This is a genomic window from Niabella digestorum (assembly GCF_036409055.1).
Taxonomy (GTDB): Bacteria; Bacteroidota; Bacteroidia; order Chitinophagales; family Chitinophagaceae; genus Niabella; species Niabella composti.
The window spans coordinates 1-115,343 of the sequence record NZ_JAZGLY010000003.1 but is presented as its reverse complement, the minus strand read 5'-3'; the positions used below and the strand labels follow the sequence as shown (position 1 = coordinate 115,343).

Annotated in this window: 110 protein-coding genes, 1 tRNA gene and 1 other RNA gene (1 of these 112 running past the window's edge); 84 read left to right on the top strand and 28 right to left on the bottom strand. The window is 40.3% G+C overall.

Annotated features, from left to right (window positions below; translation table 11 throughout):
* The 4 genes from V2H41_RS05920 to V2H41_RS05905 form a co-directional block, all read left to right on the top strand.
* Positions 1 to 1,907: the 3' portion of a COG1470 family protein gene (locus V2H41_RS05920; RefSeq protein WP_330974216.1), read on the top strand. The gene continues 826 nt to the left of window position 1, outside the view; 1,907 of the gene's 2,733 nt are visible here — the last part of the coding sequence; its start codon lies off the left edge, out of view; the stop codon is at positions 1,905 to 1,907.
* 12 nt (positions 1,908 to 1,919) lie between these two features.
* Positions 1,920 to 2,450 (top strand): hypothetical protein, encoded by a 531-nt coding sequence (locus tag V2H41_RS05915; RefSeq protein ID WP_330974215.1) that lies wholly within the window; start codon positions 1,920 to 1,922, stop codon positions 2,448 to 2,450.
* An 8-nt stretch (positions 2,451 to 2,458) separates the two neighbouring features.
* On the top strand, positions 2,459 to 2,971 hold the full coding sequence (locus V2H41_RS05910; RefSeq protein WP_330974214.1) for a hypothetical protein: 513 nt from the start codon (positions 2,459 to 2,461) through the stop codon (positions 2,969 to 2,971).
* Positions 2,972 to 3,104: 133 nt separating this feature from the next.
* Complete coding sequence (locus tag V2H41_RS05905; protein WP_330974213.1) at positions 3,105 to 4,595, top strand: aldehyde dehydrogenase (NADP(+)); 1,491 nt, start codon at positions 3,105 to 3,107, stop codon at positions 4,593 to 4,595.
* Here V2H41_RS05905 and panB read toward each other — a convergent pair.
* Positions 4,592 to 5,407 carry a 3-methyl-2-oxobutanoate hydroxymethyltransferase gene (gene panB / locus V2H41_RS05900; protein ID WP_330974212.1) on the bottom strand — a complete coding sequence of 272 codons (816 nt, stop codon included), beginning with the start codon at positions 5,405 to 5,407 and terminating at the stop codon, positions 4,592 to 4,594. The two genes, V2H41_RS05905 and panB, sit on opposite strands and share 4 nt — an antisense overlap.
* Before the next feature lie 66 nt (positions 5,408 to 5,473).
* A complete protein-coding gene (locus V2H41_RS05895; protein ID WP_330974211.1) occupies positions 5,474 to 6,361 on the bottom strand; it encodes a Ppx/GppA phosphatase family protein in 888 nt (295 codons plus the stop codon).
* A 389-nt stretch (positions 6,362 to 6,750) separates the two neighbouring features.
* Between V2H41_RS05895 and pdhA the strand changes: the two genes are divergently transcribed.
* The 4 genes from pdhA to V2H41_RS05875 are packed head-to-tail and all read left to right on the top strand — an operon-like array spanning position 6,751 to position 9,720.
* Positions 6,751 to 7,746 carry a pyruvate dehydrogenase (acetyl-transferring) E1 component subunit alpha gene (gene pdhA / locus V2H41_RS05890; protein ID WP_330974210.1) on the top strand — a complete coding sequence of 332 codons (996 nt, stop codon included), beginning with the start codon at positions 6,751 to 6,753 and terminating at the stop codon, positions 7,744 to 7,746.
* Positions 7,747 to 7,772: 26 nt separating this feature from the next.
* Positions 7,773 to 8,471, top strand: a complete 699-nt coding sequence (locus V2H41_RS05885; protein ID WP_330974209.1) for a tetratricopeptide repeat protein — start codon at positions 7,773 to 7,775, stop codon at positions 8,469 to 8,471.
* A 4-nt stretch (positions 8,472 to 8,475) separates the two neighbouring features.
* The gene (ribH, locus tag V2H41_RS05880; protein ID WP_330974208.1) at positions 8,476 to 8,958 is read left to right on the top strand and encodes a 6,7-dimethyl-8-ribityllumazine synthase; all 483 of its coding nucleotides are present in this window, start codon (positions 8,476 to 8,478) and stop codon (positions 8,956 to 8,958) included.
* Between the two features lie 39 nt (positions 8,959 to 8,997).
* Positions 8,998 to 9,720, top strand: a complete 723-nt coding sequence (locus V2H41_RS05875; protein ID WP_330974207.1) for a (Fe-S)-binding protein — start codon at positions 8,998 to 9,000, stop codon at positions 9,718 to 9,720.
* An 8-nt stretch (positions 9,721 to 9,728) separates the two neighbouring features.
* Here V2H41_RS05875 and V2H41_RS05870 read toward each other — a convergent pair whose 3' ends face one another.
* The 3 genes from V2H41_RS05870 to V2H41_RS05860 all read right to left on the bottom strand — a co-directional run bounded on the left by V2H41_RS05870 (position 9,729) and on the right by V2H41_RS05860 (position 12,720).
* A complete protein-coding gene (locus tag V2H41_RS05870) occupies positions 9,729 to 10,298 on the bottom strand; it encodes a hypothetical protein (protein WP_330974206.1) in 570 nt (189 codons plus the stop codon).
* A 396-nt stretch (positions 10,299 to 10,694) separates the two neighbouring features.
* Positions 10,695 to 11,090, bottom strand: a complete 396-nt coding sequence (locus tag V2H41_RS05865) for a hypothetical protein (protein ID WP_330974205.1) — start codon at positions 11,088 to 11,090, stop codon at positions 10,695 to 10,697.
* Between the two features lie 439 nt (positions 11,091 to 11,529).
* Positions 11,530 to 12,720, bottom strand: coding sequence for an ATP-grasp domain-containing protein (locus V2H41_RS05860; protein WP_330974204.1), 1,191 nt, complete (start codon positions 12,718 to 12,720; stop codon positions 11,530 to 11,532).
* A 129-nt stretch (positions 12,721 to 12,849) separates the two neighbouring features.
* Here V2H41_RS05860 and V2H41_RS05855 point away from each other — a divergent pair, with 129 nt between their 5' ends.
* From V2H41_RS05855 to V2H41_RS05845, 3 genes are all read left to right on the top strand, one after another.
* The gene (locus V2H41_RS05855) at positions 12,850 to 14,679 is read left to right on the top strand and encodes an ABC transporter ATP-binding protein (RefSeq protein WP_330974203.1); all 1,830 of its coding nucleotides are present in this window, start codon (positions 12,850 to 12,852) and stop codon (positions 14,677 to 14,679) included.
* Positions 14,680 to 14,736: 57 nt separating this feature from the next.
* Positions 14,737 to 15,375: a rhomboid family intramembrane serine protease gene (locus tag V2H41_RS05850; protein WP_330974202.1), complete on the top strand. Its 639-nt coding sequence runs from the start codon at positions 14,737 to 14,739 to the stop codon at positions 15,373 to 15,375.
* A gap of 73 nt (positions 15,376 to 15,448) precedes the next feature.
* Positions 15,449 to 15,721 (top strand): hypothetical protein, encoded by a 273-nt coding sequence (locus V2H41_RS05845; RefSeq protein ID WP_330974201.1) that lies wholly within the window; start codon positions 15,449 to 15,451, stop codon positions 15,719 to 15,721.
* A 205-nt stretch (positions 15,722 to 15,926) separates the two neighbouring features.
* Here the strand turns inward: V2H41_RS05845 and ssrA are convergent.
* From ssrA to V2H41_RS05830, 3 genes are all read right to left on the bottom strand, one after another.
* Positions 15,927 to 16,304: a transfer-messenger RNA gene (gene ssrA, locus V2H41_RS05840) on the bottom strand.
* A 94-nt stretch (positions 16,305 to 16,398) separates the two neighbouring features.
* On the bottom strand, positions 16,399 to 17,784 hold the full coding sequence (rseP, locus tag V2H41_RS05835; RefSeq protein ID WP_330974200.1) for an RIP metalloprotease RseP: 1,386 nt from the start codon (positions 17,782 to 17,784) through the stop codon (positions 16,399 to 16,401).
* A gap of 234 nt (positions 17,785 to 18,018) precedes the next feature.
* The gene (locus tag V2H41_RS05830) at positions 18,019 to 18,327 is read right to left on the bottom strand and encodes a hypothetical protein (protein WP_330974199.1); all 309 of its coding nucleotides are present in this window, start codon (positions 18,325 to 18,327) and stop codon (positions 18,019 to 18,021) included.
* Between the two features lie 310 nt (positions 18,328 to 18,637).
* On the opposite strand from V2H41_RS05830, the gene V2H41_RS05825 reads away from it, so the two are divergent.
* A complete protein-coding gene (locus tag V2H41_RS05825; RefSeq protein ID WP_330974198.1) occupies positions 18,638 to 19,111 on the top strand; it encodes a DUF4442 domain-containing protein in 474 nt (157 codons plus the stop codon).
* A gap of 4 nt (positions 19,112 to 19,115) precedes the next feature.
* Here V2H41_RS05825 and V2H41_RS05820 read toward each other — a convergent pair whose 3' ends face one another.
* The 5 genes from V2H41_RS05820 to V2H41_RS05800 form a co-directional block, all read right to left on the bottom strand.
* A complete protein-coding gene (locus V2H41_RS05820) occupies positions 19,116 to 21,320 on the bottom strand; it encodes a DUF4954 family protein (RefSeq protein WP_330974197.1) in 2,205 nt (734 codons plus the stop codon).
* Positions 21,321 to 21,419: 99 nt separating this feature from the next.
* Positions 21,420 to 23,258 carry a glutamine--fructose-6-phosphate transaminase (isomerizing) gene (gene glmS / locus V2H41_RS05815; RefSeq protein WP_330974196.1) on the bottom strand — a complete coding sequence of 613 codons (1,839 nt, stop codon included), beginning with the start codon at positions 23,256 to 23,258 and terminating at the stop codon, positions 21,420 to 21,422.
* Between the two features lie 193 nt (positions 23,259 to 23,451).
* The gene (mgtE, locus tag V2H41_RS05810) at positions 23,452 to 24,843 is read right to left on the bottom strand and encodes a magnesium transporter (RefSeq protein WP_330974195.1); all 1,392 of its coding nucleotides are present in this window, start codon (positions 24,841 to 24,843) and stop codon (positions 23,452 to 23,454) included.
* A 197-nt stretch (positions 24,844 to 25,040) separates the two neighbouring features.
* Complete coding sequence (locus V2H41_RS05805) at positions 25,041 to 25,493, bottom strand: RES family NAD+ phosphorylase (protein WP_330974194.1); 453 nt, start codon at positions 25,491 to 25,493, stop codon at positions 25,041 to 25,043.
* Entirely contained in the window at positions 25,493 to 25,942 is a 450-nt protein-coding gene (locus V2H41_RS05800; protein WP_330974193.1) for a hypothetical protein, read from the bottom strand. Before V2H41_RS05800 ends, V2H41_RS05805 begins: the two co-directional genes overlap by 1 nt.
* A gap of 118 nt (positions 25,943 to 26,060) precedes the next feature.
* Here V2H41_RS05800 and rnhA point away from each other — a divergent pair, with 118 nt between their 5' ends.
* Genes rnhA through V2H41_RS05785 form a run of 3 tightly spaced genes read left to right on the top strand, consistent with a single transcriptional unit; the run spans position 26,061 to position 28,080 of the window.
* Positions 26,061 to 26,540 carry a ribonuclease HI gene (gene rnhA / locus V2H41_RS05795; protein WP_330974192.1) on the top strand — a complete coding sequence of 160 codons (480 nt, stop codon included), beginning with the start codon at positions 26,061 to 26,063 and terminating at the stop codon, positions 26,538 to 26,540.
* A 7-nt stretch (positions 26,541 to 26,547) separates the two neighbouring features.
* Positions 26,548 to 26,874 carry an L-rhamnose mutarotase gene (locus tag V2H41_RS05790; RefSeq protein WP_330974191.1) on the top strand — a complete coding sequence of 109 codons (327 nt, stop codon included), beginning with the start codon at positions 26,548 to 26,550 and terminating at the stop codon, positions 26,872 to 26,874.
* Positions 26,875 to 26,892: 18 nt separating this feature from the next.
* The gene (locus tag V2H41_RS05785) at positions 26,893 to 28,080 is read left to right on the top strand and encodes a serine hydrolase domain-containing protein (RefSeq protein WP_330974190.1); all 1,188 of its coding nucleotides are present in this window, start codon (positions 26,893 to 26,895) and stop codon (positions 28,078 to 28,080) included.
* 63 nt (positions 28,081 to 28,143) lie between these two features.
* Here V2H41_RS05785 and V2H41_RS05780 read toward each other — a convergent pair whose 3' ends face one another.
* Positions 28,144 to 28,365 (bottom strand): DUF2795 domain-containing protein, encoded by a 222-nt coding sequence (locus V2H41_RS05780; RefSeq protein WP_330974189.1) that lies wholly within the window; start codon positions 28,363 to 28,365, stop codon positions 28,144 to 28,146.
* 195 nt (positions 28,366 to 28,560) lie between these two features.
* Between V2H41_RS05780 and V2H41_RS05775 the strand changes: the two genes are divergently transcribed.
* The 12 genes from V2H41_RS05775 to V2H41_RS05720 all read left to right on the top strand — a co-directional run bounded on the left by V2H41_RS05775 (position 28,561) and on the right by V2H41_RS05720 (position 39,562).
* Complete coding sequence (locus V2H41_RS05775; RefSeq protein WP_330974188.1) at positions 28,561 to 29,217, top strand: ABC transporter ATP-binding protein; 657 nt, start codon at positions 28,561 to 28,563, stop codon at positions 29,215 to 29,217.
* A gap of 91 nt (positions 29,218 to 29,308) precedes the next feature.
* Positions 29,309 to 30,838, top strand: coding sequence for an MFS transporter (locus V2H41_RS05770; protein WP_330974187.1), 1,530 nt, complete (start codon positions 29,309 to 29,311; stop codon positions 30,836 to 30,838).
* Positions 30,839 to 30,870: 32 nt separating this feature from the next.
* Positions 30,871 to 31,125 (top strand): DUF6814 family protein, encoded by a 255-nt coding sequence (locus tag V2H41_RS05765; RefSeq protein ID WP_330974186.1) that lies wholly within the window; start codon positions 30,871 to 30,873, stop codon positions 31,123 to 31,125.
* 68 nt (positions 31,126 to 31,193) lie between these two features.
* On the top strand, positions 31,194 to 31,523 hold the full coding sequence (locus V2H41_RS05760) for a hypothetical protein (protein WP_330974185.1): 330 nt from the start codon (positions 31,194 to 31,196) through the stop codon (positions 31,521 to 31,523).
* 200 nt (positions 31,524 to 31,723) lie between these two features.
* Positions 31,724 to 33,376 (top strand): SulP family inorganic anion transporter, encoded by a 1,653-nt coding sequence (locus V2H41_RS05755; RefSeq protein ID WP_330974184.1) that lies wholly within the window; start codon positions 31,724 to 31,726, stop codon positions 33,374 to 33,376.
* A 137-nt stretch (positions 33,377 to 33,513) separates the two neighbouring features.
* The gene (locus tag V2H41_RS05750) at positions 33,514 to 34,152 is read left to right on the top strand and encodes a carbonic anhydrase (protein ID WP_330974183.1); all 639 of its coding nucleotides are present in this window, start codon (positions 33,514 to 33,516) and stop codon (positions 34,150 to 34,152) included.
* Positions 34,153 to 34,221: 69 nt separating this feature from the next.
* Positions 34,222 to 35,361 carry a serine hydrolase domain-containing protein gene (locus V2H41_RS05745; protein ID WP_330974182.1) on the top strand — a complete coding sequence of 380 codons (1,140 nt, stop codon included), beginning with the start codon at positions 34,222 to 34,224 and terminating at the stop codon, positions 35,359 to 35,361.
* A 132-nt stretch (positions 35,362 to 35,493) separates the two neighbouring features.
* Positions 35,494 to 36,783 carry a phosphopyruvate hydratase gene (eno, locus tag V2H41_RS05740; protein ID WP_330974181.1) on the top strand — a complete coding sequence of 430 codons (1,290 nt, stop codon included), beginning with the start codon at positions 35,494 to 35,496 and terminating at the stop codon, positions 36,781 to 36,783.
* Between the two features lie 33 nt (positions 36,784 to 36,816).
* Positions 36,817 to 37,200 carry an FtsB family cell division protein gene (locus tag V2H41_RS05735; RefSeq protein ID WP_330974180.1) on the top strand — a complete coding sequence of 128 codons (384 nt, stop codon included), beginning with the start codon at positions 36,817 to 36,819 and terminating at the stop codon, positions 37,198 to 37,200.
* A 79-nt stretch (positions 37,201 to 37,279) separates the two neighbouring features.
* Positions 37,280 to 38,206 (top strand): aspartate carbamoyltransferase catalytic subunit, encoded by a 927-nt coding sequence (locus V2H41_RS05730; protein ID WP_330974179.1) that lies wholly within the window; start codon positions 37,280 to 37,282, stop codon positions 38,204 to 38,206.
* Between the two features lie 40 nt (positions 38,207 to 38,246).
* Positions 38,247 to 38,735: a pantetheine-phosphate adenylyltransferase gene (coaD, locus tag V2H41_RS05725; protein ID WP_330974178.1), complete on the top strand. Its 489-nt coding sequence runs from the start codon at positions 38,247 to 38,249 to the stop codon at positions 38,733 to 38,735.
* 143 nt (positions 38,736 to 38,878) lie between these two features.
* Entirely contained in the window at positions 38,879 to 39,562 is a 684-nt protein-coding gene (locus V2H41_RS05720) for a cell division ATP-binding protein FtsE (protein WP_330974177.1), read from the top strand.
* Here the strand turns inward: V2H41_RS05720 and V2H41_RS05715 are convergent.
* The 4 genes from V2H41_RS05715 to V2H41_RS05700 form a co-directional block, all read right to left on the bottom strand.
* The gene (locus tag V2H41_RS05715; RefSeq protein ID WP_419784734.1) at positions 39,543 to 40,673 is read right to left on the bottom strand and encodes a glycosyltransferase family 4 protein; all 1,131 of its coding nucleotides are present in this window, start codon (positions 40,671 to 40,673) and stop codon (positions 39,543 to 39,545) included. The two genes, V2H41_RS05720 and V2H41_RS05715, sit on opposite strands and share 20 nt — an antisense overlap.
* Before the next feature lie 202 nt (positions 40,674 to 40,875).
* Complete coding sequence (locus V2H41_RS05710; protein WP_330974175.1) at positions 40,876 to 43,530, bottom strand: TonB-dependent receptor; 2,655 nt, start codon at positions 43,528 to 43,530, stop codon at positions 40,876 to 40,878.
* A 77-nt stretch (positions 43,531 to 43,607) separates the two neighbouring features.
* Positions 43,608 to 44,162, bottom strand: a complete 555-nt coding sequence (locus V2H41_RS05705; protein ID WP_330974174.1) for a DUF445 domain-containing protein — start codon at positions 44,160 to 44,162, stop codon at positions 43,608 to 43,610.
* A 50-nt stretch (positions 44,163 to 44,212) separates the two neighbouring features.
* A tRNA-His gene (locus V2H41_RS05700) sits at positions 44,213 to 44,286 on the bottom strand.
* A gap of 245 nt (positions 44,287 to 44,531) precedes the next feature.
* Between V2H41_RS05700 and V2H41_RS05695 the strand changes: the two genes are divergently transcribed.
* The 6 genes from V2H41_RS05695 (at position 44,532) to V2H41_RS05670 (ending at position 54,038) form a co-directional block, all read left to right on the top strand.
* The gene (locus tag V2H41_RS05695) at positions 44,532 to 46,664 is read left to right on the top strand and encodes a carboxy terminal-processing peptidase (protein WP_330974173.1); all 2,133 of its coding nucleotides are present in this window, start codon (positions 44,532 to 44,534) and stop codon (positions 46,662 to 46,664) included.
* A 250-nt stretch (positions 46,665 to 46,914) separates the two neighbouring features.
* A complete protein-coding gene (locus V2H41_RS05690) occupies positions 46,915 to 49,395 on the top strand; it encodes an SLBB domain-containing protein (RefSeq protein WP_330974172.1) in 2,481 nt (826 codons plus the stop codon).
* Positions 49,396 to 49,407: 12 nt separating this feature from the next.
* Positions 49,408 to 50,505, top strand: coding sequence for a lipopolysaccharide biosynthesis protein (locus V2H41_RS05685; RefSeq protein ID WP_330974171.1), 1,098 nt, complete (start codon positions 49,408 to 49,410; stop codon positions 50,503 to 50,505).
* A gap of 69 nt (positions 50,506 to 50,574) precedes the next feature.
* Positions 50,575 to 51,609, top strand: coding sequence for an NAD-dependent epimerase/dehydratase family protein (locus V2H41_RS05680; protein ID WP_330974170.1), 1,035 nt, complete (start codon positions 50,575 to 50,577; stop codon positions 51,607 to 51,609).
* Between the two features lie 14 nt (positions 51,610 to 51,623).
* Complete coding sequence (locus V2H41_RS05675) at positions 51,624 to 52,778, top strand: glycosyl hydrolase family 28-related protein (RefSeq protein ID WP_330974169.1); 1,155 nt, start codon at positions 51,624 to 51,626, stop codon at positions 52,776 to 52,778.
* 66 nt (positions 52,779 to 52,844) lie between these two features.
* Positions 52,845 to 54,038 (top strand): MATE family efflux transporter, encoded by a 1,194-nt coding sequence (locus V2H41_RS05670; RefSeq protein ID WP_330974168.1) that lies wholly within the window; start codon positions 52,845 to 52,847, stop codon positions 54,036 to 54,038.
* A 22-nt stretch (positions 54,039 to 54,060) separates the two neighbouring features.
* On the opposite strand, the gene V2H41_RS05665 is transcribed toward V2H41_RS05670, so the two are convergent.
* Complete coding sequence (locus tag V2H41_RS05665) at positions 54,061 to 55,425, bottom strand: hypothetical protein (RefSeq protein ID WP_330974167.1); 1,365 nt, start codon at positions 55,423 to 55,425, stop codon at positions 54,061 to 54,063.
* An 88-nt stretch (positions 55,426 to 55,513) separates the two neighbouring features.
* Between V2H41_RS05665 and V2H41_RS05660 the strand changes: the two genes are divergently transcribed.
* The 16 genes from V2H41_RS05660 (at position 55,514) to lipA (ending at position 72,883) form a co-directional block, all read left to right on the top strand.
* On the top strand, positions 55,514 to 55,858 hold the full coding sequence (locus V2H41_RS05660) for a response regulator (protein ID WP_330974166.1): 345 nt from the start codon (positions 55,514 to 55,516) through the stop codon (positions 55,856 to 55,858).
* A gap of 83 nt (positions 55,859 to 55,941) precedes the next feature.
* Positions 55,942 to 56,388, top strand: a complete 447-nt coding sequence (locus V2H41_RS05655) for a glycosyltransferase (protein ID WP_330974165.1) — start codon at positions 55,942 to 55,944, stop codon at positions 56,386 to 56,388.
* Positions 56,389 to 57,149: 761 nt separating this feature from the next.
* Positions 57,150 to 57,617, top strand: a complete 468-nt coding sequence (locus V2H41_RS05650; RefSeq protein ID WP_330974164.1) for a serine O-acetyltransferase — start codon at positions 57,150 to 57,152, stop codon at positions 57,615 to 57,617.
* A gap of 51 nt (positions 57,618 to 57,668) precedes the next feature.
* Complete coding sequence (locus V2H41_RS05645) at positions 57,669 to 58,721, top strand: glycosyltransferase (RefSeq protein ID WP_330974163.1); 1,053 nt, start codon at positions 57,669 to 57,671, stop codon at positions 58,719 to 58,721.
* 129 nt (positions 58,722 to 58,850) lie between these two features.
* Positions 58,851 to 59,912, top strand: coding sequence for a CgeB family protein (locus V2H41_RS05640; protein WP_330974162.1), 1,062 nt, complete (start codon positions 58,851 to 58,853; stop codon positions 59,910 to 59,912).
* Positions 59,884 to 61,014: a glycosyltransferase gene (locus V2H41_RS05635; protein WP_330974161.1), complete on the top strand. Its 1,131-nt coding sequence runs from the start codon at positions 59,884 to 59,886 to the stop codon at positions 61,012 to 61,014. The genes V2H41_RS05640 and V2H41_RS05635 overlap by 29 nt, the downstream gene beginning before the upstream one ends.
* Before the next feature lie 78 nt (positions 61,015 to 61,092).
* The gene (locus V2H41_RS05630) at positions 61,093 to 62,136 is read left to right on the top strand and encodes a polysaccharide biosynthesis protein (RefSeq protein ID WP_330974160.1); all 1,044 of its coding nucleotides are present in this window, start codon (positions 61,093 to 61,095) and stop codon (positions 62,134 to 62,136) included.
* A gap of 5 nt (positions 62,137 to 62,141) precedes the next feature.
* Entirely contained in the window at positions 62,142 to 62,564 is a 423-nt protein-coding gene (locus tag V2H41_RS05625; protein WP_330974159.1) for a WxcM-like domain-containing protein, read from the top strand.
* A 5-nt stretch (positions 62,565 to 62,569) separates the two neighbouring features.
* Positions 62,570 to 63,688, top strand: a complete 1,119-nt coding sequence (locus tag V2H41_RS05620; RefSeq protein WP_330974158.1) for a polysaccharide biosynthesis C-terminal domain-containing protein — start codon at positions 62,570 to 62,572, stop codon at positions 63,686 to 63,688.
* Between the two features lie 50 nt (positions 63,689 to 63,738).
* Positions 63,739 to 64,878 (top strand): non-hydrolyzing UDP-N-acetylglucosamine 2-epimerase, encoded by a 1,140-nt coding sequence (wecB, locus tag V2H41_RS05615; RefSeq protein WP_330974157.1) that lies wholly within the window; start codon positions 63,739 to 63,741, stop codon positions 64,876 to 64,878.
* Positions 64,879 to 65,413: 535 nt separating this feature from the next.
* Complete coding sequence (locus tag V2H41_RS05610; RefSeq protein WP_330974156.1) at positions 65,414 to 66,667, top strand: nucleotide sugar dehydrogenase; 1,254 nt, start codon at positions 65,414 to 65,416, stop codon at positions 66,665 to 66,667.
* A gap of 10 nt (positions 66,668 to 66,677) precedes the next feature.
* Positions 66,678 to 67,664 (top strand): SDR family oxidoreductase, encoded by a 987-nt coding sequence (locus V2H41_RS05605; RefSeq protein ID WP_330974155.1) that lies wholly within the window; start codon positions 66,678 to 66,680, stop codon positions 67,662 to 67,664.
* 385 nt (positions 67,665 to 68,049) lie between these two features.
* Positions 68,050 to 69,261 carry a glycosyltransferase family 4 protein gene (locus V2H41_RS05600; RefSeq protein ID WP_330974154.1) on the top strand — a complete coding sequence of 404 codons (1,212 nt, stop codon included), beginning with the start codon at positions 68,050 to 68,052 and terminating at the stop codon, positions 69,259 to 69,261.
* 68 nt (positions 69,262 to 69,329) lie between these two features.
* Complete coding sequence (locus tag V2H41_RS05595; RefSeq protein ID WP_330974153.1) at positions 69,330 to 70,670, top strand: GntP family permease; 1,341 nt, start codon at positions 69,330 to 69,332, stop codon at positions 70,668 to 70,670.
* A 1-nt stretch (position 70,671) separates the two neighbouring features.
* Complete coding sequence (locus V2H41_RS05590; RefSeq protein WP_330974152.1) at positions 70,672 to 71,802, top strand: glycerate kinase; 1,131 nt, start codon at positions 70,672 to 70,674, stop codon at positions 71,800 to 71,802.
* A gap of 163 nt (positions 71,803 to 71,965) precedes the next feature.
* On the top strand, positions 71,966 to 72,883 hold the full coding sequence (gene lipA / locus V2H41_RS05585) for a lipoyl synthase (protein ID WP_330974151.1): 918 nt from the start codon (positions 71,966 to 71,968) through the stop codon (positions 72,881 to 72,883).
* Between the two features lie 51 nt (positions 72,884 to 72,934).
* On the opposite strand, the gene V2H41_RS05580 is transcribed toward lipA, so the two are convergent.
* The 3 genes from V2H41_RS05580 to V2H41_RS05570 all read right to left on the bottom strand — a co-directional run bounded on the left by V2H41_RS05580 (position 72,935) and on the right by V2H41_RS05570 (position 76,285).
* Positions 72,935 to 73,732: an N-acetylmuramoyl-L-alanine amidase gene (locus V2H41_RS05580; RefSeq protein ID WP_330974150.1), complete on the bottom strand. Its 798-nt coding sequence runs from the start codon at positions 73,730 to 73,732 to the stop codon at positions 72,935 to 72,937.
* Positions 73,733 to 73,797: 65 nt separating this feature from the next.
* Positions 73,798 to 74,769 (bottom strand): ROK family protein, encoded by a 972-nt coding sequence (locus V2H41_RS05575; protein ID WP_330974149.1) that lies wholly within the window; start codon positions 74,767 to 74,769, stop codon positions 73,798 to 73,800.
* 40 nt (positions 74,770 to 74,809) lie between these two features.
* Positions 74,810 to 76,285 carry an MFS transporter gene (locus V2H41_RS05570; RefSeq protein ID WP_330974148.1) on the bottom strand — a complete coding sequence of 492 codons (1,476 nt, stop codon included), beginning with the start codon at positions 76,283 to 76,285 and terminating at the stop codon, positions 74,810 to 74,812.
* A 128-nt stretch (positions 76,286 to 76,413) separates the two neighbouring features.
* Between V2H41_RS05570 and V2H41_RS05565 the strand changes: the two genes are divergently transcribed.
* From V2H41_RS05565 to V2H41_RS05550, 4 genes are all read left to right on the top strand, one after another.
* Positions 76,414 to 77,835: a glycogen synthase gene (locus tag V2H41_RS05565; RefSeq protein ID WP_330974147.1), complete on the top strand. Its 1,422-nt coding sequence runs from the start codon at positions 76,414 to 76,416 to the stop codon at positions 77,833 to 77,835.
* 88 nt (positions 77,836 to 77,923) lie between these two features.
* Positions 77,924 to 79,204: a glucose-1-phosphate adenylyltransferase gene (locus tag V2H41_RS05560; RefSeq protein ID WP_330974146.1), complete on the top strand. Its 1,281-nt coding sequence runs from the start codon at positions 77,924 to 77,926 to the stop codon at positions 79,202 to 79,204.
* A gap of 116 nt (positions 79,205 to 79,320) precedes the next feature.
* The gene (locus tag V2H41_RS05555; RefSeq protein WP_330974145.1) at positions 79,321 to 80,679 is read left to right on the top strand and encodes an MFS transporter; all 1,359 of its coding nucleotides are present in this window, start codon (positions 79,321 to 79,323) and stop codon (positions 80,677 to 80,679) included.
* 30 nt (positions 80,680 to 80,709) lie between these two features.
* A complete protein-coding gene (locus V2H41_RS05550) occupies positions 80,710 to 82,569 on the top strand; it encodes a glycoside hydrolase family 13 protein (RefSeq protein WP_330974144.1) in 1,860 nt (619 codons plus the stop codon).
* Positions 82,570 to 82,637: 68 nt separating this feature from the next.
* Here V2H41_RS05550 and topA read toward each other — a convergent pair whose 3' ends face one another.
* Complete coding sequence (gene topA / locus V2H41_RS05545) at positions 82,638 to 85,196, bottom strand: type I DNA topoisomerase (protein ID WP_330974143.1); 2,559 nt, start codon at positions 85,194 to 85,196, stop codon at positions 82,638 to 82,640.
* 185 nt (positions 85,197 to 85,381) lie between these two features.
* Positions 85,382 to 86,221 carry an alpha/beta hydrolase gene (locus tag V2H41_RS05540; protein ID WP_330974142.1) on the bottom strand — a complete coding sequence of 280 codons (840 nt, stop codon included), beginning with the start codon at positions 86,219 to 86,221 and terminating at the stop codon, positions 85,382 to 85,384.
* A gap of 98 nt (positions 86,222 to 86,319) precedes the next feature.
* Here V2H41_RS05540 and V2H41_RS05535 point away from each other — a divergent pair, with 98 nt between their 5' ends.
* The 10 genes from V2H41_RS05535 to def all read left to right on the top strand — a co-directional run bounded on the left by V2H41_RS05535 (position 86,320) and on the right by def (position 93,947).
* Positions 86,320 to 87,084: a Rossmann-like and DUF2520 domain-containing protein gene (locus V2H41_RS05535; protein WP_330974141.1), complete on the top strand. Its 765-nt coding sequence runs from the start codon at positions 86,320 to 86,322 to the stop codon at positions 87,082 to 87,084.
* Positions 87,085 to 87,128: 44 nt separating this feature from the next.
* Positions 87,129 to 87,650 (top strand): KdsC family phosphatase, encoded by a 522-nt coding sequence (locus V2H41_RS05530; RefSeq protein WP_330974140.1) that lies wholly within the window; start codon positions 87,129 to 87,131, stop codon positions 87,648 to 87,650.
* Positions 87,651 to 87,696: 46 nt separating this feature from the next.
* Positions 87,697 to 88,617: a geranylgeranylglycerol-phosphate geranylgeranyltransferase gene (locus V2H41_RS05525; RefSeq protein ID WP_330974139.1), complete on the top strand. Its 921-nt coding sequence runs from the start codon at positions 87,697 to 87,699 to the stop codon at positions 88,615 to 88,617.
* Positions 88,618 to 88,623: 6 nt separating this feature from the next.
* Positions 88,624 to 89,196 (top strand): Maf family nucleotide pyrophosphatase, encoded by a 573-nt coding sequence (locus V2H41_RS05520; protein WP_330974138.1) that lies wholly within the window; start codon positions 88,624 to 88,626, stop codon positions 89,194 to 89,196.
* Between the two features lie 75 nt (positions 89,197 to 89,271).
* Positions 89,272 to 90,525, top strand: a complete 1,254-nt coding sequence (locus V2H41_RS05515; protein ID WP_330974137.1) for a DUF2851 family protein — start codon at positions 89,272 to 89,274, stop codon at positions 90,523 to 90,525.
* A gap of 134 nt (positions 90,526 to 90,659) precedes the next feature.
* Entirely contained in the window at positions 90,660 to 91,244 is a 585-nt protein-coding gene (locus V2H41_RS05510) for a hypothetical protein (protein WP_330974136.1), read from the top strand.
* A 140-nt stretch (positions 91,245 to 91,384) separates the two neighbouring features.
* A complete protein-coding gene (locus V2H41_RS05505; protein ID WP_330974135.1) occupies positions 91,385 to 91,924 on the top strand; it encodes an RNA methyltransferase in 540 nt (179 codons plus the stop codon).
* A 2-nt stretch (positions 91,925 to 91,926) separates the two neighbouring features.
* Positions 91,927 to 92,835 (top strand): UbiA-like polyprenyltransferase, encoded by a 909-nt coding sequence (locus V2H41_RS05500; protein WP_330974134.1) that lies wholly within the window; start codon positions 91,927 to 91,929, stop codon positions 92,833 to 92,835.
* A 33-nt stretch (positions 92,836 to 92,868) separates the two neighbouring features.
* Positions 92,869 to 93,276 (top strand): Holliday junction resolvase RuvX, encoded by a 408-nt coding sequence (ruvX, locus tag V2H41_RS05495; RefSeq protein ID WP_330974133.1) that lies wholly within the window; start codon positions 92,869 to 92,871, stop codon positions 93,274 to 93,276.
* Positions 93,277 to 93,368: 92 nt separating this feature from the next.
* Positions 93,369 to 93,947: a peptide deformylase gene (gene def, locus V2H41_RS05490; protein ID WP_330974132.1), complete on the top strand. Its 579-nt coding sequence runs from the start codon at positions 93,369 to 93,371 to the stop codon at positions 93,945 to 93,947.
* Positions 93,948 to 93,963: 16 nt separating this feature from the next.
* Here the strand turns inward: def and radC are convergent, their stop codons facing one another.
* Positions 93,964 to 94,650 (bottom strand): RadC family protein, encoded by a 687-nt coding sequence (gene radC, locus V2H41_RS05485; protein ID WP_330974131.1) that lies wholly within the window; start codon positions 94,648 to 94,650, stop codon positions 93,964 to 93,966.
* A 98-nt stretch (positions 94,651 to 94,748) separates the two neighbouring features.
* On the opposite strand from radC, the gene V2H41_RS05480 reads away from it, so the two are divergent.
* The 6 genes from V2H41_RS05480 (at position 94,749) to V2H41_RS05455 (ending at position 100,717) form a co-directional block, all read left to right on the top strand.
* Entirely contained in the window at positions 94,749 to 95,795 is a 1,047-nt protein-coding gene (locus V2H41_RS05480; protein ID WP_330974130.1) for a ribose-phosphate diphosphokinase, read from the top strand.
* 25 nt (positions 95,796 to 95,820) lie between these two features.
* Complete coding sequence (locus tag V2H41_RS05475) at positions 95,821 to 96,408, top strand: 50S ribosomal protein L25 (RefSeq protein WP_330974129.1); 588 nt, start codon at positions 95,821 to 95,823, stop codon at positions 96,406 to 96,408.
* A gap of 192 nt (positions 96,409 to 96,600) precedes the next feature.
* Positions 96,601 to 97,176, top strand: coding sequence for an aminoacyl-tRNA hydrolase (gene pth / locus V2H41_RS05470; RefSeq protein ID WP_330974128.1), 576 nt, complete (start codon positions 96,601 to 96,603; stop codon positions 97,174 to 97,176).
* Between the two features lie 26 nt (positions 97,177 to 97,202).
* On the top strand, positions 97,203 to 97,814 hold the full coding sequence (locus V2H41_RS05465) for a fumarylacetoacetate hydrolase family protein (protein ID WP_330974127.1): 612 nt from the start codon (positions 97,203 to 97,205) through the stop codon (positions 97,812 to 97,814).
* 138 nt (positions 97,815 to 97,952) lie between these two features.
* Complete coding sequence (locus V2H41_RS05460; RefSeq protein WP_330974126.1) at positions 97,953 to 98,240, top strand: hypothetical protein; 288 nt, start codon at positions 97,953 to 97,955, stop codon at positions 98,238 to 98,240.
* 116 nt (positions 98,241 to 98,356) lie between these two features.
* Positions 98,357 to 100,717, top strand: a complete 2,361-nt coding sequence (locus V2H41_RS05455; protein ID WP_330974125.1) for a TonB-dependent receptor — start codon at positions 98,357 to 98,359, stop codon at positions 100,715 to 100,717.
* On the opposite strand, the gene V2H41_RS05450 is transcribed toward V2H41_RS05455, so the two are convergent.
* Entirely contained in the window at positions 100,677 to 101,615 is a 939-nt protein-coding gene (locus V2H41_RS05450; RefSeq protein WP_330974124.1) for a L,D-transpeptidase, read from the bottom strand. The two genes, V2H41_RS05455 and V2H41_RS05450, sit on opposite strands and share 41 nt — an antisense overlap.
* Before the next feature lie 208 nt (positions 101,616 to 101,823).
* Between V2H41_RS05450 and V2H41_RS05445 the strand changes: the two genes are divergently transcribed.
* From V2H41_RS05445 to V2H41_RS05405, 9 genes are all read left to right on the top strand, one after another.
* A complete protein-coding gene (locus V2H41_RS05445; RefSeq protein ID WP_330974123.1) occupies positions 101,824 to 102,978 on the top strand; it encodes a Gfo/Idh/MocA family protein in 1,155 nt (384 codons plus the stop codon).
* 82 nt (positions 102,979 to 103,060) lie between these two features.
* Entirely contained in the window at positions 103,061 to 103,423 is a 363-nt protein-coding gene (locus V2H41_RS05440) for a DUF4177 domain-containing protein (RefSeq protein WP_330974122.1), read from the top strand.
* Positions 103,424 to 103,474: 51 nt separating this feature from the next.
* A complete protein-coding gene (locus tag V2H41_RS05435; RefSeq protein WP_330974121.1) occupies positions 103,475 to 104,035 on the top strand; it encodes a Crp/Fnr family transcriptional regulator in 561 nt (186 codons plus the stop codon).
* Between the two features lie 80 nt (positions 104,036 to 104,115).
* Positions 104,116 to 105,501, top strand: a complete 1,386-nt coding sequence (locus tag V2H41_RS05430; protein WP_330974120.1) for a TolC family protein — start codon at positions 104,116 to 104,118, stop codon at positions 105,499 to 105,501.
* Between the two features lie 2 nt (positions 105,502 to 105,503).
* Positions 105,504 to 106,469 (top strand): HlyD family secretion protein, encoded by a 966-nt coding sequence (locus V2H41_RS05425; RefSeq protein ID WP_330974119.1) that lies wholly within the window; start codon positions 105,504 to 105,506, stop codon positions 106,467 to 106,469.
* A 10-nt stretch (positions 106,470 to 106,479) separates the two neighbouring features.
* Entirely contained in the window at positions 106,480 to 107,649 is a 1,170-nt protein-coding gene (locus V2H41_RS05420; protein ID WP_330974118.1) for an ABC transporter permease, read from the top strand.
* Between the two features lie 191 nt (positions 107,650 to 107,840).
* Positions 107,841 to 108,698: an NAD(P)H-binding protein gene (locus V2H41_RS05415; protein ID WP_330974117.1), complete on the top strand. Its 858-nt coding sequence runs from the start codon at positions 107,841 to 107,843 to the stop codon at positions 108,696 to 108,698.
* A gap of 73 nt (positions 108,699 to 108,771) precedes the next feature.
* Entirely contained in the window at positions 108,772 to 109,140 is a 369-nt protein-coding gene (locus tag V2H41_RS05410; protein WP_330974116.1) for a hypothetical protein, read from the top strand.
* A gap of 167 nt (positions 109,141 to 109,307) precedes the next feature.
* Positions 109,308 to 109,640, top strand: a complete 333-nt coding sequence (locus V2H41_RS05405; protein ID WP_330974115.1) for a YegP family protein — start codon at positions 109,308 to 109,310, stop codon at positions 109,638 to 109,640.
* 95 nt (positions 109,641 to 109,735) lie between these two features.
* On the opposite strand, the gene V2H41_RS05400 is transcribed toward V2H41_RS05405, so the two are convergent.
* Both V2H41_RS05400 and V2H41_RS05395 read right to left on the bottom strand, forming a co-directional pair.
* Entirely contained in the window at positions 109,736 to 110,659 is a 924-nt protein-coding gene (locus tag V2H41_RS05400; protein ID WP_330974114.1) for a TIGR01777 family oxidoreductase, read from the bottom strand.
* Positions 110,660 to 110,753: 94 nt separating this feature from the next.
* On the bottom strand, positions 110,754 to 111,110 hold the full coding sequence (locus V2H41_RS05395) for a winged helix-turn-helix transcriptional regulator (protein ID WP_330974113.1): 357 nt from the start codon (positions 111,108 to 111,110) through the stop codon (positions 110,754 to 110,756).
* Positions 111,111 to 111,208: 98 nt separating this feature from the next.
* On the opposite strand from V2H41_RS05395, the gene V2H41_RS05390 reads away from it, so the two are divergent.
* From V2H41_RS05390 to lnu(H), 6 genes are all read left to right on the top strand, one after another.
* Complete coding sequence (locus V2H41_RS05390; RefSeq protein WP_330974112.1) at positions 111,209 to 111,808, top strand: nitroreductase family protein; 600 nt, start codon at positions 111,209 to 111,211, stop codon at positions 111,806 to 111,808.
* Positions 111,809 to 112,009: 201 nt separating this feature from the next.
* The gene (locus V2H41_RS05385) at positions 112,010 to 112,441 is read left to right on the top strand and encodes a hypothetical protein (RefSeq protein ID WP_330974111.1); all 432 of its coding nucleotides are present in this window, start codon (positions 112,010 to 112,012) and stop codon (positions 112,439 to 112,441) included.
* A gap of 26 nt (positions 112,442 to 112,467) precedes the next feature.
* On the top strand, positions 112,468 to 112,890 hold the full coding sequence (locus V2H41_RS05380) for an OmpA family protein (protein WP_330974110.1): 423 nt from the start codon (positions 112,468 to 112,470) through the stop codon (positions 112,888 to 112,890).
* 222 nt (positions 112,891 to 113,112) lie between these two features.
* Complete coding sequence (locus V2H41_RS05375) at positions 113,113 to 113,424, top strand: CYTH domain-containing protein (protein ID WP_330974109.1); 312 nt, start codon at positions 113,113 to 113,115, stop codon at positions 113,422 to 113,424.
* 186 nt (positions 113,425 to 113,610) lie between these two features.
* Positions 113,611 to 114,081, top strand: a complete 471-nt coding sequence (locus V2H41_RS05370) for an SRPBCC family protein (protein WP_330974108.1) — start codon at positions 113,611 to 113,613, stop codon at positions 114,079 to 114,081.
* Between the two features lie 314 nt (positions 114,082 to 114,395).
* Positions 114,396 to 115,187: a lincosamide nucleotidyltransferase Lnu(H) gene (gene lnu(H), locus V2H41_RS05365; protein ID WP_330974107.1), complete on the top strand. Its 792-nt coding sequence runs from the start codon at positions 114,396 to 114,398 to the stop codon at positions 115,185 to 115,187.
* Positions 115,188 to 115,343 lie beyond the last annotated feature (156 nt).

Below are 115,343 nucleotides of genomic sequence, written 5' to 3'. Positions count from 1 at the left end.
ACAGCGATTTGCTAAGCTTCAGAGCTGTATCGCCCAATCCTGTAAAGTTCAACATCTTTACACAATACGAAGAATATTTTATTAACTATAAGAACGATAGGTGGTATGTGCATTTGGGCGATAAAGTGTATGCTTCTTCGATGCTTACGGAGTTTTCCCGGTATGGTAGAGGTGCAGCATTGCAGTACCGATTTAAAAATGTATCGTTGGGAGGTTTTTACAATCATCCCAGATTTTTTGCTGATATCCGAGATGAGTTTAACGTATACTCTACTGTTCATATAAATAAGGAAGATGATATTACTGCAGGTTATTTGTATAAGATACCGCAAGATGATAGTACAAAAATGGGCTATAATGCAGCCAGAGTTTCCGAAAGAGCCCACTTGCCCTATGTGAAAGCCAATATTCAGTCTTTGAAATATTTTAAGATACTGGCAGAAGCTTCGTACAGCCATACAGGCATGCATAATGGCAGCGGGTACATGGTACAGCTGCAAAGCCATTATCTAAAGTCGCTGAGTGGTAATCTTAGCTATATTAAAACCAGTCCGTTTTATGCGGGGTATTTTAGTAATGCCAGTATGTTTAACGGATATTTGCGATACCTGCTCTCCAAAAGAATTACGTTGAGCGCAAGCTATGTTCAAGATGCTAAAAATATTCAAAGAGATACGTTTACTTTATCCGTACCATACAGAGAATATCAGCAGTATGGCGCACGCTACAAATATGCAAAGCATGGAGCTTTATCTTTATTGTCGGGTATACAAAGATATCAGGACCGACTAGAGCCTAAACTATTTGATTATCGAGAAGCGTTTGCTAGGGTTACTATCGAGCAGAAAATGGCTTTCCTGAACTTTAATGTAGAAGGGCAGTTGGGAAGGACTACAAATTATTTACTGGGATATAAAGGTACTTCTCAATATTATACTACTAATCTCTCTTTTCAAAAGCTAAAAACATCGTTTAATCTGTTTGCTAGTTACATGCAAACAGCACGTTATCAACTAAAGGAATATAAGACGCTTTACTATGGTATAAGAACATTCAGTCGTTTCTCTGATAATACACAGCTAGGTATATTTTACCAGAATAACTATCAGCCTGAGGAGTACTATGCAGATCGTAACTTAATGGAGGTGTCGCTGCATCAAAGGTTATCATCCAAACATTATCTTGATTTATCCGGGCGGTATGTATTACAACGCGGGGAAACAGGGAAAAAAGATTTTATTGTTTCCCTTAAATACACTTATCGTCTTAATATTCCGGTACAAAAAACAGCAAGCTATACCAGTCTTTACGGTAATGTCAGGAATCTGGGGGTGGCTAAAACCGAAGGCCTACGCTTAATGCTTGGGAATCATATAGCGCTAACGGATAGATTCGGTAATTATATATTTAAAAATGTAGTGCCAGGCGATTATGTATTAGAAATAGATCGTACTTCTATTAACATTAATGATATACCAGATGTTCAGCTGCCTGTTCCTTTACAACTTAGTGGCAAGGAAAATGTATTTAATTTTGGTATGACCGTTGCCAGTAGTATTAAAGGAATGGTGAAGGTTGAAGAACGGAACGCCAGTCCCATTGCTTTCAATAATAATAAGGACAAGAATTATGGCGTTATTATTGAAGCGTCCAATGGTAAAGAAGTTTACAGAAAGATCTGTTTATTTAATAAGCCTTTTGATTTTACGTATTTGCGTCCTGGCACTTGGGATATAAAAGTATATCCTAACGGATGGGAAAAAGAATATAAAATTATTACCGGAGCGCAAAGCATAGTACTAAAGGCGGGAGATATGCAGTATCTGGATATTATTGTGGTGCGTCAAAGAGGTGAAATAAAGTATCAACAAGAGAGTATAAAAATAACTTATCAAGGAAGTAAATAAAGTATGCTGCGAGTGGGCTTCATATTGGTTTTAGTGTTTTCATTTTTTGGGGGGAGCCTCTATGCGCAGACATCGGGTAGTAGAAATGTTAGTGTAACATTGCCCGCTATAGCATTATTGGATATTGAACCTGCAGGCCCCATCACGCTGAGTTTTACTAAGCCTACAGAAGCTGGTTTGCCCTTATCCAATCCTACTCCTAATACCAGCAAATGGATCAATTATACGTCGGCATATGGGACTAGTGGCAGCTCTAGGATAATTACAGCATCTATAAATCAGACAATACCGGGAATAAATATACGGTTACAGGCTGCTGCTGCATCTGGTGCCGGTGGGGGTACTAGGGGAACTCCTGCAGGGGTGATCACACTTACCACCACACCAACAGTTATTATTAGCGGTATTGGCCGTTCGTACACAGGCAATGGAGTAGGGAACGGGCATCAGCTTACCATTTCTGTTGTGCCTAATAATTATAGTAATCTGTCGGCACAAACTAATACGCAGGTTACTGTAACCTATACCATTAGTTCAAATTAGTGTTTACCATGCGAAGTCAAACCAATCTATATATCATCCGAGTATGCTGTTGTTTATTAATAGTTCTTACCTGCCGACAACTATTTGCTCAAACTTTAGTGGTAAATGGAACGCATTGGAATGTGCCGGTGCCCAATATAACAGAGGCAGGTAATGATTATGCGGGTACTTATGAAAGTGTAAGTAACCAAATCACACACAATACGTCAGTACCATTACTCTTAGGAAGTGCGAAAGTATCCGTGCATTACGAGCCCGACCCTACTTGGAATAGTAATTTAAACTTGTCTATCAGAAGGACAAGTAATGGTTCCACGCTTTGCTTGCTTTGCTCAATTTCAGGAGGTACAGCCTACCAGCCTGTGGGAGTTACGGATATAGAACTATACCGAATTCAGGCTGTGTTAGCTTTAGCTTCCTATAGCGATATTGGAATCCAATTAAGCCTTTCGGGTGTGTCTATTCTTATACCCTCCGGCACATATAATGCTAGGCTGGTGTTTACCGTGGGAGGACTTTAATAGTGTCGAATTTGCTATCCTTTAAATTTGACCGAAAAATTATTATTCTTAATATAGTTACCTTTTCATCGTGCTTCATAAATGAAGGATTTTGTTATATCATCATAACTTCCACTCGTGAAAAGTATAAAACATGAAAGACGATACTCCAATGCCCGAAATCGAGAAATGTATGGAAAGTGCCTGGCGTGCTTTTCATGTATACAAAAAATATTCCCTTCGTGAGCGTGCGCATTTTATGCGTACCATAGCTGCGGAGTTAGAAAAACGATCGGAGTTGCTAATTGCAACCGCAGCAGCGGAGACGCATCTGCCTATAGAGCGGCTACAATCTGAATTAAAAAGAACTACTTTCCAACTTACTTCTTATGCAGATGCATGTGAAAGAGGCGACTGGCTAGAAGCGCGCGTTGATACGGCTGATTCTAATCGGATGCCAGCCAAACCCGATTTAAGAAAGATGCAGGTGCCGCTCGGCCCGGTAGTAGTTTTTGGCGCCTCCAATTTCCCCTTTGCCTACTCTACTGCGGGAGGAGATACGGCTTGTGCATTAGCCGCGGGATGTCCGGTAGTGGTAAAGGGGCATCCGGCTCATATCAAGACGAGTGAACTGGCCGCAGAAGCTATTCTAGCTGCAGCAAAAGCATGCCATATGCCCGATGGTATATTTGCACATATACGTGGTGCATCGTTTGAGGTAGGGAAAGCGTTAGTCATGCATCCTCATACAAAGGCAGTAGGATTTACCGGTTCGTTTCAGGGAGGAAAGCAGTTGTTCGACTGGGCACATCAGCGTAAAGAACCTATTCCTGTATTTGCCGAAATGGGAAGTATCAATCCGGTATTCTTATTGCCCGAAAAAATGAAAGAATCGGCAGCCGAAGTAGCCAAACAATATGGGGCATCCATCACTCTAAATGTCGGACAGTTTTGTACGAATCCCGGATTGCTTATTGGCATCGATAATGAAGATTTAAACATATTTATAAAGGTGCTGAGTAAGGAAATCTCTGGCGTTTTGCCGGAGCCTATGCTGCATCAAGGCATTTGTGAGAATTTTTACAATAAGAGAAGTAACGCCTTGTCGCAATCTCATGTAGAACTTCTGGCTGTGTCACAAACCTCTCCCAAAGAAAATGAAGGTTATCCTACTTTGGCTGCAACTTCTGCTGAAGCCTTCATCAATAATCCTATACTGCATGAAGAAGTGTTTGGCCCCTATTCGCTGATTGTGAAATGTCGGAATATTGCGGAGATGATGGCTGTAGCCCGCTGTCTGGAAGGGCAGCTCACTTCAACATTAATTGCTACGGACAACGATGTTATCAATAACGAAGAACTGGTAAGCCAAATACAGAATCTGTGCGGGCGTTTTATTTTAAACGGTGTACCTACAGGGGTAGAAGTATGCTTAGCGATGCAGCACGGAGGACCTTTCCCGGCTACTACCGATTCTCGTTTTACATCCGTAGGAGCAGACGGTATTAAAAGGTTTACCAGACCGGTTGCATTTCAAAACTGGCCCAATCATTTGTTGCCCGATGCCCTCAAAGATGAAAATCCGTTGGGGATCTGGCGTACCGTAAATAATACCTTTACACGCGATAAAATTATTTCGGATTAGTATTGCTCCTTCTCGTTGGGGAAGTCGCCGCTCTTAACATCGTGGATATAGGATTTTACTGCCTCCGTAGTGAGTTCAAACAAGTTCAGGTACTGTCTTAGGAACTTGGGTTTGAACTCTGTATTAATACCCAGCATATCGTGCATTACCAGCACCTGTCCGTCGCAGTATTTTCCCGCACCGATGCCAATTACCGGTATATGTAGGCTTTCTGCTACTTCTTTAGCCAATAATGCGGGGATTTTTTCTAGCACGAGAGCAAAGCAACCTGCTTCTTGCAATAATTTAGCATCAGCTTTGAGTTTATCTGCCTCGGCTTTTTCTTGTGCTCTCACGCTGTAGGTACCGAATTTATAAATGGACTGTGGAGTAAGTCCGAGATGTCCCATGACCGGAATACCGGCGCTGACGATTTTTTTGACAGATTCGATAACTTCTGCTCCTCCTTCCATTTTAATGGCATGTGCTCCGGTTTCTTTCATGATTCTGATGGCGGAAGCCAGTGCGATTTCTGAATTAGATTGATACGTGCCGAAGGGGAGGTCTACAACAACCAAACATCTTTTAATACCTCGAATCACTGATGCGGCATGATAAATCATTTGATCCAGTGTGATGGGCAATGTAGTTTCGTGCCCGGCCATCACATTCGATGCCGAATCGCCTACCAGAATAACATCAATACCAGCTTGGTCCATAATACGTGCGAAGGAAAAGTCATAAGCGGTAAGCATGCTTATTTTTTCCCCCGCTGCTTTCATCTTCACCAGTGTATTGGTGGTAACTCGTTTTACTTCTTTATTTACAGACACTTTTTTCTACTTAATTTATAATGAGGAAATCCAACTATAATTGGAGGACTAAGTTAGGGTTTCGCATTATAAATTATGCAAAATATCTTCATCAAGGGTGCGTACGAGTCCGTCTACCAAGCCTATTTTAGGAATTAGAATTTCGGTAGCGCCTGCCCATTTTAAAATATTGGTATAGATAAGAAGCGCAGGTACAATCACATCGGCTCGATCTTCTCGCATTTTATATAATCGCATTCTTTCTTGTACGGTAAGATGGCTCAGTTCTTTATAATAATCTCGTAGTAGGGAGAGGGGGAGAGGTCTACCTTCTTTCTTCTTTGAGAGGGAAAATACTTTGTTAATATTACCTCCCGACCCAATGGCGACAATTTTCTTTTCATGTCTTGTGTGCGTGCGGATGTAGTCTTTCATCTCTTCCCATTGGGCTTCTTTTACCTGTTGTTTCAGAATTCGGATGGTGCCGATATTAAATGAGTGCTTATAAAGAAGTTCCCCATTTTGGAAAAAGGTAATTTCGGTACTGCCACCACCCACATCAATATACATATGCAAATTTTCCTTGTTTAAACCTTCGGCAATGTGGGTTTCGTAGATAAGGGTAGCTTCAAGGTCGCCGGAAATGATTTCGATTTCGATGCCGGTTTCGTCTTTAATTTTTTGGATAATCTCTTTAGAATTCTGGGCATCTCGCATGGCTGAGGTAGCACAAGCCTTTACATATTTTATGCCGTAAGCATTCAACAAAAGTTTGTAAGCCTTAATGGTTTCGAGGAGTTGTTGGGCCTTCAGCGGGGATATGGCTCCGGTTTCAAATACATCAAAACCTAAGCGTAGCGGAACCCTCACCAGGTTGGACTTGATAAACTCCGGCGGTTGGTTTTTGTAGTGCAGTACATCGGCAATGAGGAGCCGGGCTGCATTACTTCCGATATCTATTGCTGCTAATTTCATCTATTTTTTAAAAAGTCTACCGCAATTACTTAAGAAGTATACCGAGCAGGGCAATGAAACAGAGTGTCTCTTCAACTTAAGGGCGGAAGATATATAAACTTAAGAATTTTCTATTTATTATTAAAAATATTCATATCGAAGGGGGTGAAATATTATGCAACAGTCAATGTTTTTTATCACAAAAAGGGATTGTGAATAATCGGGTCGGAGGGCTCTTCTCATTCAGTTTTAGGAATGTTTTTCTTAGATAACATCCATAAAATCAAATGAAATAGCCTATTTAAGCAGGGAACCATCAGATAGCCATTATACAATTAGCATGAAATCATTTTTTCCCTTACTTTTGCTGTCCCCGAAGGGGTTCTTCGGAAATAAAAATTTTATAGCAGGTGGCAACAAAATTTTCTAAAGAGACGTATTTGTATTGGTACGAATTAATGCAGTTAATTCGTCAGTTTGAGCTTACAGCGGAAGAAAAATATAAGATGGAAGGTAAAATACGCGGGTTTTTCCACGCGTATGTAGGACAGGAAGCTATTGCTGCAGGTTGTATGACTGCTACCCGTCCCGAAGATATCTTTATAACCGGCTATCGCGACCACGGTTTGGCAATTGCCAAGGGTATATCGGTAGAAAGTTGTATGGCTGAGCTGTATGGTAAGGCTACCGGTTGTGCCAAAGGTAAAGGCGGTAGTATGCACTTTTTTGGTAAAAAAGAGAATTTCTACGGAGGTCATGGAATCGTAGGTGCCCAAATAGGTACCGGTACGGGTTTGGCCTTTGCTGAAAATTATAAAGGCACCGACAATGTAGTACTTTGCTTCTTTGGAGATGGTGCAGCACGTCAGGGTATCCTGCACGAGTGTTTCAATCTTGCGATGCTGTGGAAATTGCCGGTTGTTTATATCTGCGAAAATAACCAGTATGCCATGGGTACTTCCGTAGAGCGTACTTCCAATGTAACCGATATTTCCAAGTTAGGATTGAGCTACGAGATGCCTTCCCAAGCTGTTGACGGTATGAATCCCGAAACCGTTCACGAAGCTGTAGCAGAAGCCGTAAAACGTGCACGTGAGAAAGGTGGTCCTACCTTACTGGAAATAAAAACCTATCGTTACAAAGGACACTCCATCAGCGACCCTCAGAAATATCGTACCAAGGATGAGGTGGAAAACTATAAATCAAAGGATCCCATTCAGGTACTCAGAAAAACTATGCTTGAAAATAAATACGCAACCGAAGAGGCGTTGAAAGAAATTGATGCCCGTTGCGATGAGGTGGTTGCTGCTGCAGTAAAATTTGCAGAAGAAAGCCCATTCCCGAACGACGATGAGGTACTGAAGGATGTTTACGTAGATCCTCACTATCCGTTTATTGTTGACTAGTTACTAAATTGAAGAAGTAAAATAAAATGGCAGCGAATACTAAAAAAACGGTTGAACAAGAGGCTCTTGCAACCAACGATTCTGTGGAAAAGATAAAAGGCTTATGGGAGAAAAGCGGTAAAACCATCAGTCTGATTTTGGGTGTATTGATTGTGGCTATAGGTGGTTTTTTTGCTTACCAGCAGTTTGTAACCAAGCCTAAAATAGCCGAAGCGCTGGATAAAAGCTATAAGGCTGAGGAATACTTCCGTATGGACTCTATCAACCTGGCTTTAAACGGCGATGGCGTTAATCCGGGTTTTGAAAAAATTGCTAGTACGTATAGTGGCACTCCGGCCGGCAATCTGGCTAAATTTTATGCAGGGGTGTGCTATATCAAGCTGAATCAAAATGATAAAGCAATAAAGTTCTTAGAAGATTTCAGCACTGATTCTAAGCCCGTACAACAGCGCGCTTATTTATTGCTGGGCGATGCCTATGGTGATTTAGGTAAAGGCGACAAAGCGCTGGAGTACTACAAAAAGGCAGCAAATCATTTTGTAGAAGATCAGCAAACAGCTTCTACTGCATTGTTCAGAGGTGCATTTCTGGCCCAATATGTACTGAACAATAAGAATCAGGCTATCGAATTGTATAAAGAGTTAAAGGAGAAATTCCCCCGTACTCAATACGGATTTGAGGCTGATAAATATCTGGCTCAATTAGGAGTTTATAACGTAAACTAAAAAAATGGCTTCTTTAGGTAATAGTAACTTAGTTAATATCAATACGGGCATCTTTAAACAGGATGCCTTTATTGTTTTGGTGAAAACAGAGTGGAACGCAGATATTGTAGATGAACTCGAACGCGGTTGTTTAAAGATACTGCAGCAAAACAATGCACGTGTGGAAACCATCGTAGTTCCCGGCAGTGTGGAAATTCCGTTTGCCATCAACAAACACTGGGCAAAGGCTAAAAAAAAGATGGATGAACCACATGCCTATATTGCATTGGGATGCGTGATACGTGGCGAAACCCCTCATTTCGACTATGTATGCCGTATGGTAGCTGACGGTATATTGCATCTGAATTTGCACTTACCTGTGCCCACCATTTTTGGGGTACTGACCGTAAATACTGTAGAGCAGGCCTTGGACAGGCTGGGCGGTAAACACGGCCATAAAGGCGAAGAAGCTGCTATTACAGCTTATAAAATGATTGAGGTGGAATAATATTAGGCTCATTGAGAGGGACAGAAAAGATGAATACAAATGCATAACGTACATATTTTTATTCCATGTTTTGTGGATCAGCTGTTTCCCGAAACCGGGTTTAACATGGTGAAGGTGTTGGAGCGTTTTGGGTGCAAGGTGTACTATAATCCAGAGCAAACCTGTTGCGGGCAGCCCGCTTTTAACTCAGGATTTTGGAATGAGTCTAAAGCCGTATGTACTAAGTTTATCAATGATTTTAAGCAAGCGGAATATATTGTAGCCCCCAGCGCCAGCTGTGTGGGATTTGTACGTAATTATTATCCCAAGTTATTCAATGAGTCTGCATTGCATAACGAAGTAAAATCCTTGCGCAGCCGAACTTATGAGTTCTCCGAGTTTTTGCTCAATGTATTAAAGGTGCAAGACTGTGGCGCTACATTAAAAGGGCTGGCTACTTATCACGACAGCTGTGCTGCCTTACGAGAATGTAAAATAAAGCAAGGCCCCCGTACGCTATTGGAGAATGTGCGTGGGCTGGTATTGCGTGAGATGAAGGATGTAGAAACCTGTTGTGGTTTTGGTGGTACCTTTGCTGTAAAGTATTCCGGCATCTCCATAGGTATGGCCGAGCAAAAAGTAGAGAATGCCTTGGATACGGAGGCGGATTATATCATCAGTACCGATTTATCCTGCCTGATGCATTTGCAGGGATATATCGATAATAGAGGGTATAAAATAAAAACCATGCATCTGGCGGATGTATTGGCCAGCGGCTGGTAAAGCGTGTATTACTGTTTTTTCAATTCTGCTATTTCTTTTTGTAATTGCACCAGCAGGTTCTCGATGTGGGCTAGCTGATTGGATGGCGCAGCGTTTGGCCCCTGTGAGGCATGGTAGTAGGGTTGCGGTTTGGTGGGGGTACCGTATGCGTCTTCATCCTCATCTGAGTCTTCTTGTAGCTCTTCTACATCTTCTTGGATCTCTTCCACATCCTCTTGGATTTCATCAAGGTCTTCCTGAATTTCTTCCACGTCTTCCTGAATCTCATCCACATCTTCCTGAATTTCCTCAATATCTTCCTGAATTTCTTCCACGTCTTCCTGAATGATTTCGATGTCTTTGGTATTTTTATTTACAGCCATTTGAATGAATATGGCTAGATAGATGGCTTCCAGCGATACTACGGTGGTAAGCACCAGAAGCATTTGGTCAAAGCTCATTACATGTAGCGCCGGAAGCAAAAATGCTACAATGAAAAATATAGTATGAAATATCAGCGATGCAGTAGAGCCAATCCATCGGGTAGCAATATCTGCAATGCGTTCCAGTCTTACCTTGTTGCGCTCTCTTATGGTCATTGCTGCTGATTTTTGAGGTGAACGGGCAGGGGCGCAAAGTTACTTAATCCATCCCATACTGATGGGTAAATCTGGATGCATTATGCCGGAGGGGTGTATCGCATAGAAGCGGAAATTAGGGGAGGTGATGTTTTTGAAGCTTTGCTATGGTTAGGGTAGAGGTAGTATGCTAGTGAAGGCTTGAATGAGGGTTGAAATTTGGTTGTTTAAAATTCGTCAATCCGCCATTGCGTGGAGCTGATGTTGTGTGTTAGGCACTTTTGTGGTCAGTCAATTCCAAGTTTTTTATGCTTTGCTTGCCATTCTTTTCCAAATTTAATTTTTCTAATGCCAATTTCCGCTTGTTTTCTGGCAAACATTGGATAAATCTTCTTTTTTAAATCAAGACCATATAATTTAATGTATTGGAATTACCATTCGTTCTTCTTCTTCCCCCCATTGTACTTGCCACATTCTACCATCTATTTGGTCCAGCAGAATGAAATTATATATGTTTTTTGTGGGATATAGAAAGAATCTGCCATTCTTTTCTTCATCTTTACTTACCCGAGAGATATCCGATAGTGTAGTCTCGAATCTATATTGGCTTCCTTTTGTACTCCATTGTACTTGCCACATTTGTCCATTTCTTGTGTTTAGTTTTATAAACGTATACATATTTTGTGTAGCAAAAAGTCGATACACCACACTACTATCCGTAGAAATATTTTGAATAGGAGGTTGGAGTGTGTTTTGAGCAAACGTTGGTATTGTCATTAATGCAAGAATCAAATTCAGATAAAATGTTTTCATAGCACTTGCTATTATTAGTTTTTGGTGTATTGTTTGTTATGATGATATACTATTATCTAATATACAAAATTTTAATAAAATTAAAAATATATATTAATAAATATTTATTAATATGTATAACTTACTTTACCTTCACTAAGTTTATTAGGCAGATCATTATGCGTACTTTTTATTGCTTTACCTTATAACCTAGGTTGCATGTATTTTCTATAATAAAAAATGCAAAAGTGATAAATGGCCGCTTTTAATCTGAAAAACTAGACCCATGAATTAGGGGGGTATATAACCGGCTGCAAGTTCACAAAGTGGCAAATGAAAAAGCTCGTAGTTTTTGATTGCTGTAATGTCATTCGTTTATGTATATATAAAATTATAGCTTTTTTCATTTTGACTTAGGTGCAATACGCGTGAAAGCTAATCCTCGTAGATCACAAATTGATTACGACTGAAAAACCGCAAAACTACCGCCAGTCCAGGTTTTGTCTTTGTTGTAGCGTACACCAATCATCTTACCTTTGCTAAGACGCGCCAAGTTGTTTACCGGAAAAGGTCTTTCCGCATTTTTCGGCCAGAAATAAAAAATGCGGATTTCTGTTTTGGCCGCTTCATCGGGCGTTTGAATTACCGAAGCGTATTGCACCTTGCGTTGCAAAATCCAGTTTTCAGGATCTTTGATGTTTTCAATATCTGCGCGTGTTACATCAATCACCACACCTTGTCCCGCAAAAGAAAACAGCGGCTTGAGCACATAGTTGTCTAAATCTTCCGGTATTTGTTGGAGAGTATTGACAAAATAAGTGGTCGGGATATTGGGATGCTGAATAAAAGGTAGTGTAAACTTGCTGATTCTGTAAAACCAGTTTGGATGCGGACACCACGTTACATCAAGGTCTTCAAATAATATGGCAGCTTTTTCCCGCACCCATGCTTCTTGTTGTAAAAGTTCGTCGAAAATTAAGCGGTTGTATATCCTTTTAATTAAGGTTTCTTTACCATTGTGGATGTAGAAAAGTTGTCTCCCTTTTTTGATTAGCTCCGTTACGCAAACGGGTTGAATACCCAAATACTTTTCAGTGCAATAAAAGTCGATTGCGGTTTTTTGTTTGTGAGGAAAAATCTCCAGTAGTATTACTTCTTCGGGTTGATGATCTTGCAGAATAAGCTCCCGTAATGCCTTCAGGTAGGTTTCTCGGTTTAATCCACTTAAATAACTGCTGTAACCTTCGGGAAGCGAGAAGTGCTTCTGAAAAGCATCGGCTAAAAATACCTGATAGGCAAAAAGGGTAGGGAAGGCCTGCATTTCAATAAGCTGCGGTTCCAGCGTACCATCGGCACTTGCGCATACACCAAAGTCAAATGCAATACAATCGGGCCGCGCATCTTCGTGCCGAACCTCCAATCCTGCCGGAATAGCCCTTTGCGTGAGCTCCTTAAAATCCGGTCGGAGTATGACGTCTACTATACTTTCGCAAGCACTTAGCAATTTGTCTCGAAAGTCTTTCGGTATAAATACGGGTGTTTCCGCTACTCTAAACTGCAAAGGAGCGATGCTGCTCAGTTCGCTCAATAAGGTACGGTATTTTTCTTCCGTAAAGCTATTATTATAAGCTTCTCTGATTTCTTTTACCATTGCTACGGATTTATACCGAAAAGATAGCAAATAAGTTTTTAGTTTTGACCGATGTGGCCTTAAAAGTGGATATTCTGTGATCAGATGAATAGGCCTTAAATTTTCACTTATAACAGCTACCTTGCATGTATGAGGCATTTAAGCGTTTTGGGGAAATATTTCTGGAAGTATAGGCTGAGGTTGAGTGCCGGTATCCTGTTTGTGGTGCTGTCCAACTATTTCAGTGTACTTTCTCCGCAATTGATGCGTTTTATTATCAACTATGTTGATAAGGCGTTATCCCTAACTAAGCATGATTTTGTGGAAAATGCGGGAGAATACGATGTTCTGGTACAGAAGGTGATTCGGTGGATTGACCAAGAGCGTACTGTGGCCCAGGTAGTGGTGGTAGGCAGTTTGGTGATATTGGGCTTAGCGCTTTTGCGTAGCTTTTTTATGTTTCTGATGCGGCAGACCATCATTGTAATGAGCCGCCATATCGAGTATGACCAGAAGAATGAGGTATATGCCAAATACCAGCAGTTGGACACTTCCTTTTTCAAGCAGCACCGAGTGGGCGACCTGATGAATCGTATCGCGGAGGATGTAAGCCGCGTACGTATTTTTACGGGACCGGCCATCATGTATATTGTAAATTTGGTGTCGGTGATTGCATTGAGCGTATTCTTTATGCTGCAAAGCAGCAAGGAGCTCACTTTCTATGTGCTGATACCATTGCCTTTGTTGGCTATCATTATCTATTTTGTCAATAATACCATTCACAAAAAAAGCGAACGTATACAGGAGGCTTTGTCGGATCTTACTACTAATGCACAAGAATCTTATTCTGGTATAAGGGTTATTAAATCTTTTGTGCAGGAGAAAAATATGTTTGAGTTTTTCAGAATAAATGCTGAGACTTATCGTAAGAACGCCATTAGCCTAGCTAAGACGGAGGCAGTGTATTTCCCTTCTATCAATTTGCTCATCGGCATCAGTACTTTACTGACCATAATGATTGGTGGACTTTATTACATCAATAATGAGCACAATATCAGTTTAGGTACCATAGTAGAGTTTGTGGTGTATGTGAATATGCTGACCTTTCCTGTAAGTGCTATAGGTCTTACGGCGAGTATGGTACAAAGAGCGGCGGCCTCCCAAAAGCGTCTGAATGAATTTCTGGATATTCAGCCCGAAATACAAGATAGCCCCGATGCTAAGGATGTAAAACTGGAGGGAAATATCGATTTCAATAACGTTACATTCACTTATCCCGATACGGGAATTGTGGCATTAAAGAATTTCGATTTACATATTAAAAAAGGGGAAAAGGTGGCTATTACCGGACGTACCGGTAGTGGAAAAACTACAGTAGCACAGCTTTTACTGCGTATGTATAATGCGCAGGAAGGCAGTATTCAATTTGACAGCATTCCTATTGAACAGATTCGTCTGGCATCGCTTCGCAATCAGATCAGCTATGTGCCACAGGATGTATTTCTGTTCAGCGATACGGTAGAAAATAATATTCGTTTTGGCATTCCGCATGCGTCGAAGGAGGCGGTTAGGGAGGCTGCGAAAATTGCAGGACTGGAGAAGGAAATCGAAGGCTTTGCAAATGGGTATGATACCATGATTGGCGAGCGGGGTGTAACCTTAAGCGGCGGGCAGAAGCAACGTATATCTATAGCCCGAGCCATTATTAAAGACACGGCGATTGTGATTTTTGATGACTGTCTGAGCGCTGTGGATGCTAAGACCGAGAAAGAGATTATGTCGCGCCTCAATCCATACCTGGAGGATAAAACTGCGATTATCATTACGCATCGGGTATTCTCCCTGCTACAGTTTGACCGAATTATTGTGCTGGACGAAGGCGCTATTGTGGAGCAAGGTACTCATGAGGAGTTGATGCGTATACCCGACGGGTTTTATGCTCGTTTATATGCTCGTCAACAGGAGGGTAGGGAAGGATAAGCAACTTTTAAGCTCCGGGTGGTTTTTTATTTTACATGAATCTTTTATTTTTACCGGATGGATATTACTATTACGCTTGTTATTGTGGTACTTACCGTAGTGGTATCTTTGATGGGATTCAATAATTCCAAGATTATTGATAATCTGATATTCTACGGCCCTGCTATTGCTCAGCGCAACCAATATTATCGCTTTATAACCTGCGGACTGATTCATGCCGATTTTATGCACTTGGCGTTTAACATGTTGGCACTATACAGTTTTGGGGTAATATTGGAACGACAGTTTTTTGCTTCGCCACAGATTTTTGGAAGGGAGGCGGGGGTATATTACCTCATGCTATATGTAGGCGGGCTCATTGTATCCAGCATGCCGGATTATTTTAAGCACCGGGACAATTATTATTTCCGCAGTTTGGGCGCTTCTGGCGCAGTGTCGGCTGTGATTTTTTCCTGTATTGTACTATATCCTCGTTTGCCCATCAGTTTTTTCTTTTTGCCGGGAATTCCAGGCTGGTTATTCGGTTTGCTGTATATGATTATTTCAGCTTATCTAAATAAGCAGGGTGGGGGCAATATCAATCACGGTGCACATTTATGGGGAGCCGTCTATGGGATTGTATTTACCGTACTGTTTGTATCTCTGAAAGGAAATATTAACGTGTGGGAAAATTTCCTTTATAACCTAAGGGGATAGCAACGGAACTTGTTATTGCTAGGTATTGAATTTTTTTATAACTTTATAAGAGTACCATTTAAATCTAACGATAATGCCTGAACATGTTTTTCCTAATGGTTTTGAATCCTGGCAGAAAACGCACTTTGAAGTGGTAGAAGCACTGTGTTATCTGCGTGATTTGGAAGAAGGTAAACAGTCCAAAGCATTCGAGGAAATGCTGAATAGGAGCGCTACAGATGACCTGTATCAGTTGGCTGTAGACCTTACCGATAAGTTTGAGCGCGAATGTGTGGACAGGAAAAGTAATTTGTTTGATTTGATAGAGGAATTTGTAAGCGAAGAGGTGAAGAAGGTGAAGGCGTAAATGTTATAAGCTCAGCTTCTGTACCCGAGTATTCCTTGTAGCACTTTATCCTTATATCATCTTTCAAGGCGTTTCACTTTATGTCACTTCCAATAGTGTGCAAAATTCATCATTCAACATGAAGTAGGGGTATCCTTATTTTAAGGATATGGAGAAGAGTTTCTAGTATTTGAAGTGGATGATTTGAGGCTTATCATTCGAATGGAAGTGGAGGCGACCGGAATCGAACCGGTGTCCAAACATATTCTCCAAAAGCTTTCTACATGCTTATTTCCTTATTATTTGTCGGCTCTGAACAGGAAAGGAACAAACCAATTCAAAGCTTAGCTGTATGAGTCTTTTGCTGTACGCACAGCCTAGTACAGCAGCATTCTGCATTTGTTTTGATGAGTCGGCGGCGGAGCTTGGTAGCAGAACAACCTGCTCAACGCGGCCCAAATGGCTTTCTAATCACTGATTAGGCAGCCATGGCATACTGAGTGTTGCCATTTATAGTTCGGGTATTCAGATTTACGGGCTAATTACCCAACGCCCGGCATGCTTACACTTTCAAAGACCTATGCTGTCAAAACCAAACGCCCCCATTTACAAAACCATTTGCTTCTACATAAAGCGGCTGCAAAGATACATGATACTTATTGTATCTCCGATTTAAACTATGCTAAAATGTATTACAGCTATTTTCCCCAGCCAAACCAGTCGTTACCGTTGGCATATAACATCAGTGCTAGCAATAGTACCATTCCCACCATTTGGGCATACTCCAAGAACTTATCGCTGGGTTTTCTGCCACTGACGATTTCGTAAAGGGTAAACATCACGTGGCCTCCATCCAGTGCCGGAATGGGGAGTAAATTCATGAATGCCAACACAATGGATAAAAAGGCAGTAATATTCCAGAAGGCTTCCCAGCTCCAGTAAGTAGGGAAGATGGATCCCATGGCCTTGAAACCGCCTACACCTTTGTAAGCCTCAGTTTTAGGATTCAGGATCAGTGCAAACTGATCGATATAAGCTTTTAATTTTTCTCCTGCTTTTCTTACACCAGCCGGGAAGGCTGCTAAAAACCCGTACTCACGTTTTTCTACACTATACGCACCTAGTTGCTGATATTCTTCATCCGTCAATAATGGGATACCAATTTTGCCATCCTCATTTACCTGTGCAGTAAGTGTAAGAGGCTGGCCTTCTCTTAAAACCGAGAGGGTAACGGTGCTGTTTTTCTTAGCAGACAGGATGGGAGACAGCTCATCATAAAACTGTACGGGAATAGAATCAATGGCTGTAATCAGATCCATTTTTCTGAGACCTGCCTTATAGCCACCCAGTGTATCCATTTTAAATTTCGGGTTGTAATCTCCCACATAGGCGGGTACCCGTTCCGTAAACATATATGCTTTCTTACGGCGACTTTCTACCAATTTACCGATCAGATTTACGGGCACATCGATAGTAAGACGTTGTCCGTCGCGCTCTACTTCTATTTGCTTACTGCCGATGAGTATTTTTGCTGCCAGATCGTCGAAATATTCGATCGGTTCTCCATTTACAGAAAGAATTTTATCGCCAGATTTCAGACCTATTTCACTCATCAGACTGTCAGTAACGGCAATACCGTATTTTAAAGAGCTCATAGGTACTTTTTTCTCGCCCCACACAAACAAAATCATGGCATATACTACAAATGCTACCAGCACATTCATAATAATACCGCCTAACATAATAATCAGACGTTGCCAAGCCGGTTTGGTTCTGAATTCATAGGGCTTCGGAGGTTGTTTCAGTTGTTCCTTGTCCATGCTCTCATCGATCATACCGCTGATTTTTACATAACCACCTAGCGGTAACCATCCGATACCGTACTCGGTTTCGCCCACTTTTTTCTTAAACAACGAAAACCACGGGTCGAAGAAGAGATAAAATTTCTCCACCCTACAACCAAACCATCTAGCCGTAATATAATGACCAAACTCGTGCAGTAAAACCAATAGGGATAAGGATAGAAGCAATTGTGCTACCTGTATACCCACATTAGACCAATTAATTGCTAAAGTATAAAGCATTCTTTCTGTGTAATAAAACTTTAAAAATTACGCAAAGATACGTCCTCTCTGGAAAATGAATATACGGATTTGTATTGATTCTACGCTGCTGCGATTGATTACAAGCGTTTTTAACAATATTTTCCGTATTCGTATAGCAGTTATGGGGGTAAAATTAGGAAATAAGGTTGGTATAAATAGTGGTCTTTACTATTTAAGGAATACGTAGTGGTATCAAAGCGGGGTGTGGGGCAGCTAGGTATTTTTAGAGGGGTGTTTACTTACGTTATTGTTGAACCATTTTAAATTATCGAGCCATTTTATTCTTTTTATAAGTTTATTAAGCACTAAAAATAGTGCTGTAGCCACAGCGAGGTTAAGCATAATATTACCGGGGAGTACACCATAGCTAAATACCTCGATGGGCTCCGGCTCATTTTTATTTAAGTAAACAAAGGGAAAGCCCCATAGAATTTTTTTCTGGGATAAAAGGTAAATGATATTGGGCCCTAGGCAAAGCTTCAAAACAGCTCCTAAGAGTACTATTTTTCTTTTCTGAATCATACAAGAAGCTTTAGTATTTATGCTCCCTAATCGTAACTGCCTCAATAGGGCAGCGACAGGTTATATCATTAAGGCTGAATTGCATTATTGGGATTAGTAATGATTGCTTATTGGCTCTTTTAAAACGAGGTTCGTTTACAATGATTAAAAAACATTAAAGTTTTTCAAAATGATCACGTGTTCCTTGACACTTGGATAGTGCGGTTCACGGCATTTCTTAAAAACGAATATAAAAAATGTTTATAAATATAACAGGCTTTGCAATCGTGGAATATCTCATCTCGTTTAACTTTATAGGAAAATCAATACTGTGGAAAACACTTTTATCAAGCTAGCTAACTCAGCTAAGTTTAAATGGTTTTTGTTGCGCAAATTACCTGCAGCCTATTTTAGCGGTGTTCGGATAAAGTATATGGATGAAAAGGAATGTAGGGTAGTAGTGCCTTATACATGGTTTTCTCAAAATCCTTTTAGGTCTACTTATTTTGCTTGCTTGGCTATGGCAGCGGAATTGAGCACGGGTGCATTAGCTATGGCCAACGTGTATAAAAGACAGCCTTCCGTTTCGATGTTGATCGTGAAGATGGATGCAACATATCATAAAAAAGCAAGCAGTGTTACCACCTTTATTTGTACAGACGGATTGCCTATGAAAAGTAAAATAGATGAAGCGATTCGAACAGGGGAACCGCAACTATTTACAGCTATTTCCATAGGTACAGATGAAGAAGGCAACAATGTTGCTACTTTTACTTTCACCTGGTCTTTTAAGGTGAGGCAATAATTATTTATTTAAAATTTCTTATCAGCTCCTCTATCGTATTTCTAAAAGCTTTCATTTCTTCCTGTTGTTGTACTACAAACTCATTAGTGCTTAAAGTGCCCAGTACGCTTTCTCTTTCTTCAGGGGTATCATATACCATGTTTTTGAATTTGTTTTTGAAGTCTTTTTCTTTGGACTGATAAATTCCCTGTGTAATCCATTCTTTGATCTCTAAAACATCTGCAAAAACATTTTTCAAAAATGTAGCATTATACAGTGTCTGGCGGTCTACCTCGTACACTTTTAAGAGTACTGATACGGCATGAGCAAGTTTTTGTGATGGATATAACTTTGCCTGCTCTTCGTAGAAATGGTGTACTGCATCCCAAGAGTTTATTTTGCCTTCTCTGATGTTACTCAGCAGTTGGTCGAGAGCTTTTTGTTGAATCAACTGCCCACCAACATTCATCCACTTATTGTTTTCAGTTTCTATAGGAATGTGCGCTGTGAGTTCTGTTACTGAAGTAATATTGTTTTGAGTAATGTACTGGATGATTTCTTTGCCCGCATAGTATTGGAGCATTTTTTTATAAGCATTATACGCTTCTTGTACTTTGATGATGCGTACCGGTCTTTTTGAATTTTCTATATCGGAGCCTAGAATAGTAAGTTTAGCTATTACCGGATCATTCTGTTCGAGCAGGTATTCGCCTTTGCTAATATAATCCACATCGCTTCCTATCATCTTATGAGCTTTATAAAAAGCTTTTCCCGTAAACTTTTTGAGTAGTTCAATAGCTTCAAGAATCTCGTTCACACTATCAGGCGCTAGTGCATTAAACTCCAATAATTGTTGTTTATTGATGCGTTTATCGCGTGCGGCGAACTTGCTTTCATTCCTCAATATGGCGTACATGTTATACAGGAACCAATAAGCCGGCATAATTACCAAACTGTTGGTATGTTCTTCATTGCTCACCAAAGAAAAGGGGAAGGGAATATTGAGTTCGGCAGGATAGTTGCCTTTTGCAATCATTGTAAATGTGGCAAACTTGGAATTGTGTTTCAGGCTAACACAGAGTCCCGGCCAGAAACCTCTTCCTGCTTGTATTTCACCATCGGCGCCGCGCGAATTATGATTGGAACCAATCGTAGCTCCGGCGGCCATATTGCTTTGCCCCATTAACAAAGCTGCACACAGGAAAGAATTGTTGTGATGTTGTTCATGTGCAGGAAATATCAGGGAGTTTAAAACCTCGCAGCAGGATACAGTAGCGTTCTCTCCCAAATAGGAGTTAATCAAACGCGCACCGTACTTTAATTGGGAGAAGGGCGCTAGAATAAAACGAACGGCCTTTACACCATAGAAAACGCGGCAACCTACTCCCATTATTCCGTTTACCATTTCGCATCCTTCGCCTATCTGCGATTGGGCATCTGGGCTGGAGTTGATGGTGAGGTTTTTAAGCTTGTTCGCTCCTTTAATATAAGCATCGCTACCTATTTTTACATCTTTAATGATGCGGCAGTTTTTGATCACCGTTCTCTGACCCACTACACCATAATATCCATGGAGGTTGTCAAAGCGCGACTCTGTGAAAGTTTTAAAGGCGTTCATCAATTGCTTGTCGCCACGATATTTGGTCCACAACCATGCATCGCCTGCCAGCATGCCATCAAAGGGCATCACTTTTCTGCCCCCGTTTTCATTACATAGCTCTAGCCATATGCGCACATTTTCTTTTTCGCCTTCTTTAATAATGCCGTTGCCGAATTTGCTGTGTGAGGTACAACTCATTTCATTAACGTTGGCAATGATTACATCATCCTCTATAATATAACGGCTTAAGAAATTTACATTGCTGATGGACACATTATTGCCTATATCGCAACTTACAATCATACTGTGATACAGGCCTACAGGGAATCGCACTTCACTAAACTCCAGAAAATAGGGTTCTAATTTGCCAATGCGTACAAGCCCATAGAAAGTACAGGCTCCGATGAGAGTTATATCAATGCCATCTCTTACCAATATATCATTCCAGTTGTTAGAGTGATTACCGTTGGCTTTAAGAATTTTGATTTCTTCCGGCGTTAAAGGTCGGTAATCGTTGGCGGGATTTTGCTGAAACCTTAAGTAGTACTCATCTTTTCCTTCCGGTAGAAATGCTTTAGGTATAAAGTTATATCCCAGTTGCTCTGCTCTATGCTTAATGATATGGTTCATATGGTTTCTGATACTGGTGTTTTAATACGTTGTAGCTTGCAACGATGCTGTTTACGGCATATTGTTGGTTGATGATGTGTTATGCCGAATCCGCATTACTTATTCAACAGTTACGCTTTTAGCCAGATTTCGCGGTTTGTCCACATCATAGCCTTTTGCCACTCCGATGTAATAGGATAAAAGTTGCAGTGGTATTACATTCAATAATGGTGCAATAATTTCATCAGCTTCGGGCACTACCAATACATCGTCGCAAAGTTTAGAAGCTACCTCATCACCTTCGGTAACAACAGCTATCAGTTTACCTTTTCGTGCCTTTATTTCCTGCATATTACTGAGAATCTTTTCATGATAAGTGTCTTTGGTAGCTACAAATACGACGGGCAGGTTTTCATCTACGAGCGCAATGGGACCGTGTTTCATTTCAGCAGCAGGATAGCCTTCGGCATGGATGTAAGAAATTTCTTTCAGCTTTAGTGCACCTTCCAATGCAATAGGGAAGTTGTATCCGCGTCCCAAATAAAGGAAACTATGAGCGTCTTTATATTTTTCAGCAATTCGTTTAATACTTTCTTGATGATTCAGAATCCAGGCAACTTTTTCCGGTACCGAATCCAGTTCTTTCAATAATTCGCGGTAGCGATGCATGGATAAAGTGCCTTTCACATAGGCGAGCTTTAAAGCAATCATGGTAAGTACCGTAAGCTGTGCTGTAAAGGCTTTGGTAGAGGCTACTCCGATTTCCGGTCCCGCATGGGTGTAAACTCCTGCATGTGATGCTCTGGCAATGGAAGAGCCTACTACATTTACCACGCCTAATATGGTGGCCCCTTTAGATTTGGCGTTCTCAATTGCAACAAGTGTATCGGCTGTTTCACCACTCTGGCTGATAGCCAGTATAACATCTCCTTCGTTAATAATGGGGTTTCGGTAGCGGAACTCTGATGCGTACTCTACTTCTACATTAATGCGACAAAGCTCTTCGATAATGTATTCCGCAGTGAGACCAGCATGCCAGCTGGTGCCACAGGCGATAATGATAATTCTGTTGGCATTGATGATTTTGTCAGCATGTTGCTCAATACCAGAGAGCGTGATGCTACCTGCATTGGCATCCAAGCGTCCGCGCAAACAGTCGTAAATAGAAGTGGGCTGTTCGAAAATTTCCTTCAGCATGAAGTGATCATAACCGCCTTTTTCAATGTCGGCCAACTCCATATCCAGCTTTTGTACATAAGGCGTAATTTTTTCATTGCCGAGGTTTTTCAGTATGAGTTCATCGGGTTTTACGATCGCCAGCTCGTAATCGTTGACATATACAACTTCCTTAGTGTACTCGAGCATAGGTGAGGCATCGGAACCCAGAAAATGCTCGTTCTTGCCTACTCCGATAACGAGAGGACTACCTTTTCGAGCGGCAATAATCGTATCGGGATTTTCATCATCAATTACCAGAATTACATATGCCCCCGTTACGCGTTTTAGGGCAATGCGAATGGCTTCTTCAAGCGAGCAATTATTGTGTGTTTTGATTTCTTCGATAAAGTTTAAAAGCACTTCGGTGTCGGTATCGCTTTTAAAACTATAACCTTTCTTTTCCAGTTCGGTTTTTAATTGGGCGTAGTTTTCAATAATCCCATTATGAATCATGGCGATTTTTCCACTGGCAGAATAGTGTGGATGAGCATTGCGATCGCTAGGTTCTCCGTGTGTCGCCCAGCGTGTATGCCCGATACCTGTGGTGCCAGATATATTACTGGTGCCTATGGCATCTTCAAGGTCGCTTACTTTACCTTTCTTTTTATAGATGGTGATCTTGTTGTCTTGTTGAAGTGCTACGCCTGCACTGTCGTATCCTCTATATTCTAATCTCTTTAATCCTTTTATAACTATTGGATATGCTTGTCTATGTCCTGTGTAACCAACAATTCCACACATATGATGTTTTTTAGGGACGAAAATAAGGCTTTTCATTTTCTTGTGCAATCGATTGCACATTCTATACAGTTCTATTCTTATAATTTTTTTAGATACAGGATGTTAGAGGGGGTGTATTGGCAAAATGCAAGTAATGGGTGTAGGCAGTAAAAAAGGACCATATCGTTGTACAAAACTGCAGCAGTGGGCATGCTTACAGCATGGTGCCATTCAATAGCAAATAAGCTATAGTGAAATAAATTACCAATCCTGTTACATCCACCAGTGTAGCCACAAAAGGTGCAGAGCTTACGGCAGGGTCGGCGCCTAATTTTTTCAATAATAAAGGCAGCATACTCCCCGACAAGGTTCCCCACAATACTACTCCAATTAATGTGAAACCAATCGTTAGTGCTAATAGTAGCCAATGTTCTCCATATAGGTGGGGCGCAATAGAATGATAAATGAAAATTCTCAAAAATCCGATAATACCCAGAACGGTTCCTAATAACAGTCCCGATACGATTTCTCTACGCATCACACGCCACCAATCGCGCGTGGTAACTTCGCCTACTGCCATAGCTTGAATAATCAATGTGGAAGCCTGTGAACCACTATTCCCACCGCTACTGATGATGAGAGGAATAAATAAAGTAAGCACAACAGCACGCGCAATCTCGTCTTCAAAAAAAGCCATAGCGGTAGCTGTAAGCATTTCTCCCAAGAATAATACTACCAGCCACAGAATACGTTTTTTAAAAAGCTGGAACAAAGGAATATCCAAATAAGGTTCGCCGAATGCCTGAGTACCCCCCATCTTTTGCATGTCTTCACTATACTCTTCGGTGGCCACCCAAAGGATATCGTCAATCGTAACGATACCCAATAGTTTATTACTTTCGCTAACTACAGGAAGTGCCACCCGGTTGTTCATCTTAAAGATTTCGCTTGCGGACTCTTGATCGTCGTATGCCTTAAGCGAAATCACTCTTTCGTCCATCAGCTCGGAAACCTTGGTGCCGGGATCGCTTAAAATAAATTCACCGATACGAATATCGTCTAGCAGTTCGCCTGCTTGGTTGATAACATAAATCACGTTGATGGCTTCGCTATTCTTGCCATATTTACGGATGGTATCGAATACTTCTTCCACCGTATTATGAGGGTAGACATATACATAATCGGGGTTCATCAAGCGCCCGATACTGTTCTCAGGATAGCCCAGTAGTGAGAGGGTAACTTTACGCTCTTCCGGATCTAGAAGCTTGATGAGCTCCCGTACAGCATTGGCCGGTAACTCTTCCAGAAAGTCCGTACGGTCGTCGGCAGGGAGTTCGTTTAGAAGCGCCGCTGTATAGCTGGGGGCTAGTTGTTGAATAATGTTCTTCTGTTCGGTGGTCTCCAGCAGTTTGAACACATTCACCGCACGGTGCATCGACATATTGGCAATGATCTGTGTAGCGTACTCGGGGTACTCATATACTAGTTCCACTACATCGCTGATGTTCTGATCGTCCAAAAATGCCTTTATTTCGGACTTATTACCGGAAGCGATGATGTTTTCAAACTGTTCTGCTAGCGATATTTTTCCATCCTCCAGATTCATTGGCCAAACCTACATTAATTTTTAAACTTCGAAATTAAATAAACAAAAAAAAACCGAAAGAAAATTTTACAACAAGCTTATAGGTAAAATGCATATAGTCCTTCGCATATCCCGCCTTGTACAGAATAGGACAGCACGGACTGAAGTATACATGCTACTGGAGTAATACGAAGTAGGTATGTTGATGTGGAATAATTCTAGAAAAGTCGTTCGTCTAGTCCGTATGCTTTGTTGGTAACTATTTTCAGCTTCTTAAAATCCTTATGCTGAGGGTTGATAAGATAGTTATGTTCTTCCGGAATAACGGCCGAAGGTACTTTTAATGCTAGTGCTGCTTGTGAAAGTAAAAACTGATCGCCTATATACTGGGTGTAATCGAGATCTTGTGTCCAATCTTTTTTAAGAACTTTATGATCAATTTCCGTGATGGTATTTTCCGGAATTTGTATTTCGATCAGGTGGTATTTGGGACGCATTGGCGTCAACGTTCGATTATAATTGACTACAATCTCCAACACAGCTAGTGAGATGTGCTCAGTGCAGTACAATGCGTACTGCCCCTTGCCGTTCCAGCGGCCTCCATAAAGAAATGCTCCGTATCCGGAAATGTCTTCTGCGTATTCTTCTCGTGCTATTCTGTAAATGTTCATTATGCAGGTATACCGTGTTGAATTCTGCCTAAAAGATCAATTACATCCTGTATGCCGTTGTGTGTGGTGAGCTTGTCTTTAACCCTGTCGCTATCCAGTGAAAAGGGAGCGCTTTGCAGCCATGTTTTAAAGCCTTCTTTTCCGAACAGCTCATTACCGGTATCAATCAGTTGCTCCAATAATAGGATACGCTCAATTTGTAAGCCGTTAAAACTGCTGTTGTCTTTTGCGTATCGGTGCAGGGTGCGCTCACTGATAAAAAGCATATCTGCCCATTCGCCGATGGTAAAGGGGCCCTTGTCAAGAATTTTCTTAAAATCCTTGTATGTAAAGTTTTTCACCAATACCTCTAGCGAAGGCTTTGAGGTAGGGGTAGGATAGGGTGGATTAGTGTGGGCGACGCGTTTCTCGCGTACTTCAGGCGTATATTTTTTAGGGCTTTTTTTCATTGTATGCCATTTGTCACAAATATAAATGAATTTTGTCTTAATTCAAAATAGGCCTTAATTTTTAACAGATCTGTATTAATAATTCGAAGCATTATTTTGCAGCTCGCCTATATTTGCTATGGTGAAAGATGAAATTGTTATATATACTGATGGTGCAGCGCGTGGTAACCCTGGCCCGGGCGGATATGGCGTAGTGCTGATGTATAAGAATCATAAAAAGGAATTATCCGCAGGCTTTAGAAAGACTACCAACAACCGCATGGAGCTTATGGCAGTAATTGAAGGACTTAAAGCACTGAATCGATATGATATCCCTGTAGTGATTTATTCAGATAGTCAATACGTGGTTAATGCTATCTCCAAAGGATGGTTAGAAAATTGGATAAAAACCAATTTTAAAGGCGGTAAAAAGAACAAAGACCTATGGATGCAGTATCATGCTTTAGCCCAAAAGTTTAAAATTCGTTTCGAGTGGGTAAAAGGACATGCCGATAATCCGTACAATAATCGTTGCGATGAGTTGGCAACCACTGCAGCCGATGGTAACAATCTGGCTATAGATAAGGGCTACGAGCAGGAGGGGTTATTTGAAAACTAATGAGCAAATGCGATATTGTCTTACTGTTGATTTAAAAAATGATGCTACGTTGATTGAGGAGTACGATCGACATCATCAAAACGTATGGCCTGAAATTAAAAAAAGTATTCAGGATGCAGGTATTCGTAACATGGAAATCTACAGAGTAGCCAATCGTTTGTTTATGATTATGGAGGTAGATGAAACTTTTTCATTCGAAAAGAAACAAGCCATGGATGCTGCAAATTCTAAAGTACAGGAATGGGAAGCGCTGATGTGGAAATATCAGCAGGCATTACCCTTTGCAAACCCCGGTGAAAAATGGGGGCTCATGAAGAAAATTTTTGAGTTATAAGAATGCATTCAACTTTTTATGAAAAGGATTGTTTATTTTCTTTTTATAACTATTCTTTTTTCTTCTTGCTATGCTGTCAGGGCATACCGCTTCCGTAAGTTTGAATATAAAGACCTGGATAAATTCAGGGTTACTACCATCAAAAAAAGCACCCGGCCTTTTCATTTCGAATATGCTCAGCGTGATTATAGTGCATTAACATCCTATCTCGATTCCAATCTTCAAAATAGTAGTACTTATGCTTTTCTAGTCATACAGGACGATAGTATACTTTATGAGAAGTATTTTGCGCCGATTGATAGTGCTGCTATTTTGCCATCCTTCTCTGTTGTCAAATCTTTTGTAAGTACGTTAGCACAAATAGCGCATCAGGAGGGTAAGATTAAGTCGTTTGCCGATCCGGTAACGGAATATTTACCTTGGTTATTAAAGAGCGATTCCCGCTGGCAATATGTTACCGTGCAACACGTACTGGATATGCGCACAGGTGTGAAGAGTAGTGAGACCTACGACAGCCCATTTAGCGACGTTATTCGGTTGGGATTTACTCGTAACGTCTCCAATCGACTGCAAAAGCCAATCTTGGATACATTGCCCGGTAAGTTTATTTACAAAAGTGTCAATACCCAGATTTTAGCATCGGTAATCGAAGCGGCCACAGGGCAAAAATTACAAGATTATTTATATGAAAAATTATGGTTGCCGTTGGGTATGGAGAGCGATGCTACCTGGCATATCGATGCTAAGGGAACGGTACGAGCTTTCTGTTGTTTGAACGCCACCCTTAAAGACTATGCTAAAATCGGTAGATTGTATTTGAGAAATGGGAATTGGGAAGGTGCTCAATTATTATCACCTCAATGGGTGCAGACGATTTTAAACGCAGATACCATGCGTATTTATCAAGGATATAAAAACCACTGGTGGAGTAGTCGAACTATAAAACGATTTCAGGCAGCAGAAGAAGCTTTAGAATTCATCCAAACCAATCCGGACTGGTATTATACAGAAACGATTCGAAACGGAAAGGTATATTATAATGCAAATAAAAATTTAAAGGGGATTTTCGCTCAGGGTATGCTTGGGCAGTTCCTGTACGTAAATCCCCAAAAAAAATTGATAATTGTGCGATTAGGGCATAATTGGAGCCATCCGCGATACTATGCCCAGAAATTTATTGAAGAATTGGCTGAAATGATTGATTAAACAGAAAAAGCCACTTACTAAGCGGCTTAAACAATACTCTTTTTATTAAAACTAGATTTAGTCTTAGTATTCGTCTTCGTTAAAGAGAAAATCTTCTTGCGTAGGATAATCAGGCCAAATGTCTTCGATGGTCTCGTAGACTTCGCCTTCATCCTCAAGCTCCTGCAAATTTTCCACAACTTCCAACGGAGCTCCGCTGCGGATGGCATAATCGATCAGCTCGTCCTTGGTAGCTGGCCAGGGTGCATCTTCCAGATAAGAAGCTAATTCTAGTGTCCAAAACATAATTAATTCAATTTTCTATCTTTAACGCTAATTTGTAACCAACGGTTGCACGGAAGTGCGAAAATTTTTTGCAAAAGTAATCGTCTTCATTGATATACCAAACTGCTTTTAAAGAGATTTTAAATATTTTATCAGAATTTGAGCAGTAAATTTTACATTTGAAATCCTGTTCGCAAATTTATTGAACCGCTTCTAATGATACACGGAAAGGATATTCATAAGGCATATGGAAATATACAGGTTTTAAGGGGCGTAAGCATTGATATTGAGCGTGGTGAGGTGGTATCCATCGTGGGGCCTTCAGGAAGCGGAAAAAGTACCTTGTTGCACATCTTGGGTACATTGGATAAGGCCGATAGCGGCACAGTGACCATGAATGGGGTGGATGTTCGGGCTTTATCTCCTCAAAAATTGGCGGCTTTTCGTAACCGGAATATAGGCTTTGTGTTTCAGTTTCATCATCTGCTGCCTGAATTTACGGCACTAGAGAATGTGTGTATCCCGGGTTGGATTGCAGGCCGAAAGAAAAAAGAAGTGCAACAGGAAGCCCTGGAACTACTCGAAATTTTGGGCGTATCGCACAGGCTGCAAAATAAGCCAGCCGAATTGAGTGGAGGCGAACAACAGCGGGTAGCTGTTGCAAGAGCCCTGATTAACAAGCCCGCTGTGGTATTGGCAGACGAACCTACCGGAAATCTGGATACTACCAATGCCAAAGAACTTCATGATCTGGTGTTTGATCTGCGCGACAGATTCCACCAAACATTCCTGATTGTAACGCATAATGAAGAGCTTGCCAGGCTTAGTGACCGCGTTTTATACATGAAGGACGGCCTTATTGTTTCGCAATAGGTCGGATTTATTGCCATAGGAAAAAGGGGTATAGAACCCGATAAGATAGGATTACCGGTTGGTATATCATTAAAACGAATAACGATTGTATATGAAAAAAACGACTAACGAAACGCGCGTAATTACCAAGGTTATAGCGGCTTCTTCGCTGGGAACCATGATCGAATGGTACGATTTCTACATTTTTGGAATGCTGGCTAAAACTATCTCCACCGAGTTTTTTCCCGAAGGAAATGCTACTGCAGCGCTGCTAAGTACGCTGGCCATTTTTGCTGCCGGTTTCATTGTACGACCTTTCGGCGCATTGGTGTTTGGCCGGCTAGGCGATATTTTAGGAAGAAAGTCTACGTTTTTATTAACACTTGTTTTGATGGGCGGTTCCACGTTTCTCATAGGACTCGTGCCCGGATATAAAACCATTGGTATTGCAGCTCCTTTGCTGGTGCTATTATTACGTTTAATACAGGGATTGGCGTTAGGGGGCGAATACGGTGGCGCGGCTACCTATGTAGCAGAACATGCCCCCTTAGGCAGGCGTGGATTTTTTACCAGCTGGATACAGACCACGGCTACGTTAGGATTGTTTCTGGCGTTAGGGGTGATCATGCTGGTGAAATATAGTATGGATGATGCAGCATTTAATGCAGAGTGGGGAGGATGGCGCTATCCTTTCTGGTTCTCCATTTTGCTGGTTGGAGTGTCCATTTATATACGGATGAAGATGCAGGAGTCGCCCTTATTCTCCAAACTGAAATCCGAAGGTAAAACCGCTACGAATCCACTTAAAGAAAGTTTCAGCCATAAGGCTAATTTCAAAATGGTGTTATTGGCACTGTTCGGGGCTGTAATGGGGCAGGGAGTGATTTGGTATACCGGTCAGTTCTATGTACAGAGTTTTTTGGAAACAAAAGTGCTGCTCAATTTTGAGCAAAGTCGTACGATTATGTTGTGGGCCATTTTATTTGCTACCCCGTTCTTTATTTTCTGGGGATGGCTCAGCGATAAGATAGGTCGTAAATGGATCATGCTGGCAGGAATGGTTATTGCGATACTTACCTATCGTCCTATTTTCGGTTATTTTTTAAAGAATGCTGATGTTACAAAGTGGGAGCAAACTATTGCTCATGAAGCTCCGGAAACTGTAGTAAAGAGTGCACAGGCTAACGGTGATGAAACCATAACATATCGACAGGAAATAAAACTAGCCTCAGGGGGAGGTTATGTAAAAGAACGTACCGATGTCGTAAATGTAGCTACCGGTGCAGTTGCTACCGGCCAAACCATGTATAAGGAAAAGGTGCTTCCGGATAATTTATACTGGAAATATGTGGGATTAGTGTTTTTGTTGATTTTTTATGTGACCATGGTATATGGTCCCATTGCAGCCTTCTTAGTTGAACTATTCCCCGTGCGGATTCGCTATACTTCAATGTCGTTGCCCTATCATATAGGTAACGGTGTGTTTGGCGGTTTGGTGCCTTTTATCGGTGTATTGTTACAAACGAACTTTACAGCAGATCCGCTGGTGGGACTTTGGTATCCGATAGGTGTAGCTGCACTTTGCTTCATTATAGGAGCTTTCTATCTCAACAATGGGATTGATGAAAACGTGAATGATTAAATCACTATTACTTAAAATTAAATTTCATTGCCATGAATGCTATAAAAAGAATACTGGGAGTGCTTTGGCTATTGTTGGGGCCAGTTGTAATATATTTTCTTATTGCAGGAGCTATTGAAAATATCGATCCTGCAGGCACTAAGGATATCAATAATCCCATTGTATGGGTAATTATTATTTTCATATTTGTGCCGATATCAGTAGGATTGATGATTTTTGGATGGTATGCTTTGAAAGGCGAGTATGATCGGCTACCCACCGATTCGGAAGATTTGAATTTCGAATAGTTAAGAAATTGTAATGATTTAAAATCCCCTTTTAAGAAAAGGGGATTTTCGTTTATATTTGCTACTCTTTGAAAAAGATATATCAGTACATATCGGCATTATTTCTGTCAGGTTTATTAATGTTGCTCACTATCGGATTACCAGTTGCCTATAACACCATAAAAGAGTTAAAGCAAAGCTTAACCCATAGTGAAGTAAATGACGGTCCTTATTCTAACACCACAGAAGAAAAAACTCCCAGCAATTTAAACTTAAGTGAGGAGTATGTACATGATCATCACCATCATTCACCAACTCTCATTTCATTGATAAACGGCTCTTACGAACATACTCATGAAGCTATTTATATGGCATATCATGGCGAGTTGCATTGTCCCCCACCCAATTTTTTGTCATAATAGTCTTTATCCTTAAGGATTGTATAGAAGTGTATGGTCCGGCCTATTGTGGTTCGGAAGGGTTATCTGTTTAAAGCCTGTACCATTTTTCACCTTAGCTCATATGTAAGTGGCTATTGTAAGCATGCATCGTCGTGCAGAATAGCTCATTGGAGATATGTGTAGAAAATTATTAAAGGCTCATTTGATAAAGTTATTTTATGACAAAACAAACTAAAACCAAAGATTATTTTAGTGCTTTATCGAGCGATTTACCTGCATCTATAGTGGTGTTCCTTGTGGCATTGCCTTTATGTTTAGGCGTTGCTTTGGCTTCAAATGCACCTTTGTTTAGTGGTATTATTGCAGGGGTATGTGGAGGTGTAGTGGTTGGTATTTTCAGTAAATCGCATTTAAGTGTGAGTGGGCCTGCAGCAGGGCTTACAGCTATCGTAGCCTCGGCTATTACTTCCTTGGCATCTTTTGAAGCATTTCTGGTAGTGGTGGTGCTGTCCGGGATGATACAGATTTTGTTGGGCTTTTTTAAAGCCGGTATTATAGGTGATTATGTTCCCAACAGCGTGATTAAGGGCATGCTGGCTGCGATAGGACTTATTCTTATCCTAAATCAGTTTCCGCATCTGTTGGGCGATTCCGCTTCTTTAGAGATTGATGAGAATACCCCTAATCCCGATAAGGGAAATATCTTTGTCAATTTCTTCAAAGCTTTCGGGAATATCAATGCTGCAGCCGTTATTATAGGCGGCATATGTCTTGCTTTTTATTTTCTGTGGGAAGGCTGGGTAGCCTATAAAAAAGGCTTCATCAAGTTATTTCCTACTCCGTTAATCATTGTTTTCATAGGGGTAGGGCTCAATGCGTTGTTTGGCACATTGCAGATAGTTACACCTTTAAGTGACGATCATTTGGTGCGTATTCCTGTGGCTTCAAGCTCCAGTGAATTCTGGTCTTTCTTTACCACACCGGATTGGAGCTTTATTACCCATAAAGATGTATGGGGCCTTGCTGTAACAATTGCCTTAGTGGCAAGTTTGGAGAGCTTATTGAGTATAGAAGCAGTAGATGATCTGGATCCTTATCAGCGTGTAACACCTACCAATCGGGAACTGAAAGCGCAGGGCATTGGTAATGTAGTGTCGGGATTGCTTGGAGGTATTCCAGTAACAAGTGTGATTGTGCGCTCTTCTGCCAATGTACTGGCTGGAGCTAAGACCAAGATGTCTACCATTTACCATGGCATCTTTCTGCTTTTATCCGTAGCATTTATTCCCACTATACTGAACTTGATTCCTAAAGCCGCCCTAGCCGCCATCCTTATTTATACGGGATATAAGCTAGCAAAACCATCTTTATTCAAGGCATTCTATAAAAAAGGAATGGATGTATTCCTCCCTTTTGTGATTACCATTGTGGCCATTTTGGTGACGGATTTGCTAAAAGGAGTAATAATAGGCATTATAGTGGGATTGTTCTTTGCGTTTCGGTCTAATTTTAGAAAAGCGGTATTTGTGGTAAACGACGACAAACGTTACCTCTTTAGACTGCGTAAGGATGTATCTTTCTTGAATAAGGCTATTATTAAGCATAAACTGGAAGAGGTTCCCGAAAATGCTATCGTTATTATTGATGCTCGTCGTGCAGATTATATTGATCGTGATGTGGTGGAAACGATAGAAGATTTCATCCTTCATGCGCATTTAAAGAATATTAGAGTGGAATTACATATCAGTGCATTTGTTGATCACGGCTTCTCTTATAAAATTCTTGCAAATAACAATGAAGATGGTCATTTGCGTAGAAATTATGAGGAAGTTATTGAAGCTGTTATTCAGTCGGGAAACTATAAACGTTAGAATTAATTTTTATAACAAGCATAAAAACATTCATATTTGTAAACCTTGAAGCGAGCAGCATAGAGTCTGGAGGAGAATAAGTGATGCTGTTACGGAACAATGCTACGTGTCTCGTTTCATTAAAAAAACGATAAAACATGAAATCTTATCAGGAATTATTAAGATTAAATAAAGAGTGGGCTACACAGAAATTAAAAGAAAATCCTGGTTATTTTAAGAAGCTGGCTAAGCAGCAAAAACCTCAATTCTTATGGATTGGTTGTAGCGATAGTAGAGTTCCTGCTAATGAAGTAACGGGTACCCAACCGGGGGAAATATTTGTGCACCGCAATATCGCCAATCTGGTTATTCATACCGATGTAAACCTGCTTAGTGTGCTGGAATACGCAGTAGAGCACTTAAAAGTAAAACATGTTATTGTTTGCGGACATTATGGTTGCGGAGGGGTAAAAGCCGCCATGAGTAATGATGACTATAATCAAGTCCTGAATATGTGGCTGCGTGTGATTAAAGATGTATATCGCAATAATCGGACGGAGTTGGATGCCATTGCGGATATTAATGCCCGTGCCGACAGGTTGGTAGAGTTGAATGTTAAAGAGCAAGCAGAAAAGCTTTGTAAAACATCTATCATTCAAAAGGCATGGAAAGAACGAAAAGCCCCATACATTCATGGGTGGGTATATGGTCTTGGAGATGGATTGCTAAAGGAAATCATTTCTATCAAGCCTGATTTTGATAGTATCGATCCCATTTATCTTTATGAGAATATCTAATATATAAAAAGCAAGGCCGCAAGCCTTGCTTTTTTCTTTGAAGATTTCGAGTTAATTTACAGCTAAAAAATGCTCCGCAGATTATTCGCCTATACATTATCTATTCTACTTTTTTTATGCTTTTTATCTTCCGGTCGGGCACAGCAAGTAGAGCCCAAGCTGCAATCTTTAATGGAGCAGCATAAGGCTGTAGGATTGGCAGCTGTAGTAGTAAAAAACGGTAAAATCATTTATGAAAAATCGTTCGGATATAAGCATCTGGAAAGTCAAACGCTTCTTTCTCCAAAGGATATATTTCGAATAGCTTCTATTTCTAAATCTTTTTCAGCTACAGCTATTATGCAATTGCTGGCAAAGAAAAAGCTTTCTTTGGATGATGATGTGAGCGATCTTATAGGTTTTAAGGTGCGTAATCCTAAATATCCTGATGTGCCTATTACGCTTAGAATGCTATTGTCGCATCGTTCCAGCCTCAACGACAGTAGGGGGTATTTTACGTTGGATTCTATAAATCCGGCAGTATCTGCCAATTGGGAAAAATGCTATAATGACTATAAGCCGGGGACAAAATATCAATACTGTAATCTCAATTTTAACATAGTCGGTACTATTATTGAGCGTGTTTCGGGCGAGCGGTTCGATGAGTATATCAGGCGTCATATCTTGGAGCCATTAAAGCTGTATGGGGGGTATTGTGTGGATAGTTTAAATAGTGATTTGTTTGTTACTTTATACGAATACGATAGAGGCAAGCAAACATTTACTCCATCAGAAGGCGCTTATGCACCTAGGCGGGAGGAAATCCGTAATTATAAGATGGGATATAGTACTCCCATATTTTCGCCAACAGGCGGAATGAAGATTTCGGCCGGCGATTTGGCCCGTTACATGATTATGCATATGAATTACGGCAAATCAGGTAAGGTGCGTATTATTCCTAAGAAGTATGCAAGGCTGATGCAAACGCCGGTGGCCCCTGATAATGGATATGGGCTGGCATTGACCAAAAATAAAAATTTGATCCCGGGTTTGGAGTTGACGGGACATACCGGTTCTGCTTATGGGTTGTACAGCACAATGTTTTTCGATCCTAAGAAGCAGTTTGGCTTTGTGGTAATTACTAACGGATGTGTGTTTACATCGGATGGCGATACCACAACCTTGCTCAAAAAAGCGATAAATATTCTGTATGAAGAGTTTATAAAATAGAATGAGGATATATTCGTAGTGGGTTTTTCCACATCTGTTATTTTCTTTTTTTGGCGAATAGTGTATTAGATACGCTAATGATTATTTAAATTGCGCCTCAAATTTGAATTAATACATTTTAAACAGAATTTCATGAGTTACATTTCAGAAGTTTTTGCAAGACAGATATTAGATAGCCGTGGTAATCCTACCGTTGAAGTGGATGTTATAACTGATGAAGGTGCCGTAGGAAGAGCGGCGGTTCCCAGTGGAGCCAGTACCGGCGTGCATGAAGCAGTAGAATTACGCGACGGCGATAAGAAAAAGTACCTTGGTAAAGGAACCTTGAAGGCTGTTAAAAATGTAAATAATGTCATTGCCCCGGCATTGTTGGGCTATGATGTAGCCGACCAAACAGGTATCGATAAACTGATGATTGACTTGGACGGCACTTCTAATAAGGGCAAATTAGGTGCTAACGCACTTTTAGCGGTGAGTATGGCCGTGGCCAAAGCCGCAGCTGAAGAAGCAGGATTGCCTTTATACCGTTATATCGGCGGTACTAACGCAAAAACACTGCCCGTTCCCATGATGAACATCCTCAATGGAGGGGCACATGCTGATAATAAAATCGATTTTCAGGAATTTATGATTATGCCTATTGGCGCGCCTACTTTTAGCGAAGGCTTGCGCTGGGGTGTAGAAATTTTCCATGCTTTGAAGTCAGTGCTGAAAAAAAGAGGTTACAGCACTAACGTAGGTGACGAAGGCGGGTTCGCTCCCAATATTCAGAGCAATGAAGAAGCTATCGAAACTGTACTGGAAGCCATAGTAGCTGCAGGTTACAAACCCGGCACCCAAATTGCCATTGCTATGGATGCTGCCAACAGCGAATTGTGGAATAATAAAAAGAAAAAATATGTATTTCACAAAAGCTCCGGTAAGGAGATGAGCAGTGAAGAGCTGGTAAAATACTGGGAAAACTGGGTGAAGAATTATCCAATTGTAAGTATTGAAGACGGTATGGCCGAAGATGACTGGAAGGGATGGAAAATGCTTACTGAGGCAATTGGAAGCAAGTGCCAGCTAGTAGGAGATGACCTATTTGTAACCAATGTAGAGCGTTTACAGAAAGGTATCGATAAAGACATTGCCAATGCCCTGCTGGTGAAGGTAAACCAAATTGGTACCATTACCGAAACTATTAATGCAGTAACACTTGCGCAGCATAATGGCTATAACACGATTATGAGCCACAGAAGCGGTGAAACTGAAGATACAACTATTGCAGACCTGGCTGTAGCGTTGAACTGCGGACAGATTAAAACCGGTTCTGCAAGCCGCACCGACCGTATTGCCAAATACAACCAGCTGCTCAGAATTGAAGAACAGCTGGGCGATAGCGCTATCTATCCAAAAGGAAAGATTAAATTTGGTAAATAAAGTCGCAGAGACTGTCCCTGAAAAAGAATTTCTATGCAAGAATTTGTAGATTTTATCGCCGAAAAAGAGCCTGAAATACAGCAACAGGCTCCTGCAAAAAAGAAGGCATTGGGTAAAGTATCCCGCTTTCTTACCAATAAGTTCTTTCTTGCTACGGTAGGCTTTCTTGCCATCATGCTTTTTCTGGACAAGAACGATATATTTACAACCATAGAAAGAAAAAGGGAGCTAAACGGTCTCATCCAAAGCAAGGAGTATTACACTCAGGAATTAGCGGAGCTTAAGAAAATCAAAACCGATCTGGAAAACGATCCGGTTGTGATTGAGAAGCTGGCCCGCGAAAAATATCTTATGAAACGGGATAATGAGGATATCTTCCTAACAGAAGATATTTCCAAGTCTCAAAACAAACAATAATTGTAAGATATAATAGAGGCGTCGGTATTTATTACCGACGCTTTTTTATGTAAAATACATATCCTATCTTTGATTTTTAATGAAGCTTTCCACGCAACATCTGCTAGGTATTAAAGACCTTACGAAAGAGGATATTTCCCTATTTTTAGATACGGCTACACAATTTAAGGAGGTTTTGCAGCGTCCGGTAAAGAAGGTTCCGTCCTTACGCGATGTGACCATCGTAAATCTGTTTTACGAGAATTCTACGCGTACACGTATTTCCTTTGAACTGGCTGAAAAACGACTCTCCGCCGATACCATCAACTTTACAGCATCCGGCTCATCGGTAGCCAAAGGGGAAACTTTACTGGATACAGTGAACAATATCTTATCCATGAAAGTGGATATGGTAGTAATGCGCCATAGTGCCAGCGGAGCGCCGCATTTTTTGGCTCAACATGTGCCCGCAGCAATTATTAATGCAGGCGATGGTGTCAATGAGCATCCTACTCAAGGGTTATTGGATGCTTTCTCCATCAGAGAAAAGCTGGGGAAATTAGCAGGCGTAAAGGTGGCTATTATCGGCGATATCATGCACAGCCGGGTAGCCATGAGCAATATTTATTTGCTCAAAAAAATGGGTGCAGAAGTTACTGTATGTGGCCCACCCACACTTATCCCTAAGTATATTCGTGAAGTGTTCAATGTAAACGTGAGCTATAATGTGGAAGAAGCTCTTAACTGGTGCGATGTGGCTAATGTACTGCGCATTCAGTTGGAACGCCAGAACCAGGTGCTCTTTTCTTCACTACGCGAGTATAACCTCAGCTACGGAATTAGCAGAAAATTGTTGGACCGGCTGAAAAAAGAAGTGGTGATTATGCACCCTGGTCCGATTAACAGAGGGGTGGAGCTGGATAGTGACGTGGCGGACAGTGGCCATTCTATTATACTGCAACAAGTTGAAAACGGTGTGGCGGTAAGAATGGCTGTGTTATATTTGCTCTCGAATAGAAATAATTAGTACCTGTTAAACCTCATCTGTACACTCAAAAGTAATATACATGGCTGAAAGAATATGCCTATTCCCCGGAACGTTTGATCCGATTACGCTAGGACACGAAGATATCATCAATCGTGCGCTGCCGCTGTTTGATAAAATTGTTATCGGAATAGGTTACAATGCATCCAAAAAGCCGATGTTTTCAACCTCACAACGTTTGCAGTGGATTAAGGATATTTATGGAAACTCAGACAAAGTTGAAGGGGCCGTGTATGAAGGCTTGACAGTGAACTTTTGCAAAAAAATAGGTGCCAAGTTTATACTACGGGGCATCCGGTATGTGAGCGATTTTGAATATGAAAAAACGATTGCTGATGCCAACCGCGCGCTAGACAAAGAGATCGAAACGATATTCCTTACCGGAGAGCCCAAATATACATCGGTAGCATCCACTATCGTGAGAGATATTATTAAAAACGGAGGCGATGCCAGCCCGTTCCTATCCAAAGTGGTATATGAGTCGCTAAAAAATATCCCTATTAATTCTTAGGTTACTCAGGATTTCAACAAACCCATAGTTGCCTCTTGTACCAACAGAACGTTGTGTTTTAGTTGTATGAGGGCGAGATGTATACCAAATAACTGGGATTGCTGTTTTTTTCACTTATTTTGCAGCTTTACAACACTACTACCATGCCGATTATAGAAATTAAAAACGCAAACATATATCAGGGAGAGAATCAAGTGCTGAAGGACGTAAACCTTACAGTGAATAAAGGAGAGTTTGTGTATCTGGTAGGAAGAACGGGTAGTGGTAAATCCAGTCTTTTAAAAACATTATATGCTGATTTGCCCCTTACCGAAGGCGACGCCGTAGTAGTAGGGCATCAGCTGCGCAATATGCATTGGCGCGAAGTTCCTTATCTGCGCCGTAAGCTGGGCATTGTTTTCCAAGATTTCAGATTACTTACCGACAGAAATGTTGCCGAAAATCTACGCTTTGTGTTGAAGGCCACAGGGTGGAAGGATAAAAAGGCCATGGATGAAAAAATTAATGAAGTTCTGGAGCAGGTAGGTTTAAAACATAAAGCGCTTAAGATGCCTTTTGAAATGAGTGGTGGCGAGCAACAGCGTGTAGATATTGCAAGAGCTTTATTGAACAGTCCTAAACTTATTCTGGCAGATGAGCCTACCGGAAACCTAGATCCCATCACTACGGATGAAATCATGACATTATTGCTATCCATCGCTCAGAAAACAAATGCTGCCATAGTAATGGCTACACATGATTACACGGTGGTGCAAAAATATCCAGCCCGTCTTATCAAAACTGAGGGGGGAAAGGTAATTGACAATGCTACCATAGATAACTTATAAACTTTTCTACGTTGACATCATTATTGTACGTATCGTACAACAGTTTTTCACGCAACTCGATTTCTTCTTCTTCAAAAGGCCGGTAATATAGCTGTGAAATAATCGCAGCAATAGCATTGGCACTGGTACCAATATGGCAGGCTGCTTCAAGTCCAGTACCTTCTACCATGGCCGGAGTGGTAACACAATGACGCCCTTTATACAATGCGTGCAATAATTTTAGTGAGGCTCCAGTGATATTTTTACTAAAACAGGGTAGGATGTTGATATGGGCTTTTTCAATCAGGTCATCCATTTCCTTATCGCAAGGATTACTTACCAAGCAAGTATGCTGACATAGATCGGCAGCCTTCTGAATGCTTTTAGAAGGATTTTTCCCCGCTATCACAAAGGGGATTCTTATTTTATTAAATACATTACACAACAGCCATAATGCTGCTTTTTCATTTTCTGGCACGGATAGATTGCCATGAAATAAGCAAAGATTCCCCACGCCGGTTTTACTATCTACTGTTTGCCAGGCCGGGAACGCCGGTACATAATGCACATTCTGAAATTCTAGTGATTCAAAATATTTTTTGTCTCCCTCACTTACACAGGCAATCATGTGATGCCGTGGTAGGGTAGGTAAGTACTTTTGCGATAGTAAGCTTTCGGCGAGGAAATATGTTTTTTTGGCAGGATTGGATGTCTGACGGGCCAACTCTTTATAATAAATGGGGCCCACGTTATGCATACGAATGCATATTTTTCTATTGTTTTTACTGATAGCGTTGATGATGCCGGTAGTATGCAAGCCTTCCAGCAACACGGGGTAGTTGTCTTTATTAATATTATTAATCAGCGTCTCGTTACAACGAGAGCTTACACAAAAAGGTGTGTTGATGGAAAGGCATTCAGAAGGAGCTTTTCGTTCGTACACCTCAAATGTCTCGCACAGTTCGTTTAGCTCTCGAGTGCGACACTTATTGCTGTCCTCAAAATAATGCAGATGTATTTTGATGCCCTTTTTTCTAAATGCCCTAATCCTGCTCATCATATCAATGGCACATCCATAATCTGATGGGCAGGGGACGTCAAGACATACGATATGTAAATGCTTATTCAACACTCTTTTTCACTTCATGAACAAAATGCCCGGCTTTTCAACCGTTTCTTTCGTTTAATAATGTTTAAACATCATAGTAGCATAATTGTTCGCTTTGTGAAACTTTATTGGCTAATAAATATCAATTTCAGGGTTATTCATCAACCCTGAAATTAAAGCAGTTTTCAGAAAATCAATATGTCGCACGCCCATTTTCCCGTCGCCGCTAGTTAGGCATTCCCTGCATACCTCCCTGCATACTTTCTTGCTCGGCTTTCAGGTTTTTACGTTTCAACAATGATGCGTCAAATTTACCAAATCTGTATGCGAAATTAATACTGAAAAATTGCTGATCACGTCTGCGTACCTGATGCTGATTGAAGAAAGAAGCTGAAGTGTATACGTCGTTTACACGGGTTTTAAAGATGTCATTCCCGCTTAGAGTAATGGATGCAGCCTTGTTTTTCAGGAATTCATATTTCAGCGCAATATCCACACCATAAGTAGGCATACTATATCCCTGTGCGTTACCGCTTACATTACCTCCAAATCCACCGCGACCGCCACCGCCACCCGATGAAGCACCACTACCTCCGGGAGCCAGCACGGTTTTCGAGTTGTAATCGGCAGAAACTTGTAGTGTAAAGTTTGCGGGTAGTTTAATGGTATTATTGATTTTTCCGAACCAGCTATAAATCTGATCAGCTGTAGGAATAGAAGGGTCGTCTATTTTTATTTTGGAGGTATAGATGTTCAGGTTGGTAGTAAGATCCCACCACTTGGTAATAGCGTTTTTAGCTACGGCTTCAAAGCCTCCCACAAAGCTCGAATTGGCATTAATGTAAGTATTTACCAGTACCATCTGATCGGTTACTGGATTGATCTCGCGGGCCTGGTATCGGGTAATCAGATCATTTGTGGTTTTATAATAAACTGATAAAATCAGGTTATTTGCTCTGTCGAAGGTTTTGGCGTAAGACAATTCCAGCGAGTTGGTAAACTCGGGTTTCAGGTTCGGATTTCCTTTGCTAAGATTCAGTGAGTCTGAATAGTCGACAAAGGGGAATAGTTGGAAGAAGCCCGGCCGGTTGATTCGGCGACTGTAGTTCAACTGTAATTGCTGCCCGTTGCCCAATTCTTGCGACAGAAAGATGCTTGGGAATAAGCTAATGGGGTAGGAGATGCTGAAATGCGAAACTGTATCCACAATACTACCACCACTGCCGCGTACGCTGTTATACACAGTTCCCTTGTAATCGGAGCTTTCAATACGCAATCCAATTTGGTAACCGAAACGCTCTCCGATTTTACTGGAAAAAGTTCCGTAAGCAGCGTAGATACGATCTCGGTAATCAAATTTTGAAGAGAGTAAAGGCTGCGGAATTAATACGTCGCCAGGACCTACCAGGTTGTAAATATTTTCACTGAAGGTGCGGGTTTGATTAAATCGCACGCCAGCCTCGATTTTAGAGATATCTGATATAGGATTGGTATAATCTGATTGTATATTGATACGCTCGTTGTTCCCTTTCCCGTTTTGTTGTTGCACACTGGTGCTGGTCACCGGTCCGCTTAGGGATGCATAGTTATTGTTGGTTATGCGATTGCGGCTCTCATTGTTACTTTTATTATACTGCCCATCGATTGTTAGCTGATGACCGTTCTGGGGGAAGTTGTGCAAAAAGCCTACAGTAGCACCACGCATATTGAAGCGGAAGTTGCCATCGGATGTTCTGGCAATTTTGGATTGCAAGGTATTGCCAGCGACAAGGGTATCAATGAGTATATTACTGTTTGTACCATTGTTAAACTTCCCATTGGCGGCCATACCCGCAACAGTAAGTGTGTTACGATTGTCCAAGAAGTAATCAAAGCCGGCTCTTCCGAATATAAAGCGACCGTTACCAACGCTTCTATCGGTTTGATACAAATTGATGGTTGTATCATTCAAAAAGGTAGAACGGTCGGTATTTCCGTCGGAAATACTTTTACGTTGGTTGTAACCCACATTGGCAAATACGTTGAATTTGCCTTGACGTACATTGACGTTTCCTCCCAAATTATATTTCCCACGTTCATCAATACCTGCCCTCACGGAACCATTATAACCAACGGTTTTTGATTTCTTTAATACGATATTCAGAATACCTGCTGTACCGCCTGATGCATCGTATTTTGCAGAAGGGTTGGTGATAACTTCTACGCTGGCTATCTGATCGGCCGGAATAAGATCGAGTGTTAGAGTAGTCGGACGTCCATCAATGAATATTTGTGGGGAAGCATTACGAATGGTTACATTTCCATCAATATCCACATTTACCGACGGTACATTTTTTAATACATCGGTAGCATTACCTCCAGCAGAGGTAAGGTTATTTTCAACATTGTATATTTTTCTGTCGATGCCCAGTTGTACAGAGGGTTTGCTTCCGGTAACCACAACACCTTGAAGTACTTCTGCATCAATCGATAATTTAATATTTCCCAAATCTTTATCCAAGTTGTTCAACAATGCGCTCATATCTCTTGCGCCATTGGCCATTGCCTTTCTATCAATAAAGAAGAAGGGTTTTGAGTAGGCTTTATAGCCGATACCGGATATCACTAGTTTGTATTGTCCCATTGCAGGAATACCCTCAACTCTAAAGTCTCCCTTAGAATCGGCTAAACCACCAGTAATCAAAACATCTTGGGGCGTTTGGGTTGCAGTGTCCCTCCGAGTTTGAAATACTTGAATAGTGGCGGCATCAATGGGTTTGCCGGTAGCAGAATCAATTACTTTTCCATAAATACTTCCTGTAGGCATTTGTCCTCCGGGCGTTTGTGCAATAGTTCCAAACGATACTAACAAAGCCAATGCAAGAGATAAAAATATACGCATTCTATTTTTTTGTGGGGTTAGACGTGAAAAACCTCGATTCCTTGTCCTGAAATATGTTTAATATGTTGTTATAATTGCTACATTAACAATAATAATAGCAATACGTTCACTATACCTATTAAAAAACCTGAAAGCAAACCGATATATTGCAATTTTTGAAGTGGACTTGCGAGTGCATTTTTCGTTTGAGTAATGGCATCGTTGCTGCTTAATTCGTTGATCACAAAAGTTTTGATGTCAAATTTGTCCTGTGCATGTGTTACAATTTCTGTCATTACTTTCGGGAAAAGCTGTTGCAGCTGGTCTACGAATACTTCCTTGATTTTGTCGGTGGTTTTATTGCCTACAAACATCGACAGCATAGGTATCTGTTGGGGAAGTTTCACACTTAAAAACTCATCAATATGCTTTTCTATCATAGGCATTGCTTTCCCGATAAGTGTAGGGTCAGCCAAGTAGGATTCTATTTTTTCTGTAGAAATTAGTTGAGCGGCCTTATTGCCAATACTGTCAATAATTTGTTCCTGTCTGGTAGGGAGATAACGATAGAGTAGATACCGACTGAACGATCTATTAATAAGCCAGCCTAAGATTGCAGAAAGAACAGGTAGCAGATAGAAAGAAGCGTTCATAAAAATAGTTATAAAAAAACCCTGAACGGAAGATTCAGGGTTTTAGTTTGGGTGGCTAACCGGGTTCGAACCGGCGACCCTCAGAACCACAATCTGATGCTCTAACCAGCTGAGCTACAGCCACCGTTTAAGGGAGTGCAAAAGTAGGTAAAAATGAATAAAAAAGAAAACAAACCGCTAAGATTTTTTTTGAGATTTTTTTATTTCGGGGGGTGCATTCTAAGGGTTAAGTTGTAGGAGAGAAGAGCCTATATGTTTGTATCACATTTTCTTAAATCCTTTTTCTAAATCTTTTCATAAATAAGGTTGGAGATGATCAATTAATATTAATTTTGGTTCGTGCGTAAAATTATTAAATACATATTCAATATGAAGAGATTACCGTTCCTGATACTGTTGGTAGTATTGACCATTTCGTTTTTTGCATTTAAGAATAAGATAATAGCCGGTAATCGGGAAAAGGAAATAGGTAAATATGAGCTTATCCTACAACTTGTAGCAAGGTTATTGTCGCAAGCACATTACGAACCCAAAAAAATTGACGACGATTTTTCGCTGAAAGTATTTCATAAATATCTGGAAGATTTAGACCCCCGTAAAGACATTTTTCTGCAAAAAGATGTGGACTCACTGGAACATTTATACGGCAGGCGTATAGATGATGAGTTAAACGGTGCTCCGGTGGAGAGTTTTTTAGGTATTTCTAAGGTTTTTGACCAACGTGTAGCCGAAGCAGCGGCATGGAAAAAGGAAATACTGGAAGCTCCATTCGACTTTACAGTAAACGAGTCTATTGATCTTGATGGTAAGCGTCTCAAATATGCGGTTACCCAGGCCGAGCGTAAAGACAGATGGCGTAGGTTGATTAAGTTTTACGCACTAGAACGCTTTGTGGGGTTGCAAGAAGATAAAAGCAAGTCTGGAAAAAGCGAGGCTGAGTTGGAGAAGGAGGCCCGTGAAAAAACTGGCGTAACCATCAATCGAATGTTCGAACGGTACAAGGCGAAGTTTACAGAAGAAGATAAGTTCAACTTGTTTGTTGACAATATTACTACTACTATGGATCCGCATACGGAGTTTTTCCCGCCGGCGGATAAGAGTTATTTTGATGAAGAATTGAGCGGTACTTTTTACGGTATTGGAGCCCAACTGCAGTATAGCGATGGGCTGATTAAGATCGTGAATCTGAATGCAGGCAGTCCTGCAGCAAAATCCGGCGAGCTGGATCCCGGAGATATTATTATAAAAGTAGCTCAGGGTGTGGACGGGGAGCCGGTAGATATGATAGGTTATGATGTGCAGGATGCCGTAAAACTGATACGGGGTAAGGAAGGCACAGTAGTTAGGATCACCGTAAGAAAACCAGATGGAGTGGAAAAAGAAGTATCGTTGGTTCGTGCTAAGATTGAAAATGATATTGACACTTATGCACGTAGTGCTATTATTACCGATAGTGTAAAAGGTACTAAAATAGGAGTGATCTATTTACCGGAATTCTATACACCTTTTCAGGATCCTAACGGAAGAAGAAGTTATACCGATGTTGCCCGGGAAGTGCAGCGTTTAAAAGATGAAAAGGTAGACGGTATCATTATGGATCTTCGTAGAAATGGAGGAGGCTCGTTGTACGATGTGGTACAGATGGTAGGACTGTTCATTCCTAAAGGTCCCATTGTACAAGTAAAAGATCGCATATCTTCCCCTCAGGTATTGACCGATGATGATCCTTCCGTTTTATATACCGGTCCTCTCGCGGTGATGGTAAGTGAGTTTAGTGCTTCTGCATCGGAAATATTTGCGGCGGCTATACAAGATTACAAAAGAGGTGTGGTTATTGGCAGTACCTCAACATATGGGAAAGGTACGGTACAACAAAATATCGGATTGGACAGAAAGTATGGTTTTAAAAGAGATGGCGACGGCGACCTAGGTGCCGTAAAACTCACATTGCGTAAATTTTATCGGGTAAGTGGTGGTTCTACGCAACTCAAAGGAGTAGAATCGGATATTGTACTACCCAGTCAGCTAGAGCCTTTGAAAATAAGAGAGAAGGATAATGAGTACGCCTTGCCTTACGACGAGATTCCCCAATCGAACTATACCCCCTGGAACTCGCAGATAGATATTAATACGTTAAAGCGCTTAAGTAATCAACGAGTACAGTCCGACAGTGCATTTCAGATAATCAAGAGAAATAGTCTATGGCTGGCTGAGCAAAACAATCGCAGCTACCCGCTCAATATTAATCAGTATAAAGCGGACAAAAAAATGATTAAGGAGAAGGCAGATGAAATCACTGCAGCACAAAAATTAAAAACGCCTTTGGACGTTTCACTGCTGCCTATGGAATTGAACAAGTACGAAAATGATAAAAACAAGCAGGAGAGACTTAAAGACTGGATTAAGGGGCTTAGTGAAGATATTTATCTATACCAGGCCAGTTTGGTTGTTAACGATATGATTCACGAGGAGCGTACCCTAGCGAAAAATATCAGGAAGTAGTGGCGCAATATTTGCTTGCGTATAGCGTTCTAAATCTGTCAGTTGGATGCTGATAGATTTTTTATTAATGAAACAACCCAAAAACAATATAAGCTCCATGATCTGTTACCTAGATACTTACTCTAAACGAGTGTACCTTGGAATTAAACAGTAACTGTGTAGGAGCTTGTTATTACTTTTATAAATAAATTGCGTCAGTTCTATATTAAGGTATTAAATTTGCGATCAATTTGCATAATCCTTTATTATTATGATTAATAAAATGTTGCGAAATAGCTTCCTTTTTATAATTTCTTTTTTCTTTATAACCACAACTATTACTGCCCAGGTGGAGCCGGACACCCTTCCAGCTACGGGAAAACAAGATCCCGCAAAAATGCCTGATGATTTAGGCGCTATTAAAGTAGATAATTTGTCTGATGCGCAAATCCGGCAAATGATTCAGAGAATGGGTGAGTCGGGAATGACTGAAAGCCAGTTGGAGGCCGCTGCTAGAGCGAGAGGAATGGATGCAATGGAAATTCAAAAACTGCGTGATAGGGTAAAAAAATTGCAACAAAATAGTGAAGAAGACAATGATGTGGAAAGGGAGGTGTTTGAAGATGATGAAGATGATAGTGACAAATCAAGATTAGCCAGAGGGCGTCTCGTTCCCAAATCTAGAATATTTGGTGCCAATTTATTTAGTTCGGGGGCTTCACCCTTTGAGACAAATCTGAGAATGGCTACCCCCAAAAATTATATAATTGGCCCTGATGATGAGCTTTTAATAGATATAACAGGAGATAATGAAGCTAGCTATAAACCTCGTGTTTCTCCCGAAGGGTTTATTTCGATAGAATATGTGGGAAAAATATATGTTGCAGGGTTGACCATAGAAGACGCTACCAGTAAAATTAGGTCAACTTTGGCTAGTACTTATCCTGCAATTAGAGCTGGAAGAACGAATGTTACTGTTAATTTGGGTAACATAAGAAGTATTAAAGTAATAATGACGGGAGAAGTTTCAAGGCCCGGAACTTATACCTTACCATCTTTGGCTAGCGTATTTAATGCTTTATATGCTGCCGGAGGACCCAATAGCAGAGGTACATTTCGGAATATTCAGGTGATAAGAGGCAGTCGTATTATTGCTGTAGTGGATTTGTATGATTTTTTGGTAAACGGGATGCCTGCAGATAATGTAAGGCTTGAGGACCAAGACATAATTCATGTACCTGTGTATCAGATAAGAGTGGATGTGCTAGGAGAGGTGAAGCGTTCGGCCATTTATGAAATAAAACCTGAAGAATCGTTAGCTGACGTATTGCGTTACGCTGGTGGCTTTTCGGATTTTGCCTATAAGGCTCGTGTAAAAATTATACAAAATACCGATGAGGCGAAAAAAATTGTTGTTAAAGAGTTGTTGGATTATCCCAACTTCTATCCTAAAAACGGAGACAAGGTATATGTAGATCCAATTTTTGATCGTTTCGAAAATAAAGTAGATATCGTAGGGGCCGTAATGAGACCGGGCATGTATGAATTGAAGCCTGGCTTAACGGTTTCGCAATTGGTTGCTCAGGCCAGCGGTTTAACACCCGATGTGTTTGGAAAGCGGGGATATATTATACGCGAGAATGCGGATAATACAACCAGCATTGTACCTTTTGAGGTAGACAAAGTGATGTTGGGGGGTGATTCTGACATAGCATTACAAAGGCGTGATATCGTCAATATTTCTTCAATTTTTGATTTGAGAGATGGTTATACGGTGAGCATTAACGGAGAGGTGAGAAGGGGAGGAACTTTTGATTTCGCTGAAAACATGACTGTTGAGGACCTAATTCAAATGGCGGGAGGTTTTACTCAAGCCGGCAACCCATTGAATATAGAGGTAGCAAGGAGAGTAAAAAGTGCGGATTTGAGTCAGAAAGAGGTAAAAATAGCTCAGGTTTTTCACACAACTGTTAATAGCGATCTTAGCCTTTCGGACAGCGGCTTTGTACTGCAACCTTACGATGTTGTAACCGTAAGACCAGTAGAGGGGTTTTCATCTTTGAAGACAGTTCAAGTAGTGGGAGAAGTGTTACGGCCGGGGTATTATACCGTACAGTCTAAAAACGAACGTATTTCTGATATCATTCAAAGAGCCGGGGGGCTTACCGCTTTTGCCTATGCTAAAGGAGCGTCCTTAAAACGGCCTTCTTCCCATGTGGATTCTCAAGAAGAAAGAATAAGAGCGATGAATATGCAGCGATTGGGTCAGGATAGTGTGAATGGTGCCGACGCCAAGGCAAATATTTATTTATCAAATGTAGCTTCTGATCTAGTAGGTATTGAATTGGATAAGATTCTGGAAAATCCTTATTCCAAATTGGATCTGATAGTAGAGGATGGAGATATAATTAGAGTGCCTACATTATTGCAAACAGTAAAAGTTACCGGTGAGGTACTACGCCCTATCTCTGTAGTGTACAAGCCCGGTAAACCTTTTAAATATTATATAAATAGTGCAGGAGGGTTTACTAAAAGTGCTTTCAAACGTGGATCATTTGTTACTCATGCTAATGGAGCCGTTTCGGGAACAACTAAGGTTCTGTTTTTTAATAACTATCCTTCAGTAACACCAGGTGCGGAGATCTCTGTTACACAAAAAGCAAAGAAAGAGGGACTTACAGCACAGGGATGGGTTGGATTAGGAACCGCCGTGGCATCCTTGGCAGCACTGCTTATTACTATTCTTAAATAAAACAGACGCAGCATGCAGGAGAATACGAATATTAATACTTCGTATACAGTAAACGAGAGCAACTCACTAAAAGATTTAATCCTAAATATTAGAGATTGGATACACTACTTTTTATCCAAGAAATACATTATTATACTTTTTGGATTGCTTGGTGGTGGGTTGGGCTTTACTTATGCATTGCTCAAAAAACCGGTATATATTGCTTCGACTAGTTTTGTATTAGAGACAGGAGGGAATAAGGGGGCGCTAGCTTCTTATTCTGGGATTGCTTCCGCTTTTGGAATAGATCTGGGCTGTGGTGGAGGAGGATTATTTGAGGGTGAGAATATCTTAGAGTTATATCGTTCTCGGACTATGATTAGTCGAACATTATTGACAGAGGGTAATTTTGATGGTAAAAAGCAATTGTTGATAGACCGTTATATCGATAAGCATGGGCTTAGAAAAAAATGGAAAGAGAAGCCTGAATTAAAAGGTATTCGCTTTGCCTCTTACAATAAATACTCAAACACTCGTCAACAACTTTTACATGATAGCATAATTTCTTCCATTGTAAAAGAAATCAATAAAAACTATTTAGAAGTTGGGAAAATTGACAAGAAGTTAAATATTATTAAGATTACCGTAACTAGTAATGATGAGCTGTTCGCTAAAAACTTTAATGAGAAACTTGTAGAAAATGTAAATCGTTTTTATCTCGAGACGAAGACAAAGAAAAGCTTAGAGAATGTGCAGATTCTCCAAGCTAAGGTAGATTCGGTTCGAAATATATTAACCGGTGCGGTGCACCGTGCTGTTGCGGTAGCGGATGCTACTCCTAATCAAAATCTTACTAGGATGACACAGAGAGTAGCCCCTATACAAAATGCAACTATTAGTGCGGAAGTGAATAAGCAAGTGTTGAGTACGTTACTACAGAACTTAGAATTGGGTAAAATTACTTTGCAAAAAGAAACGCCTCTAATTCAGATTGTAGATGCACCTGTATTGCCATTACAAAAGAAGGGTGTGAGTAAGTTATTGATGTTAATACTAGGAGGATTTTTAGCAGGTTTATTAAGTGTGATTTATTTGATGGTTCGTAGAATAATCACAAGCGCACTAAGGTAATTAATTACATGAAGTAAATATTGTTTTTTTACTAATTGTATCCCTTCTGATATTATATATAGTAACAATATGGGTAATATATTAATAACCGGAGCCGCCGGTTTTATAGGAATGCATCTAGTTAAAAAAATTGTGCAAACAGAGCATACTTTATATGGGATTGATAATCTCAATGATTACTATGATGTCAATTTAAAGAAAGGACGTCTTAAAGAATTAGGAATAGGGGATCCTGATAGTAAAATAATGCTAAAAAGTGATCTGTATTCTAATTTCTTTTTTTCTAAAACCGATATTTTAGACAGAAGTTCACTTATTGACTTATTTCAAACTTATAAGTTTGATTATGTAATTAATCTGGCGGCTCAAGCAGGGGTGCGGTACAGCTTAATCAATCCGGATACTTATGTTCAGTCTAATGTAGTAGGATTTTATAATATTTTAGAAGTTTGCAGAAAATATCCCGTAAAACATCTATTATATGCTAGTAGTTCCAGCGTATATGGCTTGAACGAGAAGATTCCATTCAAAACAACGGATTATACGGATCATCCTATATCTCTTTATGCAGCTTCAAAAAAAAGTAATGAGGTGATGGCCTATACCTATAGTCATCTTTTTGCTATCCCGTGTACAGGTCTCAGATTTTTTACGGTATATGGACCTTGGTATCGCCCCGATATGGCTATGTTTTTATTTGCCGATGCTATTTTTGAGGGAAGACCAATTAAGGTATTCAACAATGGGCAATTAAAAAGAGATTTTACTTATATCGACGATATTGTTACTGCTATCGAGAAATTGGTAGCACAGCCACCCTTCGATGGAGACGAGACGCTAAACAACCCTTCGAATCCTTATTATAGGTTATTAAATATAGGGAATAACAGTCCCGTAGAATTGCTGACAATGATTGAAGTGTTAGAGGAGAAGTTGGGTAAGAAGGCTATTAAGGAATTTTTGCCAATGCAGCCAGGAGATGTAGAGGTTACTTACGCAGATGTGGCTCCTTTGCAAAAATTGACAGGATTTAAGCCGGCAACCGTTTTGGAAAAGGGAATTGAGCAGTTTGCTACTTGGTATAAAAATTATTATAAAAAATAAAATAGATAGTCCTTATGCGCTTATTAACCTTCATATTAGGTGCATTAATTTGTTTTAAAACATATGGTCAGGATAAAAGCTCCGCTTTTGTGTCTGTAAAAGACTTTGGAGCTAAGGGAGATGGGAAAACGGATGATACTAGAGCAATACAAAACGCTATTGATTATGTACAAAAAAGTGGATTTAGTATGAACCAGATTCCGGGTTCGGGGGCAAAATCCATTTATTTTGGAGCGGTGAGAAACCTGTTTTTCCCTGCAGGTATTTATATAATTTCCGAACCATTAAAGGTGGGTCGGTATGTTCAGTTTTTTGGAGAAAAAGCAGTTCTTACCCCTCAAAAAGGGAAGGTAAATAGAATTAATGGAATTGAAGCATTTGGTTGGCAGGTACAAATTGAAGGTTTACAATTTATAGGATTTAAAACTGCAATAGTAATTAATAATGATAATGTAAATATAGGTAAGGTACTAATAAGTAACTGTGATTTTATTAAAAATCTATCATCTATAGATTTGTCAGCACAATCTACTATAACAATAATTCGGGAAAATAGATTTGTAGACAATGAATCAGTTTTATATATACATTCAGGTGATAAGGTTATAATGAGTGAAAACTGGGTAGAGCCAGGCACTTTAAAAGGTAATCAGCCTGCTCCTATTGTTAATAGGGGAACATTACATTTTTTAAATAATTTGATGGTGCCTAAGCCTCCTCAGAGCGGAACAGTTGAACCCGCATGGATAAATAACTATAAAAGTGTATATGTAAGTGGAATTAGGCAAGGGGGGGAACCCGGTTCCATGACACTTATCAACAATTTTGCCGCCGCAGATACTAAATATCCGATAGTTCCTAATACAGTAATTATAAGAGATTCAGAGTGTTATGGTATCTATGGGGGGAAAGCACCTAATTATGCTCCTGCAGTTATTCGAGTTTTTGAGATTCCAAATCAAATTGTAATAGATGGAATCCGTGGAATGACCGATGCAAAGGTAATTGACATCGCTACTTCAGTTAATAAATCCCTTTTAGAGCAAAATTTGAAAGCGTTGTCCAGAGATAAGATTCAGATATCCGTGGATAATATTAATGGTGGTAGATTCCTGCATAATAATAAAACAGATATCCCCGATTTATTACTCCAGTTTTCTACTAATTAGAGTACATTAAGTAAGATGTACAAATATGGTTCCTTACAAGGGCTATATAGGATTGAAACAATCATAATGTTTAAAGTTTTTAGAGATAAGTTTTTGTTGTATCAGGCATTATCCCGTCTATTACCTCAAGGACTTAACCTGATTATCAATATAATACTTGTAAGAGTTTCAGGGATTGTTTTAGTAGGACAGATGACTGAAACTATGGCCTTATTAACGATGTCTTTTGGAGTGATATTAACTGGAATACAAAATAATTATCTACGCTCAGGGAATATATCACAGCTTAAAAATGTTCTAACACTTTATATTTGCTATTTTCTTTTTTTTGGTGTGATAATCGCACCCGTATTTTCTTATATATTTAATATAGATTTAAAGATTATCATTGGATTTTTAACCCTATTATTCTTAACAGGGCTAGGAGATTTATATGGTATATACCTTCGCTTTTTGCTTAAAGATAGGTTCCTTGTTATCTCAAAATCTATACCTCTTATTTGTATTGCCTTGGGGATAATTTGTTATAGACCTAATAATATATATGAGTTGGTAGTGATTTATGTGGTTTCATGGATTATCATATTGTTGTTTTATATAAAAAATAAAAAGATAATAACAAGACTTAATTTTTCTCTAAACAAGACTATCGATTTGATGAAACGGTCCTTGTTGTTATCAGCTACCACTTTAGCCACACAGTTGTATGGAAATGTTGACCAGTTTATGATTTCGAAAATTGCAGGATATCATGCTTCTGGAAGCTATAGAATTGCTCTTACATTTTCAGCATTGGCAATGCCATTAGTAGGCGTTTTTTCTTTTATGTACTTATCTCGAATAGGAAAAATTATAGCAAATAATAATTTTCAACTTTTAAAAAGAAGTTTTTATGATCAGTTGAAATTGAATTTACTAATTGCTGTTTTATTGCTAATGTTTTCTTATGCCATTCTACCTATATTGTTGCCTTTTTTGTACGGTGAAGAAGCGAGCTCTGCGATTAATTGTGCTATTATTTTGAGTTTTGCTATGTCAATAAATATTATAGGGATGACGTTTAGTTATACCTTTCTTGCTTTGAAAAGAGAGCGATATGTATTATTAGCAACTGTTATGGGTGTTTTTGTCAACCTTATTCTTAATTTAAGTTTAATTAAAAGGTTTGGAATAGAGGGGGCTGCATGGGCAAGTGTTCTAACGCAATTTTCAATATTATGTATGTTAGCTTTTGGGTTAAGAAGAGTAGATTATGAATAGATAAATTGGTAAACCCGAGGGCTTATTGTAAACTAATCTTTGCTTGTATATCTTTGTAAAATCTATATATACTTTGTATAATTACGAACATTATCACTGCATATACACAGTATTTATATACATTGTTTGCACTATAGCCATACCATGTGGGATAGGCCGATAGTAGGGCTACTACATACATTGTAAAAGCAGGATATTTTAAATTTTCTTTTTTAATAAATAGGCGAAATATTAATCCTAAGAAAACTGCTATTAATATTACTCCAAAATAAGAGAGATAAATATAGAAATATACAGGCAATAATGAACCTCCACCTGAATAATAGCTGTCTTGCTTATAAGCTGCTATATTTGCTATTTCGGGTAATTTGCTATATGGTACAACGATAGCTAAAATGTTATATAAAAAACTACTGAGACGATCCTGTATACTTAAAATTCCTGTTTCGCAGAAAGCATATAATCGTGTAGAGGCATAATAGATATCAGTTTGATTGCCTAACACCAAATGGAAAATCCTATTATCTTCACTGGATAATACTAGTTTGCTAATAATTCGATTAACCCCTTCGTCTGCCCCCCCCCTAAAAATTCCAAATCCTATAAAAAAAATTAAAGCAGGAGTTCCCATTAAAATCCACTTTAATAAGGGGGTTTTCCGATTGTCCAAATGTAGGAGGAAAAACATCAGTAACATAAAAAGAGTGTTGCCTCTTACCCCTAATAGTAAGCTCTTGGCACAATAAAAGGCCGCCCCCATCATTAGTAATATAAGACGGCTTTTTTTCTTACCTGAGAATATATAAGCTATGGGGTAAAGAAAGCCGCCATATTCGTACAATGAGGTGCCCCCGGCCCCACTAATCTCGTTACTTCCATATTTTCCTGCAGAAAGAATACTTTCTCCTGATTTTCCAAAAATGACGATAGCACAGAAAATACTTAATATGCCATAGAAAAAAAATGCACTATCCCATACGGGGAGTTTTTCTTTTATAATGATGTGATCGTTTAGTCGCGGAAGCATTAGGATAAATACTGACCAAAAAATACTGAGTATGACAAGGACGCCTTTATAATAGAGATAATTGTCAAAATCAGCAGAATACAGGGTAATATTAAATCCTCTATTAAAATAGAGATATGCCGGTAAGGTATAGGTAATAGCAAATAATAGAAATATTCCAAAAGGTTTGAACTTGCGAAATATGTAGACACTTAATAATTGCAATAACATTAAAATACTAGATAATAATGCAGCAGGTACTACATTTAACTCAACAATTATACACAGAGGTAGAATTGCAAAGGCAAGACATTTATTTAGCAGATAACTCCCAATATCCCATGTAGATGTTGCGGTACTCTTCATCACATTAATAAGCAAATATAGAAATAATTGGGCTCTACTTATATAACATATTATTTTTGTCTCAAAATGTTTTATAAATTGTTAACGAGTATATTTGTAGAATATGCATAAGATTCTATTTTTATATGCTGAGTTGAACCCATATAATATCCCCGTTTTAAAAGAACTGGTTAGAAACGATTTTTCTATTTATATAATTCATTGGGATCATAAAAAACTTACCCCATATATACCTCCTATATTAGAAGGAGTAAAATATTTTAAAAGATCTAAATATGATGGGGAAAAAATTCTAAGTTTAATTGAGCAGGTAAAACCTTCTGTTATCTGCACTTCCGGATGGATGGATCCGGTCTACAATGCAGTGGCAAGGCAGGTTAGAAAAAGCAGTAAAATTCCTGTGATTGCCATGACTGATACCCAATGGCGGGGGGGAGGCAGTGGTTAAACGTATTGTTATCTCGTTTTAGACATAAGAGCTAGTTTTCACATTTGCTGGTAGCCGGACAGAGACAATACTACTATGGTAAAATGTTAGGTTTTAAAAATCACCAAATTATAAGTCCTTCCCTTTCGGCCGATCTAGAGTTGTTTAGTACTTGTTCTTTGGATGGGAAAAAAGAGCAATACCCAAGGCAATTCATATATATAGGCAGATTATCTGAGGAAAAAGGCCTTAAAGAACTAATAGAGGTGTGGAAAGAACTGTATTCGGAAATTCCGGAATGGAAGTTATTGCTCGTGGGGGATGGGCCAATGAGAATGGAAATAGAGACATTAATAAAAGCGATACCTTCTGTGACTTTATCATCTTATCAACCTCAGGATCGATTGGTTGAGATGTTAGAGAACTCAGGTTGTTTTATACTACCTTCTCGCTATGAACCTTGGGCATTAGTTATTCATGAAGCCGCATGTGCCGGGCTTCCTATAATATGTACGAATGTATGTGGGACCGTGGATCATTTTTTTAATTAATGGATATAATGGCTACATATGCGAGGTGAGTAAGGATGCATTAAAAAAAGCAATGAAGAGGATTGCAGTATTAGATTCTTCCGAGTTACTCAAGTTTTCATTGAGAAGCAAACAGTTATCTAAAAGAATTGCTCCTCATCTAATTGCACATTCTATTTTAAGTGTTATGAAATAGAAGATGGTTTTTATTAATTGTATATTAAAGTGAATTGTTGAAGATATATGTTAGAGGTGTATAAAGTTACTATTAAAATTCCTGCTAATCAGAAAGCCGAGTTTATTTAGAATGAAGATTCTGCATTTAAAATAAAATATCCATCCTTGGAGGTTGTCTTGGCTAAGATAGCATTTATAATTTAGCAGAGGATGTGAATTTTCTTAAATATGTGAACAGTAATAAATTAAAGTATTATCATGATAAATATATATTGTGTGAGTCGCTAATTATGGAAAATTATTATATGGACAAGCTTTAGAAAATGGTATATCTATTTTGATGAAGCTAAAATATAATAATGTTAATATTAATATTATTATATTTTAGCACTTTTTCCTTAAAGTGCAGAAAAGTGGATAAATGAGAAGAATTATATGAAGAAGATAAAGAGATTGTTCTATATAGTAGTATTGAAGAGTTGGTTGAAAAAATAAAATGCTATATCCAGAACTAAGACAAGTTAAATGAAATTGCTGTTATTGGGAGAAACAAAGCTATAGCCCGATACACTTGGGATGTCAAGGAGTAGCAAAATTTATCACTTTTGAAGAGAAAAAAAATAAAAATGAAGTTATTTCGTTTTTTTATTCACCTACTAAATGAGTGTCGTAATTTAATTTTATCTATAGTGTACTATAGGTCTCTTTCATTTTATTTTTCGAATCATTTTACAATTGGTATTAAAGAGTTAATTAGAAAAAAATGCCGTTTCCCTCACCCCGTTGGAGTAGTTATAGGAGAGAAAGTTAAGCTCGGCCATTATTGTACTATTTATCAGAATGTAACAATTGGTGTTCATGCTTCGCATAAAGGTCCCGAGGAATGGAAGTATCCAGAAATTCAGGATAATGTAACGATTTATCCTAATTCAGTAGTTGTAGGCGATATCGTAATAGGCAGAAACTCAATAATTGGGGCATGTTCTTTCGTTAATAAAAGTTTTCCTCCCAATTCAATAATTGTAGGTAATCCTGCTAGAAATATAGCAAACGAGAAGTCAGGAAGTAAATAAGCATTAGCTTGCTTTCTGCAATCTTATGGTAATAGCTAATATTTTCCTAAGATGAGGAGTATATTTTTTTTATATGCAGAATTGAATCCATATAATGTCCCAGTTTTTAGGGCATTGACGAAAATGGGTTATTGTCTTTATGTTATTCACTGGGATCACAAGAAGTTGACTCCCTATATCCCGCCGCACATTGATGGGGTTAATTTTTTGAATAGATCTGAATATGATAGCAAGGAGAAGATTTTGGGTTTAGTTGAGCAAATACAACCTTGCATTGTTTGTACCTCAGGCTGGATGGATCCGGTTTACAATGCAGTGGCAAAACAGATTAGAAAGCGGACTGAGATACCTGTAATTGCTATGATTGATACGCAATGGAAGGGGGGGAAGCAGTGGCTAAATGTGATTTTCTCACATTTCAGACATAGGAAGTGGTTTTCTCATATACTTGTTGCGGGTCTTAGGCAGTATAATTATGCAAAGAAGTTAGGGTTTAGCAATCAGGATATATTAAACCCTTCTCTTTCTGCTGATGTTGAGTTGTTTAGTACTTGTTCTTTGGATGGGAAAAAAGAGCAATACCCAAGGCAATTCATATATATAGGCAGATTATCTGAGGAAAAAGGCCTTAAAGAACTAATAGAGGTGTGGAAAGAACTGTATTCGGAAATTCCGGAATGGAAGTTATTGCTCGTGGGGGATGGGCCAATGAGAATGGAAATAGAGACATTAATAAAAGCGATACCTTCTGTGACTTTATCATCTTATCAACCTCAGGATCGATTGGTTGAGATGTTAGAGAACTCAGGTTGTTTTATACTACCTTCTCGCTATGAACCCTGGGCATTAGTTATTCATGAAGCCGCATGTGCCGGGCTTCCAATAGTTTGTACTGATGTTTGTGGTGCAGTAGATCACTTTCTAATTAATGGGTATAATGGGTATAAATGTCCAGTGGGGAAAGAGGGGCTTAAAACAGCCATGAAAAAAATCGCTGTTTTAAATTCCTCGGAATTATTAAATTTTTCATACAGGAGCCGGGAATTGTCTCAAAGAATTTCACCAAGTATTGTAGCGAGTGCTATTTTAAGTGTTATAAAGTGAGTATCCTAGTCCGCATCAAAGATGTATTGAAATTTATTGATCGTAATTCTGAGGAAGTAATTGAAATGGACTCTAATTTCGGATTTCAGAAAACAAGCTATCTTGTCATCCCATTATAGGATAAGACATATGAGTAATCAGATTAAAGTTTTAGTAGTAGGTGATTATTTATTTTCACTATATGAAGAAGCTCTGGTAAAGGCTTTCAGACGTCTGGGCTTGCAGGTAGAGGAGTTTAAAGTATGTAATTATTTAGATTATACTACATTTCTTTCTAGAAAGATAACCAATTTACAGTTAAATTGGCTTATAGGACCTATAATACACAAAGCTAACAAAGACCTAGAAAGAAAACTTGATGAAGGTAAATATGATTTTGTATTTTTTTATAGACCAAGGATTTTTAAACCTTCTGTAATTGAGCAAGGGGCACATAAATCTATTTTAATGTGCTATAATAATGATGATCCCTTCGGTAAATTATACACTTCCAGATATTGGAAATATTATATAGAGGGATTGCCTTATTATCATCATATTTTTTACTATCGTCACAAAAATAAAAAGGATTACGAGGCGCTAAATATAGTAGGCAATACTTCTTTACTGCGATCTTATTACATTGCGGATCAAAACTTCCCAATACCTACTCCCAAGGAGTATGATGTTATTTTTATAGGACACTTTGAAGATGATGGCCGGGATGAATACATAAAATATTTGTTGGAAAATGGTGTATCTTTTAAGTTATTTGGCACTGGCTGGCATAAAAGCAAGTACTTCAACTATTTTGAAAGTGTGATGGGGAAAATTCGCCCGGTACGAAAGGAGTATAACGAAACGATCAATAAAGCCAAAATAGCCCTCGTATTTTTATCCACTTTAAATTCCGATACTTATACAAGACGCTGTTTTGAGATCCCAGCTACAAAGACCCTGATGTTAGCGAAATATACGGATGACTTGAATTCGATGTTTCAGGAAGGAGTGGAAGCGGATTATTTTAGAGATAAAGAAGAATTGTTGAATAAAGTTCGATATTATTTGGCTAATGAAGAGCAGTGTAGGAAAGTAGGCGAGTTGGGATATGCTCGCTTAATAAAAGACGGGCATGAGATTACGGATCGTGCAAGAGATATTATAGAAATTTATAAAAAAATCGATGAATCTCGGAAAAACCATTATCATTAATACTGCAAATCTTCAAAAAGGCGGCGCTTTACAGGTTGCTGCTTCATTTGTAGATGAAGCAGCGCGAGTACCTTCTGTCCATTTTGTAGTAATATTGGGTAAGGCATCATCCCAAACAATTATACCTGAACATTATATTCATTTCAAGCAACTTAAGTTTTATAGGGTGAATTTACATCCGACACAGTCTCCTGTGCATTATATACGATTTAGTAGGACCTTATCCCGAATAGAGCAGGAAGTAAATCCTGATGCAGTAATAACAGTCTTTGGTCCTTGTTATTGGAGGCCGAAATCGCGACATATTATGGGATTTGCTAATGGTTATTTATTGTATGACGATACTTATTTTTTTAGAATATGGGATGGATGGCGCAGCTGGAAGTTTAACTTAAAAAAGAAATTTCATCAATATCTTTTAAAAAGGGAAGCTGATCTATTATGGACAGAAACAGAGGATAGTAGAAAAAGACTCGCGAAGTTTCTCGGTATCCCCCTGCAGAGAATTGTTGTGGCAAGTAATAATTGTAGCAATTTTTTCAGAAACAAATCTAAAGAAATCTTTAGTAGTTTGCCGGAAAGTAAGGCAACAAGATTATTGTATGTTTCCAGTTACTATCCTCATAAAGGATTTGAATTAATCCCTCCTGTTTTGGAAATACTGAAACAGAGAGCTATTGATGTGGAGTTAATACTAACGATTAGAAACGACGATTATCAGCGGATTTTTGCGGGATTGGATAATGTTATGAACTTGGGGCCTGTTAACCCTAAATATTGTCCCCATCTTTACCAGCAATCTGACATTATATTTGCTCCTACTTTATTGGAAACTTTTACCGCTGTTTATCCTGAGGCAATGTATTCTCAAAAACCTATTGTCACGACCGACCTCCCTTTTGCAAGGGATATATGCCGGGATGCAGCCTTATATTTCGACCCAGCATCCCCAGCTGATGCAGCCGATAAAATTCAGCAACTTGTTGAGGATGAAAATTTGAGAAATAGATTGATTCATAATGGTTTAAAAAGGATTGAGGATTTCGATTTACCTGAGGCTAGATTTCAAAAAGTTCTAAAAGCCGTTTTGTGCGAAAAATGAAGAATGCTTTTTTACCCTTGTTATAATAAAGTGATACATTTGCACCCAATTGTAGCAGAGTAAATTAAATCTTATAGTATGAAAATTCAAGGGAAAACCCTCCTCATTACGGGCGGAACTGGTTCCTTCGGGAATGCTGTAATGCATCGTTTTTTGAATACCGATCATTTTAAAGAAATACGCATATTCAGCCGGGATGAGAAAAAGCAGGATGATATGCGTAAGCGCTATAATAATCGAAAGATTAAATTTTATCTGGGCGATGTAAGGGATCGTACTAGTGTAGAAACGGTTGTGAAGGGTGTGGATTATATTTTTCATGCCGCTGCGCTCAAACAGGTACCTTCCTGCGAATTTTTTCCTTTGGAAGCAGTTAAAACGAATATCTTAGGCACAGATAACGTGCTGAATGCGGCAGAGAAGTATGCTGTAAAAAGAGTGGTGGTGTTAAGCACTGATAAAGCCGCATATCCTATCAATGCTATGGGGATGTCCAAGGCACTGATGGAAAAAGTAACCGTTGCGCGTTCCCGTAATCTTGACGAATCTAAAACCGTTTTCTGCTGTACACGTTACGGCAATGTAATGGCTTCCCGAGGATCTGTAATTCCTTTGTTTATCGATCAAATTAAATCAGGCAAGCCCCTTACCATTACCGATCCTGGGATGACGCGCTTTATGATGACACTGGAAGATGCGGTAGATCTCGTGCTATATGCTTTTGAAAATGCGCGTCAAGGCGATCTTTTCGTACAAAAAGCTCCTGCCGCTACCATCGAAACTTTAGCTAAAGCATTATTGGAACTTTATAATGCCAAAAACGAAATTAAAATCATCGGCACCCGCCATGGAGAAAAAGTATATGAAACCCTCGTAAATAGGGAAGATATGGTGAAGGCAGAAGATTTGGGAGGCTATTATCGCATTCCTGCCGATACACGCGATTTGAACTATGAGCAATATTTCTCCGAAGGAAATCCTGAGGAGTCAAAGGTTGAAGAATATCACTCACATAATACTTATCGTCTCAACGTGGAAGAGATGAAAGAGCTGCTTAAGAAATTGCCAGTCATCCGTGAGGATATTTTAGGAGAAAAAAATGTAGTTCACTATCCCGTATAAGCCATATGCAACCTACGATTATTCTGGGAGGCCGTCATAGTGATGAAAGAGGAACATTGAGGTTCAATAATGATTTTAATGCCATACCGGTAAAGCGGTTATATGTTATCCATAACAGTGAGGTACGACCTATTCGTGGCTGGCAGGGACACAAAGTTGAGCAGCGTTGGTTTATGGCAGTGGAAGGTGATTATGAAATCAGCGTAATTAAAGTTGATAATTGGGAACAGCCATCTCCCCATCTTCCTGCACAAAAGTTTCGGCTTAGTCAAGAAAAGGCGGATGTATTGCACGTTCCTGCAGGATACATTACGGCCATACACGCACTAACTTCCGAAAATGCCTTACTTGTAATGAGCGATTATAGGTTGGGTGAAGTGCAAGATGAGTATCGGTTCCCATTAGATTATTTTAAAGATATATTTTAGTCATTATGAGAAAAGTAGGAATCACTGGTCAGGCTGGCTTTGTAGGTAGTCATCTGTACAATACACTGCAGTTATATAAAGATGAGTTTGAGTTAGTCCCTTTTGAAAGAAATTATTTTGAAAATAAGGAACAGTTGGATGCTTTCGTGAGCCAATGCGACACCATCGTGCATCTTGCAGCAATGAATAGGCATCCTGATGCAAATGTAATCTATGAAACCAATGTTGGATTGGTACAAACTCTTTTAGACTCGTTGCGTCGAACAGGGGCTAAGCCTCATACTATTTTTTCTTCTTCTACGCAGGAAGAACGAGATAATCTATATGGGAAATCGAAGAAAGAGGGTAGAGCGTTTCTTGCTACTTGGTCGCAGGATACTGGGGCACCTGTTACGGGAATGGTAATCCCTAACGTATTTGGGCCTTTCGGAAAGCCTTTTTATAATTCAGTGGTGGCAACTTTTTGTACACAGGTAGCGAGGGGTGAGGAGCCTGAAATTCATGTAGACGGTGACCTGAAGTTGATTTACGTAGGTGAACTGGTTCAGGAAATCATAAATGTAATTCGCAAAAGAACGTCGGAGCCGAATTATATAGTTGCTCATACTGCCGAAGCGAAAGTATCAGAAATACTGGCTTTGCTAAAGAACTTTAAGACCGTATATCAGGATAAAGGGGAAATACCGGTATTGGCCAATAATTTCGAACTGAATTTGTTCAATACCTATCGGTGCTACATGGATATAGCCAACCATTTCCCGGTAAAGTTTACACAACATGTCGATCCACGCGGAGCTTTTGTCGAAGTCATTCGTTTGGGGATGGGAGGTCAGGTCTCATTTTCTACTACAGTACCAGGAGTAACGCGAGGTAATCATTTTCACACCCGGAAAATAGAGCGTTTTGCGGTAATAAAGGGTAAGGCCTTGATTCAACTTCGAAGAATAGGCACTCAAGAAGTGCTGAACTTTGAACTGTCCGGTGAGGAACCTGCCTATGTGGATATGCCAATATGGTATACCCATAATATCAAAAATATAGGGGAGGAAGACCTGTATACAATTTTCTGGATTAACGAAAAATATAATCCCGATGATCCGGATACTTATTTTGAGAACGTATAGCAGGCGAACATGGAATTTTATTGTTTAAAAAACATTTATCAACACCATATATGACACCATTAAAAGTGATGACGGTAGTGGGTACCCGTCCCGAGATTATCAGATTGTCGAGAGTAATTGCAGCCTTGGATAAATCGGAAGCAATTGAGCATACATTGGTACACACTGGACAGAATTACGATTACGAACTGAACGAAATATTTTTTTCAGATCTGGGTATCAGAAAGCCAGATCATTTTCTGAACGCAGCCGGAACCACAGCTACAGAAACCATAGGTAATATTTTGATTAAAATAGATCCTTTATTGGAGCAAATAAAACCCGATGCTTTTCTGGTACTGGGCGATACCAACAGTTGTTTATGTGCCATTCCTGCCAAGAAAAGACAAATTCCCATTTTCCATATGGAGGCGGGAAACCGCTGCTTCGATCAGCGTGTACCGGAGGAGACCAATAGACGTATTGTAGATCACATTGCCGATATCAATCTTACTTATAGTGATATTGCCCGGGAATACCTACTTAAGGAAGGCTTCCCGTCGGATCGCATTATTAAAACCGGCTCGCCGATGTATGAAGTGCTGATGCACTATTTGCCACAGATTGAAAGTTCGGATGTATTACAGCGCTTGAATTTGGAAAGAGGGAAGTACTTTGTAGTTTCTTCCCATCGCGAGGAGAACATCAATTCAGAAAAAAACTTCAACGGCCTTATCAATTCTCTCAATGCCATAGCAGAGCATTACGGCTATCCCATTATTGTGTCAACCCATCCGCGCACTCGAAATATGATAGAGAAAAAGCAAGTGCAGGTAAGACCTGAAGTGCAGTTTCTGAAACCCTTGGGCTTTCACGATTATAATGCACTACAGATGAATGCATGTGCAGTATTGTCGGATTCGGGTACTATTTCGGAGGAATCCTCTATTCTTAATTTCCGTGCTTTGAATATTCGTGAGGCACATGAAAGACCCGAGGCCATGGAGGAAGCCTCTGTGATGATGGTAGGTTTGTCGCCAGAAAGAATTATGCAAGGATTAGTACAACTGCAGTATCAACAAACAGGAAAAGATCGGAACTTTCGTTTGGTAGCAGACTATTCCATGCCTAATGTTTCTGAAAAAGTAGTAAGAATTATTATTTCATATACTGATTATATAAAACTGAATGTTTGGAAAAGTAATAGGTAAATGAAACAATAATTTTCGTTGATATCCGCGTTTTTATGTGGGTTTTGAAATTGTGATAAGGAATATGTAACCGTAATTGCAGTTAAGACTTGTCAGAAGTATGATGTTAACATACTTACGCCCTTACGGAGTATGAAGATATAGTCACGTTTAAATGATAAGGGGAGAGAGTATTTTATTGAAAACAATCCCACTTTCTGCGGCGATTCGGTATGGTGGAATTTTTTTAGTAGTATAGGCATAAAAACGTTTATCTGATTGCTTTTGAAAAGCAAAGTTGTCTAAAAATAATCGTTTCAGAGAAGTAGTTATACGAGCTCTTGTCGGTAATAATTGGGAGATTTTAAAATATTTATTAGGCTTGAAAGGTGGAAATATTTTCTACATAGTGTAGTAAAGAAGACTTTTTAATTATAAATTCATTAGGCTAGTATAGAAGAGAGATAATCTCAGAGAAGATGAGCTGTTGGATTTATTTTAGATATATACTTTTGTAAAAAGTGGTTCAAACCCCTAACTCTGCGTTCAATTTCTTATGAAAAATTCAAAAACTGTAGCGATAATTGGCCTAGGCTATGTGGGACTGCCTTTGGCTGTCGAGTTCGGTAAGAAGCGACCTACCATTGGTTTCGATATAAACTCAGACCGAATTAATGAGTTAAAAGCTTATAAAGATAGAACGCTAGAGGTTACCTCTGCCGATTTACAGCAAGCGGTACATTTAACTTATTCCTCGGAAATCGAAGCTTTAAAAGAAGCGCAAATTTATATTATCACAGTTCCAACACCTGTAGATAAATACAATAATCCGGATTTAACACCTATCAGAAAAGCCACTGAAACGGTTGCTACTGTATTAAAGAAAGGAGATATTGTTATTTATGAATCTACCGTTTATCCAGGCGTTACGGAAGATATCTGTGTTCCAATTTTGGAAGAAAAGTCAGGCTTAAAGTATAATAACGACTTTTTCTGTGGTTATTCGCCGGAACGTATCAATCTAGGTGACAAAGAACATACTGTAACTAAGATTAGAAAAGTTACGTCGGGTTCTACACCTGAGATCGCTGAGGAGGTAGATCAATTGTATGCGTCCATAATTACTGCCGGTACATTTAAAGCCTCATCTATAAAAGTGGCAGAAGCGGCTAAGGTTATAGAAAATGCACAACGCGATATTAATATAGCTTTTGTAAACGAGCTGGCTAAAATTTTCAATCTTCTAAATATTGACACTTTAGAAGTTTTGGAAGCGGCAGGAACTAAATGGAATTTTCTCCCCTTTAGACCTGGATTGGTAGGAGGCCACTGTATTGGTGTTGATCCATTTTATATTGCACAAAAAGCTAAAGAAGTTGGATATCATCCCGAAATAATATTAGCAGGTCGCAGGCTTAACGATAGTATGGGTGCTTATGTAGCAAACGAGTTTATTAAGCTACTTATTAGAAACGATGTTAAGATTAAAGGTGCCGAAGTTTTAATTCTGGGTATAACTTTTAAAGAAAATTGCCCGGATATTCGCAACAGTCGCGTTATTGATATTATCAATGAGCTTAATTCATTTGGTTTAAAAGTAGATGTATACGATCCTTGGGCAAGTGCAGATGAGGTTTGGCATGAATATGGGATAAAAATATTGACTAATATTGAGGGGCTTAATAAATATGAAGGTGTAATAGCCGCCGTAGGACATAAAGAGTTTTTAGATCTCAAAATTGAAGAGGCTAAAGTTTTTTATGATGTAAAAGGCATTTTCCCAAAAGAAAAAGTGAGTGCAAGGTTATAATAAATTGTATATGAATTTTAGTAAGTATCATTCTACGGTTGACATAAATAACAGTACTTTCTTAGTTACAGGCGGTGCCGGATTTATCGGCTCCCACTTAGTAGAATATCTGGTGCAATATCAGGCAAAGAGGATAGTTATATTTGATAATTTATCTACCGGTTATAAAGAAAATATATCGGATTCCCTCTCTCTCTCAAATGTTGTTTTTATCGAAAAGGATATAAGGAATTACGATGCGGTGATGGAGGCTGTTCAAGGAGTAGACTATGTATTACATCAGGCTGCGTTAGGTTCTGTTCCGCGTTCTATCAAAGATCCTTTAACCTCAAATGAGGTGAATGTTAATGGGTTTCTGAATGTCTTAAACGCAGCAAAGGAGCATCAAGTACAACGTATGGTATATGCGGCCTCTTCATCTACATATGGAGATAGCCCTACATTACCTAAAGTAGAGGATAAAATTGGTAAACCCTTATCTCCTTATGCGGTTACTAAATATGTGAATGAATTATATGCAGAGGTTTTTTCGCGTGTATATAATTTTCATTCTATTGGCCTGCGCTATTTTAACGTGTTCGGTCCGAAGCAAAACATTAATGGTCCTTATGCTGCCGTAATCCCATTGTTTATTACCCAAATCCTTAATAATGTCTCGCCAACTATTAATGGCGATGGGGAGACCTCCCGAGATTTTACGTTTGTGTCTAATGTTGTACAAGCCAATATTAAAGCACTGGAGGCTTCGATTGAAAAAAGCGAGGTGTTCAATTGCGCTTGTAATGAAAGAATAACATTGAACCAATTAGTGCATGAAATAAAGGCTTATTTGAATTCTGATGTAGAAGTCGTGTATGGTAATGAAAGACCTGGAGATGTGCGGCATAGTCAGGCTGATATTACAAAAGCGGTTCAGATGCTGGGGTATCAGCCCGAAGTGCGATTTAGAGAAGGGCTATTGCATACAATAGACTATTTTAAAAATCGACTTAAATGAAATATTTAGATAGTTTCACTAAAAACCTGCAATGTTGAACAGATATAGATTCTAGGTAAATTATTTATAATAAAGTCCCACTTAGATACGAAAAGTTGTTTTGAGTGGGGCTTTGCTTTTATAGAAACAGTATTTTATAAGCTGGTATGCGTTCGAGCTGTTTATCAATTCTTTTTGATTTATTAGTGATTAAAACTTACTTCGCATAGCCAAAGTTATTCGTAGTAGCTAAGATTCTGTTGTGATGCTAGTGAACTTGATAAACAGCGCAGTTTTTGCTTAATGTGAGACTCTTTATTTCTAAATATTTCAAAAAAAAAAATTATTTTAAGTTAAGTCAACTATATTAACCGTGTAGTTTGGTCTAAAAATATTTAAAACGCTCATGGGGAAACAGAGAATATGGCTTGTTTCGGAAGTTTTCTATCCAGATACTGATATTGCTACTGCCAATATTGCTACAGACATCGCTTTGAAGTTTAGAGAAAACTTTGAAGTGCATGTTATCTGTGGACCGCAGGATTACGAAAGAAAAAATCAGGAGATAAAATCAGAAGCTCTAAAGGATATACATCTACATCGATGGAAATACTTTAACTATGATAAAAACCATAAGTTTAAACGACTTATAAGGGTAATAGGTATTTCATTAGGATTGTTTTTAAAAGGGCTTAAAATTAAAAAGCACGATAAAGTATTCGTTATCTCAAATCCGGCTTTTATCACGCCTTTATACGCCTTGTTAAGACTAATAAAGGGCTTTCGTTTTACGTTACTGATGCATGATGTGTTTCCTGAGAATTTGATAGTCGGTGGTTATACTAGAGAAACGAATATTTTTTATCGATTGACAAAAGCGCTTTTTGTTAAATGTAGACGGGCTGCGGAAAAAATTATTGTATTGGGGAGAGATATGAAAACCCTATTGTTGGAGCATTTCCCCATAAGCAGAAAGGATGATATTATAATCGTTCCTAATTGGGCTGATATTGAATCAGTATACCCTTTAGAGGATAAACAAACGCCATTATTAAAACAACTGCAATTACAAGATAAGGTGGTGATTCTGTTTGCTGGGAATCACGGAGTGTTACAAAATCTGCTTGCATTTATTAAAATAATTGAAAAAGCCCGCAACCCCCATGTGCATTGTATTTTTGCCGGAGGAGGCGCTACTAAAAAAGAGTTGGATGCCTATGTAGAAGCTCATCAAATTCCTAATATCACTTTTTTACCACCTTTCCCTAGGTCTGAGATGAATCAAATGCTCAATAGTTGTCATATTGGGCTGGTTAGCCTAAGTGATGCTGTATATGGAGTAGGAGTGCCTTCAAAATCGTATAACATTTTGTCAGCGGGAAAACCTATTCTTTTTTTAGGGAATACTGATAGTGAAATCGCTCAGTACGTAATTGAAAACAATTTAGGGTGGGCCTTTGCTTATAGGGATGAGGAGCAAATTAGAGATTTTTTATTAAGCCTCGATACATCAAAATTAGAAGAAATAAGAAATAAAGGGCTGGCCGGTAGAAATAACGTAGTACAATGCTATAGTAAAGAGGCAATTTTGGAACGTTTGATGCAGGTTATGTTGTAGCATATTTACATTCTCTTTATATCTTTCCTCTTAAAGTCGTATTTTACCGATAAATTTTCATTATCGGTATGCTTGCCTCCTCGGGATTTCTTATCGCATTAGCATTAGTGGCCGGTATCGGCTTGATCATTTTTTTAAGCACACGGTACCGAGTGCACCCATTCTTTTCCTTGTCTTTGGCCTGTTTTCTTACTGGTATATTAGGTGGTATGGATGTGGCCGCCGTTTTATCAAGTATGAAAGAGGGCTTCGGGAAAATTATGAGCTCTTTGGGGTACATCATTATTGTGGGAACAGCGTTGGGGATGGTTTTGCAGGCAAACGGCGCAACTACAGCTATGGCCAATGCCATCATCAAATGGGTAGGTGAGCGAAGGTCTGTGCTGGCGATGAGTCTTACGGGGTTTGTGGTGGGGCTCCCCATCTTTTGCGATTCAGGATATATTGTGCTGAATGGACTTAGCAAGTCCATGGTTCGTAAAACTGGGGTTTCAGTTGTAGTCATGAGTACAGTAGTGGCTACGGCATTATATTCCGTGCATTGTTTAGTACCGCCTCATCCCGGCATTACAGCCGCTACTGGCAATATGCAGGCTGATTTAGGGAAAACCATATTATGGGGATCTTTAGTAGCTATTCCTGCAATGCTTACAGGATATATTTGGGCGCTGATGAGAGGCAGAAAACTTGCTGGATGTCTTCCTGTAGAAACAATAGAATTAGAGGAAGAATCGAAAAAGTATTTGCCACCAGCCTCAAGAGCGTTTATACCGGTAATCGTGCCGATATTACTCATTGCAGTTCGGGCTATTCTCCAAAGTCTTTATCCTGACACGGCAGCAGCTATGGCACATTGGTTGATTATCGGCGATCCTGCCTTGGCACTCACCATTGGATTGGGACTAGCTTTATGTATTCCCATACAATGGCAGCAACACGAATTACGCCAAATCATTCAGAAGGGAATGGAAAAAGCCGGAGATATTCTTATTATCATCGGTGCCGGCGGTGCTTTTGGCGCCATCATCAGCGGACTTAGCATACAGAGTTATCTGGCAAATGCGGAAGGACTTAAGGTGTTGGGACTTTTATTCCCTTTTATTGTTGCTATGATTTTAAAAACAGCGCAGGGATCTTCTACCGTGGCGGTAATAACAGCCGCCTCTATTGTATATCCTTTTTTGCACGGTTTGCAGCTGGATTCGGAAAATGGTCGGGTACTGGCCGTACTAGCTATGGGCGCAGGCTCTATGGCAGCCTCGCATGTAAATGATTCCTATTTCTGGGTGATTACTAATTTTTCTGGGCAACAGCTAAAGCCCATGTTGCATGTGTTTACTGTAGCAACATTATTGATGGGAATGGCAAGCATGCTTTGCATTTATCTTTTATCATTGCTGATACTGTAATATGAAAATTGTAATTGCACCCAATGCCTTTAAAAATAGTCTTTCGGCCGACAAAGTTGCTGAAGCCCTAGCTTTAGGACTTCGGGAATACGGCTATCAGGGGGCGATAGTGCAACAGCCGGTAGGTGATGGAGGAGATGGAACGGGAGCCTTATTGCGTCATTATTTGCAGGCCGAAACGATTTGGAGTGAGGTAGTCGATCCGCTGGGGAGGCCCATTCGGGCGCCCTGGGGCTGGGTAGTCGCTACCAAAACGGCTGTAATTGAACTGGCCGATGCTTCAGGGCTCCGATTATTAAGGCCTGAGGAATACAATCCGCTTAAGGCGAATACGGCTGGATGTGGGCAGTTAATTAAAGCAGCGCTGAATAAGGGCGCAGCGGAGATATTGCTTTGCATCGGCGGAAGTGCCACGGTAGATGGAGGTGCAGGGATGCTGCATGAGTTAGGAGTAGAATTTTATGATACTCACCATCAGCCTTTACCCCCCATTCCTGAAGCGCTTTTGCAGCTCCAGTATATCGATGCTTCAATGTTGGATGAGCGCTTAGAGAAGGTCTCTATCAAAATTCTTTGCGACGTGAAAAACAAATTACTGGGTGAGCAAGGAGCAGCAGCCATATTTGGTCCGCAAAAAGGGGCCAACGCTAAAGCGGTAATGTTGCTTGAAAAAATGCTTGGAAACTTCGCTCGTCAAGCAAATGAACTTAGTAGCGTACGTATCGATACGATAGTAGGGGGTGGCGCAGCTGGAGGAGTGGCTGCTGGGCTTAGTGCTTTCTGCTCTGTAACAATTGTGGATGGGATTCATTATTTTCTTGAAAAAATCGGTTTTGAGAAAATACTGGAGGATGCAGACTGCGTGATAACTGGGGAGGGAGTGATTGATCGCCAGACCATCGAAGGGAAAGCCCCCTTCGGCGTAGCAACACTGGCAAAGGAAAAAGGAATAAAGGTTATTGGTGTAGCCGGAAAAATAACGGACGAAAAAGACGAGGTGCTGCGTAGGTATTTCGACAATCTGCTTTGTATTAACAAAGAGCCGCTGCCTTTGGAAGAAGCTATATCACGTACCCGTTACCATCTAATAGCCATCGGAAAAGATATCTTGGATTGTTTGCCAAACCGGTAACCATCTGTCGGCTTTTTGTAGCAAATGATTGATTAACAGATAGTGCATCTATGTCTTTTAATGCCGATAAACAATTGGATGGTTTACACTGTTATTTTTAAAATTTATTCTGCTGGAAGAGGTTGGTAACAGCCTTTCGGCTTAAATACATTATTTTCGCATCATGACGGAATTACCTGTTGTTACAAGAGTTAAAAAACCCGATTGGTTACGTGTGAAACTGCCGATTGGTGAAGAGTATAAGCACGTACGCAATCTTGTAGATACGCATAAATTACATACCATTTGTGAGAGTGGCAATTGTCCCAATATGGGGGAGTGCTGGGGGGCTGGTACTGCTACATTCATGATTTTGGGTAACATTTGTACCCGTAGCTGCGGATTTTGCGCCGTTGCAACCGGACGTCCGTTACCGGTGGATTATGACGAACCACAGCGTGTGGCGGAGGCTATTCACCTAATGAAGGTGAAGCATGCCGTTATTACCTCGGTGGATAGAGACGAGCTGAAAGACGGTGGCGCACAGATATGGTACAATACTATCAGAGCCGTAAAAGCATTGAATCCTGATACAACACTCGAAACCCTTATCCCGGACTTTAAGGGTAATAAAGAAAATATCGAAACTGTGATGGCTGCCCATCCGGAGGTTATTTCGCATAATATCGAAACTGTAGAGCGGCTTACTCGTAAGGTGCGTATCCAAGCGAAATACTGGCGCAGTATGGAGGTGATACGTATATTGAAGGAAGGGGGGATGCGTACTAAAAGTGGTATTATGCTGGGTTTGGGAGAAACCAGAGAAGAAGTATTGCAAACCATGCGTGATTTGAAAGATAATGGTTGCGATGTAGTAACGATTGGGCAGTATCTACAGCCAACGCAAAAACACTTACCTGTAGAACGTTTTGTACATCCTAATGAATTTGCTTTCTACAGAGATGCGGGTTATGAAATGGGGTTTGATTATGTAGAAAGTGGCCCACTTGTACGTTCTTCCTACCACAGCGAAAGACATGTGATTCCCGGATTGGGACGTAAAGAGTGGGAGGAAAGTAGGAAACTTTCAGCACAACAATAAAGGAATAACATATTTACAATAAAACAAGCAGGTCTTTATAGAGGCCTGCTTTTATTTGTACCGCTCTAAGAGACTTGTGATAATTTTTGCATCGGTCTCTGTGAGGACAGTCGTGGTGTCTTGCGGATTGAAATGTATTTTATAAGACTGAATGGCGCTGCGCGGATTAGCAATATTGTAACCGATGGTTCGTAAGGCCATAAGAGCATCAAATCCTTCCTTTACTTCTACATTTGTAGTGTCGTACCAATAACCAAATCCGTGCTCTGCCAATTTTTGCCAGGGAAAATAGCGGTTAGGGTCGACCTTTCTGCCTGGTGCTACATCAGCATGTCCTAGAAAATTAGTAGTAGGGATATTGTACTTTTTCTTCAATCTATCCAGTAATTGTAATAGGCTATTGATTTGCGCTTCGGTAAAAGGTTCTCTTCCGTTGTTATCTATCTCGATGCCAATGCTGCAGCTGTTAATATCGGTGGTAGTACCCCAACGACTAACTCCGGCGTGATGTGCGCGAAGCATATCATTCAGCATCTGATATACCTCTCCAGACTTACAAATAACATAATGAGAGCTGACTTTACTTACGGGGGTAGTAAAAGTTTTTAAAGTTTGCTCGCAGCTTCCCTGTGCAGTGTGATGAATAATTACAAAATTGGGAGCTCGCATCGTAAAATTCACCGTACCCACGAATGTGGTGCCCGAATCGTTAAGTGGATAAGTGGCTAGTATTTTCGAATAGCTTTTAGCCTGTTTCTTATAAAACTTATTAGTGGCGGTGTAAGGACCTCGTGAGCATGCGGCCAATAATAAACCCACGATGGTACATAATACGACAAACTTTTTCATAACGGAAAGTTAGTTATTTATATCAATGTAACAATCGTGGGTTGTTCTGGCTATGATTGGTAATATTAAATCTTTTCCCAAACCAGTGCGCTGGCGCCTAAGATAGCGGCATCAGCTTCTTTCAGCTCACTAAATACAAGTTTTACTTTGTTCTGGAAAATGGGCAACAGATTCTTTTCCATATGTTCCTTCGTAGGATTCATTATCAGTTCTCCTGCTTTGATAACACCTCCGAAAAGAATAATAGCTTCAGGGGAGGAGAACATAATGAAGTTGGCCAATGCTTCCCCCAAAATTTGTCCGGTATATCGAAATACTTCTTTGGCTGTTTCATCGCCGGCCATGGCAGCTTCATATACCGATTTGGAATCAATATGGTCTTCAGGAATGTTGTTTAAAAGAGACTGAGGATTTTCTGCTCTTAACTTTTTAGCAGTGATGGCAATACCTGTAGCTGAGCAATACGCTTCGAGCGAACCTTGATGACCTGTACTCCAATGTTTACGACCTCCGGGACGTACGATGACATGCCCCAATTCTCCGGCAAAACCATCATGACCGTAGATAAGGCTACCATTGGCTACAATGCCACTCCCCACACCGGTCCCTAGTGTGATCATGATAAAATCCTTCATGCCTCTTGCTGCACCGTACATCATTTCTCCTACGGCTGCAGCATTCGCATCATTAGTTAACGAACAAGGTACTCCGAATTTTTTAGTCATCAATTCGGCTATGGGTAATATTCCCTTCCATATCAGGTTAGGTGCATATTCGATAGTGCCGGTATAATAGTTCCCGTTGGGTGCACCTATTCCTACACCTACCAGTCGTGTGTTGCTTTTATGTTTGTCAATAATAGGCTTAATAGCATCGTATAGCGCATCAATGAAATCCTTTACGGTGGGGTAGGCATCAGTTTTAATATCGCCTTTTTCCAGTATCTCACCTCTGTGATTTACCAGTCCATATTTGGTATTAGTTCCCCCGATGTCAATGCCGATAGCTACTTCATGGGAAAGATCAAGAACACTCATAATGATATTAATCGTTTTTTAAAAAATGCTATGTGAATAATTAATGGCCTGCGCCGCTTGCTTTTTGGTCGTAGTCGATACCTTGCTGTTGCAGTACTTTTTTAGCTTTGATTGCATAAAATGCAAGATATAAAAAGCAGGCAACTCCTGTAAAATAGGAAAATTGTATTCCTAAAATATTAGGCGATGCCAGCCAACCTTGTATTAGGCTGATAATACCACCCCCCATAATCATCAGTATCAACAGGCTGGACCCGCGGTTGGTGTGAGGTCCTAATCCTGCTATGGCAAGTGTAAAAATACATGGCCATAAAGTAGAACAGAAGAGTCCCACACTAATAAATGCATACACGCTCACCATGCCTTCGGCAAAGATACCTATTAGCAAGGCTAAGATACCCATGCAACTAAAGATTAACAATTGTCTGGCAGGGTTCCCTTTACTTAAAATATCGCAGACGATAAGGACTGCAATGATGAATACGTAAATATAAAAAGGCGAAGTATCATGATTGGCAATTATGTTTACCAATAGAAATACGCCAAAAGCAATATAGGGCATTAAGAATTGCAAAATCCTTTTTGCACCCGCAGAAATGTCAAAAGCTCCTACGGATCCTGTCCAACGACCGATCATCAGGCTCGCCCAAAATAATGATACATACGGGGCAATTTGCTCGGTAGGAGTGCCTAAATGTTCCTTCATGAATTCTGGTAAGTTAGCAGCAGTAGCTACTTCTACACCTACGTATACGAAAATGGCAAACATCCCCAATACTAGTTGCGGATAAGCAAAAACACTAGGTTTGTAATTGGCTGGAAGTGCATCCACATTTTGCTGTTCAGGTTGCATTTTGCTTTCTTCATTGGGTCCTGAAAGATCAAATTTATTGGGAACCGAAGAGAGCTTGAAGATGATTGCCACAATCACAAAAGCTAGCCCTAAAAACAGATAGGGAACTTTAATGCTTTGAATATCGGCCGTAATATTAGTGTTGGTTAACGAGCCGAAGATGGCAAAGCTTACAATAAGTGGTCCGATAGTAGTACCGAAATTATTGATACCTCCGGCCATACTTAATCTTTGAGAACCGAGCTTGGGGTCGCCCATGATAATGGCCAGCGGATTAGCAGCTGTTTGTTGCAGCGAAAAACCTAAGCCTACAATAAACAGACCTGTAATAAATAAGGCAAATGACTGCTGTTGAGCTGCCGGATAGAAAATCAGCGTACCCAGAGCGGAAATAATCAGCCCTACCACAATGCCGTTTTTATAACCTATATGCTGTAACAGATCTTTGCCGATGTACTTACTGATGAGTAGAAATAGCAATGATCCTACTGTGTAGGCTACATAAAACGCAAAAGAAACTAATTGTGATTGCCATTGCTCCAGATGCAACGCTTCTTTAAATACAGGAATGAGAATATCATTACTGGCAGCAACAAACCCCCAAAAAAAGAACACGATAATTAGTGTTCCAAATTGCGACCACTTCGTGGTTGGTGTACTCATATCAATCGTTTTTAATTTTAGTTGGTTGGTGTAAAAGTAAGTATTAGTACCAAAAAGTTTTAAATTAATTACGAATGTTTTTTGTATTAATAAAATATTCCTACTTTTAGACTAACCAATGATTGATTATGGAAATAGTTCACATTTCGGCCGAGTGTTATCCGATGGCAAAAGTAGGTGGGCTGGGAGATGTGGTAGGCGCTTTACCCAAATACCAGAATGACTTGGGGCATATAGCGAAGGTGGTGATGCCTATGTATCGTACAAAGTTTTTGTATGAAAATGAGTGGGAGCTGGTGCACGAAGGCGGGCAGGCTTTAGGTAACCATTGGTTCAGGTACAGTGTCATTAAGGAAAAGACAAATAAGCTAGGCTTTGATTTATATCTGGTCGATATCAACGGTGTATTGGACAGAGAGAAAGTTTACGGGTATGATGATGATACCGAGCGGTTTATTTCATTTCAATTAGCCGTATGCGATTGGATGAGCCGCTGGCAACATCGCCCCGATATTATTCATTGTCATGACCACCAAGCCGGATTGATTCCTTTCTTCTGCAAGCATACTTACGCTTTTCGTTATCAGCTGGCTAATGTGTCGGTAGTGTTTACAATTCACAACGGCCAATATCAGGGACAGTTTGGTTGGGATAAATACTATTACATTCCGGCTTACGATACTTGGAATTGGGGATTGCTGGATTGGAATAACTGTATTAATCCTATGGCATCTGCAGTAAAATGCGCCTGGAAAGTAACTACCGTTAGTCCCAGTTATATGGAAGAGCTCAGGCATGCTGCTGCGGGTCTGGAAAACCTTTTCGAATACGAAAAAGGAAAATGTAGCGGTATTATCAACGGTATTGATACCAACGTATGGAATCCGGCTACTGATCCATATCTGGTGGCCAATTATGATGCTAAAAAGGTTAAAGAAGGAAAGGCTAAGAATAAAGAAAAACTGGTGCAGCAGTTTGGATTCGATCCCAACAAACCTTTAATCAGTTTTATTGGTAGATTAGTAGATGAAAAAGCTGCCGATCTTTTACCTGAAGCTATCAGCCAATCAGTCTATCAGTACAATGGTAAGGCTTCTTTCTTGATATTAGGATCGGGAAACCCTTATGTGGAGGGGGCACTTGCGGAGATGAATAAAACGCTGAAAGGATATGTCAATACGTATATCGGGTATAACGAGGAGTTGAGTCATTTAATATATGCCGGTTCGGACTTTTTATTAATGCCGAGTCGTGTGGAACCCTGCGGATTAAATCAGCTGTATGCTTTAAGATATGGAACCGTACCCATCGTAAGAAAAATAGGTGGTTTGAAGGATACTGTTAAGGACTATGGGGAAACTGATGGATTTGGCATCACCATGGAACAGTCCAGTATTGAGGATATAACCTATTCGGTAGGAAGAGCTATCGATCTCTATGAAAATAAGTCTAGTCTTTTCTCCAAGATCACGGAGCGTATCATGGGCATCGATCACAGTTGGACTGCATCAGCTAAAAAGTACATAGCGCTATATGAATCCGTAAAATAATTATGGATTTGCATCAACTGAACTAATATTTATACAGATCTTGTTTATTTCAACCCGAAAGTAAATGAAAGATTAAAACATAAATCATATGAGTATTTCGCAGGAAGTTATCGCAATGATTTTAGGAGGAGGTGCAGGAACAAGACTGTATCCTCTTACGAGCAGCAGGTCAAAACCGGCCGTACCCATTGCCGGCAAATACAGATTGGTAGATATTCCTATCTCCAACTGCATTAACTCAGACATTCATAGAATGTTTGTGCTTACACAGTTTAATTCTGCGTCGTTAAATCGGCATATCAAAAATACCTATCACTTTAGTGCTTTTAGCACGGCTTTCGTTGATATACTTGCTGCTGAGCAAACACCGGATAACCCCGCCTGGTATCAAGGAACTGCGGATGCTGTAAGGCAATGTTTAAGACACTTAACTGCTTTTCCAAGCGAATACGTGTTAATTCTTTCGGGAGATCAGCTCTATCAGATGGATTTTAATAAGATGCTGCAGCATCATAAAGAATGTGGCGCCGATATTTCTATTGCTACCATTCCTGTAGTGGATAGAGAAGCTACAGAGTTTGGTATTATGAAAGTAGATGAAGGTAATTACATTCGGTCTTTCATTGAAAAACCATCTAGAGATGTGTTGCCCGACTGGGTGAGTGATACTGGACCTGCCATGCAGCAAAAGGGAAGAAATTATCTGGCCTCGATGGGTATTTATATCTTTAATCGACAGCTGCTTTTCGACTTGTTGTTAAAAATATATCCCGATGCCACGGATTTCGGTAAAGAAATTATTCCGGCTTCTATCGATGCCTATAAAGTAGCCAGCTATCAATATGAAGGTTACTGGACCGATATCGGAAATATACATTCTTTCTTTGAAGCCAATCTGGAACTCACGGCCGATATTCCTGCATTTAACCTGTTTGATAATACTAAATCTATTTATTCCCGTCCGCGCATGTTACCTCCGGCTAAAATCAGTGGTACAACACTGGAAAAAACCGTTATTGCCGAAGGATGTATCATCAATGCTTCGCGTATTGAACACAGTGTGATTGGAATACGCTCTCGCATTGGCTACGGTTCTACAGTGGTAAGCTGCTATATGATGGGTAGCGATTTCTACGAAACCATCGACGATATTACTAACGAACAGACGCGTGGCATACCGCCTATAGGCATTGGTAAAAGATGTTATATCCGCAACTGTATCATTGATAAAAACTGTAGGATAGGGGACGATGTACGGCTGAATGGCGGCCCACATCTCGAAAACGCCGATACCGAGCTCTATACCATTAAAGATGGTATTATTGTAACCAAAAAAGGTGCGATTTTCCCCAATGGATTTGTAATTTAAAACATAACACCCCGCGAAAGCGGGGTTTTTAAATGGATAAATTTTATTGTGTACTTAATACATATTATATTTGACTAGCCAAATAGGCATTATTTATAAACATATAACGATTGAGCATGTCATTCGTCTCCAAAATCTCCAAGCCACGCTTGTCTTTAGTCCAGATTATCAATATGAGTATGGGTTTTCTGGGTATTCAAATGGCTTTCGGTCTTCAAAATGGAAATGCCAGCAGAATCCTGGCCAACTTTGGCGCCGATGTGCATCAGCTTTCCTGGTTTTGGTTGGTAGCACCTATTACGGGCCTGATAGTACAACCTATTGTGGGGTATCTGGGTGATCATACTTGGTCTAAAAGATGGGGCAGAAGAAAGCCTTATTTTTTAATAGGTTCAGTATTATGTGCACTGGGATTGGTTTTTCTGCCTAATTCTGCAAGCGTAACTTCCTTTATAGGTGCCAACGTATTGTTGCTGGCGGTACTATTTCTGGCATTGATGGATGCTTCGGTAAATATTTCCATGGAGCCCTTTAGAGCACTAGTGGGTGATATGCTTCCTAAGGAACAGGGTACATTGGGGTTTGGCGTGCAAACCATACTGATAGGTATAGGAGCAGTTGTTGGTTCGGCTTTGCCATCTTGGCTTACCGCTTTGGGCGTATCTAACACGGCTCCCGAAGGATTTGTGCCGGATAACGTGATTTATTCGTTCTATGTAGGTGCGCTGATTTTGTTGCTTACCATAATATATTCAGTAGTAACTACAAAAGAATATGCTCCGGAGATCTTAAAGGGTTTTAGCGAAGGAAAAGAAGCAATATCAACTAAGCCTCGTTTCAGAGATATTTTTAAGGACTTCGCCAATATCCCTGCAGTCATGTGGAAACTAGGGGCAGTGCAGTTTTTTAGCTGGTTTGCACTGTTTACGATGTGGGTATTTACTACCAGTGCTATTGCTACACATCACTTTGGATTAAATCCTTCGGATACTAGTTCTGAAACTTTTAGCAGGGCTGGCGATTTTGTAGGTAAGCTTTTCGGGATGTATAATTTGTTTGCCATTCCTTTTGCGTTTTTAATGATTCCGTTGGCGCAGAAATTGGGTAAAAAACAAACGCATGCACTGGCATTGTTATGCGGGGGGATAGGACTAATGCTAATGTATGTGATAAGGGATACAGGTTATTTGTGGTTGAGTATGTTGGCAATTGGTTTTGCATGGGCCAGTATTTTGGCGATGCCTTATGCCATGCTTATTGAAAGTATTCCGCAGCATAAAATGGGCATTTATATGGGGATTTTTAATTTCTTCATTGTGATCCCTCAAATAATCAACGGTATTATAGGCGGCCCGGTAGTGAAGACAATCTTTCATAATTATGCTATTTACTACTTAGTCGTTGCTGGTGTGCTAATGATAATAGGTGCCATTTGCGTATTGCTGATTAGGTTCCCTGCAGAGAAAAGCCACTAAATATTTCACTAACCTATAAATACTTCTGTAATGAAAAAGCTTTTTGCCATACTATGGCTACTATTATTTTCTTTCATAATACAAGCGCAAGATATTGAAGTGTATCCAACGCATTGGTGGGTGGGGATGAAGTGGAACACCGTACAGCTGATGATACGTGGAAAAAACATTGCCGAAAGCGTTCCGATGGTAAAGATGCGCCCTGAAGGTATGGCGCTGGCTCCGGGTGTAAGATTGAAGCAGATAGATCATGCCGAAAATAAAAACTATGTATTTTTTGATATTGAAATTGATGCAACTGCTAAGCCCGGCTGGATTACACTTCCTTTTGTAGGGAAAAAAGGCGTGAAGTATGAGTTAAAACCTCGACGTGAAGGTAATGGAACCCTTTATGCTATGGGAGTCACCTCCGAAGATTTGATCTACCTGATCATGCCCGACAGATTTAGCAACGGTGATGAAAGCAACGACAGGATACCCGGCATGCTGGATCAGTCACTGCGGCGCGATACCGTTTTCAATCGTCATGGAGGAGATTTAAAAGGTATTCAAAATCATCTCGATTATTTGTATGACCTCGGTGTTACTACTTTATGGTTGAATCCGGTAATTGAAAATGATATGCCGGAGCGTACGGAGCACGGTTATGCGTTTACCAACCATTACCGCATCGAGCGCAGAATAGGGGGTGAAAAGGCATATAAAGAACTGATCAATGCTTTACACGCAAAGGGGATGAAGATTATTCAAGATGCCGTGTATAACCACGTAGGTACCGAACACTTCTTATTTAAGGATCAGCCCGATAGCAGCTGGTTCCATCGCTGGCCGAAGTTTACTCAGACTAGCTACAAAGATCAGGTATTGTTCGATCCCTATGCATCACAGGTGGACAAAAAGCTCATGAGCGATGGTTGGTTTGTTACCTCTATGCCTGATTGGAATCATGATAATGAAATGGTGCAGAAGTTTCTCATCCAGCACGCTATCTGGACGGTGGAGGAGTTTGGAGTGGACGGCTGGCGGGTAGATACCTATGCGTATAACGATTTACACTTTATGAACCGTTGTAATCAGGCTTTATATGATGAATTCCCTAATCTTACCATATTTGGAGAAACCTGGGTACACGGCGTGATCAATCAAAGTTATTTCTGCGCAAATAATTTTGCAATTGATTTTAAAAGCAACTTACAAGCTACTACCGACTTTCAAACCTTGTTCTATGGCATTCAGCCGGCGCTTACAGAGCATTTCGGCTGGACCGAAGGTGTGAATAAACTCTACACCACACTGGCGCAGGATTTTGTATATAAAAATCCCATGCGTCAGGTGATTTTCTTAGACAACCACGATTTACCCCGTTTTTATAGTGTATTGAATGAGGATACGGCCAAATATAAAGCGGCATTTGCGTGGTTACTTACAACACGAGGTATTCCTCAGATGTATTACGGAAGTGAAGTGCTAATGACAGGCACCACTCATCCTAATGACGGATATGTGCGCCAAGACTTCCCTGGAGGATGGCAAGGGGATCCGGCTAATAAGTTTACTGAAGCAGGAAGGACGAAGAAGGAAAATGACGTATTCCACTACATCCGCAAGTTGGCTAATTTCCGCAAATCTTCTTCGGCTATTAAGACCGGAAAGCTGATGCAGTATGTGCCTTACGAGGGCATATATGTTTACTTCAGATACGATGATCATCAAACAGTGATGTGTGTAATGAATACTAACGATCAGCCTAAAATCCTATCCCTAGATAGATTTTCGGAACGAGTACAATTCTTTACCAAAGCACGAGATGTAGTGACAGATCAAATTGTTTCGCTAACCGATCCGTTGCAGATTCCTCGGTACACCACACTAGTCATGGAATTGCAATAGATAAATCATGCATAAAAAAATGAACCGCCATCACTGATGGCGGTTTTTATAAGTCTTATTTTTTGCTTCTATTTTTTCTTTTTAGCAGCGGCTTTCTTCTTTGCTGCAGCTTTTTTCACTGGCTTGTCAAAGGCAGTGGGATCTTCGGCAAAAATCATTTGCTTCACGGTATCTAGCGAAACAGCAGCCAGTTCCTCAGCTGTATATTTTTCTCCGTTCTCTTTTCTACCTAGTTTGAGCATTTTCTTGCCGAATCTTATGAATGGGCCCCAACGACCATTTTCGATAGCGATTTTTTCTTCGGGCCATTGCTGGATGTAGCGATTGGCTTCTTTTTCTATTTTGGCTTTGATGAGTTCTTCAATATCTTGCTGCGTGAGATTGTCAAAATCGTACCGTTTGGGAACGTTAATGAACATATCGTTCCATTTAATGAAGGGGCCAAATCGGCCTTTGCCTTTGGTAACGGGTTTATCATCGTAAACAGCTATGGGAGCATCGGCTTTTTGTTTTTCCTGAATAAGTGCTATTGCACGATCTAGGTCTACACTAAACGGATCCTCACCTTTAGGAATGGATACAAATTCCTCCCCAAATTTTACATAAGGCCCAAAACGGCCGATATTTACTGATACTTCCTTGCCTTCGTATTCGCCTAGTACAGCAGGGAGTTTGAAAAGGTCCAAGGCTTCTTCTAGTGTGATGGTTTCAATACTTTGTCCTTTTTGCAAAGATGCAAATCGAGGAGTTTCCTCTTCATCGGCGCTGCCTATCTGCACCATAGGACCGTAGCGACCCATGCGCGCTATAACAGGTTTACCACTTTGAGGGTCTATGCCCAGTTCGCGTTCACCTTTGATGCGCTCTGCTGTTTCTATTGTTTTTTCAACGCCTTCCTTAAACGGATTATAGAATTCGTCTATCATTTTGTTCCATTCCAGCTTCCCTTCTGCCACTTCATCAAACTCTCCTTCAATGCGAGCTGTGAATCCATAATCCATGATATCGTCAAAGTATTGTTTCAGAAAGTCCGTAACCACAATTCCCAAATCGGTAGGAAAAAGTTTTGCTTTCTCTGCACCCGTAATTTCTGTTTGTGTAAACTGTGAGATTTTATTGTCTTTTAATGCCAGCACACGGTAATCTCTGGGGGTGCCTTCCTTATCGCGTTTTTCCACATACTCTCTTTTGATAATCGTGGAAATGGTAGGAGCATAAGTAGAAGGACGGCCGATGCCTAGTTCTTCTAGTTTCTTTACCAGCGAAGCCTCGGTATAACGGGGCAGGGGACGGGTGAACTTTTCTGTAGCAGTCATTTGTATTAAAGGCAACTGTTGCCCTACCTGCAGATTGGGTAGTGTACCTTCCTGGGTTTCGTCTTCGTTAATGTCTTCTTCGTCCCTGTCTTCACGATACACTTTTAAGAAACCTTCAAATTTGATGACTTCACCGCTGGCGGTTAATTGTTCCTTATTGGTAGAAATATCAATGGTTGCGGTAGTTTTTTCAAGCTGTGCATCTGCCATCTGGCAAGCCATGGTTCTTTTCCATATCAGCTCATACAGTTTTCTCCATTCGGGATTATCTACTGTAGTATTGCTCATATAGGTGGGGCGGATGGCTTCATGCGCTTCTTGTGCACTCTGGTTTTTATTTTTAAAGCGCCGGAATTGATGGTAGTTTTCACCGTACATGCTTTTGATGGTAGTGCTGATATCTTCCAGTGCTGTATCACTCAAATTTACACTGTCGGTACGCATGTAGGTAATATATCCGTTTTCGTACAGCTGCTGTGCAATCAGCATGGTTTTACTTACGCTATAGCCCAATTTGCGGCTAGCTTCCTGTTGTAAAGTTGACGTAGTAAAAGGTGCAGCGGGTGTACGTTTGCCGGGTTTTACCTGTATATCGCTCACGGTATACTCGGCATTGATACAGGATTGTAGGAAGGCCTCGGCTGTTGCGCTATCGCTATATTTCTTTCCTTCGGCTTTGAACTGAATATCTTTTCCGGTACTATCAGCGGCGCTGAAAAGTGCTTCCACCTTAAAATTGCTCTGCACCTGAAAAGCATTAATTTCACGCTCTCGCTCTACAATTAATCTTACCGCTACACTTTGTACGCGTCCGGCACTAAGATTATTTTTAACTCTAATTTTTCGCCACAACACAGGGCTCAGTTCAAATCCCACAATACGATCCAGTACACGTCTTGCTTGCTGTGCCTTTACCAAATTCATATTTAGGGTGCGCGGCGATTCTACCGCAGCTTTAATAGCCGGCTTGGTAATTTCATGAAAGACGATGCGTTTGGTTTTGGCAGGATCTAGGCCCAACACTTCACACAAATGCCAGCTGATGGCTTCCCCCTCACGGTCCTCATCCGTTGCCAACCATACTTCTTCACTTTTTTCGGCAAGCGCTTTGAGCTCACGAACTACTTTTACTTTATCGTCGCTGATAACATAACGTGGCTCGTATTGATTTTCAATGTTAATACCCATGCCGGATTTTTCCAGGTCGCGGATATGTCCGAAGCAACTCTTCACCTGGAATTCCTTCCCTAGAAATTTTTCAATTGTTTTTGCCTTTGCAGGGCTCTCCACTATCAATAAATTCTTCGCCATTTACTTAATTACTATAATTTACCATTACCGGCTATAATACTTCTGTCATTCGTTTCTTGTTGCATTTCAAGCAATTCGATATTCAGTCACCTCATATTAAGGCAGGTAATTTTGGCAACAAGATTAGCACATTTTTTATAAATGCCACTTTTTTGTGCTTAAAAAACCATGGGAAGATACATTTTCTAAAGAAAATTCATCACCTCAGCAATTACATTTTCATCATGATAAATGCGACGGTGTCCCAAATTGTTGGTAAAGATAAAACGGAAATTGGGATAGCCTTTTTGTTGCAATAATTGTGCATCGGATACCGGTGTTATTCGATCGCTTAAGTCGTGTATCCATAATACCGGTCCATGCATATGTGGCGCACAGCGGGCTAGCGAAAACCAGCTGATGTTTTTTCCACTTAGCCTTTTAATGTTGTCGTAGAAATATTCCTGTACTTTCTTGTCAAAAATTTTCATTTCGTCAAAAAACTGCTCGATCAATATTTGGGAATTGGCTGCTGGAGCAATTAATACAGTTTTGATATAGTGGTTGCTTGGCACTTCAGCCAGATGCAGACTAGTGGCTAGTCCGCCAAAAGAATGGGTTATATAAGCATCAAAGGGGCCAAAGTCTTTGTCAATATGGCTCACAAAGTTTTTATATGTAATGGCATTGAGTGTTTTCCCTGTACTGGTGCCATGAGCGGGTGCATCAAAAGCATATACTTCGTATCCTTTTGCCACTAGTTGCAAGGCAAAATGCTGAAATTTTCTAGCATCGGAACGAAAGCCATGTACAATGAGTGCTTTTTTAGAGCTTTTCTCACCCCACCGATACCCAGAAATAGCCAGCCCCTCGAAATGGTAATTCAATGTTTGCACATTTGATACCTCAATAGCTTTGTAGAAAAAGCGGGAATAAGGTGTGCAAAATATTTCAAAAGCTGCATTACCTGCCTTTTGTTTTGAAAAAAGGGATAACAGTCGGATTTTTACCCGAAAATAACTGATGAGAAATTTTTGTACTTTCATGTAACACGAAGATAAAAGCTTGACAGTAGCGCTGTGCATTTGATAATTGTATAAACAATATTGTGTGTATATAGTTTATTAAGTAAAACAAACGTCGGATGGATATTGTTATCATAGGTTCTGGAAATGTTGCAGCTGTGCTGGGCCGTAAATTTGTAGCAGCTGGTCATACCATTGTGCAAGTGCTCAGCAGAAATGCTACTGCGGCATCGGAGCTTGCATACGAATGGGATACCAAGTCTGCTAATTATACCAGCCTGATCAATAAAGACGCTGATGTATATATCATCGCCGTATCGGATACGGCTATTCCTGAGCTGGCAAATGATCTTCGGCTTGGCGATAAGGTGGTAGCGCATACGGCTGCATCTGTAAAGATGGATGTGCTGAAGGAAGTAACTACTAATTACGGTGTTTTTTATCCGTTGCAGAGTTTACGGAAAGAACAAAAGCTTATTCCCGAGATTCCTATTTATATAGAAGCGGTGAATGAGAAAACCCACCACATACTGTACACACTGGCTCAATCCATATATAAAGATCCGCCATTAACTGCAGGCATTGAAAAGCGAGAGAAACTACATGTAGCAGCTGTGTTTGTAAATAATTTCACGAATCATATTTTTTCTCTGGCGGAGTATTATTGTCAGAAAGAAGGAATTACCTTTTCAGAGCTTTTGCCCTTAATTGATAATACATTTGCCCGCTTGCATAGTGCCTCTCCGTCGGATATGCAAACCGGCCCCGCTATTCGAGGCGATAAGGAGACGATACAGAAACATATGCAGTTATTGGAACCCTACCCACAACTTTTAAAGTTATATCAGTTCCTAACAGATAGTATTACTCAAAGTATACGGTAGTCACATCGTTCCAATCTGTTACTTTTGCAGCACAAAATTAAGATATGAATATACTAAGCAGCTTTCGCGAGATTGATACTTTTATTTTTGATGTGGATGGAGTGCTTACAGATGGGGGCCTGCTGGTGCTGGAAGGAGGAGAGATGGCGCGCAGAATGAATGTAAAAGACGGATATGCTTTGCAGTTGGCAATAAAAAAAGGATACCGCATTTTTATTGTAAGTGGTTCGTCGCCGAGCGCAGTAGACACCCGATTGAGAAAGCTGGGTATTACCGAGATTCATTTTCGCGTAAAGGACAAACAAGCTTTTGTAAAAGAATTGGCGACGAAACATCAATTTAATTTGAAGCGTACTTTATTTATGGGCGATGATATACCCGACTTGCCTGTAATGGAAGTGGTTGCCTTAAGTTGTTGTCCTGCAGATGCAGTATCCGAAGTGAGAGCTGCGGCAAAATATATTTCAGAAAAGAAGGGCGGAGAAGGCTGCGTACGGGATGTAATAGAAAAAGTACTGAAGCTTAATGATCATTGGACAGCAGACAGCACTGTGGTATCTGCATGATGAGCTAACGTCGAAAGTTAAAAATTATTAAATATTATAGGGCAGTATGACTCCATTTCTGAAACTAATACGATGGCCCAATTTAGGGTTCATAATATTGACACAGGCTCTGTTTGAGTATTGCATTTATCAACCTATTTATAAAGGCAATATCCCCGACGGGAATACGATTCAGTTTGCCTTACTGGTAGCAGCATCTGTATTCATTGCAGCCGCAGGATATATTATCAATGATTATTTTGATATTAATATCGACTTAGTAAATAAGCCTGATAAAACCATTTTGGGCAAGGTAATCAACAGAAGATGGGCATTGTTGTGGCATTTGCTGCTTAATCTGGCCGGTATAGTATGTACGATACTAGCTGTGCGCACGGCAGGCTGGTACCTGATACTTGCCAATGTGGTTAGCGCCATATTATTGTGGTTATATTCTGCAAGATTTAAAAAAGATGCTATAATTGGTAATGTGATTGTGTCTTTGCTTACCGCATGGACTATTATGCTCATCTTCCTTTCCAAATATTCTTTATGGAATGCGTTCAATAATGCAGATGCTAATCAGGTACGCTTGTTTCGGTTTGCGATACTATATGCGGGATTTGCTTTTATCATCTCTTTGGTTCGAGAAGCGATTAAGGATATTGAAGACATGCCAGGCGACCATAAATTTGGTTGTAAAACCATGCCTATTGTATGGGGTATTAATGCTACAAAAATATACATAGCTGTATGGCTGACTATTTTGATAGCCATATTAGTTATTGTACAGCTGTATGTCTTGCAGTTTCGTTGGTGGGCTGCCGTTGCTTATTGTGTTGTGCTAATTGTAGCACCATTGTTTTATATAATAAGAAAACTGATACAGGCAAATTCTACACAGGAATATCACCATTTGAGTAGTATGACCAAGCGGATAATGCTTACCGGAATTTTATCAATGTTGTTTTTTTATTTTTATTTATAAAGATGCATGAAGGAACAGGCAATTATATTGGCTTCTGCGTCGCCTAGGCGCAGGCGGTTATTGGAATGGGCAGAAGTGCCTTTTGAAGTAAGGGTTCAAGCTACGGAGGAGAATTTCCCGAAAGCATTAACACCGGCCGAAGCGGCAGTTTATATCGCTCGTCAGAAAGCGTTAGCTGTAAGGAATCAAATTGCAGAACACAGAGTGGTGCTTGCTGCAGATACTGTAGTCGTATTGGATGGTGTTATTATAGGAAAACCTAAGGATGAGGCCCAGGCTATCAGTATTCTCTCTCAATTGCAAGGCCAAACTCATGAAGTGATAACAGGGGTGACTATTATGAAAGGCGAGAAGGAGCTATCGTTTGCTGATGTGACGCAAGTAACATTCCATGAACTAACATTGGAGCAGATTCGTTATTATATAGAAAAATATCAACCTTACGATAAAGCTGGAGCTTATGCCATACAGGAATGGATTGGGGTGGTGGGAATAAAGTCCATTAGGGGCGATTTTTATAATGTGATGGGATTGCCTGTAAGCCGTGTGGTAAAGGCATTGGCAGAATTTCTTCCCTGATTTTTTGTAAATTTATTGCAGTTTGTTAATCGTGTTCAGCCCTATAGGGTTGTATAAGGTACCTATGTTAACACTATGAATGAACAACTGCTGCAATTTATCTGGCAATTTCAATACTTTAATCGCTCGGATTTACAAACCACCCAGGGAGAGGAAGTTTATATTATTACGCCCGGAACGTGGAATAAAAATCAAGGTCCGGATTTTACCAACGCACGTATTCGAATTGGTAATACCGAATGGGCAGGAACTGTTGAAATACATGTGAAAGCCTCCGACTGGCAGAAACACCAGCATGCCGTCGATTGTAATTATAAAAATGTTATTCTACACGTAGTGTACGAAAATGATCTACAGTTCTCATCAATCCCGGTATTGGAATTAAAAGGTAGAATAGCTATCAGCTTATTACAGCGGTATACCCAACTCATGGAATCTTCGCATTTTATTGCCTGTGAGAACTTGATTGACAATATATCAGATATTACCATTACATCGTGGAAGGAAAGGTTGCTCATTGAACGACTGATGCGTAAAACCGCACAGATACAACAATATATGGCAGCCAATCAACAACATTGGGAAGAAAGTTTCTGGTGGCTATTGGCAAGAAATTTTGGAACCAAAATCAATGCCGATGCATTTGAAGCGATTGCACAATCGATACCCTTAATCCTATTGGCAAAGCATAAACACCAACTAATACAACTGGAAGCGCTTTTGCTGGGACAAGCCGGTTTATTAGAAGCAGATTTTGAAGATAAATACGCACAACTGTTGCAACGGGAGTATCGTTTTTTAAAAATAAAGTACCAACTGCAGCCTATTGTATATCCTGTTTATTTTTTAAGAATGCGTCCCAGTAATTTCCCTACAGTAAGGCTAGCACAACTGGCTGCTTTGATACAGCAATCAGCGCATTTGTTTTCCAAAATAGTAGCGGCGCCATCATGGGCGTATGTTAAAAAGTGGTTGGAAGTAACACCCAATGATTTCTGGTTGTATCACTACACACTCACTGATGAACCCTATTATAAGCCTAAACCATTAGGTGCCGAAATGATTAATAACATTTTAATCAATTCCATTGTTCCCATGCTGTTTGCTTATGGGCAGGCACATCAGCAGGAACCACTAAAATATAAAGCTATGCAATGGCTTGAAGCTGCAAAAGCCGAAAAAAATAGTATTACCAAGGGTTTTGAGAAAATAGGGTTTATTAATAAGTCTGCCTGGGATTCGCAATCTTTAATCGAATTAAAAAATCAGTATTGTAATCATAAAAGATGTGTTGCCTGTGCCATCGGTAGTGCATTAATAAAACCATAAAAACAAAATCGTTCTCTAAAAAACTTAATTCAAATTAAGAAATAGTTAAGAACAGACTACGCCTGTCAAAATTCAACCACTTTACGCAACTTTTTGTGCCCTTTATTTGTCTTTAATGACAAAAATTGGAAACTATGAACAAAGTAAAAGCATTGTTAGCAGGATTAGCGTTGTTTTTTGTTGCAGGAACAGCAAATGCTCAGAGCATGAAAAACACTTTGAAGATTGGTGCACTTGCGGGTCCATCCGTAGCATCTAGAAATGCAAGTGCAGCGGCTGGATTGAATGTAGCTTATCAAAATCTTATTACGCCGCATTTTGGCTTAGGTGTAACTACAGGTTATCATCACCATTTCGGAAAGGATAAGGACGTAAGTAATACTACCTTAAAAAATAACGACTTTGGTGTTATTCCGGTAGCAGCACTATTTAGATATTATCCAAAATCAGAAGGGATCTACGTAGGAACTGATTTAGGATATGGTGTAATTACCGGCGATGATAAAGTAGCCTCTAATAGCTCTGTAGAGCGTCCTAATGGCGGTTTCTACTTGAAGCCAGAGGTTGGATATCACAATCGCCACTGGAACATTTTTGCCCATTATACCAAAGTGTTTACCGGTAGTGATGGAACCATTCGTGTAAATGGTGCTTCGCAAAAGTATAATGCCGGTATTATTGGTGTAGGTTTGGCATACAACATTGGTCTCGGCCGATAATTAATATTTGCAAACCTATCTTTAGCTATAATCTTTTATGCTTAATCCGGCTTTCAAAGCCGGGTTTTTTTATACTTTGTTGATTTAAGTGTTGTTGCACATTCTGTTCGAGCAAATTGCAGATTTATTACTTTTGCCCGATGCGAAAGTTAAGTATGGAAGAATTGGGCCGAAAGTCCATAGATGAATTTAGAGAGGCTGCTAAAATGCCTATTGTGGTAGTGCTGGAGAATATCAGGAGTGCTTATAATGTAGGTAGTGTCTTTCGTACCAGTGATGCCTTTTTGATTGAAGCCATTTATATAACCGGATACACAGCGCGTCCCCCTCATAAAGAAATTAAGAAAACAGCCTTGGGCGCCGAGGAAACCGTAACTTGGGAGTATTTTCCTAACGCTGCTGCAGCTGTGGAAAAACTACGGGCAGAGGGTTACAAAATTTACGCAGTAGAGCAGGTGGAAAATAGTACTTACCTTCATCAGCTCAACTGGGATGGTAGTGAAAAAATAGCCGTCATTTTCGGTAATGAAGTTACGGGAGTGGAACAGTCCACCATCGATCTTTGTGACAGTGCCATCGAAATCCCACAGTTGGGTATGAAGCACTCGTTAAATATTGCCACAGCGGCTGGTGTGGTTTTGTGGGAGTTGGTAAGTAGAAAAATCAGTAACGTGCTATAAGTATGTCAACAGTGAAGAAATATCTGAGTCTGATAAAATTCTCGCATACCATATTTGCAATGCCTTTTGCAATGATAGGCTTCTTTCTAGGCTTTCGTATTTTTCAGGCAGGGGGTATTGCGAATTATTCTTATCGAGAAACATTTAGTAGCGTATTTCGAGAGAAATGGTTGGTATTTTTATTGGTGATAGCTTGTATGGTATTTGCTCGAAGCGCGGCTATGGCATTTAACCGATATCTCGACCGCCATTTCGATGCAAAAAATCCCCGAACTGCCGTAAGGGAAATACCGGCAGGTATTTTAAAGGCCGACCGGGTATTATGGTTCACGATCATCAATGCGTTATTGTTTATTATCTGTACTTATTTTATCAACCCTCTTTGTTTTTATCTATCGCCAGTAGCATTGCTTGTGATCTTGGGATATAGTTATACCAAACGCTTTACGGCGTTATGTCATATCATACTGGGGTTAGGGTTATCCCTGGCGCCTATAGGGGCTTATCTTGCGGTAACGGGAAAGTTTGATGTACTGCCTATACTTTTTTCTTTTGCCGTAATTTTCTGGGTGAGTGGATTTGATATTATTTATGCTTTGCAGGATGAAGAGTTTGACAGGGATCATAACTTATATTCCATACCTTCTCAGTTGGGAAAGAGAAAAGCTTTAAGGGTGTCGGAGCTTTTGCATGTGGCCAGTACGGCATGTGTGGTGGCAGCTGGCTTGTACGGAGGTTTCGGTTATTTGTACTGGGCTGGGGTGGGTGTGTTTGCAGGCATGCTGCTTTATCAACACAATATTGTAAAACCCGATGATTTGCGTAGGGTGAATCTAGCATTTATGACGGCTAATGGCATTGCATCGGTAGTATTTGCAGTATTAGTAATTGCAGATTTATTTTTATTCTAAATATCGATTTATTTTTAAATATTCATTAATACATTGGCACGTATCCTCGCTATTGATTACGGACTTAAAAGAACGGGCATTGCCGTTACGGATCCCTTGCAGATTATCGCTTCAGGGCTTACTACTATCGATTCTGGTCAGCTCATTCCTTTTTTAAAAGATTATTTTGCTAAAGAAGAGGTAGAAAAAATTATAATTGGATTGCCCAAGAACTGGGATGAAAGCGATACGCATGCTACACCACTGGTAGTAAAAGCCATTAAGCAAATAAGAAAACATTTTCCTAATATGCCTCTCGAAACGGTGGATGAGCGTTATACCTCTAAAATGGCCAAAGATGCCATGTTGGAAATGGGATTAAAGAAAATGCAACGTCGAAATAAGGCCCTAGTAGATGAAATTGCGGCCACCATTATGCTACAGGAATATTTAGGACGTTAAATGCTGCCATTCGACCTTTAATACCGACTTTGCCCTTTTTAATTTCGGATAATTTTCAATATACATTTCTCGGTTTAACTACCTTTGCAGCTATGATCTTACCTATCGTAGCATACGGCAACCCTATTTTACGTAAAGTAGCAGAAGAGATAGACCCGGATTATCCCGGACTAGAACAACTTATTGCAGATATGTGGGAAACCATGTACGCCAGCAATGGGGTAGGGCTGGCAGCTCCACAGGTGAACAAGTCCATCAGATTGTTTGTTGTGGACAGTCAACAGGTTTTTGAGAGTATGGAACCGGATGATGAGGAACGCGATAAATATCCCGATGCCCCGGGCATAAAAAAAGTATTCATTAACGCCTATATAAAAGAACTAGGTGGAACTCCCTGGTCTTATAGCGAAGGATGCTTAAGCATTCCCAAAATAAGAGAAGATGTGCAGCGCCCCGAAACGGTAACCTTAGAGTATGAGGACGAAAGTTTTGAACTACATACCGAAACTTTCACGGGCTTATCCGCACGTATTATCCTGCATGAATACGACCATATTGAGGGCAAATTATTTATTGACCATCTGCCTCCTTTGCGTAGAAAACTATTGCAAAGCAAACTCAAAGATATTGCTTCCGGCAAGGTGAAAGTGCATTATAAAATGATGCGTTAAAGACACGTCTCAACGACTAAAGCATATTGTTATCAGCGAAGCTATAGTATCCTAAGTCGCTGACAATTATATGGTCTAGAATTGTTATATCAAGTAATTGCGCAGCTTGTCTCATTTTTGCTGTGAGTAATTCATCTGCCTTACTGGGTTGGAGATTGCCAGATGGATGATTGTGACTGAGAATGATATTTACGGCGTTCTTTTCTAGTGCTTTTTTCAGTATAATGCGTGGATCCGCTACTGTGCCGGTAATGCCTCCCTCGCTGATAATATCAAAGCTGATAAGTTTATTAGCCCGATTGAGGTAAAGTACCGCAAAAATTTCATGGGTGTAATCTTTTAATCTTTCCTTAAGGAAAAGAGCTGCATCTTGGGAGGACTTGAAGGTTGCTGCTTCAGGAATACTGCCCTGTTGTCTTCTGCGTCCCAGCTCTAACGCTGCAGCAATGGTAATGGCTTTAGCCTCGCCAATACCCTTGATTCGCATGAGATCTTTTATAGATAATTTGCCGATTTTGTTTATATTATCATCACCCATCTGCAATACTTCTTTAGCTAAGTCGAGTGCCGATTTTTGTGCTGTGCCGTTATGAATAAGAATGGCCAGTAGTTCGGAATTGCTCAGTCGTTGAGGTCCGTGTAACAATAGTTTTTCTCGGGGACGGTCATCTTTAGGCCACTGCTTGATGCTTGTAGTTTTCATAGAGTGATGCTTACACAATATTAAAAAATAATTCTATTATTATTTGCTGATATTTTTCTTAAGCTGATGAGCAATTATTTATGCATATTCGAAACGTAATGTCATTAAAAACTCTGTCTTGTCGTTCCGAAATCAGAAGAAAAAAAATATCTTCGCCGCTCATTACACACTACACTATGCACACAGCTATTTCCATTCCGCATTCGGCAAAAATTTTTTCAGGATCCGCATCCAAAGAGCTTTGTACTGAAATCTGCTCCCATTTTGGTTGTGAAGAGGGTAAAGTAAATATTCAGCGTTTTGCTGACGGGGAAATATCTCCGAATTACCTGGAAAGCGTACGGGGTGATTATATTTTTCTGGTACAGAGCACTTATGCCCCGGCCGATCATTTGATGGAGTTACTGCTGATGATCGATGCCGCTAAAAGAGCCTCGGCTTACAAAGTAATTGCGGTGCTACCCTATTACGGGTATGCTCGCCAGGATAGGAAAGACCGCCCTCGTGTGGCTATCGGTAGTAAATTGATAGCCAACATGCTGACTGCAGCAGGTGCTGATCGTATCATTACGATGGACCTCCACGCGCCTCAAATTCAGGGGTATTTTGATATTCCGGTGGATCATTTGGACAGTCACGCGGTTTTTATTCCTTATATTGAAAAGTTACAATTAAAAAACCTTACCTTTGCGGCCCCTGACGTAGGCGCTACAAACCGTATCAGGGAAATTGCCAGCTATTTTAATGCCGATATGGTGATTTGTGACAAACACCGTAAGCGTGCCAACGAAATAGCTAGTATGACACTGATCGGGGATGTAGAAGGTAAGGATGTGGTAATCATTGATGATATTTGTGATACCGGTGGCACTTTGGCTAAATGTGCAGGACTGATTAAGGAGAAGGGTGCCAATAGTGTAAGAGCCATGATTACGCATCCGCTGTTGAGTGGTAAGGCTTACGAGAATATCGAAAACAGCGTTTTGGAGGAATTGGTAGTATGTAATACTATTCCGCTCAAAAAGCAAAGCCCCAAAATTAAAGTAATTTCTGTGGCACAGCTGTTTTCGGTAGCCATCAAGCACGCATTTGAAAATAAAAGTATTACCAGCTTGTTTGTGCACTCAAACCTGCGTACCAGTTAAAAGCAAATTTTAAAACAACATAAAAATGAAAACAATTACAATCGAAGGACAACTGAGGACCGAATTTGGCAAAAAAGCCACCCGCCAACTTCGCTCTCAGGGATATGTGCCTGCTGTAATTTATGGGGGTGCAAAAGAAATCAACTTTTACGCGCCAGCAGCAGCGTTTAAGCCACTGGTATACACATCAAGTTTCCAGTTAGCTGAAATAAAAGTTGATGGTACTGTTTACAAATGTATTTTAAAGGATCTGCAATTTGATAAAGTTACAGATGCGTTGATCCATGTGGATTTCTTGGAGCTGGTAGAAAACAAGAAAGTAATCGCTACCATTCCGCTGAAATTTACAGGTACTGCCAAAGGAGTGAGAGCCGGTGGACGTTTTGTAGCTAAAATTAAGGCAGTAAAAGTAAAAACCCTTCCTAAAGATCTGAAAGAAGTGCTGGAAGTACCTATTGATGATCTGGAAGTGAATGGAAACATTCGTGTTGAGGACATCAAAGCTCCAGATATGGAGATTCTGAACTCTCCACGTATCCCGATCGCTTCAGTAGTTATGACAAGACAGTTGCGGCAAGAAGAAGCAGCTGCCGCTGCAGCCGCTAAGAAGTAAAATTCTTAAATTTGCATATAGCCCCGTAAAAAGCGGGGCTATTTTTTTATCATAGCTGTATGCTAAGAGAAGGTGACCGAGCGAATGTTGATGACAACTAACTGTTGCGGATTTTGTTAATTATCTAAAAGTCATCACCTTTGCAGGATTAACCAGAGCATGATATATATTTTGTATTTTTGATAGACCAACATGAAGTTTTTAATTGTAGGGTTGGGAAATATCGGCAATGAATATGCGCATACCAGGCATAATATCGGGTTTGATGTTGTGGCCGCTTTTGTACAAAAGCATCATGGTGACTTCAGGCAGGATCGGCTTGCTTATGTGGCTGAAATTAAATGGAAAGGACGCTTATTCATATGTATCTGTCCTACAACATACATGAATCTGAGCGGTAGGGCATTTAAATATTGGCTGGATAAAGAGAAAATTGAATTAGGCAATACATTAACTATAGTAGATGATTTAGCATTGCCTTTAGACAGATTAAGAATGAGGGGGTCCGGAAGTGATGGGGGGCATAATGGCCTCAAAAGTATTCAGGAAGCCATCAATTCCGTAGACTATCCCAAGCTCAGATTTGGTATAGGCAACAACTTCCCTAAGGGCATGCAGTCCGAGTTTGTATTAGGCAAATGGACTAAAGAGGAAGAGCCTATCGTTAAACTGAAAATTGAAAAATCTGTTGAAGCTATTGAAACGTTTGCAACTCAAGGTCTGAATGCTGCTATGAACAGCGTTAATAGTCAGACGTATTCATTGTAATGTAAGCCTGATAAAAACATGATTGTATGAAAATTTTTTGTATTGGCAGAAATTATCCTGCACACGCAAAAGAATTGGGGCACGAGGTACCGGAAGATCCGGTGGTTTTTTTAAAACCAAAGACTGCATTACTAAAACCACACTTGCCCTTTTATTATCCGGAGTTTACCAATGAATTGCACTATGAATGCGAACTGGTGTTGCGCATTTGTAAAAACGGACGCTACATCAATAAGCGCTATGCTCACCAGTATTACGATGCCATTACGCTGGGTATCGACTTTACTGCAAGAGATTTGCAGAATAACCTAAAAAAACAGGGGTTGCCTTGGGAAAAGGCAAAAGCTTGGGATAATTCTACAGTAGTGGGTAAATGGATACCTATTAGTAATTTCCCGAATGCAAAAGATATCAAATTTAAATTCTACAAAAATAATGAGCTAGTACAGCAAGGTAATTCGGGTGATCTTTTGTTCAGCTTTAATACTTTGCTGACTCATATTTCCAAATATTTTTCACTCAACATAGGAGACTTAGTATTTACCGGTACGCCACCCGGTGTAGGAGAGGTAGTGCCCGGAGATGTATTGGAGGGGGTACTGGAAGGCGAATCCGTATTGAATTTAACAGTTAAATAAAAAAATACTTCTACATACGATAAAAGTCGCACTGAAAAGTTGCGGCTTTTATTTTAACATTATATATTTGCAACATTGTTTCAAATATTGAATCGGCGGATATACATATCGAGGATTTCAGCTCTGTGGCTTCTACTGGTGTTTGCGATAAGCGTAACACCGCGCAAGTACTTACACGACCTCTTCAGCCATCACATCGATTATACGTATAGCCAATATGCGCACACCCAGGAAAAGGTTGTCGTAACCTATAAGTTTAATTGTGGTTTCAATGAAACCATAGCATTAGATCCTTTCTTAGGGGGACAGGCCTTCCGTCCCACGTTATTAATGGAGTACATAGTTTCGGGAAGCAGCTTCATTCCCGAGTATTTATATAGTACTTCGTTCCATTATTTTGTACATCGAGGTCCTCCCACAGCTTAACGTTTTTACTACATATCGTTTTGCAAAGCAGTAGTGATAGCACTACTGTAGTGATAGGTATAAGCAGCGGGGTATGTTGCTGCTGATTGGATTTTTTGATTGATAAAAAGGAACTCATGTACATAAAATATTTATTCAGCTTATTGTTTTTACTAACTGTTTCATCTATATACGGGAATGATAACGGAGGAGCCCTCAGTGGGGTAGTTACAGATGCTATTTCTTCACAGCCTTTACAGGGAGTAAGCGTGTCTATTCCTGATCTTAAAATAGCAACACTCACGGATAAAGAAGGACGTTATCATTTTAAATCGGTGCCCAATGGAACTTTTATACTTCTAATTTCTCATGTTGGCTATCAGTCGAAAGCGGTGAATGTTACCGTTCGTGGCGTCACCCGGCAAGACTTTTCCCTTCATACCTCTGTAGTGGAAAATGAGCATGTAACCGTCACCGGTGTATCATCTGCCACACAGCTTAAGCGCACGCCTATACAGGTGAGTATCGTATCTCGAAAAAGTATAGAGCAAAACACCGGCACTACACTCTTAGACGCGGTAGCTAAAGAACCCGGCGTATCTATTGTAACAACCGGGCCTGCAATTGCCAAACCTTTTATTCGAGGCTTAGGGTATAACCGCGTTGTAACTGTAAATGATGGTGTGCGACAAGAAGGACAGCAGTGGGGAGATGAGCATGGCCTGGAGATTGACGAATTCAGTACACAGCGGGTTGAGATATTGAAAGGCCCGGCATCACTGATGTATGGCAGTGATGCTTTGGGTGGGGTTATTAATATTTTAACCAATATGCCTGTAGCCAATAATACTCTTCGGGCGAACGTGCTCAGCACCTTCAACAGTAATAACCGTATGTATGGGAACTATGCAAACGTGGCAGGTAATATCAACGGGTTTAATTGGAATCTATACGGCAGCTACAAATCGGCCGGAGACTATAAAAACAAATATGATGGGAACGTATTAAACAGCCGTTTCAATGAAAAGAACGCTGGCGGGTACATCGGGTTGAATAAAAACTGGGGATATACGCATCTGATTTTTTCGCATTTTAATCAGAAATTGGGCATAGTGGAAGGAGAGCGTGACGACGAAGGCCAATTAGTTTTGGATGGATATGCTTTGACCCATAAGCTGATCAAAGGTCGCAGCCCGTTGGTCCCTTATCAAACAGTGCGGCATTCCAAAATAGCTTTGGACAACTCCTTTTCGTTGCCTTCGGGTGGAAGAATTACGGCACTGGCCGCTTTTCAAATAAATCGACGCCAGGAGTTTGGAGAAGTGGAGCATCCTGATGAGCCCGAAGCCTTTTTCGATTTGAAAACGATCAATTACCATTTGGCCTATCATTTACCGCAATCCAAAAATTGGAAGACCAGCTTTGGAGTAAACGGTATGCGTCAATGGAATACCAATAAAGGCGAGGAGGCTTTAATTCCCGACTATAGCCTTTTTGATGTAGGCGTATACGGGGTAACTACCAAAACTTGGGAAAACACCAGCTTCAGTGCAGGGCTGCGTTACGATATCCGAAACATGAACAGTAAGAAAATGAGTGAGGACGCCGATATCCGATTTCAAGCTTTCAAAAAGCAGTTTTCCAATATCTCAGCCAGTATTGGTGCTACACATGCCATCAGCAGCCATGTTACTTTTAAGGCTAATCTCAGCAGAGGCTATAGAGCACCGAATGCTTCCGAACTGGCGGCTAACGGCGAGCATGAAGGAACCCATCGTTATGAAATCGGTAATCAGCAGTTGAAAAGTGAGGTGGCAACAGCTGCCGATCTGGGATTGGAAGTGACCACCAATCACATCGACTTCAGTATTGCACCATTTTATAACCATATCAGCAATTATATTTTTTATAATAAGGTATTGGCATCAAATGGTGCAGATTCCATAATTGATGGGGCGCAAGTATTTCAGTTTAATCAGCACGATGCTCGTCTGATGGGCATTGAAGCGCGAGTGGATGTGCACCCTCACCCGCTAGACTGGCTGCATTTTGAAAATACCTTTAGTTTTGTGAGAGGTAAGTTTACAAAACCTGTAGATGGTTCTGATAATCTTCCACTCATTGCACCGGCAAGACTGCTTACCGAACTGCGAGGAGAATTCCCAACAGTATTAAAGCATCTGTCCAACTTTTATATCAAGCTTGAAGCAAATACGGTAGCAGCTCAGAAAAATTTCTTTGCAGGGTATGATACCGAAACCGCAACCGATGGCTATGTATTGCTGAATGCAGGTGTGGGAACCGATGTAAAGATTGCCGGAAAAAACCGTTTTAGTATACACTTGGCGTTAAATAATATTACTGATATAGCTTATCAGAGTCACTTAAGCCGATTGAAGTATACCGATGCTCATCCGATAACCGGTAGGGTAGGCGTATTTAACATGGGGCGCAATTTTACTGCCCGTTTCCTGCTTCCGCTTGATTGGAAACTTTAGATTGCCTGTTACTAATTACGGCAGCCCGATGCTGTTGTCTATCCAGTATGGTTTCCAGATGTGGTTGGATAACAGCATTGAGGCTGTCTTTTGTAATAACGAGGGCGTTGGGATCTTCTACTAGCTGATACCAAGGCTTCTCTTTCCCGAAGGGGTAAGTACCGAAGATGATGACAGGGGTACCATAAGCTTCGATTTCGCGATCGTTTTTAAGTATCCATTGTTCAGCCCAGTTATATAAAAATTCTGCATCAGCTCCCAGCAAACGCATACAACTATGCGAGATAGGATAACCGGGTAATGCATACTCATGAAAACCTACGCCCAATTTATTATGTACGTTGAAGTTCCATTTTAGTATCCAGCTGGCATTTACGGTGCTGGTGCTTTTCTTCGATTTCCAGTTGGTAAAGAAAAGGCCACGGGGAGTGGGGGAGCTCTTCTTACCCATGTTGGTGGGACCTGTGAGTATTAATGATCCGTTTTCGTAGGCGGCAAACACTTGTGTAGGATAAGAAAAGAAAATGATTTTATTTACATCTTTCAATTGTTCCACTTGTTCCGGGAAGGGCGAATAATATTGCAAGGGCAGCGAAAAATTGCTGGGGATAATGATGCTATCCAGTCTTTTCAGATGCGTAGTATCTACACGGTTCAACAACGTAAGTATGTCCAACCTTTTTGCGCCCCCTAAAGAGTCTTTCTGTTGCTGCCATTCTTTTTGTTTTATAAATCGGTAGGTAAGGGCCGGTTGGGGTGCAACAGGCTCAGGGGCGGTTTCCTCCTGCTGTACTGTAGTATCAACAGGTGTGGGAGCAGGTTGAGTATCCTTTTGCTGACAGGAGAAACAAATAAGTACTGATAAAAGCAGCGAGTAAAAAGGGATAGATCGCATCATTCTATCTGCAATATGCATAAATATTTCTACTAAACGAAATTTTTAGCAGGAGGTATGCTTTCAGCCATTTTTTAAAAAACGTATATTCGTAGCCTGTATATATACTTGAATATCATAAACGAATTATCATATTAAACAGCAAGAGTGAAGAAGCGTGTAGTCATCACGTAGTTTCACCATCATTAAGAATATTTAAAAATACATTGCGATGAAAACAAAATTAAGGGTAGGCATGATCGGTGGCGGTAAGAATGCCTTTATTGGTGCCGTACACCGTGCAGCTTTAAACATGGATGGATTAATAGAATTGAGTTGTTGTGCATTGAGTCATGATCCGCAAGTAGCAAAGGAATCAGGGCAAGCGCTTTTTTTGCCGGATGACAGAATCTATACTTCATATGAGGAGATGATTAAAAAGGAAAGCGAACTGCCTGCCGAGAAACGCATGCACTTTGTATCCATTGTAACCCCTAATCATGTGCACTTTGAGCCCGCAATGATGGCATTGGAGCATGGTTTTCATGTGGTATTGGAAAAGCCGATGGTATTTACCTTAGACCAAGCCAAACAACTGAAGCAAAAAGTAGAAGAAACAGGATTGTTACTTTGTCTTACGCATACTTATTCGGGTTATCCTATGGTAAAACAAGCCCGTCAAATGGTGAAAGATGGGGCGCTGGGGGCGATCAGAAAAATATGGGTAGAGTACCCGCAGGGCTGGCTGAGCCGTCTTTCAGAGAAAGAAGGAAATATTCAGGCGGCTTGGAGAACCGATCCAGCACGTAGTGGTAAAAGTGGCGCCATGGGCGATATTGGAACGCATGCGGCACATCTGGCGGAATATATTTCCGGACAAAAGATTGTAAAACTTTGTGCTGACTTAAACATAATAGTAGAAGGCCGCCTGCTGGACGATGACGGTGCCATGCTGCTGAAATTTGATAAAGGGGCTACAGGAGTCCTCACTGCTACTCAGGTAGCAGCAGGAGAGGAGAATAATCTGCGCATCCGTATTTATGGTGAAAAAGGTGGACTGGAATGGAGTCAACAAGAGCCGAATACTTTAATCGTAAAATGGCTGGATGGTCCGGCACAAATATATCGCGCAGGAAATGCTTATCTGCATGATGTGGCCAAACACAATACCAGGACACCCGGCGGTCACCCCGAGGGTTACTTGGAAGCTTTTGCAAATATTTACAGAAATTTTGCGCTGACTTTACAAGCACGCTTGAACGGTGAGGAGCCTAGCAGCCTGATAGACTTTCCCACTGTGGAAGATGGGGTGAGAGGTATGGCATTTATAGATAATGTGATTGCCTCTGCTCAAAGTGACAAGAAGTGGTGGGATTATGTTATATAGGCTTATTTAAAAATGCACTTTATAGCCTGCAATACGGTTGCAGGCTTTTTATTGTTAATGGAGTTGTTAAATCATTAGTGGGATGTTTAAAAAAATTCTTTTTACGCTGGCACTTATTGTAACATTTCAGCTGGCTGCTTTGGCTCAATCCGGTGTGGGTAAAGCATCCGATAAAGCTTACTCGTACGCTTATATCAGGGTAGCAGGCCAACCTTTTTCGCGAAAGCTTGTAGTAGATGTGGATTTAGGCGATACAGAAGCACAAAAACAGGCTGGACAGCAGTATTCAGATGCCCTAACTAATAAAAAGTCCTATGCTGCGGTGCTGAATTATATGGCTGATGAAGGTTACGAACTGGTACAGATGCAGGAACTGGTCGAATCTTATAAAGGTACGGGTGGAACATCGGGAGTTATCTTTATCATGAAAAAAAGAAAGGACTAAGGCAGGCCAAGCACGATGCAACCGTAAACGCTTTCTTCGTTATATTTGATTATGCTCTTGCTCGATTATCTGAAAAGCTTCTTTCCTATTGATGAGGAACTGGAGATGTTCTTCGGTTCCATCAGTGAAACCAAAGAATATCGTAAAGGGGCATTTATCTTTGTACCGGACACTTATCTCAAACACATTTATTTTGTCGAATCAGGCTTTACCCGTGTGTTTTATAACAAGGATGGGAAGGATATTACGCATTATTTTTATGGCGAAAACAATTTTATTACCGGCATAGAGAGTGTGTTTTATGAAAAACCCAGCCTGTTCGGCTTACAGGCGCTTGCCCATTCTCGTGTAACATTGCTGCCTTTTAGCCCTATTCGTGAGATGTCGGAGAAGAGTATTACTATCAATCATATCATCAAAAAAATGCTGCTGGACAATCTTATTGCCTTTTCCAAAAGGTTTTACAATAACCAATTTAAGTCTGCACAGGAGCGTTACGAAGCCTTGCTAGAAGAAAATCCAACGATCCTGCAAAATGCTAGTTTGGGACATATTGCCTCCTATTTAGGTGTTTCCCAGCAGACTTTATCGGTAATTAGAGGTAATCTATAGTTTATTTTTTAAGGTATCTGAAAAAATATCAGGAATAATTCACCCACCTTTGTGTTGTTATCTCTAAATAGATAAACAACATGAAACTATATTCTATTCGTCCTGCATTATTGCTCATAAGTCTTTTAGCGATGACGAGCATGGATGCGCAGGAAACGTTCAAACCGTTTAAAACACCTGTCGAAAGTGCTATACAGCATAACAAGTCGATTCAAAATGCAATGCTGGAAAACCAGAAGGTAGTACTAGACCAGCAAGCCGTAAAAGGAAAGTCTTTGCCCCATTTGTCAGTAAATGCGTTGTATGGTTATTTACATACGGGAGTAGATGTGGATATACCTGCGCGCACTTTGCCGATAACAGGCATCACGTTGTTTGAAGAATCTGCTAAAGGCAATTTTTCCACACATGCTTTCGCTTCGGGGCTTACCGCAACACAGGTGATTTTTAGTGGGCTGCAAATTAGCAATGGTCAAAAGGCCCTTGAACAAAAGTATAAGGCGCAGACATTGCTGACCGAAGCGTCTTACGATGCTCTAGCCCAGGAAATTATTACTTCATTCGATCAGCTGATGCTGTTGAAAGAAGTGGATTTGCTGATCAACGATTCGGAGAGAAGGTTGCAAAAGGAACATCAAAAAGTAATCAAGGCAATTGAAAACGGAGTAGCTATTCCTTATGATCGGGATAAGATTAAACTGGCTATGCTGGAGTTGGAAAGCAAACGTGCCGAAGTACAGAGCAATCGGGAATTATTGTATTTTAAACTAGAAGAGCTTACAGGCCTTGCTTCAGAAGAATTGCAAAAGATAGACTACACGTTGGAGGTTATGCTGCTTACTGATGATGCCATGGCGATGAACCGAAAAGAGCTGCAAGCACTGGAAGCTTCGCAAAAAGCATATGAATATTTGTTGAAGAAAGAAAAAGGAGCGCAGTTGCCCCAAGTATTTGCTTTCGGCAATCTGTCTTATTTAAATGCTTTTAATGCTCGTACCACTCTAAAGGATGTGGCCAGTTTGGGCGATGTTACGTTAAAGACAAATCATGTACAGTTGGCTCCTGCATACGGAGTAGGAGTAGGCCTTAGATGGAGTATCTTTGATGGTAAGGCGCATCATACCGCTATTGAAAAAGCAAAAATCGATTTGCAGATTAATGAAAATAAGTTGGAAGATACCCGAGAGAAATTGAACCTCCTGCAGCGTAAGACGAAGTCGGATTATGACTTGGGTTTAAGGAAGATTGCCGTGCATCAACAACAGATGATCATTGCAAAAAACAACTTACATCTGGCATCGCGTCAGTTTGAAGAAGGATTGCTAGATGTTACGGAGCGCCTGGCTGCAGAAAATGAATACTATAAACAATCCTTAAGTTACTATAATCAGATTTTGAATCAGCGTTTGGCCGCTACCGAATTGCTGAAGGCCAATGGCAATTTATATCAAACCATCATCAGATAACTATGAAACAACTATTTTACATAATAGGATTAGCGTTACTATTGCAAGGCTGTTCTTGTGGCAAACATGAAAAGCATGCAACACTGGAAGGAAAAATAGAAAGAGACCAATTGTCGGTTACAACCAAAGTTCCCGGACGTGTGCAGCAGATTCTGGTGGAAGAAGGACAGTTAGTACAGCAGGGAGATACCCTGATGATACTGGAGTTGCCTGAAGTAGACGCTAAAGCTATTCAAGCGCAAGGAGCACTAGAAGCAGCACAGGCGCAATACGAGATGGCGGTAAAGGGAGCTACGGAAGGACAAATCCGTCAGCTGAGGGCTAAGGTGGACGGACTAAAGGAACAATATGAATTTGCGCAAAAATCACTCGAACGCATGCGTAATCTGCTAGCCGATTCACTGGTAGCACAACAAAAATATGATGAGGTATATGCAAAGTACCAAGGAGCTCGTAACCAGTACGAAGCGGCAAAGGTCGAATTAGCAGAAGCAGAAAGAGGTGCTCGAGTAGAACAGCAGAAGATGGCATTGGGACAGAAGGAACGGGCACTGGGCGCCGTATCGGAAGTACATGCGGCAGCGCAGGAACGTTTTATTCTAGCTCCACAGGAAATGACTATCGAAACCATCAATCTGAAAGTAGGAGAGCTGGCACTGGCAGGGTACAGTTTGATTTCAGGATATATTACTGAGGGTACTTATTTCCGCCTTACTGTTCCCGAAAGTAAGGTAAAGGCTTTTCAGAAAGGTGCTGTGAAAGAATTGCGTATTCCTTATCTAGACAATAAGGCCATCCAGGCTAAGGTGGAAACTGTTAAAGCGTTGAGTGCTTATGCTAATATCAGTACGGCATACCCCGACTTTGAACAGCAGGAGGCCATGTTTGAGATCAGACTCAAAGCCGTAAATCCTGCCGAGAGCAGAGCGTTGCTCACTAAGGCCGGTTTTGTCGTTGCAGATCATTAAATTTTTAAACATGAAAACATTTTTCAGCCTGGTTCGAAGGGAGTTTCAACTGTTTTTTCAGAACAGGGTGCTGATGGTATTGTTTCTTGGTGCTCCATTAATGTATGGAGTATTGGTGGGTTCGGTATATAAAAAAGGAGCCGTAACCAACTTGCCCATCGTGGTAGTGGATGAAGACAATACGCCACTATCAAGACAGTTGATTGATATGTTTAATGAAAACGAAGTGATTTATGTAGCCTCCGTATTGCCCGATAATTTTAATGCTCATAAGGAAGCGCTGCGAAAGGAAGCCACCGTGGTAGTGAACATTCCCCGCAATTTTGCTGCAGATATTAATTACAACCGTCCTACGGAAGTTACCATGTTTGTGAATACATCCAATACGCTTACTTCCAACTATGCCATGATGGCCACCAATGTGTGTGTAGCTACACTCAAAGCAGGTATTCAAATTAAATCCCTAGAGAAAAAAGGGGTGCCTTCGTATGTGGCCACACAGCAGTATGAACCGTTTAAGACCACCATCATCAGGCAAAATTTTAAATCGGGCAACTACCTCTACTTCATGCTGCCGGGTGTATTGCTTACCGTATTGCAACAGGTATTGATGTTAGGGCTGGCACTCAGCTTTGCATCGGAGTTTGAAAGAGGTACATTCAAAGAGTTGGTGGCAAAATCCTCCAATGTATTTCAGTTGTTATTCGTGAAAATCACGCCCTATTTATTGATGTCGGTATTGATTTATGTATTGTATTACATCTATTCGCTGGTGTATAGAATGCCTTTGCATGTAGAGGGTTTTGCTTTTTGGGGCGCCTCGATTTTATTCCTGCTAGCGGTAGGGTTTTTAGGTATACTGGTAAGCATAGCCATTCCTAATCAGCTACAGGCTACCGAAATTCTAATGGTAGTGGCTACGCCTTCTTTTATTTTGAGTGGATTTACCTGGCCTTTAAGTCAGATGCCCGGTTGGGTGGTTGCTTTTGCTAAATGTATTCCGCTGACCCATTATCTGCAAATTTTCCGCACACTCATTGTAGAAAAAGGTACAGTAGATGTGGTGTCTTCTTCTATATGGGGGCTGGTCATCATTGCAAGCATCTCCTTCGTGTTATCACTGGTATTATTACAATGGAAGATTAATAAGGTGCAGAAGCGGCCTATCATATCGACCTGATCTAAATAAAATATGATGACTATCCTTGTTTAATGTGATTGCATTATGCAATGATTTTTTATTTAATATTAAAGATGCATGGGTTTACTTATCCTGATCGATAGTTGTAAAATAAGTTTGCTGTTAGAATGTTGACATGCCCTTGTCACAATGTCCCTTTAGCTTTGTCGGCGTATAAAAATAGATGCGTTATGTATATTATAGTAGGCGCTACAGGTCGTATTGGTTCTTTAGTAGTGAAAGCAATGCAGCATCAAAATCTACCCGTAAGGGCAGTTGTTAGGGATCCTAGTAAGCTAACACTTACGTCGGTTGAAGTAGGTAAGGCTGATTTAATGCAAACGGATGAGGTAGTTGAAGCCTTTAAAGGTGGTACCACTGCTCTATTGATAACTCCTGAAAATCCGGCTTCACAAGACATTATGGGCGATACCCGTCGTGTTGTAGAAAATTATCGGCAGGCGATTATCGCTACAGGCATTCGTAGGATGGTTGCTTTGTCTTGCATTGGCGCACATCTTGACGATAATACCGGCAATATTTTGATGTCGCGTATGTTGGAGACAGCGCTAGCAGATCTGGATGTAGAAAAAGTATATATTAGACCTTCTTATTATTTCAGTAACTGGTTGGCATATCTCGACACCGTGCAGCAGTATGGCATATTGCCTACTTTTTTCCCCGAGGATTTGAAAATTGAGATGCATGCCCCGGCTGATTTGGCTCAGTTTATTACCGAAATAATGATTGCAAAAGAAGTACAACAGGTGTATGAACTGTTCGGGCCGCGTGCCTATAGTTCTAGGGATATTGCTGCTGCATTTTCAAATTTGCTGCAAAAATCGATAGCGGTGCAATCTATACCACCGCGCCAGTGGGTAGAGACGTTGTGCTCCGTAGGGTTTACCGAAGATGCCGCCAAGCATTTAGCGGATATGACGCAGGCCGTTGTTGACCAGAAAGCTATACCTGAGTTCCCGGAGCGTGTTATTAAATTAAAAACAGAATTTGAAGATTATATCAGACCTTATGTTGCTAATGCCGATTAAGGAATAGAAAGACGCGTATTTCGTATAGAGTACAACTCAGGGTACATAAATTTGTTCCTCTAAAACCTTTACTATGACTAAGCCCGTTGGTCTTACTAAAAACAATACCTGGCAATACGGCATCAGAAGAACCGTTCCTATGCCGTTCCATCAGGTGTGGGATTTTCTTTTTTCTAAAAAAGGGTTATCGTTATGGGCGCGTCATCCAAATACTCAGTTTTCTACCTATATAGATCGCTCTCATATTCGCACCAAATGGCAATTGCCCGGATGGTCCCAGCCTGTCATACTGCAGCTTCGGGTGCTGGCAGGCAATCAGAAAACTACTATTGCTATACATGTGGAAAAAATGCTGCATCAGCAACAGCGTGAAGAAGCCCGGAAGTATTGGGAGACAACCCTACTTTATATACAGAATGCTTTAAAAACGCAAGTGGAATAAATGTGATTCTGGCAAATTTGTTGTGTGTTTAATTTATTTTTATATAATTTTGTTACTTCAGCCCGCAATTGTGTATGAGCCCGAGACGTTTCCCTGACGCGGTAGCGGTAATTTGCTTTCTTTTGATTCGTTGTCCTTAATCATATAGAAGGTTAAAAAATACCATTATGGGAAAATTTGTAATTACTACTAGAAAAAACGGTGAGTATCAATTTGTACTCAAAGCCGGTAACGGACAAACTATCTTAGTAAGTGAAGGCTATACCACAAAAGCGGCTTGCCTAAATGGGTTAAACTCAGTACGTAACAATGCAGTAGACGATAGTAAATATGAACGAAAGGCTTCTAGCAACGGAAAATATTATTTTAATTTAAAAGCAACCAACGGGCAGATAATCGGTACCAGTGAGATGTACGAAAGTGAGAGCGGAAGAGAGAATGGAATTGCTTCTGTAAAGAAGAATGCATCCGAAGCTGAAGTAGATGATCAGACTGCCTGAGGTAAAGATTGTAGTAGAGTAGATAGAGAACAAAAGCCTCTAAACTGCCGGGTGGATAAACCCGGCCTTTTTATTTTATTGCGCTTGCAGTGATACTACTCTATTGGAGATGCCAATTTTTTGAGATAAGCAGCTAGAGGTTCGTCCTGAAATACAAAACCTGTAAGTCTTAGTTTTTCATTGCTCACACGGCTTCCTTCCAGCAGGGCAGTAGCCATTTCGCCCAACAAGATGCGCACCAACCATGCCGGAGCATTGGGTAATAAAGTTTTTTTGTTAAAGGATTGCAAGAGCTGTTGTGCAAAGTCCTGCATGGTGATAGGCTCACTGGCAGTGGTATTATAAACGCCCTTTATTTCGGGATGCTGTAATAGGAACAAATACAAGCGTACCAAATCTTCTATTGATATCCAGGACATGTATTGCTGTCCACTCCCCAATGCTACATTTATCCCGCGTCGGGCCAAGGGAGCCATTCTCTCGTAAGCACCCCCATGGCCCATTACGATGCCTTTACGGAGTATCACCACTCTGGTTCCCAACGTGCTGAACTGCTGCGCCGCGTTTTCCCATTCCCTGCATACCTGTGCCAGAAAATCCTGGCCTATCGGATCATCTTCTTTAAAAATAGTATTGGTAGTAACTGCCCCGTAATAGCCAGTGCCTGATGAGGAAATTAATGTATGTAGGGGTACTTGCTGTTGACGACAGTATTGGCATAGCAGGTCTAGCGTTTTCACACGACTGTCCAGTATCTCTTTTTTACGGCGGGCGGTCCAGCGTTTTGCGCCGATATTAGCCCCTGTGAGATTGATGATGGTGGCTACCTGTTCAAAGGCTGCCGGGTCGATGTACTGCTGTTCGGGATCCCAACGAAAGTATCGAAGGGCATCCTGTGCTGCAACGACAGTGGGTTGGCGGGTGAGTACCGATAGGGCATAGCCCTGTTGCTGTAAGGCTGGTATCAGATGGCGGCCCACAAAACCGGTACCCCCGGCTATCAAAATGCGTTGTGTCATGCGTAAAAGCGTTATCAGTGTTTTTCAAATATAATTAGGACCATTCGGCAAGATAAGGGCGTGCTGGCATAGCAAGATGGAGCAGCAATCGTCATCAGGATGACGGCTGTACTACCCGAATCTGCTTATGGGTACTTGCTGCTTTTTTGCCCCAGTCGGATATAGCTTTTAGCACCGGAATCAGGGTTTTACCAAAAGGGGTCAGCTCGTATTCTACCTTCAACGGAGGTTTGTGGGTGTGTACGATACGTTTCACCAGTCCATCTTCTTCCAACTCTTTCAGTTGTAGGCTGATGGTGCGTTCGGTCACCATGGGTAAATCCTTGCGTAGTTCATGATACCGCTTACGCTGCATCAAATGAATCAGAATAGCAGCCTTCCATTTTCCGCCGATGTACTTCATCGCCAGACTGGTGCTGCAGGGGTATTCTTTGTTATCGATACAATACATAGGTACTATCCTTTTTGACAGTTATTGTAAAGATAAGAAACTATACTTATTTTTGCGGCTATAAAAAATATAGTAACTGTAAAAATTATTGAATACCTATGAGTTTTTTAGATTTAGCCAACAAGCGGTACACGACCAAGCAGTACCAGTCGGGTAAAAAAATCAGTGAGGATCAAATCCGCCAGTTAAAGGAGATATTGCGTTTAAGCCCTTCTTCCATTAACAGTCAACCTTGGAAATTTGTTTTTGTAGGGGAGGAGCAGAAGAAAGCGGAGCTGGCAAGGGTATCCTATTTCAACGAGCAGCGAATACTAGATGCCAGTCATGTGGTAGTATTTTCGGTAATTGACCGTGTAGAAGATTTTGAAAAACAAATTGAGGAACATCTGCCCGAAGGAGCCGTGAACTACTACAACAATATGGTTAAGCCCCTAGGTGAGGCCGAAATTAAGTCCTGGCTGCGTCATCAAGTGTATCTGTCGCTGGGTTTTTTCCTTTCGGCATGTGCCGATATGGACATAGACAGTACCCCTATGGAAGGCATTCAATCGGAGGAGTACGACCGCATCCTGAACTTGGAAGGTTATAAAACGCTATTTGCAGTAGCTATCGGCTATCGCAATCCAGCAGATAGCAATCAGCCTGCATTAACGGCCAAATCCCGTCTGCCACTGGAGGCCGTGGTGGCTACGGTATAACAAAAGACTTATATATAGTGAAGCGAGAGGGGCATTGGCCCCTTTTTTATTATATATAGATGTCACCCCATCTGCCCATCCCACCATTTAGTGTTGCAACAGTAATTTTATAGCATCCCCATTTTTAGTGATGCTATAAAAGTTTCAGTATCAATAAATTGTTCTAAACTTGCCCTTTAATAAAACCAAATTTATTCTGCTATGACTAACACAATTACTGCAAAGCTGATTACACCACTCGTTTTGCGAAAATTAGTACTACTGCTTATTTTATTTTTGTCTGGCATTATTGCCCGTGCTCAGGCTACGGACTCTGAAGGATGTAAAGATCATCCCTTCTTCAATCGCTATCCAAAATTTTATATTCAAGATTGTTCCGAAAATTATGATGAAGTGGAGTTTTGGATAAGCGATGATAAAGCCGTAAAAAAGGAAGGAACCGTTACGCGCATCCTGTACACTTATGATGGTCCTTACGGCCCAATCTACCTAGCCGTTTACAAATCATTAAAAACTATGAAAACGCCATTCTTTCTAAAGGTGGCAAAAAGATTTATTCCGACATTTCCGGGGGCAAAAACTTTACTGGAGCAACCTTTACTCTTAAAGCGGATGGTAAAGAGTATTGGGTAAGTATTCATGATTTAGGTAATAATCCTGTGGACTATTATAAGATAACTATATTAGCCCTAGAAGAGATGGAACAGGTGATCGAAGCTAACAGAATGTTTGAACAGCTCGAAGCCGGTACATCTGTTGCCCTCCATATCAATTTCGAAACCGGAAAATCCACCATCATGCCCGACTCGCAACACATCATCGACGAGTTGGCCAAAATGCTCAAAGAAAACAGCACCTTAACCATACTTATCGAAGGGCATACCGACAATGTAGGTAGTGCCGCTTCTAACCAGCAGTTGTCCGAACAAAGGGCGGAAAGCGTGAAGAAAGCTTTGGTGCAAAAAGGCATCAGTGCCCACCGCATGGCCACAATCGGTTTTGGGCAGAGCCGTCCGGTAGCCGATAACGGTACCGATGAAGGGCGTGCTAAAAACAGAAGGGTAGAGATTAGAAAAATATAAGCCTTAAGCTTTATCCTTGAATAGTAGTTCCTATGAATAGCAATTATTCATAGGATTTTTTATTTCTTGCCATTGCTGTATGAAAAAGGCTATCTTTCCGACATCTGGAAAAACACTTGTAATTTGATGAAAAGAAAAATTTTTGGGAACTTACAAGGTGGAGTATCCCGGATGCAGTCTGCAACGTGGTAAGCCACCCTGTTCCTTTTTAATGACAACACTATGCACATTAGAAATTACGAATTTAAAGCCCGAATAGAAGGCATAGAGCAATACGAACAACAACTGCTGAAATTGAGTCCGCGATTTGTAGGTGAAGACCATCAGATCGATACTTATTTTAACGCGCCGCAGGGGCGGTTGAAGCTGCGTGAAGGTAATATCGAAAATGCCCTCATCCACTACGACCGACAGGATCTACAGGGTTCAAAGTTGTCGAACGTGATTTTGTATAAACACAAGCCTGATGGAGTCCTCCGCCAAAAACGAATTTATTATGAATGTAATTTTTATTTTTATTTAAGGAATTCATGAGCGCTTCGCTTAGGTTCGTTTTTTATTTTTAAATTTAACTCATAAAAATTCTTTTGGCTCGCCTCGGTGCAAAATCGAAACTAATTGCTTCGATTTCCACGCCTTCGGCAATACCCAAAACGTTGGCGGTCATTGTAGGACAACCCAATAAAAACAGAAATTTGAACTTTTAAAAGATAACATAAGATGACAAATAAAATACCGACAGTAGAAACACAGATGCTAATTAGAAAACCTGTTTCACAAGTTTTCCAAGCAATTATTGACCCGACAATTACAACTAACTTTTGGTTTACAAAATCAAGCGGAAAGTTAGAAGTAGGAAAAACTGTAAAATGGGAATGGGAAATGTATGGCGTTTCCACCAACGTATTGACAAAGGAAATTATTCCGAACAAACTTATTTCAACAGAATGGGGCGACCCAGTAACGACAGTTGATTACGAGTTTACCGCATTGACAGACGAAACAACTTACGTTATAATCAAAAATTACGGCTTCAAAGAAACGGGGGACGATTTAATTGAGGCAATTAAAGACAATACAGGTGGTTTCACAACGGTTCTAGACGGGATGAAAGCCTATTTAGAACACAATATCAGATTAAATTTAATTGCCGATAAATTTCCAAAAGAAGTAAGCAATAACGACCAGTAAAATAACAACCGTATCGACAGAAAACAACGAACCGCCAACATCGGTTTTGCGTCAGGCGGGGTGACGTGCTTCTATTGACAACTTTGTGTATAATTGAAATGCGGTTCTTCGTATCGAGTGCAGTGCTATAAAGCCCGCCCGAACGCAAAGCCGAAAACCGTTAGCGGTAATTTTACCAAACAGAATGTTGAACATAAAAAAATATAATCCGATGAAGCTATAAGTAACTGTTCAAAATAAAAAAAGTGAAACTTTTTTATTGCTTTCAAAAAGCAGTGAGAATTTCTATTATCAACTTTTAAAAATTAGAAGAAATGACGCAGTTACAAATGATTAACAAAACAAAATCTATAGCTCAACAAGACGAAAATGTTTCCGCTGTTTTTATGTATGGTTCATTTACTAAAAGCGAAGGAGATAAATATTCTGATATCGAATTTTACATCTTTTTAAAAAATAAAGAAAATTTCTCGTCGGAAAAATGGGTAAATCAAATTCATCCTGTGGCATTATATTTTACAAATGAATATGGAAGCGAAGTTGCTATTTTTGAGAATATGGTCAGAGGCGAATTTCATTTTTTAAAAACGGAGGAAATTGAAATTATCAAATCTTGGGACGGAATTGTTGCATTTAGCGATTTTGACCAAATGAACCTAATCGACAAAGACGGACATTTAACGAAAACACTAAATCAAATCAAAACGAAATCGCCCGAAAGAATAACAAATGAAAACATCTTGTGGTTAAGTCAATCATTACTGAATGTTATACTGACAACAAGCAACTTAATTAAGCGAGAAGAATTTGCTCATGCTCATCATAGTTTATCAAATGTTCAGAAATATTTGCTTTGGCTTATTAGAGCAAGAACAAACAAAACCCAACATTGGGAAAGTCCAACTAAAAGTCTTGAAAAGGATATTGATACGACTTGGTATTTTGCGTATAAAACAGTAACATCGGATTTAAATCCTAAAAATATAATTTTAGCTTTTGAAAACTCATTAAATTTATCGGAAAAACTATTTGACGAACTAAATATTGAACCAAAAATGAAAGAAATCCTACATGAAATAAGAAAAAACTACCGCCAACATCGGTAACCGTTGCACAACTCTCTATTTTTCCAAATAATCTTTAAAACCCCAAAAACTCAACCTCTTTTAAGTCGATTTAAAGGAGGTTTATTTTTTAGTTGTAGTTCAAAATGCTAAAATTTGAGTGGCTTAAAAATGAATTTTTGAGCTCGTGAAGATGCG

Bases quoted from the DNA above. Each gene is read 5' to 3' on its own strand.
- V2H41_RS05420 (WP_330974118.1), top strand. From the start codon at position 106,480: ATGAAAACATTTTTCAGCCTGGTTCGAAGGGAGTTTCAACTGTTTTTT.
- V2H41_RS05640 (WP_330974162.1), top strand. From the start codon at position 58,851: ATGAGTAATCAGATTAAAGTTTTAGTAGTAGGTGATTATTTATTTTCA.
- V2H41_RS05885 (WP_330974209.1), top strand. From the start codon at position 7,773: ATGGCAGCGAATACTAAAAAAACGGTTGAACAAGAGGCTCTTGCAACC.
- def (WP_330974132.1), top strand. From the start codon at position 93,369: ATGATCTTACCTATCGTAGCATACGGCAACCCTATTTTACGTAAAGTA.
- V2H41_RS05855 (WP_330974203.1), top strand. From the start codon at position 12,850: ATGAGGCATTTAAGCGTTTTGGGGAAATATTTCTGGAAGTATAGGCTG.
- V2H41_RS05705 (WP_330974174.1), bottom strand. From the start codon at position 44,162: ATGAACGCTTCTTTCTATCTGCTACCTGTTCTTTCTGCAATCTTAGGC.
- V2H41_RS05375 (WP_330974109.1), top strand. From the start codon at position 113,113: ATGCACATTAGAAATTACGAATTTAAAGCCCGAATAGAAGGCATAGAG.
- V2H41_RS05680 (WP_330974170.1), top strand. From the start codon at position 50,575: ATGGGTAATATATTAATAACCGGAGCCGCCGGTTTTATAGGAATGCAT.
- mgtE (WP_330974195.1), bottom strand. From the start codon at position 24,843: ATGAATCTGGAGGATGGAAAAATATCGCTAGCAGAACAGTTTGAAAAC.
- V2H41_RS05910 (WP_330974214.1), top strand. From the start codon at position 2,459: ATGCGAAGTCAAACCAATCTATATATCATCCGAGTATGCTGTTGTTTA.
- V2H41_RS05775 (WP_330974188.1), top strand. From the start codon at position 28,561: ATGATACACGGAAAGGATATTCATAAGGCATATGGAAATATACAGGTT.
- wecB (WP_330974157.1), top strand. From the start codon at position 63,739: ATGACACCATTAAAAGTGATGACGGTAGTGGGTACCCGTCCCGAGATT.
- V2H41_RS05905 (WP_330974213.1), top strand. From the start codon at position 3,105: ATGAAAGACGATACTCCAATGCCCGAAATCGAGAAATGTATGGAAAGT.
- V2H41_RS05540 (WP_330974142.1), bottom strand. From the start codon at position 86,221: ATGAAAGTACAAAAATTTCTCATCAGTTATTTTCGGGTAAAAATCCGA.
- V2H41_RS05560 (WP_330974146.1), top strand. From the start codon at position 77,924: ATGAGTATTTCGCAGGAAGTTATCGCAATGATTTTAGGAGGAGGTGCA.
- V2H41_RS05625 (WP_330974159.1), top strand. From the start codon at position 62,142: ATGCAACCTACGATTATTCTGGGAGGCCGTCATAGTGATGAAAGAGGA.
- V2H41_RS05645 (WP_330974163.1), top strand. From the start codon at position 57,669: ATGAGGAGTATATTTTTTTTATATGCAGAATTGAATCCATATAATGTC.
- V2H41_RS05555 (WP_330974145.1), top strand. From the start codon at position 79,321: ATGTCATTCGTCTCCAAAATCTCCAAGCCACGCTTGTCTTTAGTCCAG.
- V2H41_RS05595 (WP_330974153.1), top strand. From the start codon at position 69,330: ATGCTTGCCTCCTCGGGATTTCTTATCGCATTAGCATTAGTGGCCGGT.
- glmS (WP_330974196.1), bottom strand. From the start codon at position 23,258: ATGTGTGGAATTGTTGGTTACACAGGACATAGACAAGCATATCCAATA.
- V2H41_RS05535 (WP_330974141.1), top strand. From the start codon at position 86,320: ATGGATATTGTTATCATAGGTTCTGGAAATGTTGCAGCTGTGCTGGGC.
- V2H41_RS05675 (WP_330974169.1), top strand. From the start codon at position 51,624: ATGCGCTTATTAACCTTCATATTAGGTGCATTAATTTGTTTTAAAACA.
- V2H41_RS05845 (WP_330974201.1), top strand. From the start codon at position 15,449: ATGCCTGAACATGTTTTTCCTAATGGTTTTGAATCCTGGCAGAAAACG.
- V2H41_RS05405 (WP_330974115.1), top strand. From the start codon at position 109,308: ATGGGAAAATTTGTAATTACTACTAGAAAAAACGGTGAGTATCAATTT.
- V2H41_RS05635 (WP_330974161.1), top strand. From the start codon at position 59,884: ATGAATCTCGGAAAAACCATTATCATTAATACTGCAAATCTTCAAAAA.
- V2H41_RS05465 (WP_330974127.1), top strand. From the start codon at position 97,203: ATGAAAATTTTTTGTATTGGCAGAAATTATCCTGCACACGCAAAAGAA.
- V2H41_RS05690 (WP_330974172.1), top strand. From the start codon at position 46,915: ATGATTAATAAAATGTTGCGAAATAGCTTCCTTTTTATAATTTCTTTT.
- V2H41_RS05600 (WP_330974154.1), top strand. From the start codon at position 68,050: ATGGGGAAACAGAGAATATGGCTTGTTTCGGAAGTTTTCTATCCAGAT.
- V2H41_RS05370 (WP_330974108.1), top strand. From the start codon at position 113,611: ATGACAAATAAAATACCGACAGTAGAAACACAGATGCTAATTAGAAAA.
- V2H41_RS05685 (WP_330974171.1), top strand. From the start codon at position 49,408: ATGCAGGAGAATACGAATATTAATACTTCGTATACAGTAAACGAGAGC.
- V2H41_RS05695 (WP_330974173.1), top strand. From the start codon at position 44,532: ATGAAGAGATTACCGTTCCTGATACTGTTGGTAGTATTGACCATTTCG.
- V2H41_RS05605 (WP_330974155.1), top strand. From the start codon at position 66,678: ATGAATTTTAGTAAGTATCATTCTACGGTTGACATAAATAACAGTACT.
- V2H41_RS05500 (WP_330974134.1), top strand. From the start codon at position 91,927: ATGTCAACAGTGAAGAAATATCTGAGTCTGATAAAATTCTCGCATACC.
- V2H41_RS05450 (WP_330974124.1), bottom strand. From the start codon at position 101,615: ATGATGCGATCTATCCCTTTTTACTCGCTGCTTTTATCAGTACTTATT.
- V2H41_RS05755 (WP_330974184.1), top strand. From the start codon at position 31,724: ATGACAAAACAAACTAAAACCAAAGATTATTTTAGTGCTTTATCGAGC.
- V2H41_RS05875 (WP_330974207.1), top strand. From the start codon at position 8,998: ATGCATAACGTACATATTTTTATTCCATGTTTTGTGGATCAGCTGTTT.
- V2H41_RS05570 (WP_330974148.1), bottom strand. From the start codon at position 76,285: ATGAGTACACCAACCACGAAGTGGTCGCAATTTGGAACACTAATTATC.
- V2H41_RS05400 (WP_330974114.1), bottom strand. From the start codon at position 110,659: ATGACACAACGCATTTTGATAGCCGGGGGTACCGGTTTTGTGGGCCGC.
- V2H41_RS05475 (WP_330974129.1), top strand. From the start codon at position 95,821: ATGAAAACAATTACAATCGAAGGACAACTGAGGACCGAATTTGGCAAA.
- V2H41_RS05865 (WP_330974205.1), bottom strand. From the start codon at position 11,090: ATGAAAACATTTTATCTGAATTTGATTCTTGCATTAATGACAATACCA.
- V2H41_RS05785 (WP_330974190.1), top strand. From the start codon at position 26,893: ATGAAAAGGATTGTTTATTTTCTTTTTATAACTATTCTTTTTTCTTCT.
- V2H41_RS05550 (WP_330974144.1), top strand. From the start codon at position 80,710: ATGAAAAAGCTTTTTGCCATACTATGGCTACTATTATTTTCTTTCATA.
- V2H41_RS05765 (WP_330974186.1), top strand. From the start codon at position 30,871: ATGAATGCTATAAAAAGAATACTGGGAGTGCTTTGGCTATTGTTGGGG.
- V2H41_RS05670 (WP_330974168.1), top strand. From the start codon at position 52,845: ATGTTTAAAGTTTTTAGAGATAAGTTTTTGTTGTATCAGGCATTATCC.
- V2H41_RS05710 (WP_330974175.1), bottom strand. From the start codon at position 43,530: ATGCGTATATTTTTATCTCTTGCATTGGCTTTGTTAGTATCGTTTGGA.
- V2H41_RS05830 (WP_330974199.1), bottom strand. From the start codon at position 18,327: ATGATTCAGAAAAGAAAAATAGTACTCTTAGGAGCTGTTTTGAAGCTT.
- V2H41_RS05895 (WP_330974211.1), bottom strand. From the start codon at position 6,361: ATGAAATTAGCAGCAATAGATATCGGAAGTAATGCAGCCCGGCTCCTC.
- topA (WP_330974143.1), bottom strand. From the start codon at position 85,196: ATGGCGAAGAATTTATTGATAGTGGAGAGCCCTGCAAAGGCAAAAACA.
- ribH (WP_330974208.1), top strand. From the start codon at position 8,476: ATGGCTTCTTTAGGTAATAGTAACTTAGTTAATATCAATACGGGCATC.
- V2H41_RS05395 (WP_330974113.1), bottom strand. From the start codon at position 111,110: ATGTATTGTATCGATAACAAAGAATACCCCTGCAGCACCAGTCTGGCG.
- V2H41_RS05620 (WP_330974158.1), top strand. From the start codon at position 62,570: ATGAGAAAAGTAGGAATCACTGGTCAGGCTGGCTTTGTAGGTAGTCAT.
- V2H41_RS05515 (WP_330974137.1), top strand. From the start codon at position 89,272: ATGAATGAACAACTGCTGCAATTTATCTGGCAATTTCAATACTTTAAT.
- rnhA (WP_330974192.1), top strand. From the start codon at position 26,061: ATGGTGAAAGATGAAATTGTTATATATACTGATGGTGCAGCGCGTGGT.
- V2H41_RS05565 (WP_330974147.1), top strand. From the start codon at position 76,414: ATGGAAATAGTTCACATTTCGGCCGAGTGTTATCCGATGGCAAAAGTA.
- V2H41_RS05660 (WP_330974166.1), top strand. From the start codon at position 55,514: ATGCATAAGATTCTATTTTTATATGCTGAGTTGAACCCATATAATATC.
- V2H41_RS05385 (WP_330974111.1), top strand. From the start codon at position 112,010: ATGACTAACACAATTACTGCAAAGCTGATTACACCACTCGTTTTGCGA.
- coaD (WP_330974178.1), top strand. From the start codon at position 38,247: ATGGCTGAAAGAATATGCCTATTCCCCGGAACGTTTGATCCGATTACG.
- V2H41_RS05435 (WP_330974121.1), top strand. From the start codon at position 103,475: ATGCTCTTGCTCGATTATCTGAAAAGCTTCTTTCCTATTGATGAGGAA.
- V2H41_RS05510 (WP_330974136.1), top strand. From the start codon at position 90,660: ATGAACAAAGTAAAAGCATTGTTAGCAGGATTAGCGTTGTTTTTTGTT.
- V2H41_RS05505 (WP_330974135.1), top strand. From the start codon at position 91,385: ATGCGAAAGTTAAGTATGGAAGAATTGGGCCGAAAGTCCATAGATGAA.
- V2H41_RS05870 (WP_330974206.1), bottom strand. From the start codon at position 10,298: ATGACCATAAGAGAGCGCAACAAGGTAAGACTGGAACGCATTGCAGAT.
- rseP (WP_330974200.1), bottom strand. From the start codon at position 17,784: ATGCTTTATACTTTAGCAATTAATTGGTCTAATGTGGGTATACAGGTA.
- V2H41_RS05525 (WP_330974139.1), top strand. From the start codon at position 87,697: ATGACTCCATTTCTGAAACTAATACGATGGCCCAATTTAGGGTTCATA.
- pth (WP_330974128.1), top strand. From the start codon at position 96,601: ATGAAGTTTTTAATTGTAGGGTTGGGAAATATCGGCAATGAATATGCG.
- V2H41_RS05735 (WP_330974180.1), top strand. From the start codon at position 36,817: ATGCAAGAATTTGTAGATTTTATCGCCGAAAAAGAGCCTGAAATACAG.
- V2H41_RS05425 (WP_330974119.1), top strand. From the start codon at position 105,504: ATGAAACAACTATTTTACATAATAGGATTAGCGTTACTATTGCAAGGC.
- V2H41_RS05610 (WP_330974156.1), top strand. From the start codon at position 65,414: ATGAAAAATTCAAAAACTGTAGCGATAATTGGCCTAGGCTATGTGGGA.
- V2H41_RS05480 (WP_330974130.1), top strand. From the start codon at position 94,749: ATGTCATTAAAAACTCTGTCTTGTCGTTCCGAAATCAGAAGAAAAAAA.
- V2H41_RS05390 (WP_330974112.1), top strand. From the start codon at position 111,209: ATGAGTTTTTTAGATTTAGCCAACAAGCGGTACACGACCAAGCAGTAC.
- V2H41_RS05455 (WP_330974125.1), top strand. From the start codon at position 98,357: ATGTACATAAAATATTTATTCAGCTTATTGTTTTTACTAACTGTTTCA.
- V2H41_RS05530 (WP_330974140.1), top strand. From the start codon at position 87,129: ATGAATATACTAAGCAGCTTTCGCGAGATTGATACTTTTATTTTTGAT.
- V2H41_RS05790 (WP_330974191.1), top strand. From the start codon at position 26,548: ATGCGATATTGTCTTACTGTTGATTTAAAAAATGATGCTACGTTGATT.
- V2H41_RS05750 (WP_330974183.1), top strand. From the start codon at position 33,514: ATGAAATCTTATCAGGAATTATTAAGATTAAATAAAGAGTGGGCTACA.
- eno (WP_330974181.1), top strand. From the start codon at position 35,494: ATGAGTTACATTTCAGAAGTTTTTGCAAGACAGATATTAGATAGCCGT.
- V2H41_RS05575 (WP_330974149.1), bottom strand. From the start codon at position 74,769: ATGAGTGTTCTTGATCTTTCCCATGAAGTAGCTATCGGCATTGACATC.
- V2H41_RS05580 (WP_330974150.1), bottom strand. From the start codon at position 73,732: ATGAAAAAGTTTGTCGTATTATGTACCATCGTGGGTTTATTATTGGCC.
- radC (WP_330974131.1), bottom strand. From the start codon at position 94,650: ATGAAAACTACAAGCATCAAGCAGTGGCCTAAAGATGACCGTCCCCGA.
- V2H41_RS05730 (WP_330974179.1), top strand. From the start codon at position 37,280: ATGAAGCTTTCCACGCAACATCTGCTAGGTATTAAAGACCTTACGAAA.
- V2H41_RS05440 (WP_330974122.1), top strand. From the start codon at position 103,061: ATGTTTAAAAAAATTCTTTTTACGCTGGCACTTATTGTAACATTTCAG.
- V2H41_RS05745 (WP_330974182.1), top strand. From the start codon at position 34,222: ATGCTCCGCAGATTATTCGCCTATACATTATCTATTCTACTTTTTTTA.
- V2H41_RS05430 (WP_330974120.1), top strand. From the start codon at position 104,116: ATGAAACTATATTCTATTCGTCCTGCATTATTGCTCATAAGTCTTTTA.
- lipA (WP_330974151.1), top strand. From the start codon at position 71,966: ATGACGGAATTACCTGTTGTTACAAGAGTTAAAAAACCCGATTGGTTA.
- V2H41_RS05590 (WP_330974152.1), top strand. From the start codon at position 70,672: ATGAAAATTGTAATTGCACCCAATGCCTTTAAAAATAGTCTTTCGGCC.
- V2H41_RS05820 (WP_330974197.1), bottom strand. From the start codon at position 21,320: ATGAACCATATCATTAAGCATAGAGCAGAGCAACTGGGATATAACTTT.
- V2H41_RS05800 (WP_330974193.1), bottom strand. From the start codon at position 25,942: ATGAAAAAAAGCCCTAAAAAATATACGCCTGAAGTACGCGAGAAACGC.
- V2H41_RS05655 (WP_330974165.1), top strand. From the start codon at position 55,942: ATGTTAGGTTTTAAAAATCACCAAATTATAAGTCCTTCCCTTTCGGCC.
- V2H41_RS05770 (WP_330974187.1), top strand. From the start codon at position 29,309: ATGAAAAAAACGACTAACGAAACGCGCGTAATTACCAAGGTTATAGCG.
- V2H41_RS05520 (WP_330974138.1), top strand. From the start codon at position 88,624: ATGAAGGAACAGGCAATTATATTGGCTTCTGCGTCGCCTAGGCGCAGG.
- V2H41_RS05850 (WP_330974202.1), top strand. From the start codon at position 14,737: ATGGATATTACTATTACGCTTGTTATTGTGGTACTTACCGTAGTGGTA.
- V2H41_RS05415 (WP_330974117.1), top strand. From the start codon at position 107,841: ATGTATATTATAGTAGGCGCTACAGGTCGTATTGGTTCTTTAGTAGTG.
- V2H41_RS05860 (WP_330974204.1), bottom strand. From the start codon at position 12,720: ATGGTAAAAGAAATCAGAGAAGCTTATAATAATAGCTTTACGGAAGAA.
- V2H41_RS05805 (WP_330974194.1), bottom strand. From the start codon at position 25,493: ATGAACATTTACAGAATAGCACGAGAAGAATACGCAGAAGACATTTCC.
- V2H41_RS05720 (WP_330974177.1), top strand. From the start codon at position 38,879: ATGCCGATTATAGAAATTAAAAACGCAAACATATATCAGGGAGAGAAT.
- V2H41_RS05780 (WP_330974189.1), bottom strand. From the start codon at position 28,365: ATGTTTTGGACACTAGAATTAGCTTCTTATCTGGAAGATGCACCCTGG.
- V2H41_RS05410 (WP_330974116.1), top strand. From the start codon at position 108,772: ATGACTAAGCCCGTTGGTCTTACTAAAAACAATACCTGGCAATACGGC.
- V2H41_RS05445 (WP_330974123.1), top strand. From the start codon at position 101,824: ATGAAAACAAAATTAAGGGTAGGCATGATCGGTGGCGGTAAGAATGCC.
- V2H41_RS05630 (WP_330974160.1), top strand. From the start codon at position 61,093: ATGAAAATTCAAGGGAAAACCCTCCTCATTACGGGCGGAACTGGTTCC.